The organism is Rhodoferax sp. OV413, from assembly GCF_900104385.1.
Lineage (GTDB): Bacteria > Pseudomonadota > Gammaproteobacteria > Burkholderiales > Burkholderiaceae_C > Rhodoferax_B.
In genome coordinates this window covers 55,464-167,644 of record NZ_FNJA01000005.1, presented here as the reverse complement: position 1 = coordinate 167,644, position 112,181 = coordinate 55,464, and the positions used below count along the sequence as shown (strand labels likewise).

The following is a 112,181-nucleotide window of genomic DNA, read 5'->3' as shown; positions in this document are numbered from 1 at the left end:
GCCGGCGTTGCGGTTGCAGTGCGGGCGACGGCGGTATGGACGATCTGGCCAGTGACGGCATCGGCCAGCGCGTGGCGCAGCGTCAGCGGTGCGGCCGCGCTCACGGCCAGTACCGCCGGGGCCTGTACCCGCAGGCGCCGCCGTGCACCCTTGGGCAGGGCCTGGGTGACGATCCAGGCAGCGCCGTCCGGCTGTACCGCCAGCACATCGGTGACTACTGGGCGCCCCAGCGCGGCGGCCAAGGCATAGGGCAGCACGCCCGTGCCCTGGTCGGCTTCGCTGCGGGTGCCGGTCAGCACCCAGGGCACATCGCGCAGCGCGGGCAGCAAGGCGTCCAGCAGCGATGCATCGCTGGCGCATTGCAGAATCTCCAGCTTGGGCGCACCCAGGGCCAGGTAGTCGCGGGCCACGCTATCGCCCATGCTGCCGGCACTGAGCATGCGCAGCGGCAAGCCCAGTTCCAGGCCCAGGGCGACGGCCGTGGCATCGGCTTTGCAGCGCGTGGCGCGTTGGCTGGTGGGGTGGATGCGCGGGGCAACCAGGACGGTGATCGTGCTCATGCGCCTTCCTTTTGTTTGCGTACCAGGCCGAGCAGGGCTTGCATCAGGGCGGCGCTGTCTTCCACCACGGTCAGGTCGGCGCGGCGCGCGATCGGGGCCGAGGCATCCAGGTTCACCGCAATCACATGGCGGCAGTCCTTGATACCTTGCAAATGCTGTACCGCACCGGAGATGCCTAGCGCCAGGTAGCCGGATGCCGACACGGTCTTGCCGGTGGCACCGATCTGCTGGGCCCGGGCAAAGCGGCCATCGTCCACCGCCACGCGGGACGCGCCTACGGCCGCGCCGACTTCCAGCGCCAGCGAATGGAACAGCGGCAGGTCGGTCACGCCATTGCCGGCGGCAAGGATGAAGTCGGCTTCTTCCAGCGCCAGGGTTTGCGGGTCGCCGGCTTTCAGGCCCAGGTCTTCAATGCCGGCCTCGATGGCGGCAGGCAAGGCGGGTGCGGCTTCGCGCAGGCCCAGGCCGACGAAGGGCAGCTTGGTACTGGCCACGGCCTTGGCCAGCAGCATCACGGGAGCGTGCGGGCGCAGCCAGTCCTGGCGGCTGTTGGCCGGCACGCGCAGTGCGTCGGCTCCCAGCTCGACCACGCCGCAGGCCAGGTCCAGTCCGGCTTGAACGGCAAAGCGGCGGCCCAGCTGGCCGTCGGCGCCGCTGTCGGCAAACAGCCATTGCGTGGGGCTGTAGCGGGTCTGCAGGCCTTGCAGCCAGCGCACACAGGCAGTGGGCTGGTAGCGGCCGGTGTCCAGGTCGTCCAGCACCAGCAGGCGATCCACGCCCAGGGCGGCGGCATCGTCCTGGCAGGCGCCCAGTACCGCCACCAGCACCTCGGTGTCGGCAGCGGCCAGGATGGCGGCGGCGGCAATCGCCTGGCGCGCGCCATCGGTCAGGGCGCCGCGCTCGGCGTGGGTCACCACCAGCGTGGTGCGGCTGAATGGGCCGGCACTACGTACCGGTTTGACCACCGGGCCATGCGACAGGCTGGCCGCCAGCCGCTCGCCCTCGCTGCTGCCCAGCACGATGCGGCGCAGGCCGGCCGGCGTGATGATGGCGGGGCGGCGTGGATCAACACGGCGCACGGGTGTGTGTACGGTCATGCAAGCTCCAGGGCGTGGGCGGTCAGTTCGGCAATGTCCAGCACTTCGGGCCGGGGGCCGACCACGCCTTCCAGCATGGCCGTGCAGTTGGGGCAGGCCACGGCCACGATGCCGGCGCCGGTGCTCTTGGCGTCGGCAATTCGGATGTCCGGGATGCGGGTGCTGCCGGGGATGTCGGTAAACGGCGCACCGCCACCGCCGCCACAGCAGCGGCCACGTTCGCGGCTGCGTTCCATCTCCACCACCTTGATACCTATGCCTTTGAGCACGGCACGTGGCGCATCGACTTCGCGGCCGTAGCGGCCCAGGTAGCAGGGGTCGTGGTAGGTCACGGCTTCCAGGCTGCCGGCACGCGTGGGCTGTAGCTGGCCTTTGGCCAGTAGCTCGGCCAGCAGCTGGGTGTGGTGCCATACGTCGAAGATGCCGCCCATGGCCGGGTATTCGTTCTTCAGCGAATGGAAGATGTGCGGATCGGGGGTCACGATGTGCAGGAAACCGCGGGTCTTCAGGGTGGCGATCAGGCGCTGCGACAGGCGCTGGAAGCCGGCTTCGTCGCCCAGTCGCCGGGCCAGGTCGCCGCAATCGGTTTCGGCTGCGCCCAGCAGGGCGATCTTCAGTCCGGCTTTTTGCAGCGTCTTGATGAAGGCGCGCAGGGTGCGCTGGTAGCGCATGTCGAAGCCGCCTTCGCCCACCAGCACCAGCCAGTCGGTCTGGCCGCCAACATCGAGTAGCGGCACGTTCAGGTCGGCCGCCCAGTGGTGCCGGGCTGTCAGCGGGAAGCCGCCGACGGTATCGGTGTCGCGCAGCTGTTCCAGCGCTTCCATGCCCTTGTTCGGCACCACGCCACCGACCAGTGTCATGTGGCGGCGCATGTCGACGATGGCATCCACGTGCTCGATCAGCATCGGGCATTCCTGCACGCAGGCGCGGCAGGTGGTGCAGGACCACAGCGTGTCGCTGTTGATAAGGCCGTTGACGATGGGCAAATGCGGTGCGCCCGCATGCTCGCCGACCTTCTGGCCGGGATACGGGCTACCGGCGTAGTTGGCATCGCTCTTGGCGCTCATGCCAACCACCAGGTCCTGGATCAGCTTCTTCGGGTTCAGTGGCTGGCCGGCGGCAAAGGCCGGGCAGGCGGCTTCGCACTTGCCGCACTGCACGCAGGCGTCGAAGGACAGCAGCTTGTTCCAGGCGAAATCGGCCGGTTTGCCCACGCCCATGTCGTCGGCGGTCAGAGCCAGGGTTTTGAGCGCGGTGGCGAAGCGTTTGTCGGCGCTGAAGCGCTCGGGGCGTGGATGCAAGCCCAGGTGCAGCAGGCCGGCCACCGCATGTTTCATCGGTCCACCCAGGCCTATGCCGAGTGCCAGCTCGGCGGCGCCAGCAGCAAATGCCAGGCTGATCAGGCCGGCCAGCCAGGGCGCCAGCGCGGTGCCGGTCAAGGCCACTACACCCACCAGGGCCACGGCCAGCGCGAACAGCATCAGCGAATAGGGCAGGCGGCTCCACGGGCCTTGGGACAAGCGCGCTGGGGCTTGGCGGCGCCGTGAGGCCATGGCGATGGAGCCGGCCAGCATCATCAGGCCGGCCAGCAGTAGCACTGCGTCCAGACTGCGCCAGTACAGACCCAGGCCGTAGTTCAGCGCCACCAGCGCTAGCGCCAGGATGGCACCGCCGGCGACGCCGACGTGGGCCCGTGCGACAAACGGCTCGCGCGCCACCACATCGTGCAGGTCAACAAAGTAACGCTTCGGTATTTGTAGCAGCCCGCGCAGGTCAACTGTGCTCGAACGGCCTGTTTTCCATATAAGAGCGCGGCGCGCCAGGCCCCAGGCCAGGCCCAGGACTGCCAGCCAGAAGACCGCGCTTACAAGGTGCTGCAACATCTTAGAAGTCCTTGCACAGACGCAGCGAGTCGTAGATCGCGGCGTGGATGTTGTGCATGGAGACGCAGTCGCCCACGCGGTACAGCAGGAAGTTGCCATTGCCGGTGGTTTGGCTCAAACCAGGCTGCGGCTTGGCGTCGTACAGGGCTTCGATATCGGTCTGGCCTTTGTTCAGCGACAGCGGCTTGAGCTGCCAGTACAGGCCGTCGTTCGGCAGAATGCCGTTCTCGACCACCACCTGGTCCACGGCGCGCTCTTCCAGCGCTTCGGTGTATTCGTTCTTCAGCACGGCGATCAGCTTGTCACCTTCGCGGTAGACCTTTTCCAGCCAGAAGTTGGGCGTCTGGATCACGGCATTGGCATACAGCTGGCGGTAGAAGATTGGGAAGGTGGTGCCACCCACGTCATCGGCCACCTTGACGTCGGGGGTGACGATCTCCACCAGCTTGCCGCGGGCGGCGATGAAGTCGGCCACGCCGGTGCCCGCATGGGTGCTGATGCTGTCGTAGACCAGCACGTTTTCACCCGGTGCCACCGCGCCCGACAGGATGTCCCAACCGCTGACGCACAGGCCCTCGGCTGCGCCCCAGGCCGGCGTCTGGCCGGTGTGCGGCAGTCCGCCGGTGGCCAGCACCACGATGTCGGGCTGCTCGGCCAGGATCATTTCCTGGGTGGCGGCCACGCCCAAACGGCGGTCCACGCCCAGGCGCAGGGTTTCCATATCGAACCAGCGGATGATGCCGGCCATCTGTTCGCGCTTCGGCGGCTTGGCCGCCAGGTTCACCTGGCCACCGACCAAGGCGTTCTTCTCGAACAGCACCACGTCATGGCCGCGCTCGCGCGCCACGCGGGCGGCTTCCAGCCCGGCCGGGCCGCCACCGACCACCACCACCTTGCGGCGCTTGCCGGTGGTCTTCTCGATCACATGCGGCATGGTTTCTTCGCGGCTGGTAGCTGCGTTCTGGATGCAGAGGACATCCAGGCCGTTGTACTGGCGGTCGATGCAGTAGTTGGCGCCGACGCATTGCTTGATCTGGTCCTCCTTGCCGTCGCGGATCTTGATGACCATGTGCGGGTCGGCAATCTGCGCGCGGGTCATGCCCACCATGTCGACCATGCCGGTGGCCAGGATGCGCTCGGCCTGCGATGCATCGCGGATGCTCTGGGCGTGCATCACCGGCACTTTGGAGACAGACTTGATGCCGGCCGCCAGGTGCACAAAAGGTTCGGGCGGCAGCGCCATCGGCGGCATGCAGTTGACCAGGGTGTTGTGGGTGTCGGCACCGGAGCCGACCACACTGAGGAAGTCGATCAGGCCGCTCTCGCTCATGGCCTGGGCGATTTCCTTCGCCATTTCGTGGCTGATGCCGTCTTCATGGAATTCGTCGCCGCACATGCGCATGCCGACGCAGAAGTCGGCGCCGACCTGCTCGCGCACAGCCTGCAGCACTTCCATGCCGAAGCGCAGGCGGTTCTCCAGGCTGCCGCCGTATTCGTCGGTTCGGCGGTTGACGCGCGGGCTCCAGAACTGGTCGATCAGCTGCTGGTGGGCTGCGGAGATTTCGATGCCGTCCAGGCCCGCATCCTTCACCCGCTTGGCGGCACGGCCGTAGTCGGCCACGATGCGGCGGATTTCTTCGATTTCAATCGTCTTGGCGTTGCCACGGTGCACCGGCTCGCGGATGCCGGAGGGGCTGACCAGGTGTGGCCAGTCAAAGCCATGCCAGGCATTGCGCCGGCCCATGTGGGTGGCCTGGATCATCAGCTTGGCGCCATGCTTGTGCATGGTTTCCGCCAGCGTCGCCAGCGGCTCAATCACTTTGTTGGTGGCCAAGTTCACTGAACTCCACCACGACCAGGGGCTGTCGCGCGATACCGGGCTAGAGCCGCCGCAAATCGCCAGGCCCACGCCGCCCTTGGCCTTTTCTTCGTAATAGCGGATGTAGCGCTCGGTCGGGTTGCCGCCTTCGGCATACACCTCGGCATGCGCAGTGCTGACGATGCGGTTGCGCAGCAGAACCTGGTTCAGGCGGATGGGCTCAAACAAATGCGGGTAGCGCATGGCGGATCTCTAGAGGGGGCTGACGGTGAAAACGCAGTGGCTATGGCCTTCTGCTGCACATTGGGTCTCGACGCTGGTGGTGCGCACGGCCGAGCCGCTGGTTTCCAGCACCCAGTCCATCGCACCCGAGAACCAGCCGGCGAACAGGTAGCAGACCTTGCTGTGGTCCACCGGCACGCCGGCAATGCCTTGCGCCAGCACGAACACCGAGTGCTCCAGCTTGACCTGGGCGTGGCCGGTGGTGGCGTCGGCCTCGACGAAGGAGAACAGGCCCCAGCCGCGTTGCGACAGGCGTTTCAGGTAGTGCTCGTACACCGCCATGCCGCTCAGGCCATGGGTGGCGGCTTCTTGCTGGCACCAGAAGTAGGCCGAGCGGTGGCCAGCCTTGTACAGCGCCGGCGCATACACCTCCCGACCCACCACGGCCTCGGTTTCAACATGGTTGTTGACGAAGAAGTGGCGCGGCACGTAGATCATCGGCAGGCCGTCGGTGGTCCAGACGCCGGTGTCGGCGTTCACTTCAATGGGGAGTTGGGGATTCATGGGGGATCTCTTTGTAGGGATAGGGAAATGCGCAACCGTGGGCTTACTGGATCTGTTCCGACTTGACCACCACCCAGTTGCGGTCCGCCGTCACGGGCAGGCCTTGGGCCTTCTGGGCTTCGGCATTCTTCTTTTGCATGGCCTGGATCTGCACCAGGTATTTGTCTTTGCGGTTCACCCAGACGCGCAGGCCGCCACGCTCTACATCGGTACCGCGGAACAGCATGGGGCCGTCGCTCACCGGCGTGTCGCCCGCCACCAGAATCGGCTTCTTCCATTCGTCGATGTAGGTGTGGATCGCGGCTTGTTTGCCCTCGAACCAGGTCATCGGTGCCCACAGCGCGGGTGTCAATTCATGGTCCAGCAAGACTGCGGGGTCGTACTTCTTGGCGGCTATCAATTTGCGCGCATTGGTGAGTTCGCCGGTCTTGCGGTCTTTCAGCTGCAGGCCGACGCCAATCACGTTCTGCGGCTTGATGTTGTAGCCATTCTTCGGGTCGGCCAGCACCATGCGGACCAGCTCTTCGCTGGCGGCGCTCACCACATAGACCTCGATACCGTTCTCCATCAGCTTGTTGTAGAGCTCTTGCATGCCGGTATAGAACTTCGGCGGCTTGACGGCGATGGTCTTCAGCGCCGTGCCTTCGTAATAGGTCGCGGGGATGGGTTGGCCCGCAGCCAGCATTTCGTCGACCCAGCCCTTGAGCTCGCGCAGGGTGTAGCCCGAAAACACCTGGGCTACCCAGGGGTAGCAGACCTGGTCGTCAATCTCGCACAGGCGGTAGTAATAGCTGTTCAGGCTTTCCTTGTGGCCGTCAATGTCCTTGAAAGGAATCAGCTTCAAAGCTGGGTCGAGCTTGTCGCGGCTCAGAATGCCCTTCATTTCCAGAAATGGCAGCAAGGACTCTTCAAGATCGTTGTTGTAGGTGGTGTTGTCGGCGTCAAACACCGCAAACGCGCCCTTGTTGGCATTAGCCTGGATCAGGTTCTCCAGCTGTGTCGCAGCCTCGGGCGGCCAATGTTTCAACGCTGTCTGGGCCTGGGCGGAAAACGCCAGGCCCAGACTGAGCGCCCAAGGCGCCAGCCATTGGAAAGAAATTGTCTGCTTCAACATTGCGACACAGCCTTTGCTATTTACTATCTAAACGTGGATTCAGTCGGGGGCTCAGGCGAGCCAGCCAGCAACACGGGCAGGGTTGTCTGCAATCCATTTTTCGGCCGCGGCATCGGGCTTGGCCCCACCTTCGACGGCCAGCATCACGGCACCGATTTCTTCAGGCTTCCACGACAGCTTTTTCAGGAAGGCGACAACCGTAGGCGCCTTGGTGTTCAGGCCGGGGTTGATCACGCTATCCACATGCTCTTCGGCGCCGTAGATGTTCTTCGGGTCGGCCAGGAAGCGCAGCTTGTACTTGGCAAACATCCAGTGCGGGATCCAGCCGGTGACGGCGATGGATTTGTTGGCGCGGTAGGCGCGGTCGAGCTCGGCGGCCATGGCTGGGCCGGAGCTGGGCTGCAGGCGCATTTCCAGGCCGTAGGCTTTGATGGCTTCTTCGGTCTTCTTCATCACGCCGGCGCCGGCGTCGATACCGACGATGCGGTTGTCAAAGTCGGCGCGGTGGCTGTTCAGGTCGGCCAGGCTGGTGGCCTTGACGTACTCGGGCACGATCAGGCCGATCTTGGCGCCAGGGTAGTTGGCACCCAGGATCTGTACCTTGTCCTTGAAGTTGGCCAGGTAGGCTTCATGCGTGACGGGCAGCCAGGCCGACAGGGTGGCGTCGATGTCGCCACGCGCCACGCCCTGCCACATGATGCCGGCAGCCAGCGGCACCAGCTCCACATTCATGCCCAGCTTACTGCGGATGATGGCGGCCGCCAGGTTGGTGGTGGCGACGCTGTCCGACCAGCCATCGACAAAGCCGATCTTGATGGTGGGCTTGGCTTGGGCGAAGGCAGCGCCGCCGGACATGGCCAATGCGGACAGGCTCAAAGTCTGTGTGAGGAACTCACGACGTTTGCGGGGGGTGAACGAAACGGTCATAGCAGCTAACTCCTGGTTGTGGAAGGGGACGAGAGGGACGGGGAAATCGGTAGTTGGCGGGTCTTAGGTACCCCAGACCTGGTCGAAGAATTTCATCCAGTTGGCACCCAGCACCTTGGTGATCCGGCCATCGGACCAGCCAGATTGCTGCATCGTGGTCGTCAGGTTGGGGAAGTCGCCAATGGTGCGAATGCCTTCGGGATTGATCACCTCACCGAAGTTGGTCAGGCGGCGCCAGCGGCCTTTGTCATGCGTCAGCATGTCGAAGAACTCATGGCCGTGGCCTTGGGTGAAGTCAGAGCCCAAGCCCACGCAGTCTTCGCCCACAATGTTGATGACGTAGTCGATGGCCTCGACGTAGTCGTGCACGGTCGATTCATTGCCGCGCTTGAGGAAGGGCGAGAACATGGTCACGCCGATGAAGCCGCCGTGGTCGGCGATGAACTTCAGCTCTGCATCACTCTTGTTGCGCGGGTGGTCCTTCAGGCCCAGGGGCAGGCAATGGGTGTAAGCCACGGGCTTGGTGGATGCCAGGATCGCTTCTTCAGAGGTCTTGCTGCCCACGTGCGACAGGTCGACCATGATGCCCACGCGGTTCATTTCTGCGATGACCTCGCGGCCGTAGCCGGACAGTCCGCCATCGCGCTCATAGCAGCCGGTGCCCACGAGGTTCTGCGTGTTGTAGCAAAGCTGAACCACGCGCACACCCATGTCGTGGAAGGCCTCGATGTAGCCGAGGTTGTCCTCAAAGGCATGGGCGTTCTGGAAGCCCAGGACGATGCCGGTTTTGCCATCGGCCTTCGCCTGGACGATGTCCGCCGTGTTGCGTGCCAGGGTCACGAGGTCGCTGTTGTCGCGGATCAGCTGTTTCAGCTGGGCGATGTTGTCGACCGTCTTGGGGAAGTCCTCCCACACGGAGACGGTGCAGTTGGCGGCGGCCAAACCGCCTTTCTTCATGTCTTCAAATACGCTGCGGTCCAGCTTGGCGATGATGAGGCCGTCGATGACGATGGAGTCTTGGTGCAGGGTGCTCATGGTGCGTGTCCTTTATGCGTACAGAGGGAAACGGGCAGTCAGGGCTTTGACGCGTGCGTAAACCGATGCCTCCACGGCCGGGTCGCCGGCGGGGTTGGTTTTCAGGCTGTTGAAGACTTCCAGCATCAGGCGGCCGACTTCTTCAAACTCGGCCACGCCGAAACCGCGTGTGGTGCCTGCTGCTGTGCCCACGCGGATGCCCGAAGTGATGGTGGGCTTCTCGTCATCGAACGGGATGCCGTTCTTGTTGCAGGTGATGCCGGCCCGTTCCAGCGCCACTTCGGTGGTGTTGCCCTTCAGGCCCAGTGGGCGCAGATCCACCAGCAGCAGGTGGTTGTCGGTACCGCCGGTCACCAGGTCCAGGCCACCGACCTTGAGCACCGCGCCCAGGGCCTTGGCGTTGGCCACCACCTGCTGGGTGTAGGCCTTGAAGCTGGGTTGCAGCGCCTCGCCAAAAGCCACGGCCTTGGCAGCGATGACGTGCATCAGTGGACCGCCTTGCGAACCGGGGAACACTGCGGAGTTGACCTTCTTGGCGATCTCGGCGTCATTCGTCAGGATCACGCCACCGCGCGGGCCGCGCAGCGTCTTGTGGGTGGTGGAGGTGGTCACATGCGCATGCGGTACCGGGCTGGGGTAGACGCCGGTGGCGACCAGGCCAGCGACGTGGGCCATGTCCACCATCAGCAGTGCGCCGACCTTGTCGGCAATCGCACGGAAGCGCGCCCAGTCGATGGTGCGCGGGTAGGCTGAGAAGCCGGCGATGATCAGCTTGGGCTTGTGCTCTACCGCCAGCGCTTCGACTTCGTCATAGTCAATCAGCGAGTCTTCGCGGCGCACACCGTACTGCACGGCCTTGAACCATTTGCCCGACAGCGCAGGCTTGGCTCCGTGCGTCAGGTGGCCGCCGGCCGACAGCGACATGCCCAGCACCGTGTCGCCGGGCTGTACCAGGGCCAGCATCACGGCCGTGTTGGCCTGCGCGCCGGAGTGCGGTTGCACATTGGCGAACTCGCAGCCGAACAGCTTGCACAGGCGCTCGATTGCCAGGGCTTCGACCACGTCCACATGTTCGCAGCCACCGTAGTAACGCTTGCCGGGGTAGCCCTCGGCGTACTTGTTGGTCAGTACTGAGCCCTGGGCTTCAAGTACCGCCTTGGAGACGATGTTTTCCGAGGCGATCAGTTCGATCTGCTCGCGCTGGCGCTGCAGTTCATGGTCCATCGCAGTATTGACGGCGGGGTCGGCCTGGGCTACGCCCACAGAGAAGAATGCTTCAGTTTGCATGGCGACGCTCTTTCAAACAATTTCAAACAAGGGGGTGAATACCGGGTCGGCGCATTGCGCCGGGCTGGTGATGCACAGGTGGTAGGGCAGGGCAGTGCGTTCCAGCAGGCGCCAGGTGTAGTCGGCAAAGCTGCGGCGGAACACCAGCACCACGCCGGCTTCGTCGGTGCGCGCCACGGTGAAACCGGTCTTGGAGGCCACGGTGCTGGCGCAGCGGCCGACAGCCAGGCTCTCGTAGTCGTAGGGGCCGAGCTGGCGCAGCAGCAGCATGTGGTCGGGGCCGCTGATGCGCAGCGCGGTCAGGCCGCCGCTGTTGTCCACCACCTGGGCGAACACATCCTGCAGCGCGCCGGTCAGGCTGGCCAGCAGGCTGTCGCGCATGGAGCGCTTGCACACCAGCAGCCATTCATCGGGCGATACCCACAGCACCACGCCAGAGGCGGTGCTTAGCACCGTCATCGGCTGGGTCGGCAGAGGCTGGCCGATTACGCCGGCCACGGCCTGCATGAATACGCTGTCGTCGGCTTTGCCGCGCAGCACGATGTAGCCCATATGGGGCAGCTCGCTCATCACCACCCGATTGCGGGCCGTGGGGGCGGCCACGCGGGCCGGCAGGCCAAAAGCGTGCAGAGGGGATTCCAGCATCGCGTTCAGTGCGTTAGACATTTTGACGGTCACCTTTCACATCCACAAACACACTGCCGCCTACCTTGACCGGTGTCACCTTGCCGTGGGCATGCACGTACAGGGTTTGCTCCTTGCGCTGCAGGCCGCCAGCGACCACCGCCATGGCGATGGAGCGGCCCAGGAAGGCGCTGTGGTAGCTGGAGGTCACATGGCCGAGCATCTGGTTGCTGGTGCCGACGGTGGCGCTTTCCATGATTTGCGCGCCTTCGATCAGCACGCTATTCGGGTCTTCTGGCAACAGGCCAACCAGTTGCTTGCGGCCTTCGCGGGCCGTGTCGCTACGGGCCAGCGAGCGCTTACCCAGGAAGCTGAACGGTTTCTTCATGCCGACAGCCCAGGCCATGTCCAGATCCAGCGGGCTCATCGAGCCATCGGTGTCCTGGCCGACGATGATGAAGCCCTTCTCGGCCCGTAACACGTGCATGGTTTCAGTGCCATAGGGCGTGATATCGAAATCGGCACCGGCGGCCATTACGGCCTCCCACAATGCGTGGCCGTAGCCGGATTCGACGTTCAGCTCGTATGACAGTTCACCCGAGAAGCTGATGCGGAACACCCGGGCCGGCAGGCCGTTGACGGTGCCAGCGCGCCAGTCCATAAACTTGAAGTTCTCGGGCGACAGATCGATGTCCGGGCACAGCTTGGCCAGCACCGCGCGGGATTTGGGTCCCACCAGGGCGATGGTCGACCAGTGGTCGGTGACCGAAGTCATCCACACCTTCAGCTCTGGCCATTCGGTCTGGTGCCAGCGCTCCAGCCAGTTCAGCACGCGGGCTGCACCGCCGGTGGTAGTGGTCATGTAGAACTGGTTTTGCTGGATGCAGGCGGTCACGCCATCGTCCATCACCATGCCGTTTTCGTCCAGCATCAGGCCGTAGCGGCATTTGCCGACCGCCAATTGCGTCCACGCGTTGGCGTAGATGCGGTTCAGGAATTCGCGTGCATCCGGGCCGTCGATCTGGATCTTGCCCAGCGTCGATGCATCCATTACCGCCACGCCATTGCGGGCAGCCAGGCATTCGCGGTTGACGGCGGCATGCAGGTCTTCACCGGGCTTGGCGAAGTACCAGGGCCGCTGCCATTGGCCGACCGGTTCCAGCGCCGCGCCGCGCGCCACATGGGAGGCGTGGATCGCGCTGTAGCGGCTCGGATCGAACAGCTCTTCGCTCATGGTGCCGGCCAGTGCGCCCAGGCTCACCGGGGTATAGGCCGGGCGGTAGGTGGTGGTGCCGACCTCGTTCACCGGGCGCTTCAGCGCACGCGCGGTGATGACGAAGCCGTTCACATTGGACAGCTTGCCCTGGTCGGTGCCGAAGCCCAACGCGGTGTAGCGTTTGACGTGCTCGATCGAGTGGTAGTTCTCGCGCACGGCCAGCTCAATGTCGGCCGCGCTGACGTCGTTCTGGTAATCCACAAAAGCCTTGGCGCCCGCGCCTTCTTGTTTGCCGTCGGGCAGGCGGAACATCGGTCGTGCCGGCAGGCGCTTGGGCTGGATGCAGGCCGGTGTGTGCAGCGATTCGCGCTTGCCGCAAGCGGCCAGCACCTGTTGCATGGCGTGGGTGGTCTGTGCCAGCGCATCTGCCAGTTCGAACGCGCCAGTGACTGCACCAACGCAGGCCACGCCCTTGCGGCCGGTGCGGGGCACCACAAACGCGGCGACGGCCTCATCCCACTGCGGGCGGCTGCCGTCGTGGCAGAACAAATGCACGGTGGGCGAGAGGCCGCCCGAGCTCAGCACCACATCGCAGGCGATGGAGGTTCCGTTGCCGGCAACTTCGTCCCGCGTGGCATGCAAAGGTACCAGGCGTACGCCCTTGACTTCGCTGCCGCCGGTGGCTTCGGCAATGCCGTGGCCGGCCAGCACGGTGTAGCTGCTGTTGCGGGCCACAGCGCCATGGCGCACATCGGCGACCGTGACGGTGGCGCCGGCCTTGGCCAGGCCTTCGGCGCAGTCGTGGACCAGGTCGCTGGTGCCGCAGATGACCACACGCTGGCCAACCCGCACGCCGTAGCGGTGCAGAAAGGTTTGGCCGGCCGAGACCGTCATCACGCCCGGCAGGTCGTTGTTGCCGAACACCAGCGGGCGTTCGATGGCGCCGGTAGCTAAAACTACGTGGTGGGCGCGTATCTTGTGCATGCGGTGGCGTGGCAAATGTGCTTGGCGCTGTTCGGGTGCGATATGGTCCTGCACCAGTTCCACGGCCTGCACCAGGTTTTGCTCGTACATGCCGAAAGCGGTGGTGCGGGTCAACACCGTCACATGCGGCATCTCGGCCAGGGTGGTGTGCACCGAGCGGATGTAGGCATCGCTGTTGCGGCCATCGATCTGTGCATGCGGGTCGGACAGCAGCCAGCCGCCCAGCTCGTTTTGCTCGTCCAGCAGCAGGGTCTTGAGTCCGGCGCGGCCGGCTTGCAGCGCAGCCAGCAGGCCACAGGCGCCGCCGCCGACCACCAGCACGTCCACATGGTGGTGCAGGTGGTCGTAGTTCTCGGGATCGGGCTCGGTGGGCGCATCGCCAAAGCCGGCGAACTTGCGGATCACGGTTTCATACAGCGGCCAGAGTTTTTGCGGCCATTTGAAGGTTTTGCTGTAGAAGCCAGCCGGCATGAAGCGCGAGCCCTGGCCCAGCACCGATTTCAAGTCGAAGTCGAGCGATGGCCAGCCCGAGGTGGAGCGGGCGCTGAGGCCGTCGTACAGCTCGGCCTGCGTGGCCTTGACGTTGGGCGTGGTCAGCGCGCCGACACCCAGCTGCACCAGTGCATTCGGTTCTTCCGCACCGGCGCCGATGATGCCGCGGGGCCGGCCGTACTTGAAGCTGCGCGCCATGCGGCGCACACCGTGGGCCAGCAGGGCCGAGGCCAGCGTGTCGCCGGGGTGGCCGGTGTAGTCGCGGCCGTCGAATGTGAACTTGACGGTGCGCGTGCTGTCGATGCGCGTGCCGGTCTGGGGTACCCGTGTGCCGCTCATGCTGCTTGCTCCTTGGCCATGTCGGCCAGAAACAAGGCCTTGCCTTCGGCCAGGGTCCAGGTGCCGGCGATTTCGTAGGTGGCGGTGTTGCGCTTCACGGCAAACACCTTGCGGCAGGCCGCGGTGTGCTGCCATTGCTCCCAGAACCAACCCTTGGTGTTGCGGCGCATGAACACGTAGTCGCCCCAGGTGGCGTCGTCTACAGCTTCGGGCTGGGCCGGGCGGGGGATATAGGCTTCACCGGCGTTGCTGAACTCTTCTTCGTCCCGCGTTTCGCCGCAGTGGGGGCAGTGCAATAAAAACATAGTCGTCTACGCTCAGTGGGCGACGCCAGCGGCGCCGTGTTCGTCGATGAGGTGGCCCGTGTGGAAACGGTCTACGGAGAAGGATTTGGCGAGCGGGCCAGGTTCGCCCTTGGCCAGCATGTCGGCAAACACATGGCCCGAGCCCGGTGTGGCCTTGAAGCCGCCCGTGCCCCAGCCGCAGTTGAAGAACAGGCCTTGCACGGCGGTCTTGGAGATGATCGGGCAGGCGTCGGGCGTCACGTCCACAATGCCGCCCCACTGGCGGTTCATGCGCACACGGGAGAACTGGGGGAACAGCTCGATGATGGCGGCGGCCGTGTGTTCGATCACGTGCGGGCTGCCGCGCTGGCCGTAGCCCAGGTAGCTGTCGATGCCGGCGCCGATCACCAGCTCGCCCTTGTCCGACTGGCTGAGGTAGCCGTGGACCGCGTTGGACATGATCACGGTGTCGATCACGCGCTGCATCGATTCCGACACAAAAGCCTGCAGCGGATGGCTTTCCAGCGGCATGCGCAGGCCGGCCATCTTGGCCAGCACAGAGGAATGGCCGGCAGCCACGCAACCCACGCGGTCGGTCTTGACCGCGCCCAGGTTGGTTTGCAGGCCGCGGATCTTGCCGCCCTGGATGTCCATGCCGGTGACTTCGCAGCCCTCGATCAGATCCACGCCCAGGCGACTGGCGGCACGGGCAAAGCCACGGGCCACGGCGTCGTGGTGTGCAATGCCGGCGCGCGGCTGCCAGCTGGCGCCAAGCACCGGGAAGCGGCGGCTGCGGCTGCAGTCGAGCTGGGGGATCTTTTCCTTCACTTCCTGCGCGTTCAGCACATGGGCGTCTATGCCTTGCAGCGCATTGGCATTGACCCGGCGTTCGATGTCGCGCATGTCCTGCAGGTTGTGGCCCAGGTTGAACACGCCGCGCTGGCTGAACATCACGTTGAAGTTCAGGTCTTCGGTCAGGCCTTCCCACAGCTTCAGCGAATGCTCGTAGATGGCTGCGGATTCGTCCCACAGGTAGTTGGAGCGCACGATGGTGGTGTTGCGCGCCGTGTTGCCGCCGCCCAGGTAGCCTTTTTCCAGCACGGCGATCTTGCCGACCTCCGGGTGGTTTTTGGCCAGGTAGTAGGCGGTGGCCAGGCCGTGCCCGCCGCCGCCGACGATCACCACGTCGTAGGAGGGTTTCAGGGCCACCCGTTCCCAGGCTGGTTCCCAGGTTTGGTGGTTTTTAAAGCCGTGCTTGAGCAGGCTCCAGAGTGAGTAGTTTTGGCCGCGCATGGGTTTCTCGTGGGGGTCCAATGAATCTGGATGCATTGTTGGATGTCCCCCGTGTGTCACCTTGCGCCGTGCAGACGCACACTTGTTCAAATTCGACATTGCGTCGGATCTGTCTATTCGGGCGGGCCGCGTAATCCGCTGCTGGACTGTTTAAAATTGAAGGATGAACACCGATACCTCCCCCATGAACCTGACGCATCACTTTTTGATTGCGATGCCCGGGCTGGAGGATGAAGCGTTCGCCAAGAGCGTGGTTTACCTGTGCGAGCACAGCCCGCGCGGGGCCATGGGCCTGGTGATCAACAAACCTAGCGAAATCAGCCTGAAAAGCCTGTTCGACAAGGTCGAGCTGCCGCTGCGGCGTGCCGATTTGAGCGATAGCCCGGTATTCCAGGGCGGCCCGGTGCAAACCGAGCGCGGCTTTGTGCTGCACGAAGCCTTCAGCGGCACGGATATAGACCCCAGCGAGTCGGTCTACGCCTCCACCATGGCGATTCCTGGCGGGCTGGAGATGACCACCTCGAAGGACGTGCTGGAAGCCCTGTCCACCGGTGCCGGCCCGCGCCGGGTCTTGATCTCGCTCGGCTATTCGGCCTGGGGCGAGGGCCAGCTGGAGGCCGAACTCGGCGAAAATAGCTGGCTGACGGTAGAGGCCGACCTGGCGGTGATTTTCGACACCCCGGTCGAGCAGCGTTACGACAAAGCCTTGATGCTGCTGGGCCTGCAGGCCTGGATGCTGTCCCCCGAAGCAGGGCATGCATGACCGAGCCGGTAGCCGTTCCCGCCAATTTGCAATCATTTCTGGCCTTTGACTACGGCCAAAAGCGCACCGGCGTCGCAGTCGGCAACCGTTTCACCCGCACCGCCACACCGCAGGGCACGATTGCCGCCGAAGGCGATGCGCGCTTCATCCCTATCGCCGCCCGCGTCAAGGAATGGCAGCCCGACGCCATCGTGGTCGGCGTGCCCTTCCATCCCGATGGCGCCGCGCACGACAACACCCGGCGCGCCCAGAAGTTCGCCCGGCAGTTGCGTGGTCGCTTCAATCTGCCGGTTTTCGAGGTAGATGAGCGCTATAGCACCACAGAAGCGCTGGAGATGGGCGCCAAAGACGCAGATGCCGCTGCGGCCTGCATCATCCTGGAACAATTTTTGAGGAGTATTCCGTGAGCACACTCATGCTGGATGCCGAGGCGCTGTACCTCGAGCTGTTGCGGGGCGTTAAGGCCTTGCTCAAATCCGACACCCGCTTGGTCGGCATCACCTCCGGCGGCGCCTGGCTGGCCGAGCGTCTGCAGGCTGACCTGCAATTGCCGGGCAAGCCCGGCGTGATTTCCAGCGCCATGCACCGCGACGACTTTTCCCAGCGCGGCATGGTCTCGGGCAGCGGCGGCCAGACCGCGCTGTCTTTCGATGTGAACGGCGCCGACATCATCCTGCTGGACGACGTGCTCTACACCGGCCGCACCATCCGCGCTGTCATCAACGAGCTGTTTGACTTCGGCCGCCCCGCCGCCGTGCGCCTGGCGGTGCTGGTGGATCGTGGCGGGCGCGAGCTGCCGATCCAACCCGATTTCGCCGCTTCGCGCGTGGCCTTGCCGGCCAGCCAGCAGCTAGCGCTGGCGCGCAGTGCGGCCGGTGCCTTCAGCTTCAACGTCGAAGGCTGACCCCCCATGCTTTACAAACGCAACCCCCAACTCAACAAGCACGGCGAGCTGATCCACCTGCTGTCCACCGAAGGCCTGCCCAAGGACATCCTGACGCAGATCCTGGACACCGCCGCCAACTTCGTCAGCGTCAATGACCGCGAGGTCAAGAAGGTGCCGCTGCTGCGCGGTAAAAGCGTGTTCAACCTGTTCTTCGAGAACAGCACCCGTACCCGTACCACCTTCGAGATCGCCGCCACCCGCCTGAGTGCCGACGTGATCAACCTGGACATCGCCCGCTCCAGCGCCGCCAAGGGCGAATCGCTGCTGGACACGATTGCCAACCTCAGCGCCATGGCTGCCGACGTGTTCGTGGTGCGGCACAGCGAATCTGGCGCGCCGTATCTGATCGCCCAGCACGTCGCGCCGCACGTCCACGTGGTGAATGCCGGCGACGGCCGCCACGCGCACCCCACGCAGGGCCTGCTGGACATGTACACCATCCGGCACTACAAGAAAGACTTCAGCAACCTTACCGTGGCCATCGTCGGCGATGTGCTGCACTCGCGCGTGGCGCGCTCCGACATCCACGCGTTGACAACGCTAGGCTGCGCCGAAGTCCGCGTGGTCGGCCCCAAGACCCTGGTGCCCAGCGACATGGCGCAAATGGGCGTGCGCGTCTGCCACACGCTGGAAGAGGGCATCAAGGACTGCGACGTGGTCATCATGCTGCGCCTGCAGAACGAGCGCATGAGCGGCGCGCTGCTGCCGTCCAGCCAGGAGTTCTTCCGCAGCTTCGGCCTGACGCCCGAGAAGCTGGCCCTGGCCAAGCCCGATGCCATCGTCATGCACCCCGGCCCGATCAACCGCGGCGTGGAGATCGACTCCGCCGTGGTCGACGGCAAGCAAAGCGTGATCCTGCCGCAAGTCACTTTCGGCATCGCGGTGCGCATGGCGGTGATGGGCATCGTCGCCGGGAATGAAGCGTGACCGTGTTTGCTATTCAATCCATAGCTGCTAGCGCAGGTAGTACCTGCACCAGAGCCCTATTTGGTTTAAAAATATGAAGACCCTGATCCAACACGGCCGCACCATTGACCCGGCCAGCGGGCTGGACACCACCGGCCCCATCGCCATCGCCGCCGGCCGCATCATCGCCATCGGCCGCGATGTACCCGACTTCCAGCCCGACCGCGTGGTCGACGCCAGCGGCTGCATCGTGCTGCCCGGCCTGGTCGATCTGTGTGCGCGCCTGCGCGAGCCCGGCTACGAGCACGAAGGCATGATGGAAAGCGAAATGGCCGCGGCGGCCGCCGGTGGTGTGACCAGCCTGGTCTGCCCGCCCGATACCGACCCGGTGCTGGATGAATCCGGCCTGGTGCAGATGCTGAAGTTCCGCGCCAAGAAGAACCACCAGTCGCGCCTGTTCCCGCTGGGCGCGCTGACCCGCGGCCTAAAGGGCGAGGTGCTGACCGAGATGGTCGAGCTGACCGAGGCCGGCTGCATAGGCTTCAGCCAGGCCGAGGTGGCGCTGGGCAACACCCAGGTACTGCAGCGCGCGCTGCAGTACGCGGCCACCTTCGACTACGCGGTCTGGCTGCGCCCGCAAGAGCTGCACCTGGGCAAAGGCGTGGCCGCCAGCGGTGCATTGGCCACGCGCATGGGCCTGAGCGGGGTGCCTGTCATAGCCGAAACCATTGCACTGCACACCATTTTCGAGCTGATGAAGACCACCGGCGCCCGCGTGCACCTGTGCCGCATCAGCAGCGCCGCCGGCATCGCCCTGGTGCGCCAGGCCAAGGCCGATGGCCTGCGCGTGAGCTGCGACGTCAGCATCAACTCACTGCACCTGACCGAGGCCGACATCGGCTACTTCGACAGCCGGGCCCGCCTGAGCCCGCCGCTGCGCCAGCAGCGCGACCGCGATGCCCTGCGTGCCGCGCTGGCCGACGGCACGATCGACGCCCTGGTGTCCGACCACACACCGGTCGAAGCCGATGCCAAGGCCTTGCCGTTTGCCGAAGCCGAACCCGGTGCCACCGGCCTGGAGCTGCTGCTGAGCCTGGCGCTGAAATGGAGCCAGGACGACGGCGTGCCACTGCAGCGCGCGCTGGCCGCCGTTACCTGCGCGCCCGCCGCTGTGCTGGGCAGCAGCCTGGGCACGCTGCAGGCCAGCCTGGGCCAGCTGGTCGAAGGCGGTGTGGCCGACCTCTGCATCTTCGATCCCGCCGCCAGCTGGACCGTGGCCGCCGACACCTTGCGCAGCCAGGGCAAGCACACGCCGTTCTCCGGCTACGAGCTGCCCGGCCGCGTGCGCTGTGCCGTGGTGGCCGGCCATGTGGCCTTCGAATCCCACCGCGATGCACTATAAAAATAGTAGCTGCTAGCGCAGATAGTACCTGCGCTAGCAGCATTATTTTTATAAATTCCTGATGCGCTTGTTTCGCGTTCTTGCCAAGTTGCTGCACTTGCTGCTGCACATCGCTACCGGCTGGTGGACCATCCGCCGGCATTTCCCCCAGATGGACAACGCCGAGCGCGGCCGGCAGGTGCAAGCCTGGTCACAGCAGCTGCTGCGCGTGCTGGGCATACGCCTACGGGTCAGCGGCACACCGCCCAGCCAAGGCCCGTTGCTGCTGGTGGCCAACCACATTTCGTGGCTGGACATTGCGGTCATACACGCGGCCGGCTACTGCCGCTTTGTGTCCAAAGCCGACGTCAAGCAGTGGCCCGTCGTTGGCACCTTGGCCACGGCTTCGGGCACGCTGTACATCGAGCGCGAGTCGCGCCGCGACGCCATGCGCGTGGTGCACCACATGGTGGAGAGCCTGCGCGCCGGCGATGTGATTGCCGTCTTCCCCGAAGGCACGACCGGCGACGGCCGCAGCCTGCTGCCGTTCCACGCCAACCTGCTGCAAGCGGCGATCTCGGCCAATGTGCCGGTGCAGCCGTTGGCGCTGCGCTTTGTCGATGTGCATACCGGGGCGCTGCACTTCGCCCCCAGCTTTGTGGGCGACGAGACCCTGCTGGGCTCGCTCTGGCGCACCCTCAGCGCCACCACCCTGGGGGCCGATGTGCTGTATGGCCCGGCCGAGCACGCCCAGGGCCGCGATCGCCGGACCTGGGCGCAGGATCTTCACGCGCAGGTCCAGGCTTTGCGGACCAGTTTGTAGTTTCCCGCCAGCGGCCAATGCGCAGGTAACGCAATGGGTGATTTTCTTTAGAACACCGGCTCGCACAGCACCTCGGTAGTCACCGAGTTGGCGATGTAGCACTCGGCATGGGCAGCGTGGTGCAGTTGTTCCAGTTCTTCGCGGCTGGGCTGCCGGTCGCCGGCGAACTGCACGGCGGGGTGCAGCGTCACCTGGGTCATGGCCATGCGGCCCTGGCTGTTGCGGGCCATCAGGCCGGTGGCGGCGTCGCGGTAGCTGTCGACCACCCAGCCGGCCCGGGCGGCCAGGTCCAGAAACCACAGCATGTGGCAGCTGGAGAGGGCGGCGATGAACGCTTCTTCCGGGTCTACCGCCGCCGGGTCGGAGAACGGCAGCCGCACCACATGGGGCGATGAAGACGCGGTTACCTGGGCACCGCCATCGAAGTGCCAGCTGTGGCGGCGGCTGTAGCGGTGGTCGGTAAAGGCTTGCGCATCGCGCTGCCAGACAATGGTGGCGGTGTGGTGGGGCATGGTGTTTGCTACTCTTTCAATAGCTGTTGCTGTACATCCGATATGCGCTGGGGCTTCTTTTTGTGCAAAGGTTGCAGCAGCATACCGGATGGACTGCACCAGCGGGCTCTGGTGGAGGTACATCAACAGAATGGATGATTCTGGCTAGGGAGTTTGTAACAACCGGTGGCAGAATGAAAAAAATTCTGAAGGCCAGCATGGGGATCACCGCGGTACCACAACGCTCCAGTTTTGAGGCCAAGATCCTCATCGCCTTTACGGCTGCCGTGCTGGTGGTGGTCGCGCTGTTTGCCATCACCTGGCAGTTGGAAAAAGAAGCCTCTGAAGCCGCGCGCTGGGTGGCGCACACCCAGGAGGTGATCACCAACATCGCCCGCGCCCGCGCGGATACGCTGCAGGTGGAGTTCAGCACCCAGAACTACCGGCTCACCGGCGACGTGGCCCAGCTGCTGGAACGCGATGCCACCATTGCCACCCGGGAAGCGGTGCTGCAAAAAATACAGCAGCTGACGCGGGACAACCCCGAACAGCAGCAGCGCTGGAACGGCTTGCGTGCCGTGGTCAACCAGCGGATCGAGATATCCAAGCATGTGGAGTGGTTGCGCAAGACCCAGGGGCAGGAGGCGGCGACCGCGTTTGTGGCGACCGCGCCGCTGCGCGAAACCCGCGAACGCACCTACCGGCTGCTGCGCGAGATGGAGGCGGAGGAGACCCGTCTGCTGGCCCTGCGCAGCGCCGAGCAGCAGCACGGCCGCCAAACCCTGCTGGTCTCGGGCGCGCTGGCCACGCTGTTGCTGCTGGTTTTGCTGGTGTCCACCTATGCCCTGATCCGGCGCCAGTTGCGCATCGCCGATGCCAGCCAGCGTGCGCTGGCCGATAACGAAGACAGCCTGTCCGCCCTGCTGCACTCCATCGGCGATGCGGTGCTGGCGACGGACATCGACGGCCGCATCACCCGCATGAATCCGCTGGCCGAGCGGCTGACCGGCTGGCCGTTGGCCCAGGCCCGCGGGCGCCCAGTCAACGAGGTGTTTTGCATCATCAACGAGCAGACCCGCCAGCCCGCCGAGGTGCCGGTCGACCGGGTGCTTGCGACCGGCACCCTGCAAGAGCTGGCCAACCACACGTTGCTGGTCCACCGCAATGGCAGCGAATGCCCGATTGCCGACAGTGCGGCGCCCATCCGCGACGCCCAGGGGCTGGTGCGCGGCGTGGTGCTGGTGTTCCGCGACGAAACCACGCCCCGCCAAGTCCAGCGCAGCATACGCGACCACAACCTATTGCTTGAGCAGCGCGTGCAAGAGCGCACGGTGCAGCTGCAGGAAAGCCAGGAGCATCTGCGCAGCGTGATCAGCAATGTGCCGGCCCTGATTGCCTATGTCGATGCGCAGCAGCGCTATGTGTATGTGAACAAGCCCTACCTGCAGCGCTTCGCGCCCGGGCAGACCGACATTGCTGGCCGCACCGTGCGCGAAATCCTCGGCCCCGAACGCTACGCGGTGGTCAGCCCGATGGTTGCCGAGGTACTGAAAGGCCAGCCCCAGGGCTACGACTGGCAGCCCTTTCCCGGCGTCTGGCAGGTCATCCGCTACATGCCCAAGCGGGATAGCTACGGCCAGGTCGAGGGCTACTACGTGCTGGGTTCGGACATCACCGAGCGCAAGCAGGCCGAGGAAAAAATCCAGGCCCTCAACGCCGAGCTGTCGCAGCGGGTGCGCGACCTGGAGCAAGTGGGCCGGGAGCTGAAGACCTAAGGAATTCGCGTCCTGCTGTGGCAGTCGGTAAATGACGAATTGCTACTTTATGTATAGCGACTGGCGCAGTATGTATATGTGCTACAGCCCTATTTCGCTAGTATTTTTGCGGCTAGGCCTGCAGATTCAGATGCTGGCCAATGGTGTGCCCCAGCGCATTCGAGGTGGGCTGCGGCGGCATCTTCACATTGAAATTTGCGCTCGGAGCGGCTTCACCCGCCGTGCTGTCTTTGCTGGCGGTCTTCTTGGTATCGACGGGGGCGGTCGCGCTGGCCTTTTGCGGTGCGGGCACGGCGCTGGCGGAAGTGACGGAGCTGACGGCCATGTTTGCCTTTCGAGTGGTTGAAGCGCCGCGCATGCATTTGCATGCACAGCGGAGCCACTCTAGCGCCGAGCCGGGCGCCAGGGGCCGGCTTTACCTGCTGCTACAAAAGCCTGGTCCCTTCGACAGGAATCGAACCTGTATCTAGCACTTAGGAGGCACTCGTTCTATCCATTGAACTACGAAGGGGAGCGCGGATTGTAGGGCTTGGCAAGGCCGGTTTTGTCGCTCCCGGTTTTTCGGGTAGATGGCTTTTTGCTATTAGAAACGTAGCTTCCTGCGCAGGTTCTACATGCGTTGAAGGCCTGTTTTCTTTAAATTTATCCGGCGGCACCATTCGGTAGCGCCTTGTCCAGCGGCAGCTGCAGGCCGGACTTCAGCCAGCCCAGGGTGACGGAGGTACGGAAGCGGCGGATGTTGTCGTCGCCCTCGAACAGCCGCCGCGTCAGCGCCTCGTAGTCGGCCATCGAGGCCACGGTGACGATCAGCAGGTAGTCGGCCTCGCCGGTCACGCTGTAGCACTGCTGCACCGCGGGTTCGGCGGCGATGCGGGTGCGCATGGCGGCGGTACGGTCGGGGCGTTCGTTCTCCAGGTGCAGCTCGATGATGATGGTCAGCGGCAGGCCGACCTTGGCCGCGTCGATCACCGCCACATTGGCGCGGATCACGCCGCTGTCTTGCAGCCGCCGGATGCGCCGCTGCACCGCCGGTGCCGACAGGTGCACCGCTTCGGCAATCGCGCGCTGGGGCACGCTGTTGTCCTTTTGCAGGATGTCCAGGATGGCGATGTCGAACGCGTCAAGGGGCGGGGCGGCGGGCATGTGGGTGGAGAGTTGTGAGCGAATATTGCGTTTGTGGCCTGTTTTTATAGCGAAAACTACCTGTCTGGCGATTTATATTTTCGCCCATGACTTCTACACGGTACCAACGGGCGATTCCTTTTTTGGCGGTTCTGGGCGCGGTGACGGCGCTGGGCATTGGCACGTCCTGGGCCAAGCAGCTGTTCCCGTTAGTGGGGGCGCAGGGCACGACGGCCGTGCGGGTGGGTTTTTCGGCCCTGCTGTTGCTGCTGTTGTGGCGGCCCTGGCGTTGGCATCTGTCGCGGGCGGACGCCATCTCGATTGCCTGCTACGGCGCTGCGCTGGGCGTGATGAACCTGATGTTCTACATGTCGCTGCGCACCTTGCCGTTTGGGCTGGCCGTGGCCATTGAGTTCGCCGGGCCGCTGGCCTTGGCGATTGCAGCATCGCGCCGGATGGTGGACTTTGTGTGGCTGGCGTTGGCCGGCCTGGGACTGGGCATGCTGCTACCCCTGGGCCTGAGCAGCAACGATCTGGACCCCACGGGCGTGCTGTACGCACTGGGAACGGCCGTGCTGTGGGCGCTGTACATCGTGTTCGGCAAGCGGGTTGGCCATCTGCATGCGGGGCATTCGGTGTCGCTGGGCCTGCTGGTGGCGGCCATCGTGGTGGTGCCAGTGGGTATTGCGCATGCCGGTGCAGCGCTGCTGTCGCCCACGGTGCTGCTGGTCGGCGTGTGCGTGGCGGCCATTTCCAGCGCGCTGCCGATTTCATTGGAAATGGTGGCGATGAAGCGCCTGCCCAAAGAAGCCTTCGGCATCATGATCAGCATGGAGCCGGCAGTGGCTGCGGTGCTGGCCGTGGGTCTGCTGGACGAGCATCTGAACCCCCAGCAATGGCTGGCCATAGGCTGCATCATGGCCGCGTCCATGGGCAGTGCGGCCACTGCGCGGCGGCCACAGACGCATGCGTCGCAGGTGGTCACCGCGTAGCAATCGTCAGTCGTAGGTCAGCGTGAAGATCAGGTCGATCGCGCTTTGTTCGCCGGTCTGGGCGCGCAGGGTGAAGCGCTTGCTCAGGTCGTAGAAGATGTACAGCGTGCCCAGGGTGCCGGCCAGGCTGTGCTCGTAGGCCACATAAAAGTCGCGTGACAGGCGCTTGCCAAAGGTGACGGCGGCCGCGCTGGTCGTGCCATCGGTTTTGGTGCCGCTGCCGCTGAACGACAGCTCGTCCAGGCCCAGGGCCGATGCCAGCCCGCCGGAGATACCCTTGCCGTTGCCGCCCAGCAAGGCCAGCGCGGCCTGCTGCAGTACCGCGCCTTCGGCGCCGCCATTGGCGGCACTGCGGCCTAGCACCAACCAGGCGAGCTTCTCGGCATCGGACAGGTCGGAATCGGAATACAGCCGCACCCGCGGTGCCAGCGCGGTGCCGGTGATTTGCACGCCCACGCGCACGCTCAGGTTCGGGCGGATTGCCAGCACGTCGAGCGAGGGGTTGTCGTAGGGGCCGGTGAAGCGCAGGATGCCTTCGTCGATGTCCAGCTGCTGGCTGTAGGCGCGGTAGCTGCCGCGCACGGTGCGCAGCTCGCCGGTGACGCGAGGGCCGGCCAGGGTGGGGCCGGCGCGCAGATTCAGCTTGCCGGCCAGGCGGGTGTCCAGGCCGCGGCCCACCAGGTGGAAGTCGCTGCCCAGGTCGAGTTCCAGGTTGATCTCGGGCGTGTTTTTTGAAGCGCTGGGCGCTGGCGTAGCCGGGCTGGGTGTCACTACCGCAGTGCTGCGCGAACGCACCACCACGTCGCCACCCAGGCTGGGCGCGGTTTCATCGGGCAGGATGAACAAGGCCTGGTCGGCCTTGAGTGCGCCTTGCAATGCCAGCTTGCCCTGGGCGAGCTTGGCTTGCAGCGTGCCGGATACCGTAAGGCGGCGGTCGGCCCGGGTCGAGATGCGCAGGGCCGTGGCCTGGGCCTGCAGGTCCATCTGGATACCGGCCGGGGCGCTGCCGCTCCAGCTGGCCGATCCGGTGGCCGTGAGGCTGCCGCCGTCATTGGCCGGCGGCGCGGTACGGGAGGCGTTGCCGGTGGCGGCGGCGGTAGGTGCGCCGCGCAGGCTGAATTCGCTGATGTTCAGGCGCTGGCCTTCGAGGCTGGCGCGCAGCCGGCCGTCGCGCAACTCTATGCCTTCGACCACCGAGCGCAGCGCCAGGTCGTCGGCCTGCAGCGTGCCGGTCCACTGCGGCGCCAGCCGGGTGCCGCCCAGCTTGGCATCGGCGGCCAGGGTGCCGCGCATGCGCCAACCCGGCGGTGCCAGCACCGACCAGATGCCGACGCGGGGCAGGGCGGCGTGCACATTGCCGCTCAGTGGGGCGTCGGCGGGCCAGGTCCAGCTGCCGTCGGCCTGGCGGATCTGGGTGGCCAGGTCGGCCTCTATCTGGCCGGCGCGTTCGCTGTCCCAGCGCAGGCTGGCGCTGAGCGTGTCGCCATTGGTGCGCAGGCCGATGCTGGCGGTGCGGATGCCGGCGCTGATGGTGCTGGGTGCGCTTTTGATTGCATCGTCGCCGGTTTGCAGCAGCAGGTCGCCACTGCGGCGGCGCAGATTGGCGCTGAGCTGCAGGGTCTGCGCGGCCTGGATGTCCCAATCGCCGTCCAGCACCAGATTGCCTTGCAGGCCGATTTGCGCCAGTTGGCCATTGCCGGCGGCCAGGATCTCCAGCCAGCCCATGGGGATGTCTTGCAGCGTGCCGGCACTGCGCAGGCGGCCGCCGTTCTGCGCCCAGGCCACGGGCTGCCAGCTGATCTTGGCGCTGCCGGGCGCAGGCCCGGTGAGGCTGGCGCTGCCGGCAGCAGCGTCAAAGCTGCTGCCGCTGGCCGGGGTGGCGAACTTCAGGGCGAGAGCCTGGTCCAGCTGCAGCTTCCAGGGGCCGGGGCGGCTGCTGTCCTGCAGCTGTAGTGCCAGGCTGGCGATGCGGGCCTGCCATTGGTTGGGGGCCAGCAGTCCGGCGCTGGCGCGGCTGTTCAGGCTCAGGCGCTGGGTGCCGGTGGCGGCCTCGCCCTGCAAGGCCAGGTCCAGCGTGTTCAGGCTGCCGGATGCATCAAGCGTCAGCTGGCGCAGGTTGATGGGCGTGCCGGTGTCGGCTGGCGCGCGGATCTCCAGCGTGGGTACCGCCAGCTGGGCCTGCAGGTGGAACGGCGTACCGCTGGGCTTGGCCGCCAGGGCGTTGGCCCAGCCACCGGTCCAGCGGCCGGTGAATGCGGCCTGGCCTTTGAAGGCCGTGGTTTGCAGGCTGGCGGCCGCGCCGGGCAGGCGGGCCAACCAGCGCGTGGCCAGGTTGGCATCCTTGACCTGCACCGCGAAATCGCCCGCACCCTGCGCGGCGCTGAGCTGGCCTTGCACATCGGCCTGGGCGCCGGGCAACGTCAGGTGCAGCTGACCCTTGGCCGCGCGGGTGGCGATTGCCACATCCAGCTGGCCTTGCAGCAGCGCATCGTCGGTTTGCAGCTTCAGGGCCGACAGGCTGAGCGTACCGGCGGCCCAGCGGCCAGTGGTCTGGACGCTGCGTACGCGCAGGCCCCGCAGCGCAGGGTTGATTGCGGTGCTACTTGCGGGTTGCAGTGCAGCGTCGAAGCGGATCGCTTGGCCTGTGCTGCTGGCGGTGAGCTTGCCGTCCAGCAAGGCCGGGTCCATGCGGGTGTGGATGGCCGCGGGGTTGATGCGGCGCAGCTGGGCCTGGGCGGTCCAGTCGGTGGAGCCCGCGCCATTCCACTGGCCACTGAGCTGCACTTCGCCCTTGCCCAGCTGGGCATTGAGCGACTCGACGATCCATGCGCCTTGCTGGAACTGCAGTGTGGTTTCTGCGTGGTCCAGCGGTAGCCGGTTTTTGTCCCAGGGGCCGCTCAGGCGGTTGTCCACGCGGGCCTGGGCGCGCCAGGTCGCGGCGGCGCTGCCGGGCCGGACCTGGGCATTGCCCTGGAGCAGGGTTTGCGGGGCTTCGGGCCAAAGGTCGGCCAGGTTCAGCTGCTGGAAGCTGGCATCGGCCTGGTGTACCGGCTGCGCGGCCCAGGGCTGGATTTGCGCGTTGAGAGTGGCTTGCAATGCGCTGGCGTTGCCGGGTACCAGCTGGGCCTGGATCTGCAGCAAGGCCTCTTGCCCTGCCAGCGGGCCACTGGCCGAGGCTTGGGCGGTAACGCGCAATGGCTTGCCGCCGCCCGGGACTTGGGTGTCCACCGTGCCTTGTACGCTGGCCTGCAATGCCATGGGGCTGCGTGCCTGCAAGCTGGCTTGGGCGGTGTATTGGCCCGAGGCGATGCGCACGTTAGTGATGTCGAGTTGGTGCTGGCTGCCCTCAAAGCGGTAGCGGCCGTTCAGTTGTTGGGCTTCCAGGGCTGGTGGGCCTTTCCAGTGCAGCTCGGCTACCTCGAAGGGAAGGTCCACGGTCAGGGGCAGCACGATGTCGGCGAGCGGGCTGCTGGGTTCGTTGGACGGGGTGGCTTCGATGTCGAGCCGGGCGATGCGCAGCTTGCCCAGCTGTAGCTCGCGCCGCACCAGGCGGTCGAGCTGCCAGTCCACCGCCACGTCCTGGGCTTCGGCCCTCAGGCTGGGGCTTTGGTACAACAGGCTGCCAATGTGGCCGCCTCGGCGTACCGAGCCGGTTACATCGCGCGCCTCCAGGCTGTGGCCCGCTGGCAGGTAGCCGGCGGCACGGTTCAGCGCGGTGGCCAGCGAGGTGTCGGTGCCCAGCCAGATCACCAGCCCTACGACCAGGGCCGCCAGCAGCAGGATGGGCGCTCCCAGCAGCCACAGCAGCCATTTCCGAAAAGACCTGCGTACCGTACTCAAAAGCTGAACCCCACACTCAGATGCAGGCGTACTTTGTGCGTGGCCAGGCCATAGGCCAGGTCCATCTGCACCGGGCCGACGGGGCTGCGCCAGCGCACGCCGGCGCCCACACCGACCTTGGCGTGCATGGCGCCTACGGTGTCGGCTACCGCGCCGGCGTCGGCAAACACCGCGCTCTCCCATTCGCTGGCGCGGCCGTTGACGATGATGGGCCGCTGCCATTCGATGCTGCCCGAGCCCAGATAGCGGCCGGCAGTGATGCTGCCGCTGGTGCTGGGCACGCCGATGTCCTGGTAGCCGTAGCCACGCACGGTGGTGTCGCCGCCGGTCAGAAACTGCTGGGTGCTGGGGATATTGGCGTCGGCCTTGGCGATGACGGCACCGGCTTCGGCCCGCAGCGCCAGGCGGCCAGCGCGTACTGTGGAAGTGTTGCCAGGGAGCAGTTGCCCCAGTGGTACATAGCCCAACCAGCGGGTCAGCACCCGTGTATACGGCTGGCGGTCGCTGCCCAGCGTGAAGCCGCCGCCCAGTTCCACCGCCACGCCATAGCCCTGGGTGGGGGTGCGGATGTCGTCAAAGTCGCGCCGCGTCCAGGCGTAGTTGGCGCTGATGGCGCTGGACGACACCGCTGGCCCGGTGCCCGCGGTTTCGATCGCGTGGTCGTATTGCAGGTAGATGTTGCGGTCGATGCGCTCGTTCTCCTGGCTGCGGCCGGCCCGCAGGCGTTGGCTGTTGGTGACGGTGCCGCTCAAGTCCTGGTGCTGCAGCTGGGCCGAGGTCGCCCAGCGCCAGTTGTGGGTATCGGGCGGGGCGGTGAGCTCGCTGCCCAGGGTCTGGGTGTTGCGGTCGAGGGTGAGCTTGGAAACCGCCCGCCAGCCTATCCAGGGCAGCTGGCGGTGGGTGTGCTCGGCAGACACGCGCGGTCCGCTGTCGGTACTGAAGCCCACGCCAAGCACCAGTTTTTGCAGCTTGGCCTCGCGCAGCTGGGCCACCACGGTGGCGGTGCGCGGGTCGCCATTGGTGTCCAGAGTCAGGAAAACCGAGTCGAAATACCCGCTATCGGCCAGGCGCTGCTGGGTCTGCAGCAGCTGGGCCTGGCTGTAGTCGGACCCGGTGGGCAACTGGGCCAGGCGACGCACCAGCTCCGGGCTGTAGCGTTGCGTGCCGCGCGGGTCCAGCGTACCAAACCGGAAGGCCGGGCCTGAGGCCAGCGTCAAATCCAGGCGCACGGTGTGGGTGTCGGGGTCGATATCGGCCAGGCTGTTGGCGATTTCGCTGGTGGGGAAGCGCTGGATGGTCAGGCTGCGCAGGGCCTGGGTTTTGGCGTCGTCCCAGGCCTCTTGGGTGAACCGCTCACCGGCGCGCAGCAGCCAGCCGCTGCGTATGCTGTCGCGCAGCTCTTGCGCATCAGGGTCTTCGGCAATGGGGCCGGTAAAAGCGATTTCTACCTGACCAATGCGGGCGGGTTCGCCCAGCTGTACCGTCAGCAGCACTTCGCGGGGTGCGCTGGCGCTTTGCGGGGTGTCCAACGTGGTGATGGTGACGGTGGACGAGAAATAGCCTTGCGTCGCCAGCAGGTCGTGGGCGTTGCGTTCGGCGGCTTGCAGCAGGCGTGCCAGTTCTATGCTGTCCAGATCGGTCAGGCTGCGGTAACGCTGCAGTTCCAGGTGTTTTGTCAGCAGTTCGCGTATTTTGTCGGGGGCTTCCACCCGCAGGTCGAAGGCGAATGGAAGCGTTGGCGTACTGGCGGCGGCCGGCTCCGGCAAGGGCTGCCCCTGCAGTGCCCCTGAGCATCCCAGTAGCAGCACACCCGCACACAGCAACACCCGCAACCAGAATCGCTGCATCGGCTACTTGGACAACAGCCGCATGGTGTCTTCCAGGCCCTTGAGGGTCAGGGGGAACATGCGCTGGGACATGAGCTGCTGGATCACGCCAATGCTTTGGCGGTACTGCCACAGGCCTTGGGGCTCGGGGTTGATCCAGGCGAACTTGGGGAAGGCCTGGGTCAGGCGCTGCAGCCAGGCGGCGCCGGGCTCTTCGTTGTTGTATTCCACGCTGCCACCGGCTTGCAGGATCTCGTAGGGGCTCATGGTGGCATCGCCGATGAAGATCAGCTTGTAGTCCTTGTTGTACTTGCGCAGGATGTCCCAGGTGGCGAATTTCTCGCTGTAGCGGCGGCGGCTGTGCTTCCACATGAAGTCGTACACGCAGTTGTGGAAGTAATAGAACTCCAGGTGCTTGAACTCGCTTTTGCTGGCGCTGAACAGCTCTTCGACCCGCTGCACGTGTTCGTCCATGCTGCCGCCGACATCCATCAGCAATAGCACTTTGACGTTGTTATGACGTTCCGGCACCATTTTGATGTCCAGATAGCCGGCGTTGGCAGCGGTAGAGCGTATGGTGTCGGGCAGGTCCAGCTCGTCGGCATGGCCTTCGCGAGCAAATTTGCGCAGCCGGCGCAGCGCTACCTTGATATTGCGCGTGCCCAGCTCCTGCTGGTCGTCATAGTCCTTGAAGGCGCGCTGGTCCCAGACCTTGACCGCGCTTTTGTTGCGGCTTTTTTCCTGGCCTATACGTATGCCCTGCGGGTTGTAGCCGTTGGCGCCAAACGGGCTGGTGCCGCCGGTGCCTATCCATTTGCTGCCGCCTTCGTGGCGTTCTTTTTGCTCTTCGAAGCGCTTTTTGAGCGTTTCCATCAGCTCGTCCCAGCCCATCTTCTCGATCTTGGCTTTTTCTTCGGGGCTGAGCTCGAGCTCCAAATTTTTGCGCAGCCATTCGAGCGGCACATCCTGGGTGAAGTCGGCCACCGTCTCCACCCCCTTGAAGTAGGTGGCAAAGGCCTGGTCGAACTTGTCGTAGTGCTTTTCGTCCTTCACCAAAGTGCAGCGGCTCAGATAGTAAAAGTCGTCTATCTTGTAGCTGTCTTCGCTGTTCGGGCCTACTACGCCGGCCTGCAGGGCTTGCAGCAGGCTCAGGTATTCCTTCACCGAAACCGGCAGCTTGGCGGAGCGCAGCGTGTAGAAGAAGTCGATCAGCATGGTGGCGGGCTCAATCGCGCGGCTTATTCAGCAGCCAGCGCAGATGCGCCTTCACCGTCGGCCATTCGCTGGTAACGATGCTGAACACCACGGTGTCGCGCAAGGTACCGTTGGGGGCGAGCTGGTGGTTGCGCAGCACGCCGTCCTGCTTGGCGCCGATCCGGGCAATGGCAGCGCGGCTTTCGAAGTTGAACCAGTGGGTACGGAACTCGACCGCTATGCAGTTCAGGGTTTCGAACGCATGCTTGAGCAGCAATAGCTTGGTTTCGGTGTTGATGCCGGTGCGCTGGGCGCTTTTGCTGTACCAGGTGTGGCCAATCTCCAGGCGGCGGTTGGTGGCATCGACATGGAAGTAGCGGGTCGTGCCCACGATTTTGCCGTCGGACTTACGCCGCACCACAAACGGCATGGCGCCCTGGTTGTCGCGCATCTCAAGCGCTTTGTCGATATAGCTGAGCGCGGCATCGGCGCTGGCTACGCTGGTGTACCAGAGCTTCCAGAGTTCGCCATCGGCTGCTGCGGCCAGCAGCTCGTCTGTGTGTTCTTGCCGCAAGGGTTCCAGCAGCACATGGTTGCGTCCGGTCAGGGTCACAGCATCTATGAAGCGGGCCATGCGAGTCTCCGGCTTGGGTTGAGCTAGGGTCAACGGTGGTGGCGTTGCATGAACACCAGTTTCTCGAACAGGCTCACATCCTGCTCGTTTTTGAGCAAAGCGCCCACCAGCGGCGGAACCACCACAGAGTCGTCCTGGCTATGCAGGGTGGCGGCGGAAATGTCTTCGGCCACCAGCAGCTTGAGCCAGTCGAGCAGCTCGGAGGTGGACGGCTTTTTCTTCAGACCCGGCAGGTTGCGCACGTCGTAGAAGGTCTTCATGGCTGCCGTCAGCAGCTCTTTCTTGAGATCGGGAAAGTGCACGTCGACGATCTGCTGCATGGTGCCGGCGTCCGGGAACTTGATGTAGTGGAAGAAGCAGCGGCGCAAAAACGCATCCGGCAGCTCCTTCTCGTTGTTCGAGGTGATGAACACCAGCGGGCGGTTCTTGGCCCGGATCAGCTCGCGCGTCTCGTAGCAGTAGAACTCCATGCGGTCGATCTCGCGCAGCAAGTCGTTGGGAAACTCGATGTCGGCCTTGTCGATCTCGTCGATCAGCAGTACCACCGGTTCGTCGGCGGTAAACGCCTGCCACAGCACGCCTTTGACGATGTAGTTATGGATGTCCTTAACCCGTGCATCCCCCAATTGCGAGTCACGTAGGCGGCTCACGGCATCGTATTCATACAGGCCCTGCTGCGCCTTGGTGGTGGATTTGATGTGCCACTGCAGCAACGGCATGCCCAGCGCCAGGGCGACTTCCTCGGCCAGCATGGTCTTGCCGGTACCGGGTTCTCCCTTGACCAGCAGCGGGCGCTGCAGCGTGGCGGCCGCATTGACTGCCAGCATCAGGTCTTGGGTGGCGACGTAGTTGTTGGAGCCTTGAAACTTCATGGGATGGAGCTAGCCGGAAGAAGTGAAGAAATATGAAGCGCGCCGGATATAATCGAAGGTTGATTACAGGCTCGATTTTTCACCAGATTGTGCGCGCAAAAATGAATAAGTATTTCACCACGGTATTTGCATTGGCAGTCGCTTCCATGGGCGCTGCATCCTTTGCCCAGGAGATCGTCGGAGACCCCAAAGCAGGCCATGCCAAGGTGGATATGTGCATTGGTTGCCACGGTATCGTGGGCTACCAGGCCAGTTTTCCGGAGGTGCACAAGGTGCCCAAGATTTCCGGCCAGGGCGCGAAGTACATCGTTGCCGCACTCAATGCCTACAAGAAGGGCGAGCGCAAGCACCCCACCATGCGCGGTATTGCCGATTCGCTGAGCGACCAGGACATGGCCGATGTGGCTGCTTTCTACAGCGCCAACGGCGTGGTCGAAGGTGCTGCACCGCCGGCCAAATCCACGGTGGAACCGAGTGCCCAGGTGGCGGCTTTGCTGACCAAGGGCGCATGCGTGTCCTGCCATGGCGACAACTTCTCCAAGCCCATCGACCCCAGCTACCCCAAGATCGCCGGCCAGCATGCCGACTACCTGTTCGTGGCTTTGAAGTCCTACAAGGTAGAGAACAACGCGCTGGTAGGCCGCTCCAACGCCATCATGGGCGGCGTGGCCAAGCAGTTCTCTGCGGCCGAGCTCAAGGCGTTGGCGGGCTACGTGAACTCGCTGGACGGCGAGCTCAAGGTGGTGCCGCAGTCGCGCTTCCGCTAAGCCGGATTCAGCCTTTCAATAAAAAACCCGCTTCGGCGGGTTTTTTATTGGGTGGGTCAGTCTTGCGTGGCCCGGCGCTGCACGCAATCTATATAGGCAGCACCGTCAGGCGGGCGCCCAGCGCGCTGGCTTTCCCAAAGCATCTGGCCCAGGCAGTCCATGGTCTCATGGTGGGCATCGTGCAGGGAATCGCGGCGGCGCGTCAGCAATTCGACCGACTGGCGGATGCCGCGTGGCTGGTCGATAGAGCATTGCTCGCTGATCGACAGGTGCATGGACAGGTGCAGGAAGGGGTTGGTCTTGCCGGCTTCGGCGTCGAAATTGCGGGCCAGTGCCGCATCCACATCGCGGAAGTCTGCATGGTATTCCGGGTGCTCGTCGATCCATTGGCTTGCTATGGTTTCAATAGCTTCTAGCGCTTGTCCTGTCTGCGCCTTGGCGTAAACAGAGCAAAAGAATCGACGGACATCGGCTTGGGACGGATTGAACATCCTGCAAGCCTACCATGGGCAAAGCGCAGCCCTGGGGTGGCTCCTAGAATCCCCGACCATGCTTGCAAGCTTTCCCCTGATCACCGACTGGCATTTCTATGCTATCTCCATTCCTGCCGTGCTGTTGCTGGGCATCAGCAAGAGCGGCTTCGGCGCCGGCTTTGGTTCGCTGGCCGTGCCGATGATGGCCTTGGTGGTGACCGTGCCACAGGCGGCCGCCATCCTGATGCCGGTGCTTCTGTTGATGGATGTGCTGGGGCTGGCGGCTTTCCGGCGCAACTTCGACGCGCCTTTGCTGCGCTTTTTGATACCGTTCGGGCTGCTCGGTACGGTGCTCGGGGCGCTGCTGTTCAAGCTGCTGGATGCCAAGCTGGTGGCGGGCCTGGTCGGCGGCTTTACCTTGCTGTTTCTGGCCCAGCGCCTGTTGTTTCCGCCCCGGCCCGACAGCCCACCGCCGCCGCGTTGGGTTGGCGCCTTGTTGACCATCACCTCGGGCTTCACCAGCTTCATAGCCCATGCGGGCGGTCCGCCGATCAATGCCTACGCGATTCCGCTGCGCCTGTCGCCGCTGAAGTTCTCGGCCACCATGGCGGTGTTCTTCTTCTGCATCAATCTGTCGAAATGGATTCCGTACGCCTGGCTGGGCTTGCTGGACTGGCGCAACCTGGCCACGTCGATCGCGCTGTTGCCCATAGCGCCGGTGGGTGTGTGGATAGGCGTGCGCATCGCCAAGCGCATCAGCCCAGTGTTGTTTTACCGCTTGCTTTACCTTGGCATGCTGCTGACCGGATGCAAATTGCTGTGGGATGTTGTGAAATAGACGATACAGCGGGGCTGGTGGCTCATGCGCGCGAAGGCAGTGTGTAAAAGGGCCTTGCTCTATGGCCAATGTTGGAATCAAATGGTTACACCTATTACATAAAACCGAACCTCGATTTGGGGAAACCATGGACCAGACCGGGCGTCTTTACAAAATTGACCAGCTGCTGCGGCAGCACAAGGTCATTAGTTTCGCAGCTTTGCAGGCCGAGCTGAATGTCTCCCGAGCGACCTTGAAGCGTGATCTGGACGATCTGCGCACCCGCCTCAAACTCCCCATTGAATGGAGCCGCGCCGCGGGTGGCTACCGGCTTGCCCCCATGGCCGGCGAGGTGACCACCGGCGCCCACGAACTGCCGGGCCTGTGGTTCTCGTCCACCGAAATCCATGCCTTGTTGACCATGCAGCATCTGCTGGCGAGCCTGGACACCGGCGGGCTCATCATCAACCCGGTGCCGGTGGGCGACCGGCTCAAAGCCTTGCTGGACAGCAAGGACGCTGAGCTGCAGGAGCTGCGCCGGCGCGTGCGCATCATCGGCCTGGAGCAGGACACCGCCACGCCGCGTTATTTCGAGCGGGTCGGCCTGGCCCTGGTGCGGCGCAAGCGCCTGGGCCTGGTGCATGCGCAAGGCGGCGAAAGCGTGATGGAGCCCGATATCTCGCCGCTGCGCCTGGTGCATTGCCGCGGTGGCTGGCATCTGGAAGCCTGGAGCCATTCCCTGGAGGTGCTGTGCAGCTTTGCGGTAGACGCAATCACCGACGCCCGGGTCCATGCGAGCACTGCCATCGACGTGCCCGAGCCCAAACTGGACGCCCATTTCGGCCCCGGCTACGGTGTGTTCACCAGCGGCCGGGTGCGCTGGGCGCGGCTGCAGTTCAGCGCCGAACGGGCCAGCGCGGTGGCCAATGTGCAGTGGCATCCGCTACAGCAAGGCAAGCTGCAGAACGACGGCAGCTACCTGCTGCGCGTGCCCTATATGGACCACCGCGGGCTGATTGCCGACATCCTGCAGCACGGCGCCCACTGCGAGGTGCTAGGCCCGGCCAGCCTGCGCCAGGCCATGGCCGACGAGGTGGGCAAGATGGTGCTCGCCTACCAGGCGCCCGCGCCGGCAGACGAAGAAGAAGCCCAGGCGCTGGACGAGGCGCTGTAACTAGTAGCCTCAGCTCTCGGTTTTGCCCCAGCCCTGGGGCCGCCGCTGCGCCTGCTGCGCGCGCTCCTGGGCCATCTGCTCTTCCAGCTGCTGCCGGCCCTCGGTGGCCACGGCGATGAACTTCGCCCGGTCTTTGCGGTGCGGGTACAGCTGCTCGAACAGATCGATGTTGTGCCGGCGAAAGCGCATCGCCTGCTGGCGCGCCTCGTGCGCGGGGTAGCCCAGAATCTCCAGCACCGAGCGTGCGCTGCGCAGGCTGGACTCGAACACCTCGCGCTCCACCCGCTGCACGCCGCGGTCGCGCAGCTCGTTCCAATGCGGCACGTCGCGGGCCCGGGCGACGATCTCCAGGTTCGGGAAATGTTCGCGCGCCAGGTCGATGATCTTCAGGCTCTGCTCTTTGTCGTCCACCGCCACCACCAGAATCTTGGCGGTGGCCGCACCGGACAGGCGCAGCAAGTCCAGCCGGGTGGCGTCGCCGTAGAACACCCGGAAGCCAAATTGGCGGATGGCATCCACCATGTCGGCATCGTGGTCCAGCACGGTGGCGCTCAGGCCCTGGGTCAGCAGCATGCGGCCGACGATCTGGCCATAGCGGCCAAAGCCGGCAATGATGATCGGGGCTTCCTGCTGCTCCGAGATTTCGTCCAGCCGCTTGCCGCCGCGCTCGGCAAAGCGGGGTAGCAACAGCTTGTCGATGGCCAGCAGCAGCAAGGGGCTGACGATCATCGACACCGCCACCGAACCGACCAGCAGCGACGAGGTCTGGGCCGAGAACACCTGTGCGGCGCTGGCCGTCTGGAACACCACGAACGCAAACTCGCCGCCCTGGGCCAGCAGTACGGTGAACACCGGTCGCTCCTGAAACGGCACGCCCATGAACTTGGCGATGGCGTAGATCACCAGCAGCTTGGCGGCCAGAAAGCCGACCACGATGGCCGCCATCAGCCCCGGCGACTGGCGCAGCACGCCAAAGTCCACCCCCATGCCCACGGCGATGAAGAACAGCCCCAGCAGCAGGCCCTTGAAGGGCTCGATGTCGGTCTCCAGCTCGCGCCGGTATTCGCTTTCGGCCAGCAGCACGCCGGCCAGAAACGCACCCAAGGCCATCGACAGGCCGACCGACAGCATCAGCGAGGCAATGCCCACCACCAGCAGCAAGGACGCGGCGGTAAAAATCTCCGGCGCCTTGGAGCGCGCAATCCAGCGGAACAGCGGCCGCAACAGCAAACGCCCGCCCAGCACGATGCCCGCAATCACTGCTACAGTTTTAAGAGCTTGCAGCGCAGGCGATGTATGCGTTAGAGCCTCATTTTGTTCAGAAGCCGCGCCCAGCAGCGGCAGCAGCGCCAGGATGGGAATCGCCGCCACGTCCTGGAACAGCAGGATGGAAAACCCGGCCTGGCCGCTGCGCGTGGGCAGCAGATTGCGTTCGCCGAACACCTGCAGCGCAATCGCCGTGCTGGACAAGGCCAGGCCCAGCGCTGCCACCAGCGCGATACGCCAGGGCGCGCCGGCCGCCATGCCGACCAGCAAAATTACTGCCGCGCAGCCCAGCACCTGGGCCGAGCCCCAGCCGAAGATGGGCCGGCGCAGGCTCCAGAGCCGCTTGGGCTCCAGCTCCAGTCCGATCAAAAACAGCATCAGCACCACGCCGAACTCGGCGAAATGCAGGATGTCCTGCACCTCGGTGACCAGGCCCAGGCCCCAGGGGCCGATGACGATGCCGGCCGCCAGGTAGCCGATGATGGAGCCCAGGCCCAAGGCTTTGCTCAGCGGCACGGCGATCACCGCGGCGCTGAGGTAGATGAAGCTGTTGGTCAGCCAGGTGGGTGCGTGTTCCATGTGCTTGGGTGCTCAGGTGCTCAGTTCGGGCCAATGGGGGTAGCTCTGCAGCCGCTGGCGAAAGCTGTCGATGTGGGTGCTGACCTCTTGCTTGCCCGCGCTGTGGGCGGCGTGCAGCACCAGCGGTGGCAAGAAGCGCATGCCGCATAGCGCAGCGGTCTGCTCGTAGGGCGGCAGGAAGTTGTCGAACGGGTGCCGGTGGTCGTTGCCGGGCTGGTACGAACCCTCCTGCCCGCCGGTGGTCAGCACCAGCCATAGGGCCTTGCCACGCAGCGCGGTGCCGGGCGTGCCGGCCGGAGCCACATCCGGGCCCTCGGACGATACCGCGCCATAGGCCCAGCCGTAGGTCAGCACCTCGTCGAACCAGAGCTTTTGCAGCGCCGGCATCGCGTACCACTGGATGGGGTGCAGCAGCACCAGCAGGTCGGCGGCCTCCACCCGGGCCTGCTCGGCGGCCACGTCGATGTCGTAGTCGGGGTAGTTGGCGTACAGGTCCTGCACCTCGATCTGCGGGCCTTCGGCGCTGGCGGGCAGGGCTCGGGCGGCGGCCAGCAGGCGCTGGTTGACATTGGAGGCGCGCCAGTTGGGGTGGGCGGCCAGGAGGTAAATACGGGGTGGGGAAGTGGTGGGAGGTGTGGGAGGACGCGGATCTTGCATGCCGCTAACATAGCAAAATTTTTTGCAGTTTCCCTTTTTAGGAGCCATCCATGCCCATCGTCGTTGTTGCCAGCCCCAAAGGCGGTGTCGGCAAGTCCACACTGTCGACCCAGATCGCCGGCTATTACGCCTCGCGGGGCCACCACGTGGTGCTGGGCGATGCGGACCCGCAGCAATCGGCACGCCTGTGGCTGAGCCTGCGCCCGGCCTCGGCCGCGCCGATCCAGCCCTGGGACGTGGAGGCCGACGAGATCGACAAGCCGCCCAAAGCCGGCAAGGAAACCACCTACGCGGTGCTGGACACCCCGGCCGGCCTGGAGGGCAAGCGCTTCAAAGACGTGATGAAGCTGGCCGACAAGATCATCGTGCCGCTGCAGCCCAGCGTGTTCGACATTTTTGCCACGCGCAAGTTTCTGGACCGGCTGGCCGAGCACCGCCGCATCGACAAGATGCAGGTCGGCCTGGTCGGCATGCGGGTCGACGAGCGCACCCTGGCCGCCGAGCGCCTGCACGACTACCTGGAAGGCCTGGAGCTACCGGTGCTGACCTATCTGCGCAACACCCAGAACTATGTGCACCTGGCTGCCGGCGGGCTCAGCGTGTTCGACGTGGCGCCGGGCCGGGTCGAGAAAGACCTGGAGCAGTGGCAGCCGCTGAGCGCCTGGCTGGACGCCTGAGGCCATGCGCAGCTTCGACCGCTTTGCCGACCTGGCCGCGGCCGTGGGCAGCGAGATTGCCGTCAGCGACTGGACGCTGATCACCCAGCAGCAGGTCAACCAGTTCGCCGACGCCACCGGCGACCACCAGTGGATCCATGTGGACGTGGAGCGGGCCAAGGCTGGGCCGTTCGGCGGGCCGATTGCGCACGGCTTTCTGACGCTGTCGCTGCTGCCGCGGCTGTTCGATGCCTCGTTCGGCATCGCCGAGTCGCGCATGGCGGTGAACTACGGGCTGAACAAGGTGCGCTTCATCAGCCCGGTGCCGGTGGGTGGCCGGGTGCGCGCGCGGCTCAAGCTGCTTGCCTGCACGCCGCTGCCGGCTGAAACACCGGGCGTGCAGCTCACGCTGGAGGCGACGATGGAGCTGGAAGGCCAGGCCAAGCCCGTTTGTGTCGCCGAGTCGCTGGTCCGGCATTACGCCTGAATTTATAAGAAATCAGGCGCTAGCGCATATTTCACAAGCGCTAGTAGCTATCAATTCAGTAGCTATTCAAAGCCGCACTGGCGCCAGGCTTCGAACACCGTCACTGCCACCGCGTTGGATAGGTTCAGGCTGCGCTGGCCGGGCCGCATCGGCAGCTTGAGGCAGCGCTCGGGCGTGAAGTCGGCGCGCACACTCTCGGCCAGGCCTTTGGTTTCTGAGCCAAACACCAGCCAGTCGCCAGCGGCAAAGTCGGTGTGGAACACATTGCCGGTGCCACGCGTGGTCAGGGCGAACATGCGCTGCGGGTCGGGCAGGGCGCTGGCCATGAAGCTTGGCCAGTCGGCATGCCGGGTCAGGGTGGCGTATTCGTGGTAGTCCAGGCCGGCGCGGCGCATGTGCTTGTCGTCCATGGAGAAGCCCAGCGGCTCCACCAAGTGCAGATGGCAGCCGGTGTTGGCCGCCAGGCGGATGACGTTGCCGGTGTTCGGCGGGATTTCGGGTTCGACCAGGACGATGTGAAACATGGGCCGGATTATCCGGGATGCGCTGTAGGCCGCTGCCGACGCGGCGGCGCGGCCTGGTCCGGGTGACATTGCCGGCCAGCGGGGCCAAGATGGAAGCCCGCACCAGGAGCCAATATGCCATTCCAATCGCACAAACCCCACCGCCCGCACGACGATGTACCGGGCGGCCCGGAACCCGGCAGCTTGCCGGTAGAGCCCGACGCCGGCGCGCCGCAACCGGCTACGCCGCAAGACCCGGGCGATGGCGGCTTGCCAGACCCCGCGCCCTGACGCACTGCGCAAAGCCGGCTCTAATAGCGGCTGTCTTCACTTCCCGTTTTTCCATGAAAACCATCGACCTGCGCAGCGACACCGTGACCCGCCCCAGCCCCGCCATGCAAGCCGCCATGGCCGCCGCCCCGCTGGGCGACGACGTGTATGGCGACGACCCCACGGTGAACCGGCTGCAGGCCACGCTGGCCGAGCACCTGGGTTTTGCCGCCGGCCTGTTCTGCCCCAGCGGCACCCAGAGCAACCTGCTGGCGCTGATGGCGCATTGCCAGCGCGGCGACGAGTACATCGTCGGCCAGGAGGCGCATTGCTACAAATGGGAGGCCGGTGGCGCCGCCGTGCTGGCCAGCATCCAGCCCCAGCCGCTGGACCACGCGGCCGATGGCTCGCTGCCGCTGGAGCGCATCGCCGCGGCCATCAAGGCGGATGACTTCCACCATGCGCGCACGCGTTTGCTGGCGCTGGAGAACACGATTGGCGGCAAGGTGCTGCCGCAAGACTATGTGGAAGCCGCCACCGCACTGGCCCATGGCCGGGGGCTGCAATGCCATCTGGACGGCGCGCGCTTCTTCAATGCGGCCGTGGCCTCGCAGCGACCCGGCGAGTCGCTGGCGCAGGCCGAGCGCCGGCTGGTCGCTGGCTTCGACTCGGTCAGCATCTGCCTGAGCAAGGGCCTGGGCGCGCCCGTTGGTTCGGTGCTGCTGGGCAGCCAGAGCCTGATCGACCAGGCGCGGCGCTGGCGCAAGATGCTGGGCGGCGGCATGCGCCAGGCCGGTGTGCTGGCCGCGGCCGGCCTGTATGCGCTGGAGCACAACGTGGCGCGTCTGGCCGACGACCATGCGAACGCCCGCTTGCTGGCCGAGCTGCTGGCCGGCGTGCCGGGGCTGCGGGTCGACCTGGGGCCGACGAATATGCTGTTCCTGCAGATCGCGCCCGAGCAGGCCGATGGCTTCATGGCCCATCTGCAGGCGCAGCAGGTGCTGGCATCCGGCCGCTACACGCTGCGCCTGGTCACGCATCTGGACGTAAGCGAGGCCGATGTGCGGCGCGTGGCCCAGACCATCCGCTCCTTCTTCTAGCCGTCGATCTTGATGCCCTTTTGGGCGATCAGGTTGCGGTAGACGGCGGTGTCGGCCTGGATGCGCTGGGTCAGCGCGGCGGGCGACGGGTCCTGGTCCTTCCAGCCCTGCAGCAGCAGCTTTTGCCGGATCTCGCGGTTGCCGAGGATCTTGGCCAGTTCGCTGGCCAGCCGCGCCTGGTGGGCGGCGGGCATGCGGGCCGGGGCCATCACCGCGTTCCAGACTTCGATGTTCACGCCTTTCGCGCCCAGCTCGTCCATGCTGGGCAGCTCCGGCGCCAGCGGGCTGCGCTGCGCCGAGGTGACGGCCACGGCGGCCAGCTTGCCGGCCTGCACCAGCGGCATCACGGTGGCCGCGGGCAGCAGGGTCAGCTGCACCTGGCCGCCCATCATCGCGTTCAGGATCGGCGGGCCGCCGTTGAACGGCACGTGCAGCGCCTTGAAGCCCAGCGCCTGCTTCACCAGCTCCATGCCCAGGTGCCCGCCCGAGCCCGGGCCTATCGAGCCGTAGGCCAGGCGGTCGCCATCGGCGTGCACGGCCTTCAGGTAGGCGGCGGTGTTGCCCGGGTATTCGGCCTTGGGCACCACCCAGACCAGGGGTGCGCTGCCGATCAGGGCGATGGGGGCAAAGTCTTTTTGCGGTTGGTACGGCAGCTTGGCGTAGAGAAACGGCGAGCTGGTCAGCGGCCCGTTGCCGATCACGCCTATGGTGTGGCCGTCGTCGGCCTTGGCCAGCGCATCGGCGCCGATGTTGCCGCTGGCGCCGGGCTTGTTTTCCACCACCACCGCCTGGCCCAGGGCCTTGGACAGCGGCTCGGCCAGCATGCGGGCCTGGATGTCGGGCGAGGAGCCGCTGGGGTAGCCGACGATGATGCGCAGCGGCTTGCTGGGCCAGGCCTCTGCCGCCTGGGCCTGCAGAGCCAGGCCGCTGGCCAGCGCGAGGGCGGTGTGGAGGAATCTGCGTTTGTTCATGTTGTGTCTCCTGTGGGGTGGAATTGTGCGAATAAGTCCATGCGCGGTGCCAGCCGGGTGGCCGTGTCCAGCGCGTCGTGGCGGGTGTGGCTGAGCAGGCCGAAGGCCTCGGGGGCGATGACCGTGCTGCTGTAGGGCGCGAGCTCGGCGCGAAGCTGCTCGGCTTGCTCCAGCAGCCGGGCCGGGTCCACGCCTTGCAGCATCAGCACATGGCGGTGCGCGCCCTGGGCCAGGGCGTTGGAGGCCTGGTTGCCCAGGCCGGCCACCGGGTAGGCGCCCATGTCGGCCAGCTGGCCCCAGTGGGCACAGACTACGTGGTGGTTCAGGGCTCTGGCGCTTATTCTGCTTGCGCAGGCAGCTATGTTTTCAGGAGCAATGTCGAGTACCGTGACAACCAACTGGCTCGCGCTGGATACGCCGACCGCACCGCGCAGCGTGCACGGCAGGCGCAGAAAGTCGCGCAGCGCCGGGCGCATGCGGGCCGACCAGGGACTGGGCTGGGCCATCACGTCGCGGTAGCCGGGCGTGTCCAGCGCGGCCAGGCTGTCCAGCGCATAGCAGGTGAAGTAGCGCAGCGGGTCGTGCAGCGCACGGTAGCGCCAGGTTTCGACAAAGCCGGGCAGGGCGGTGCGCTCGGGCACGTGCTCCAGGCTGTGCCAGGCCTCGTACTCGTCCTGCACCTCGGGGGCCACGCTGTTCCACAGCGCCAGAAAGGCTTGCATCACACTACCTCGGCCTGCGGCTGGATCAGCACCTTGGTGGCGGCCTTGTTGTGCGCCAGCGCAAAGCCGTCCAGCGCCTGCGCCAGCGGGAAGCGGTGGGTGATCATGTGCTGCAGCAGGGCGTGGTGTTCGCGCATGAAGTCCATCACCAGCGGCCAATGCGCCTCGGGCGCGCGGTAGCTGCCGCGCAGCTGCTGGTGGTTGCGTACCAGGGCCGTCAGGTCGATGGGCACCGGCTGGGCGTGGATGCCGGTGATCACCAGCACGCCATGGGTCTTGAGTGCAGCCAGTGCGGGGTTGATCACGGCGGCAGCGCCGGTGGCCTCGATCACCACGTCGAATTTGCCCTGGGTCAGGTAGGGCGCCAGCGCCTGGGCCATGGGCTGCTCGGCAAAGTCCAGCAGGTCGGTAAAGCCCATGGTCCGCAACACGTCGAAGCGCGCGGCATCGTCATAGCCGGCCACCACCACCTGGGCGGCTCCGGCCGCGCGGGCGAACAAGGCGATGCCCTGGCCGATATTGCCCGGCCCCAGCACCAGCACCCGGTCGCCGGCCTGCACGCCGCCCATGCGCACGGCTTCGTGGCTGACGGTCAGCGGCTCGGCCAGCGCCGCCACATCGGCGGGCACCTCGGCGGGCACAGCCACGCAGTTGCGCGCCGGCACCACGACCCAGGGCGCAAAGCCGCCATCGCGCAGCACGCCTATGCCGCGCCGCCGGGTGCAGGCGTCGAAGTCGCTCTTTTGGCAGGCCGGGCATTGGCCGCAGACGGTGGACGGTCGCACCGCCACCCGGGTGCCGGGCGGCAAACCGGTGACCGCGCTGCCACAGGCCGCGACCTCGCCACTGAACTCATGGCCTACGGTGACCGGCAGGGCCGCGGCCAGGAAGTGGTAGCTGGCGGTCCAGGCATCGATGTGCAGGTCGGTGCCGCAGACGCCAGCGGCCTGCACCCGGAGCAGCACTTCGTGCGGGCCGGGGGCGGGGGGCGCGTCGACGGTCTGGAGTTCCAGGCCGGGGCCGGTATGGGTTTTTTGCAGTGCTTGCATGGTCATGCCTTGGTGGGGATGGCTGGCAGTGTGCCGGCGGCTGTGCCATACGTCCAAGACCGATGGAGTATGTGCGGCATACTTGAAAGTTATAGATGGGAGCGGCGATGGAACTACGGCATCTCAGGTATTTCGTGGCGGTGGCCGAGCAGGGCAATGTGAGCCGGGCGGCGCAAAAGCTGTTCATTGCGCAGCCCGCACTGTCCACCCAGATCCGCCAGCTGGAGGAAGAGGTGGGCGCGCCGCTGCTGGTGCGCGTGCCGCGCGGCGTGCAGCTGACGGCGGCGGGCACGGCGTTTCTGGAGGACGCGCGGGCGATCCTGGCGCGGGTGCAGCAGGCCACTGTGCATGCGCGCGCCCATGGCGTGCAGGAGCGCAGCGTGCGCATCGGCCTGGTGCCGTCGGCCACGCATTCGCTGCTGCCGGGCCTGTTGCAGCGCCTGCAGCAGGCCGGCATGGGCACCCAGCTGCAGGTGCGCGAGATGATCAGTTCGCAGCAACTCAAGGCTATGCAGAACGATGAAATCGACATCGGCCTGGCCCGGCCGGCCGAGCCGCTGCAGGACGACGCCTATGTGCACATGGCCGCGCAGATCACCGACCCGTACTGCCTGGCCCTGCCCGCGCAGCATCCGCTGGCGGCGGAGCCGGGCGTGGTGGCGCTGAAGCAGGTGGCGCATGCGGAGTTTGTGGCGTTCTCGCGCTACCAGGACCCGGCCTACTTCGACCGCACGGTGGCGCTGTGCATGGAAGCCGGTTTCAGCCCGCATATGCGACATGAGGCCGGGCAGTTCATCAGCGTGCTGGCCCTGGTGGGTAGCGGCCTGGGGGTGGCGATCGTGCCGGCCTCGCTGGCGGTGCTGGCCCATTCACAGGTGGTGTTCCGGCAGCTGGCGGCTTCCGGCTACACCAGTCGCCTGGCCGTGGTGTGCCGCAAGGCCTGGCTGCAGACCGAGGGCGCGGCGGCGGTGCTGGCGTTGGCCGTGCAAGAGCTGCAGCTGTTGGGCCAGCGCTTACCGGCTTAGTCCGCCGGGGTACGCGCCACCACCAGGCCGGTGATGTGGGCGGCACCGGCCTGGCGCAGCACGGCGGCAGCGGCAAACAGGGATGCGCCACTGGTCATCACGTCGTCGACCAGCACCAGGCGCTGGCCGCGCAGACTGGCGGCCTGCAGTGGCTCGACGGCAAACGCGCCCTGCACATTGCACAGGCGTTCGGCCCGCTTCAAGCTGGGCTGGGGCGCTGTATGCCGGGTGCGCAGCAGTAGCTGGGCCTGGGTTTTGTGCGGCGCCAGCTGGCGGGCCAGCTCCAGCGCCTGGTTGTAGCCGCGTTCGCGCAGCCGTTCGGGTGACAAAGGCATGGGCAGCACGGCGTCGCATTGCTCCAGCGCCGGCTCGACCCAGGGGCTGTGCCGCAGCAGCTCGGCCAGGGTGGCGGCCCAGCCGACCTGCTGGCGGAACTTGTACTGGGCGATGCATTGCGACCAGGGGTAGGCATAGGCCACGGCGGCAAAGCAGGCGTCAAGTGCCGGTGGGTTCAACAAACAGGTACCGCATTGCGCTACGCCATCGGGCAAGGGCAGGGCACAGGTGCGGCAGCGCGGCACCGGCTGGGCGAAGCGGCTCACGCAGGCGCCGCACACCGGCTGGCTCGGCCAGGCACGGCAGACCGCGCACTGGCTGGGCAGCAGGGTTGTCGCCTTGTGCAAGAGCGCGCGGAACATGGGCTCAATATACTCGTGGGCTCAACCCATGACGACCGAACTCCCCCCCACTATCGACCCGCCAGCGGCTGCCCGCTGGGCCCAGTTACGCACCACCACCTCGCCCTGGCTGCACGAAGAAGTCGCCCGCCGCATGGAGGACCGCCTGCAGTGGATCAAGCTGCAGCCCCAGGCCTGGGCGCATTGGGAGCCGGTGCGCGGCGGCCTGGAAGCCCATGCCAAGCTCACGGCGCGCTATCCAAATTCCGAGTGTTATGTGGTTGAAGCGCATGCAGAACAAGCGCAGGTAGCTATTCAATCTGTAGCAAAGCCGTGGTGGAGCCCGGGCCGCTGGAGTGCTGCTGCCCAGCACGCTCAACTGCCGCCCGACGGCAGCGTGCAGATGCTGTGGGCGAACATGCTGCTGCATTCGGCGGCCGATCCGCAGGCGCTGATCGCCCAGTGGCACCGGGCGCTGGCGGTGGACGGGTTCCTGATGTTCTCTTGTCTGGGGCCGGACACGGTGCAGGAGCTGCGCGGCGTCTACCAGGCCCAGGGCTGGCCGCTGCCCGGCCACCAGTTCACCGATATGCACGACTGGGGCGACATGCTGGTGCATGCGGGGTTTGCCGAGCCGGTGATGGACATGGAGCGCATCCGCCTGACCTACGAGAGCCCCGCGCGGCTGCTGCAAGACCTGCGCGAAGTCGGCCGCAATCTGCATCCGCAGCGTTTTGCGGGTCTGCGCGGTCGGCAGTGGCGGGCGCAGCTGGAGCAGGCACTGGCCACGCAATTGGCCGATGCCGCGGAAAACGGGCGCCTGCCGCTGACCTTTGAACTGATTTACGGCCATGCGCTCAAGCCCCAGCCCAAGCTGCGCGTCAGCGCCCACAGCGCGGTATCGTTGCGCGACATGCGGGACATGCTGCAGCGGGGTAAACAGGGCGGTGTTTGACAGTCTTTAGGGGTAAACGCGCGGTAAAGCCCGGCTACAATTCGCGGTTAGAAAAACATATGGGTATCTCCCCACGCAGTAAGGCAGATCGGTAGGCGACAAGCGCGTTGGCTGGTGTGCTGAATTTTGTGAGTGCCATTCGTGTCGAACCTGGTATTTCGCTTCGCCACAGTTTCGGGCCAGAACATCCACTGGTTTCTGAAGCGCAACTGCTCGGTCACGCCGGCCCAGTTGGGTTGGATGTATGCATCGATCTGTGTGGTGTCTCTCGCTATTGCGACGTTTTTCTGGGCCCAGGGTGCGACTTTGGTGTTGGCGTTTGCCTGGCTGGAGTTGGCGGCGGTAGGCACTGCCTTCCTGGTCTACGCCCGCCACGCGAGTGACGGCGAAAGAATTTCGCTGCAAGGTATGCAGCTGGTGGTCGAGCTGGAAAACGGCGGGCACCTGGAGCGGGCCGAGTTTCGCCGTGAGTGGGTTCGTATCGAGCCCAAGACCGGCGACCGGTCGTTGATCGAGGTGTCGGGCCAGGGGCGGTCAGTCGAGGTAGGACGGTATGTGAGTCCAGAGCTACGGTCGGCTTTGGCACGTGAAATCCGAATGGCGTTGCGCAGTGCGTAGCGCGTGTCCATGGGCGCACTGGATGGCACGGCAAGATTGGTTCAATTGAGGTGTTGAATAAGTGAAAACGATGAAGATGATTCCTAACAAATTGGCTTCACTGCTGCCCGCGCTTGGCGTTTGGGCGGGCGCATGGCTCAGCACCGCGGCGCATGCCGTCAATGATCTTCCCGGAGGCCCTGCCGTACGGCAGCTGAATCTGCCACCGGCCGTCACCAAAATCGCCGCCGAGCAGCAGTCGCTGCACTGGTTCATGCTGATCGTCTGTACCGTCATCTTTCTGGCGGTGTTCAGTGTGATGTTCTATTCCATCTGGAAGCACCGCAAGTCCAAGGGCTACAAGGCGGCCAACTTCCATGAGTCCGTCACCGTCGAAGTGATCTGGACGATTGTTCCGTTCGTGATCGTGATTCTGATGGCCTTGCCCGCGACCAAGGTCGTGGTCGCCATGAAAGACACCACCAACGCCGACCTGACCATCAAGGCCACGGGCATGCAGTGGAAATGGGGTTACGACTACATCAAGGGCGAAGGCGAAGGCATTGGCTTTGTGTCCACCCTCGACAGCAGCCAGCGCGCCATGTCCAATAGCGGCGGCCCCAAGGCCGGCGAAGTGGTCGATGACTACCTGCTGAAGGTCGACAACGCCCTGGTGGTGCCGGTCAACAAGAAGATCCGCATCATCACTACCGCCGACGACGTGATCCACGCTTTCATGGTGCCGGCCTTCGGTATCAAGCAAGATGCGATTCCTGGTTTTGTGCGCGACACCTGGTTCCGCGCTGAAAAAGTGGGTAGCTACTACGGCCAATGCGCCGAGCTATGCGGTAAAGAGCATGCCTACATGCCCATCCACGTGAAAGTGGTGTCGGCAGAAGACTATTCCAAGTGGGTCGAAGGCGAAAAGAAGAAGATGGCCGCCAAGTTGGACGATCCAACCAAGGTCTGGACCCTGGACGACATCCTGAAGCGCGGTGAAAAGGTCTATGCCGCCAACTGCGCGGCCTGCCACCAGGCCAACGGCAAGGGCGCTGGCCCGATCAAGCCGCTGGATGGCTCGGCTACCGTGCTGGATGCCGACAAGAACAAGCAGATCCATGTATTGCTGAATGGTCAGAACAACGGTGCCATGCCCGCATGGAAGCAGCTGAGCGATACCGATATTGCGTCGGTGATCAGCTACACCAAGAACAACTGGTCGAACAAGACCGGTCAGCTGGTGCAGCCGGCCGATGTCTTGGCCCAGCGCGGCAAGTAAGCTGACCTCGTAACGTACAGATCCCCTAGGAATAAAGATGAGTGCAGTTCTCCATCCCCACGATCACGACCACGCGCACGATGGGCATGACCACCACGCCCCCACCGGCTGGCGCCGCTGGGTGTTTGCCACCAACCACAAGGACATCGGTACCTTGTACCTGCTGTTCAGCTTCACCATGCTGATGGTCGGAGGCATCTTGGCGCTGTTGATCCGCGCCGAGCTGTTCCAGCCAGGCCTGCAGCTGATCAACCCTGAGCTGTTCAACTCTCTGACCACCATGCACGGCCTGATCATGGTGTTCGGTGCCATCATGCCGGCCTTCGTGGGCTTTGCGAACTGGATGATTCCGCTGCAGATTGGCGCGTCCGACATGGCTTTTGCCCGCATGAACAACTTCAGCTTCTGGCTGATGATTCCTGCGGCGCTGATGCTGGTGTCCTCGTTCTTCATGCCTGGTGGCGCACCCGCTGCCGGCTGGACGCTGTACGCACCGCTGACGCTGCAAATGGGCCCGTCCATGGATGCCGGCATTTTCGCGATGCACATCCTGGGCGCCTCGTCGATCATGGGTTCGATCAACATCATCGTGACCATCCTGAACATGCGCGCGCCTGGCATGACCTTGATGAAAATGCCGATGTTCTGCTGGACCTGGCTGATCACCGCCTACCTGCTGATCGCCGTGATGCCCGTGCTGGCTGGTGCCATCACCATGACGCTGACCGACCGCCACTTTGGTACCAGCTTCTTCAACCCCGCCGGTGGCGGCGACCCGGTGATGTACCAGCATATTTTCTGGTTCTTCGGTCACCCCGAGGTGTACATCATGATCTTGCCGGCCTTCGGCATCATCAGCCACATCGTGCCGGCGTTTGCGCGCAAGAAGCTGTTCGGCTATGCGTCGATGGTGTACGCCACCTCGTCCATCGCCATCCTGTCCTTCATCGTCTGGGCGCACCACATGTTCACCACCGGCATGCCGGTGACGGGCCAGCTGTTCTTCATGTACGCGACCATGCTGATCGCCGTGCCTACCGCCGTGAAGATCTTCAATTGGATCGCCACCATGTGGCAGGGTTCGATGACCTTTGAAACCCCGATGCTGTTCGCCGTGGGCTTCATCTTCGTGTTCACCATGGGTGGATTCACCGGTCTGATCCTGGCCGTGGCGCCTATCGACATCCAGCTGCAGGACACCTACTACGTGGTGGCGCATTTCCACTACGTGCTGGTCGCCGGCTCCTTGTACGCGATGTTTGCCGGCTTCTACTACTGGTGCCCCAAGTGGACCGGTGTGATGTACAGCGAAACCCGCGGCAAGATCCATTTCTGGTGGTCGCTGATTGCTTTCAACGTGACCTTCTTCCCGATGCACTTCCTGGGCTTGGCCGGTATGCCACGCCGCTATGCCGACTACCCCATGCAGTTCGCCGACTTCAATGCGATCGCATCGGTGGGCGCATTCGCCTTCGGTATTGCCCAGGTGTATTTCTTCCTGTTCATCGTGGTACCCGCAATGCGCGGCAAGGGCGAAAAAGCCTCTGCCAAGCCCTGGGAAGCTGCCGAAGGCCTGGAGTGGGAAGTCCCATCTCCTGCGCCTTTCCACACCTTCGAGACACCTCCCAAGCTGGATAGCACGGCCACCCGTGTCATCGGCTAAGGCGCGGCTATGCTGACGCCCGCCCAAAAGAAAAACAATCTGCGTACCGGCCTGATTCTGGCGTCGGTCGCAGTGGCTTTTTTTATCGGATTCCTGGTCAAGATGGTTGTGCTGAGCCGGCACTGAGCCGGTTCTAGTCTTCATGCAAGTGCGCAGCGAAAATATCAAAATGGTGGGCAAGCTGGCCGTCGTGGCCTTTGGCATGTTCGCCTTTGGCTACGCACTGGTGCCGCTGTACAAGGCCATCTGCGAAATGACCGGTATCAACATTCTGGCGCTGGCCGAGCGCCAGGTTCCGGGTGTAGGTTCGGCTGGCGTGGATGCCAAGCTGCCCGCGAATACGCAGGTTGACATGAGCCGCACCATCACGGTGGAGTTCGACGCCAATGCGCGTGGGCCGTGGGAGTTCAAGCCCGCCAAAAGCTCTGTGCAAGTGCATCCCGGCGAGCTGACCACGGTGATGTACGAATTCCAAAATACGCAGAACCGGCGCATGGCCGCGCAGGCGATTCCCAGCTATGCACCGCGCCAGGCGCAGGCGCATTTCAACAAGCTGGAATGCTTTTGCTTTAACCAGTACACGCTGGACCCAGGCGAGAAGAAACAATGGCCGGTGGCCTTCGTGATCGATCCCAAGCTGTCGAAAGACGTGACGACGATTACCTTGTCGTACACCTTCTTTGAAGTGGGCGGCAAGACGCCGCCGGCGCCGACCTCTACGGTCGATGCGGGGCGTCTGGTCAGCACCGGCCAGGGGTCATGAGTACGCCGGCTAAAAGTTCGTTTCTACGCACGGTGAAAGCCGTTGCCTGGTCGTTTGTGGGTATCCGCAAGCGTAGTGGTTTTGAGGACGACCTGGCCAAGATCAGCCCGCTGCATGTGATTGCAGTCGGCCTGGTGGCGGTACTGCTGATCGTGCTGGGTTTGGTTGTTTTTGTTAATTGGGTGGTGGCAAAGTGAGCTGTTTTTGCCATGTTGGGTTCAAGAAAATGAGAAGAGAGTAAGGAGCTGAAATGAGTTCAACTGCACACGCTGCGACACCGTACTATTTTGTACCTGGCCCATCGCGCCATCCGGCCATGGCCGCATTGGGTTTGTTCTTCGTCATCCTGGGTGCCGGCCAGTGGGTCAATGGTGCCGACTGGGGCAAGTACTCGTTGGCTTTCGGCATGCTGTTCTGGTGGGGCGTGCTGTTCCAGTGGTTCCGCGATGCCATCAACGAAAGCGAAGGCGGTCTGTACAGCTACAAGATCGACCTGTCATACCGCTGGAGCATGAGCTGGTTCATCTTCTCCGAGGTGATGTTCTTCGGCGCGTTCTTCACCGCTCTGTGGTGGGCGCGTGCGCACTCCGTGCCAGCCCTGGGCAGCTTGGAAAACGCCTTGCTCTGGCCGGATTTCAAAGCGGTCTGGCCTAGTCTGGCGGCCGGTGTGACGGCTTCGCCTGCAAACATCATCGAGCCGTTCACCACCATGACGCCGTTCTGGTTGCCCACCATCAATACCGGATTGCTGCTGAGCTCGGGCGTGACGCTGACCATTGCCCACCACGCGCTGGTCAAGGGTGAACGCGGCAAGACCATCGCCTTCATGTGGGTGACGGTTTTGCTGGGTACGGTGTTCTTGTTCGTCCAAGGCTATGAATACGCCCACGCTTACAGCGAAATGAACCTGAAGCTGAGCTCGGGTGTTTACGGTTCCACCTTCTACATGCTGACCGGCTTCCACGGCTTCCATGTGCTGGTCGGCATGCTGATGCTGCTCTTCATCACCCTGCGTTTGATGAAGGGTCACTTCACCCCCAGCAAGCATTTTGGTTTTGAAGGCGCTGCCTGGTATTGGCACTTTGTCGACGTGGTCTGGCTGGGCCTCTACGTCATCGTGTACTGGATGTGATGGCGTAGTGCAAAATTCGCCCATAAAAAAGCGCCTGTTGGCGCTTTTTTATTGTGAGTCGCTGTTTACTTGCCTGCAGGGATGCCTGTGGGATGCAAATAGCCGAGTTTCCAGCCCACCAGAATGCAGATGAACAGCAATACCGAAAACCCGATCCGAAATGCCAGCGCCTTGGCCATGCGCCCGGCCTGGGGTGCGCTGTCGGTGTCGGACTTGCCGCCCTTCAGCATGAAGTACAGGGCGGCGCCAAGGCTGGCGAGTATGGCCGCAAAAGCGGCGAGGGCGAGGTAGGTCATGGACGGCATTATCCTGTGAGCCCGAAAACCCGTTTTGGCCTGTTGACAGTAGCTGCGCTGCTGGGCGTAGCCCTGACTTTCTCCCTAGGCCGCTGGCAGCTATCACGCGCCGCGCAGAAGGAAGCCTTGCATGCGGCCATCGAATCCCAGCATCTGCGCCCGCCCATCGGCCCGGCAGACCTGCTGGGGACGACTCCGCCGGACGATCTGGTACACCGCCAGGTGCGTTTGCAGGGCCGCTGGCTGCCGCAGCGCACCGTTTTTCTGGACAACCGCCAGATGCACGGGCAGACCGGCTTCTTTGTGGTCACGCCTTTGCAGCTGGCGGACAGCCAGTCGGTAATTCTGGTGCAGCGGGGCTGGGTGGCGCGCAATTTTCTGGACCGAACCCAGCTGCCGAAGGTCGAAAGCCCTGCCGGTCTGGTCGAAGTGCAAGGGCGTATGGCCCCGCCACCGTCCAAACTTTATGCGTTCCAGGCCGCCGAGCAAGGCCCCATCCGGCAAAATCTCGACCTGGCGGCTTTTGCTGCGGAGACGGGCCTGGCCTTGCTACCCCTGTCGGTGCTGCAAACCGGGCCTGCTGTGAGCGCCTCCGGCAACCCTCTCCAGCGCGATTGGCCTCCCGCCAATACCGGTGTGGAAAAACACTATGGCTACGCATTCCAATGGTTTGGGCTCAGCGCCCTGATCGCAATTCTTTATGTCTGGTTCCAAATTGTCCGACGCTTCTTCCTTCCGCCAAAACGGCAGTCTTGACGACCACCCCCTGGGTTTGACCGTGCATTCCCTGCCCACGCCCCAGGAGGCTGTGGATGGGTCGGCCCGCCGTACCGTGCTGGGGCGCTGGAAGATGCTGGCCGTGCTGCTGACCTGCGCCGCGCCGGTGATCGCCTCGTATTTCACCTACTACGTGGTGCGCCCCGAAGGTCGCCGCAATTTTGGCGAGCTGGTGGACCCGCAGCGCCCCTTGCCCGACCAGGCCGTGGTGGGCGTGGACGGTACGCCGGGCAATCTGCGCAGCCTCAAAGGCCAGTGGCTGCTGGTCAGCGCGGCCGGTGGCGCCTGTGACGATGCCTGCCAGAAGCACCTGTACTTGCAGCGCCAGCTGCGGGAAACCCTGGGCAAGGAAAAAGACCGCGTCGACTGGGTCTGGCTGGTCACCGACGACGCGCCCATCCCCGAAGCCCTGCGCCCGGCCCTGAAAGGCGCGACCGTGCTGCGCGTCGGCGAGCTGCAGCTTTCGGAATGGCTGTCGCCGGCCGTCGGCCAACTGCTGCAAGACCATTTGTACGTGGTGGATCCGATCGGCAACTGGATGCTGCGCTTCCCAGCCCAGCTGGACCTGGCCAATGCCGCCAGTGCCAAGCGCGACATGGACCGGCTGCTGCGCGCCTCATCGTCGTGGGATGAAGCAGGCCGCTGATGGAACCACAAGCCTTGTACGACCTGTCGCCCGCGCTGCAGATGATGCTGGTGGGCGCGGTGATTGCCTTGGGCCCGCTGGCCTGGGTCTGGCTGCGCAACGCCAAGGCGTCTACCCCGCGCCGCTTGCAGGCGCTGACGGTGTTGACCCTGTTTTTGACCTTTGACCTGGTGCTGTTCGGCGCCTTCACCCGGCTGACCGACTCCGGCCTGGGCTGCCCTGATTGGCCGGGCTGCTACGGCAACGCCAGCCCGCTGGGGGCGGTCGCCGAAATCACCCATGCACAGACCACCATGCCGAGCGGCCCGGTCACCCACAGCAAGGCCTGGGTGGAGATGGTGCACCGCTATCTGGCAACTGCCGTTGGCGTGTTGATTTTGACCCTGACCGTGGGCAGCTGGTGGGCGCGCAAACGCGGCCTGGCCGATATCCCGGTGAATCCCTGGTGGCCCACCGCCACCCTGGTGTGGGTCTGCCTGCAGGGCGCTTTTGGCGCGCTGACGGTCACCATGAAGCTGTTCCCTGCCATCGTGACTTTGCACCTGATCGGCGGCCTGGTGCTGCTGGCCTTGCTCTGCGCCCAGGCCGTGGGCTATTCGCGCTGGGGGCGTGAACACGCGGCGCTGCAAATGTCACCAACGGTCCGCCGCTGGGTGCTGGTGGTGTTCGCACTGCTGACGCTACAGATTGTGCTGGGCGGTTGGGTGAGTACCAATTACGCGGTGCTGGCCTGCGACACCTTTCCGCTGTGCCAGAACAGCTGGTGGCCGGTGATGGACTTCCGTCAGGCGTTCCAGATCTGGCGCCCGCTGGGCCAGTTGCAGGACGGCAGCTATTTGGGTTTTGCCGCGCTGACCACCATCCACTACAGCCATCGCCTGGTCGCCTACGTGGTGCTGCTGGCGCTGTTGGCTTTGGCCTGGCGTTTGCACCGCCACCCGGCCACCCGGCGCCAGGCCCGCTGGCTGGCCGCCTTGACGCTATTACAGTTCGCTACCGGCCTGAGCAATGTGGTGCTGGGCTGGCCGCTGCTGGCTGCCGTATCCCATACCGGTGGCGCGGCTGCGCTGGTAGTGGTGATGACCTGGACGGTCTGCGCCCAGCGCCGCGCCCGTCCCTCTTCTAGACCGAGATTGTCCGCATGAGTGTTGTTGAATCCCTCTCCCCCCCGACTACGTCCATGCCGTCGCGCCTGCGCCAGTTCAATGCGCTGACCAAGCCGCGCGTGATCCAGCTCATCGTGTTCTGCGCACTGATCGGCATGGTGCTGGCCGTGCCCGGCGTACCCAGCTGGGCCGAGGTGCGCCTGGGGCTGATCGCCTGCTTGGGCATCTGGCTGGTGGCCGGCGCGGCCGCCGCCTTCAACTGCCTGGTCGAGAAGGGCATTGACGCCAAGATGAAGCGCACCTCCTGGCGGCCCACGGCGCGGCAGGAGCTGCAGGACTGGCAGACCCTGCTGTTCTCCGGCTTGCTGTGCACGGCCGGCTCGGTGCTGCTGTATGTGTGGGTGAACCCGCTGACCATGTGGCTGACCTTTGCCACCTTTGTCGGCTACGCCGTGGTCTATACCGTGATCCTCAAGCCGCTGACGCCGCAGAACATCGTGATCGGCGGCGCTTCTGGCGCCATGCCGCCGGTGCTCGGTTGGGCCGCGATGACTGGCGATGTGGCGCCCGAGGCCTTGATCCTGTTCCTGATCATCTTCCTGTGGACCCCGCCGCACTTCTGGGCGCTGGCGCTGTACCGGGTCGAGGACTACCGCAAGTCCGGCCTGCCCATGCTGCCCGTGACCCACGGCAACGAATTCACCCGGCTGCAGGTGCTGCTGTACACCCTGGTGCTGTTTGCCGCCTGCCTGATGCCCTTCATTTACGGCATGAGCTCCTGGCTGTATCTGGTCGTGGCGATTGCCTTGAGCATCGGCTTCTGCGGCTACGGCTTTGCGCTGTGGCGCAACTATTCGGACGCGCTGGCGCGCAAGACCTTCCGCTTTTCACTCATCCACCTGAGCGTGCTGTTTGCCGCGCTGCTGGTCGACCACTACCTGATCTGATCCCATGCATAAACGTGATGCTATTAAAAAAATAGCTGCTAGCGCATTAGTTATAAGCGCCAGCGGCCTGTTTGTTGCCTGTTCCGAGCCGACGCCCAAGTTTGCCGCGGTGGACGTCACCGGCGCCGACTACGCCAAGGATTTCCAGCTTAGCGACCACAACGGCCAGCCGCGCAGCCTGAAGGACTTTGCTGGCAAGCTGGTGGTGGTGTTCTTTGGCTACACCCAGTGCCCGGATGTCTGCCCCACCTCGATGGCCGAGCTGGCCGAGGTCAAGAAGACCCTGGGAGCCGATGGCGACAAGCTGCAAGGCATCTTCATCACCGTCGACCCGCAGCGCGACACGCCGGAGATCCTGAAGGCCTACATGGGCAACTTCGACCCCAGCTTTCTGGCCCTGGTGCCCACGCCCGAGCAGCTGGCGGCCCTGGCCAAGGACTACAAGGTCTACTACAAGAAGGTCGACGGCAGTACGCCCACCAGCTACACCATGGACCACTCGGCCGGCAGCTATGTTTACGACACCCAGGGCCGGCTGCGCCTGTACGCGCGCTACGGCAGCGGCGCACCGGCGTTGGCCGGCGATCTGAAGCTGCTGCTCAAACAGAAGACGTAAAAAAGGGACCGCGAGGTCCCTTTTTCATAGCTGCGTACCGTCCACTCATGCGTAGTCGGTCAGCGCCTTCTTCATTTTCTTCATGGCGGCAGTTTCGATCTGGCGGATCCGCTCGGCACTGACGCCGTAGTCGGCTGCCAGCTCGTGCAGCGTCATGCCACCAGAGCCGTCGTCCTGCACCTTCAGCCAGCGCTCTTCCACGATGCGGCGGCTGCGGTCGTCCAGGCCGTCCAGAGCGGTGCGGATGCCGTCGCTGGCCATGGTGTCGCGGGCACGGGCTTCCAGCAGGGCGGTAGGCTCCTGGTGGGTGTCGGCCAGGTAGGCGATGGGGCCAAAGCTGTCTTCGCCGTCGTCGGATGGGCCTGGGTCCAGCATCACGTCGCCGCCCGACAAGCGGGTTTCCATCTCGATCACGTCTTCGCGCTTGACCTTCAGTTGGGTCGCCATGGAGTCGATTTCTGCCGCGCTCAGCGTATCGCGGTGGGTGTCACCGTCAATGGCCGCCGAATCGGACTTGAAACCTTGCTTCATGGACCGCAGGTTAAAGAACAGCTTGCGCTGGGCCTTGGTGGTAGCCACCTTGACCATGCGGCAGTTCTTCAGGATGTACTCATGCATTTCGGCCTTGATCCAGTGCAGCGCATAGCTGACCAGGCGTACGCCTTGGTCGGGGTCGAAGCGCTTCACGGCCTTCATCAGGCCGACATTGCCTTCCTGGATCAGGTCGCCGTGCGGCAGGCCATAGCCCAGGTATTGGCGGGCCACGGAGACCACCAGGCGCAGATGCGACATCACCAGCTTACCGGCGGCGTCCACATCGTTGTCGTTCTTGAGTTGGCGGGCAAACTGCTGCTCTTGCTCCAGCGTGAGCATGGGCATGCGGTTGACCGCGGAAATATATGCGTCGAGGTTGCCAAGCGGCGGCACCAGCGACCAAGGATTCGGAGCGGCAAGCGCTGTAGACATCGTTCCAGTTTGAATATTCATACCAGATTCCTTTTCTCTAAGCTTGAATATTAGCACTCTATAAAGAAGAGTGCTAAGACCCGGCCAGTTCAAGCCTACTGTGCCAAGGGTGTTGGTAGGAGTCGGCTATGGGCCTACAAGTTCCTGCTAGTGCCTGGCCGGGCCATCCGCGTGGGCTACAGTGTGTTTTCTAGCATTTTTGAGGAATTCCATGCCCATCCAAGCCCGCCTGCACCGCGCCCACGGCGCCTTGACAAGCCTGAGTAACGGCCGCCATGCCTGGAGCGCCGACGTGGACAAAACCCTGGGCTCGGACGATTTGGCGCCCGATCCGCATGATTTGCTCGACTCGGCGCTGGCGGCCTGCACCACGCTGACCCTGGAGCTGTACATCCGTCGCCGCAAAATGGCCGTCACCGGCCTGCGCGTGGAGATCAGCCACACCGAAGGCAAGACCGAGGACGGCAAGGTCCGTTACGAGCTGCAGCGCAATTTACATATCGAGGGTGATATCACGCCAGAAGACCGGACCAAGCTGCTGGAGATTGCCAACAAGTGCCCTATTCATCGGGTGCTGACCGGCGAAATCAGCGTCGCCACAACGTTGGCCGATTGATACTATTGTTTTTGTAGCTGCTGGCGCAGTTGTTATAAGCGCTAGAGGCCTATTTTATGCATAAATCATGGCGGCGTCCAGCACTTCCACCCAGTGCTTGACCGGCGTGGCCGTTCCGCTCTGCAGATGCTGGATGCAGCCGATGTTGGCCGAGACGATGGTCTGCGCGCCCAGCGGTTCCAGGTTGTGCAGCTTGCGGTCGCGCAGCTGGTAGGCCAACTTCGGCTGCAGTACCGAATAGGTACCGGCCGAGCCGCAGCACAGATGGCTTTCACTGCCGGCCACCTGTACCTTGAAACCCAGCGCCCCCAGATGCGTCTCGACGCCGCCGCGCAGCTGCTGGCCGTGCTGCAGCGTGCAGGGTGGGTGAAAGGCCAAGTGGCTGGCGGCGCCGGGCCGGACCTTGTCGCGCAGCTTCTCCACCAGCTCGGGCAGCAACTCGCTGAGGTCGCGGGTCAGGGCGCTGATGCGGGCCGCCTTGGCCGCATAAGCCGGGTCGGCGGCCAGCGCGTGGCCGTAGTCCTTGACCATGACTCCACAGCCGGAGGCATTCATCACGATGGCTTCGACCGCGTTCGCCTCGACCAGCGGCCACCAGGCGTCGATATTGCGGCGCATGTCGGCCAGGCCGCCCTCGTGGTCGCCCAGGTGGCTGCGCAGCGCGCCGCAGCAACCGGCGCTGGCGGCCACCAGGGTCTGGATGCCGGCGGCGTCCAGCACCCGGGCGGTGGCACTGTTGATGTTCGGCATCATGGCTGGCTGCACGCAGCCGGTCAGCATCAGCACCTTGCGCGCGTGTTCCCGGCTCGGCCAGGGCTTGGCGGGCGTGGCGGCCGGTACCTTGTTCTTCAGTGTCTTGGGCAGCAGCGGGCGCAGCGCCTGGCCGACCTGCATCGCCGGGGCGAACAGGGGCGAGGTCAGGCCTTCCTTCAGCAGCCAGCGGGCGGCCTTTTCGCTGGCCGGGCGCTCCACCCGCGCGTCCACGATGCGCCGGCCTATGTCGACCAGCGCGCCGTATTCCACGCCGCTGGGGCAGGTGGATTCGCAGTTGCGGCAGGTCAGGCAGCGGTCCAGGTGCTGCTGGGTGCTGCGCGTGACTTCGGCACCCTCCAGAACCTGCTTCATCAGGTAGATGCGGCCGCGTGGACCGTCCAGCTCGTCGCCCAGCAGCTGGTAGGTGGGGCAGGTGGCGGTGCAGAAGCCGCAGTGCACGCATTTGCGCAGAATCGCCTCGGCGGCTTGGCCGTCGGCGGTGTGCTGGAATTCGGGGGCGAGGTGGGTTTGCATGGTTCAGAAATCGCGGTACAGGCGGCCGGGGTTGAACAGGCCCTTGGGGTCGAATGCGTGCTTCAAGGCCTTCTGGATGCGCAGCAGCGGGGCCGACAGCGGTGTGAATACCTCGCTGCGCGGCGCTGCGGCGCGGAACAGCGTGGCGTGGCCGCCGGCCTGGGCGGCAGCGGCGCGCACCTGCTTGGCCGGCACATGGCCGCGCAGCCAGCGCTGGGCGCCGCCCCATTCGATCAACAGGTTGCCCGGCAGGTCCAGCGCGGCTGCGGTGGCCGGTACCGAGAGGCGCCACAGGGTTTCGCCGCGGGCCAGCTGGCTGCTGTCGAAGTGGAAGAACGCATGCTGGTGGTCGCGCACGCTGTCCCACCAGCTCGCGGCGATTTCGGGCTCGACCAGGCTGCCGCCGAGCTTGCTGCAGGCGGCCCGCACCGCCGCCTGGGCGCCGGCCAACCGCAGATGCAGCTGGCCGTGGTACCAGGCGCTGGCGTTGATGGGCAGCGGCTGGCCAGTCCAGGCGTTCAGTTGTTGCAGTGCCTGGGCCTGGTCCATGGCAAACACCAGGGTGGCGCTGGCCTGCGCGCTGGGCAGCACCTTCAGCGATATCTCGCAGATCACGCCCAACACACCCAGCGAGCCGGCCATGACCCGCGACACGTCGTAGCCGGCCACGTTCTTGATCACCTGGCCGCCAAAACTCAGTACCTCACCCTGGCCGTTCAGCAAGGTGGTGCCCAGCACGTAGTCGCGCACCGTGCCCACGCTGGCGCGCGACGGGCCGCTGAGGCCGGCCGCCACCATGCCGCCGACCGTACCACCGGCGGCGAAGCGCGGCGGCTCGAACGGCAGGCACTGGCCTTTATCTGCCAGCACGGCTTCCAGCTCGGCCAGCGGCGTGCCGGCGCGCACCGTGACCACCAGCTCGCTGGGTTCGTAGCTGCTGATGCCGCCCAGCGGCCGCAGGTCCAGCACATCGCCGTGCGGCATCTCGCCGTAGAAGCGCTTGGTGTTGCCGGCCTGGATGTCGAGCGGCTTGTGGGCGCCGCGCACCTGGTCGATCAGGCGCTTTAAAACGGGGTCTGGGGTGTTCATCAGAATCGGGGCAAGTGGGGGAAGGGCAGCATGCCGCGCAGCACGGTCAGCTTGCCGTATTCGGCGCAGCGCTGCAGGCTGGGGATGACTTTGCCGGGGTTCAGCAGCTCGGCTGGGTCGAAGGCGCGCTTGACGGCAAACATCTGCTCGCGCTCGGGCGCGCTGAACTGCACGCACATGGAATTCAGCTTCTCTACGCCCACGCCATGCTCGCCGGTGACGGTGCCGCCCAGGCGCACGCTGGTTTCCAGGATGTCGGCGCCAAACAGTTCGCAGCGGTGCATCTGGTCGGGGTCGTTGGCATCGAACAGGATCAGCGGGTGCAGATTGCCGTCGCCCGCGTGGAACACATTGGCGCAGGCCAGGCCGTACTGCGCCTCCATGGCCTCGATGGCGCGCAGGATCTCGGCCAGCTTCTTGCGCGGGATGGTCGAGTCCATGCACATGTAGTCGGGGCTGATGCGGCCGGACGCGGGGAAGGCGTTCTTGCGGCCGCTCCAGAACTTCAGGCGCTGGGCTTCGTCCCGGCTGATGGTGCAGCGGGTGGCGCCGTTGGCCTGCAGCACGGCCTCCATGCGGGCGATTTCTTCTTCCACCTCTTCGGGCGTGCCGTCGCTTTCGCAGAGCAGGATGGCGGCGGCGTCCAGGTCATAGCCGGCGTGGACGAAGTCTTCTACGGCGGCGGTCATGCGCTTGTCCATCAGCTCCAGCCCGGCGGGGATGATGCCGGCGGCAATCACCGCCGCCACCGCATTGCCGGCCGACTCGACATCGGCAAAGCTGGCCATCACGCAGCGCGCCAGCTGCGGCTTGGGGACCAGCTTGACGGTGACTTCAACCGTCACGGCCAGCATGCCTTCACTGCCGATGATCAGAGGCAGCAGGTCCAGGCCGGGCGTGTCCAGGGCTTCGGAGCCGAACTCCACTTCTTCGCCTTCCACTGTGTAGCCGCGTACCCGCAGCACGTTGTGCAGGGTCAGACCGTATTTCAGGCAGTGCACGCCACCCGAGTTCTCGGCCACGTTGCCGCCTATGGTGCAGGCGATCTGGCTGCTGGGGTCGGGCGCGTAGTACAGGCCGTGGGGCGCGGCGGCTTCGCTGATGGCCAGGTTGCGCACGCCGCACTGCACGCGGGCGGTACAAGCCAACGGGTCGATCTGCAGGATGCGGTTGAACTTGGCCAGCGACAAGGTCACGCCCAGGCGGTGCGGCATGGCGCCGCCGGACAGGCCGGTGCCGGCGCCGCGGGCCACGATGGGCACCTGCAGCGCGTGGCAGATTTTGAGCACCGCGGCGACTTGGGCTTCGGTCTCTGGCAGCACCACGACCAGCGGCTGGGCGCGGTAGGCGGTCAGGCCATCGCACTCGTAGGGCGTGGTGTCCTCCGGGCGTGACAGGATGGCGTGGCGGGGCAGGGCGGCGGCCAAGGCGGCGGCGACCTCGGCGCGGCGGGCCAGCAGCTGCGGGCGGTCTTCGGTATGGGCAGTGTTCATCGTGGGGCAGAGCGGCGAATCTCCCACTATAAGCAGCTGGCGGCGCGACCGAGCTTGAAATTTCCGGTGCCGTTGCGTGCAGAAATCTACGCCACTGTCTTGGCTGAGCCCCACCAAGCCGGAGCATGCATATCCAGCTTTTTACTCCTGAATTGCTAGCTGCTCCCGCAGAATATATATGCGCTAGCCGCTGTTTTTATACGTAGTTTTTACTGCAAAAAGCAGAGCAAGCCCGAATCAGCTGCCGTTGGATGCGCTGGCCTGCGCACTGGGCGCTGCGGGCGCGGCCGTGCTGGCGCCGGGGTGGCCCCACCAGTCGCGGGCGTCGGTAAACGTGACGCGGCAGCCGGTGCAGCGGTAGACCCCGGTGGGCATCAATGCGCCGGTGGCATCACGACCGATCACGGGTTGGTAACTGGTCGCCCCACATCTACCGCATTTGTAAATTGTTTTGTACTGAGTCATCTTCCGGGTAATGTAAATGCATACAAGCTGACTCGTCTCAATGTAGATGTAAGTCCTTGTTTACCCAGGCAGTACGGGCACGAAGGGGGCAAACTTGGCGCGTTTCAGGCTGAAGAAGGCCTTGACGTTGCGCACATTGGCGTCGCTGGTGAAGAGCCGTTGCGCCAGCGCCAGGTAGCCGGGCATGTCGCGCGCAAACACCACCAGGCAAAAGTCCGGCCCCGGTGACACGCGGTAACACTGCTGGACCGCGTCGTCGCCGGCCACCCGCAGCTCGAACGCGGCCAGCCGTTCTTCGTCCTGCCGGTCCAGGGTGATTTCTACGATGGCGGTCAGGCCGTGGCCTTGTTTTTCGGCCAGTTTGTCGGCGTTGAGTACGGCAATCTGCCGCTCGATCAGGCCCGCATCGACCAGCCGTTTGACCCGCCGCAAGCAGGTGGGCGCCGACACATGGACCAGCTCGGCCAGCGCCTGGTTGCTGAGGGAGGCGTCGTGCTGCAGCTGGGTGAGCAGGCGCAGGTCGGTAGCATCGAGATCTATTTGTTCCATATATTTACTTTAAGTGAAATATTATTTCTTGGTATTTTTTCAAAGAAATAATATTTCAAATAGTGTGAAATATTGAAGCACTTTGCGAGAATCACAGGCTTAACATCCGGGCACAAACAACCCCTCCGGAGTTTTCTATGTGTGGCATCGTCGGCGCAGTCTCTACCCGCAATATCGTTCCCATCCTGGTCCAGGGCCTGCAGCGGCTGGAGTACCGGGGTTACGACTCCTGCGGGGTGGCCATCCAGGCTAACGGGCCGGACGCACAGCACACCGGCGCCCTGCGCCGCGCCCGTAGCACCTCGCGCGTGGCCGAGCTGATGACACAGGTGAGTGAAGACAAGCTGGAGAGCGGCACTGGCATCGCCCACACCCGCTGGGCCACCCATGGCGCGCCGGCCGTGCACAACGCGCACCCGCATTTCAGCCACGGCCCGGGCGCGGACGCGGCAGAGCGCGCCGGCCGTATCGCCCTGGTGCACAACGGCATCATCGAAAACCACGACGAGCTGCGTGCCCAGCTGCAGGCCAAGGGCTATGTGTTCAGCAGCCAGACCGATACCGAAGTTATCGCCCACCTGGTTGACAGCTTGTACAACGGTGACCTGTTTGAAGCCGTCAAGGCCACCGTGCTGCAGCTGCGTGGCGGCTATGCGATTGCGGTGTTCTGCAAGGACGAACCGCACCGCGTGATCGGTGCGCGCGCCGGTTCACCGCTGATCCTGGGCGTGGGTCAGGGCGAAACCTTTCTGGCCAGCGATGCCATGGCCCTGGCCGGCGTGACCGACCAGATCGTCTACCTGGAAGAGGGCGACGTGGTCGATGTGCAGATGGGCAAGTACTGGATCGTCGACAAGGCCCATAAGCCGGTGACCCGTGTGGTCAAGACCGTGCACGCCCACAGCGGCGCGGCCGAGTTAGGCCCGTACCGCCATTACATGCAGAAGGAAATTTTTGAGCAGCCGCGCGCCATCGGCGACACGCTGGAAGGCGTGACCGCCATCGTGCCCGGCCTGTTCGACGGCCCGAACAACCCCGAAGGCGGCGCTGCCGACAAAGTGTTTGCCGAGATCGACTCGGTGCTGATACTGGCCTGCGGCACCAGCTACTACAGCGGCTGCACCGCCAAATACTGGCTGGAGAGCATCGCCAAGATACCGACCCAAGTCGAGATCGCCAGCGAATACCGCTACCGCGACTCGGTGCCCAACCCCAAGACACTGGTGGTCACTATCACCCAGTCCGGTGAAACCGCCGATACCCTGGCTGCCTTGCGCCACGCCCAAAGCCTGGGCATGCCAAACACGCTGACTGTCTGCAATGTGTCGACCTCGGCCATGGTGCGCGAGTGCAGCCTGGCCTACATCACACGCGCCGGTGTGGAGATTGGAGTGGCCTCCACCAAAGCCTTCACCACCCAGCTGGGAGGTCTGTTCCTGCTGACGCTGGCGTTGGCCAAAACCAAGGGCCGCCTGACCGCCGAAGAAGAAGCCGGTCACCTCAAAGCCATGCGCCACCTGCCCGCCGCCCTGCAAGCCGTGCTGGCGCTGGAGCCGCAAATCATCGCCTGGGCCGAAGACTTTGCGCCCAAGGAAAACGCACTGTTCCTGGGCCGCGGCCTGCACTACCCGATCGCGCTGGAAGGCGCGCTCAAGCTCAAGGAAATCACCTACATCCACGCCGAAGCCTACGCCGCTGGCGAGTTGAAGCACGGTCCGCTGGCCCTGGTTACCAGCGAGATGCCGGTGGTGGCCGTGGCACCCAACGACACCCTGATCGAGAAGCTGAAAAGCAATCTGCAAGAAGTCCGCGCGCGCGGCGGTGTGCTGTATGTGCTGGCCGATGCCGATTCCCATATCACCAGCGGCGAAGGCCTGCACGTGATCCGCATGCCCGAACACTACGGCGCGCTGTCACCCCTGCTGCACGTGGTGCCGCTGCAATTGCTGGCGTACCACACCGCATGTGCGCGGGGGACGGATGTGGATAAGCCTCGGAACTTGGCGAAGAGCGTCACTGTGGAGTAAATGTTGTCGCCGACCATACTAGATGTTCTTTGCCAATAAAGTCGTAGACAGCGCAATGAAGTCGTAGGCAACGCAATAAAGTCGTAGACACCGAAGGGGTGGCGTCTACGACCTCAAGAAAAGAATGACTCTTTTCTCAGCTTGAAATCCACGGGGCGTGGTCATTGCAATTCGAGCTTGATCCCCGTCAGAGTTTTTCGGGCGGTGCCCAAAGCGCTTCAAGATTCACGTCGTCACTGCTGGGCCTATGCTCCTTGAGGAGTGGGTCAATTCTCAGGATCATGGGTAGATCGAATGCCGTCCCTGTAACCACGCAACAGCCTTTGGCCAGGGTTGGGATGAGAGCCTTGGAACTGGAGTCCAAGGTACTGATGGTGTTGTCCAGCAGCATGAGGTCGCGCTCGTTCACCAGCCGGTGGATGAAGAAGTTGTGGATCTGGGAAACGATGGTCGGTGAGATGTCGGCTGGCCGCTGGCTGGAGAGGGTGAGGTAGACCCCATACTTGCGTCCCTCCTTGATGATTTCTTCAAAAAGTTCAAGTCGGTAGTCCTTCCATATTTCATGCTCACGGGTGGATTGCTCCGACAAGATGTTGTGGGCTTCATCAATGATGAGGTGAAGAGTCCTGCTCGGCGGGCTCTTCAGGTTCTCAGAGTCTTTGTGATTCGTGTAGAAATTTTTGGCGATGAGCAACGGCAAGATTTTCTTGATCTCGTTCTTGCATTTCTTCAATGAGATCACATGCAAGAGATGTGGTGGCGGTGGCACATCTACGACGTCAAGAACATTGCGAAGAGCTGTGATGGATGACTTGGCTCTTGCAAGCACCGGCTGGATGTGTTCGTATTGGGCATAGCCGAAAACGACATCTGAACAGAGCTGGAGGTAGCACCTCAAGATGGCTTGCTTGACCAACTGCTCTCTCGCAACCACGCCGCGCCAGCCATCGAGTCGCTTGGCTTTGATTGCCGTATCCAGCAGTAGCGCGGTGTTCAGTGTTTTGGTTGTAACACCGTAGGGGGCATCCGGTTCCTGAACTGCGTTTGTGACAACGCGGTCTTTCAAGTTGTTGTACAGGGCCAGCTGGCCGGAGGTTTTCAACTGCTGGGGGGTGTCATCTGACTTGCCGGCTACGACTCGCTTCGCTACATCGGCGATGCGCGCCAAGTAGCCCTCATACTCGATTGCCCTGTCCTTGCGCAGACGGATGATTTCGTCCAAAAGCGCTGACATCTTGGCGAAGTAGGCTGGGTCGGTCAGTTGCTCTCTCAGGATCTTGCTGCGGACGTTGTTCTCGATCGTCTCGGCGATGGATTCTTTATTGCCCTTCATGTCGCCCAGGCGCTCTGCTATCGCATCTGCAATGCCGGTTTTGACGATCAGGTCCAGCAGACCGATACCATCGAAGGGCGATATCTTGCGAGGCGCCTGGGCCTCGATGTAGGTGTCGATGAGGTGACGCATGTCCGCCTCGTAGGGCTTCAGGTCTAGGGTCTCGCCGGCCGCCTTGCGGATGATTTCGCGCAGGTTCAGGTAGTGCTTCTGTAGACCCTTGATACGCTCGATCTGTTCCGGCGTGTACCTGCGGGCCACGAGCGCCTTCAGGCCAAGCGAGGGGAAGCCGTAGTGATGATCAAGGTAGCCGAGAAGCTCGAAGCAGGCCATCGCAACGAATACAGCTCGTGGTCCAAAGAGCCGCGGCTGGTTCGCACGCTCCGTCCGACCAGCCGCTTAACGCTCGGTATTGAGCAGATGGGGCTAGGGGAGACGCTGATTTCTGATCGAACAGATGACCGAATCGAAAGTCGGTGGGATCAAGTGATGTCGGCGATTGAATATCGCCACGCACAATCGCTGGCAAGGGTCGCAGAGTGGGCGTGCTCCAAACGGGAATACGAAGACCGCGAGCGAGAACGTCAAGAGGCGTTGCAGCGGCAGGAAGAGGTACGCCGAGCTGCTGAGGCAGAGCTTGCTAGGCGTCAAGATTTGCTCAAAGAGGCGGGCAATTGGCACGAGGCGCAGATGCTGCGAGCGTACCTTGGTCATCTTGAGGATCGCCGTATCGCTGGTGGGGCTCCGTCCGACGACTACGCATCCTGGGTGGCTTGGGCAAGTGCCGTTACATTGACGTTAGATAAAAGTGAAACGCGTGTTAAATCGGTTGCTCCGAATGCATAAGGGCCGCTTCGCGCCGCGGGGATTTTGCGATGTGACCGCGAGTTTCAGATGCGCGCAAACCGTGTTCGGGAACGGGCAACTTCAGTAGTTTTTGTCTGCGCTGACGAATTTGATGTGTCGCAACACTGCTTTCACAGGACTTCTTCTCCACTGGGTGTTGGTGCCGACGACGGTTTAACCAGGTGTGCCAGCTTGGTATTCACCAGCCGAGGGGGCAGCAGCGAAGCCTTAGCCAGGAAGCACGTTAGCCACGCAACGTGCTGGTCAATCCTCCGCCTCCAGGTGGTCAATTTTTTATCAGCCGTAACACTTACTTCCATCTTGGCACCGTGATCAACCAAACGAGCTGCCTCAAAATCAGGAGCGCTTCACGGTCAGCTGTGGGCTGGTTCGATTCCTGCCCTCACGCGACCAGAGATTCGGCGCGTTGACCCGCCCTCACCGTGAAATGGTCACGTGAAGACTGATGTCGGAGTCCGACTGCTCCGAAACTTGGTGGAGCCGTCGACGAAGTGATCGCAGCCGCTGAGTCAACGCAGGATGTGGGTGGTAGTTACGCCCAGTAGCCGCACAGGCAACCATCACGTTGGCCTGCACCTCCTTGATCACGTCGTCATGGATATGACGATTACTGCCGTGGTGCGGCAGCACAAAAACGGCGACAGTGGCGAATAACGCCTCATATCGGTGCAGCCATGGCGTCCTGGTTTGGAGTGAATTGAGATCGGCGTCACCGGTGCTTAGCCACCCGGCTCTCGCGCCTGGAGGTTGGAAACGACGCCAGTGGGGTTCATCGCCCTGCCAAACCTGCACTTCATCCGACGCCCGAAGCGGCTCTGCCGATCCCGAGTACAAGCTCATCGAAGGACGGTTGTTGTCGGATGACAAGATCGAATAGCAAGCCTTCAGTGTCCTTCTAGATTCCTCGTTGCGAAGCAACGCCAGCAGTCTTCTGGTAAAGGTCTTGGGCGCTAGGTGGGTGTCACCAGGAATTCTCCTCATGACACCGGCCACGGCGCGGAGGAAGGCGTTGAGTGAGGCGGTTGAAAAGGGATGGACATAAGGAATTAGCAGCCAATCCGGAAAGGGAACTACAGATGGGTCAACCCCGCCGTTCACCCGCAATTCAATCCCACCGTCTAGGCTGCTGTGCTCAACTGCGGTTGCGCCCGGAATCCGCACCACCACTGGCTCACTGATCTCATTAGCCGTGATGCGGTAGGGCAGCCGTCCCTGGTCATTTTGTCCGCGCTCTGGCTCAACCGTTGGTAGCCGATCTGGTGGGACCGGTGCTATGGGTTGACCATCAGCACCAAGGTCCCGCCTCACAAAGTAGACCTTCTTGATGCGGCGCACACCAAACCACCGGACCGGGTCGATCAAAAAGTCGGCGAGCGATCCACGAACGCCTGCGTCGTCGATCCCTTCGCACGCCAGAGCAATCGTCTGCAGTGCGTCCAGGCAAGGCAAGACAATCGCGTCGATCTGCACCTTTGCAGCTAACGCATCGATCCCGCTGACGTGGTCCAGGTCCAAGTGTGAGATGAAAAGCACGTCAAGCCGAGACAGAGAGCAGGCTTCAAGACCTTGCTCGAAATGCTCGCGATTCACTGATCCACAGTCATACCCATAGGTGAATTCGCGCGATCCGGTGGCGTCTCGGCGCAGAACGCGCCCAATCAAAAAACCACCTTGCCCCACGGGGTACTGGATCACATCTGCTTCAAGTTTTGTGCTGGCCATTTGCGCCTTCCTCTTATTGTTGAATAGGCCTTTAAACTCGGGCTGGATCGCCCCGAGCTTCATGGGATGCCATTGGGTTAATACAGGCTGCCGCCGTGGCGGTCTGCATGGCGAGTTTTCGATGGTAGTGTGCCTCAGACTCTGCAGGTGGGATGTTGCCAATGGGCCCCAGCAGCCTGTGGTTGTTGAACCAAGAGACCTATTCCAGCGTCACCAGCTCGCCCAATTCCTTTGCCTTCACTGCACCCTGCGATAAATCTGCTCGGCCTTTTAGAGCCCGTTGATGGTCTTTGGCATGGCGTTGGCGTAGCTATTCCCCTTGCTGCCAACGGATTGCACCACGCCCACTTCGGCCGGGCGCTCGGAGTCTGAATGGAGAAGTCTTGCGAATCGCTGCCGGAGTGATGTACCAAGCTGAACGTCCGGCAGCAGATGTAGCATCAGCACGGAAGCGATGAAACTTCAGAACGGCGTCCTTTGAGGAGTCGACCAACAAATCGAACGGGAGGAAGGGTGAGAATAGAAGCGATCAACCTGAGCAGGGAAGTTTACGAATCCATGGGCGTTGGTCTGCCGACGCTTCCTATGGACGAACCCCTGCAGATGCGCGACTTCGGACGATGCGTTGTCATCGCCGGCAAGAATGGCTCCGGGAAGACTCGGTTGTTGAAACTCCTTGACGACATTGCTAAGAGGTACGTGACGCCTGATGCGCGGCGGCAAGCCGAGCTGGAAATCGCCCAACAGCGTCAAGCGCATCAGAGTCATCAAGCAGAGATCCAGCGCTTCCAGACGCAGCCAAGGAGCAGTGACTTGCCCGGTCAAGTGGAGGTTATGCGGAGCCAGATGGCCATGTTCGAGACTGAAATATCGCGGCGCGAGCAGCGCATCGCGGTATCTGAGGCGCTGATCATGAGTGGGGAGGGGCAGCCAAAGATTGTGTTCTTCGTACCCAGGTCGACGTCTCTCGAAGATCCCGCCGATGGCAAGGAGAACGAGGCAATTCATCGGGCGAGCGCATTCGCCAGCGGTCTGGGAGCAGAAGGAGCTCACGTAGCGGCGCCTGCTTATGCCAGGCAAGTGATGAGGGCGGCAACCAGCGAAAGAGGCTCCCGTAAACCGAGGGGCACGGCGGGGAGCCATCAAGCCGAGACCGACCTTATCGACATGTTCGGCGAACTCCTAGGAGATGGCGTCCAGTTCGAGTTGAACGAGAGCCAGAACCTACAGCTGGAGGGGTTGACCGAACAGTACAACACGTTGCTCTCGGACGGTCAGAAGGTGCTGTTTCAGCTTGCTTGCATGCTCCACGCGCGCACGGCTTCGTTGAAGGACTGCATCGTCTTCCTGGATGAGCCCGAGAACCACCTGCATCCTTCGGCGCTCAATGACCTCGTTGACCGGTTGTTGGACGTTCTGGTCGATGGTCAGCTGTGGATCTCCACGCATTCTGTGCCGCTCATTGCTCACCTGTCCGCTACGGACCCAGACTGCCTGTGGTTTGCTGAAGCTGGAAAGTTCAGCCGCGCCGGAAGGGCGCCCAGTCGGGTCGTGAACAGTCTCCTCGGCGGAACCGAAGGTGCCAGGCGCTTGAACGAGCTGACGTTACTGCCCTCTCGCTACGCGTCGTTCCTTCTGCTGCGCCAATGCCTTCTGCCTCCAGGCGTCATCCCATATGAAGGCAAGGACCCGCAGCTGGATCAAATTCGCGCTGTTCTGGACTCAGTACGGCCGCCCGGTCGGCCGCTCTCTATTCTTGACTTCGGTGCTGGCAAAGGACGATTGCTTGACGCCATTGCGGACGCAGCCGGCGACAAGCCCATCGGCGGGCTGATTGACTACGTGGCGTACGAGCGTTGTGAGGAAGACGCGGAGCACTGCCAAATGCACTCTGCTGCGCTGTATGCGGACGGCGGGAGCACTCGGCGCGCGTTCTCCAGCCTAGCCGACGTTCAGCAGGTGCGCGGTGAGAAGTCCGTTGACATCGTCATCGTCTGCAACGTCCTCCATGAGGTCCGGCCGGCCGAGTGGCTGGACGAGTTTGGCGCCGGATCGGCACTTGCGAAGCTGTTGCGTGATGACGGGTTCATCTTGTTCGTCGAGGACTACGCGATTCCCGTCGGAGAGCGTGCGCACGAGTATGGCTTCTTGCTGCTGGACGAAAAGGAGCTCGGCAAGCTCTTCGGGATCACCGAGAACGATGTCGCTCAGGGCTGGTTCAACCGCAACGACCATGCGCAGCCCGGATACCGCGGGCGATTGATAGCCCACATGGTCTCTGCAAAGTGCTTGGAGAGACTCACCGAGCGTTCGCGCTGGGAGGCCATCCGCGCGCTGAACGAGCGTTCCCTGGAGCGTCTCCAGACCCTTTTGGCCCAGGAACACAACACGGATACCAAACCGGTCCTCGGGCGAGAGAACGCCCTAGTGACGCAGCTCGTCGCGAACTCAGCGCTATGGCTGCGAGACAATCCGAAGGCTTTCGCTGCGTCTTACGAACATGGGTGACAGTCGACTGTGCTGCTCCCAAGCAGCCGAGGAAGCTTGACGTCGCGCATCGGCTTGGCGGGCTGCCCAAAGTTGCAGGATCTGCTCGGGTGCGAGCCTGCCGTGTCTACGACTTCCCTGCGGGTCTGGCCACGGATCCTCCCCCACGTCGCAGGCTGTCTACGACTCCACCGCGGATGGCGCACCCGGCATTTTGTGTCTTTTACGTGGGGACGGTGTCTACGACTTTATTGGCAAAGAACACTAGAGCAAATAAAGTTAGTCGGGACCGAATAAAGTCGGTCGCCAGCTGTTGTTGTTCTGGGTGTTGACGCCAACTGCAGAATGACCAACACCGCCAGCAGTTTTATGACCACCCCGAGTCCTTGCGGAACGAAGCTGGATGCGCCTTTTCCGATAGATACGACCTATCAGTTCGGCATTGGCACAAGCGCGTTCAACTGGTCAATTCAAGGTCAGCAGTAACAATCCCCTCGATGAACGGGTCGGGCGTCATTGGTGGTGATGCTCAGTAGCTTCGGCAACTTCAGTCCTGTCGCGCTTCCATCTTCTTGAGCACGGCGCGTGTGTACTCGGTCATGAACTCCAGAAACACGCTGGTGCGGGCAGGAATGAATTTGCGGCTGGGCAGCGCTGCATACAGCGTGTTCCTTCCCGTGATCCACTGAGGCAAAACCCGATGCAGCTCGCCGCTCTGGAGGTACTTCGCCACGATGTCGATGGGCTGGATGCTGACACCGGCGCCGTCAAGGCAAGCCCGAATCAGCGTGGTGGTGTTGTTGACCAGCAGAGCGGGCTCGATCTGAACTTCCACTTCCCGGTTGTGTTCCTCCGGGTTGATGAGGCGCATGCAGCGGTGCCGGTTCGCCTGGAGCTTGATGCGCAGGCAGCGGTGCCTGGCGAGATCTTCCGGTTGCCGCGGGATGCCATGCTCGCGCAAGTAGTCGGGTGAGGCGCACAGGATACCGTCCGAAGATGCGATGGGCCGCGCAATGATGTTGGCATCGAACGTATCGGCAGCGCCTAGCAGGGTCAGGTCGTAGTCTTCAATGGGGGGCACCAGCGGTGAGTCCGCATGGATGTCCAGCACGACCTTTGGGTAGCGCCGCCCGAACTCGGCCACCAGCGGCGCCAGCACATGCGTGGCGAACACCGGCGGCGTCAGGATGCGGATGACGCCGGACATTTCCTGCGCGTGGGCCTGGGCGGCGGCGTGGGCTTCATCAATGTCGTTGAGGATATGGCGCACACGGGCCAGATAGGTTTCGCCCGCATCGGTGAGCGCCAGGCGCCGGGTGGTGCGCTGCAGCAGTCGCACCCCGAGGTGGTCTTCCAGGTCACCGACCAGCCGGGTCACCACGGCGGACGACATGTCGAATTTGCGCGCCGCGGCGGCAAAACTCCCGTCGTCCACCACTTGCTGAAACACGCGCATTGATTGAAGCCGGTCCATGGTTTACCCCTAAATCAAGCCTCAATTGTTGCTGATTTAACAGTAATGCATTGTTTGAATTGCTATTTTTTGATTAATTTGGATGGAATAAAGTTCATACATCGATGAGCCGAAGCGACTTACAAGGCGACTCACCGAGGCTGGACAGACGGGGAGATGAGCCCGCCATGCCCGGAACGTCATTAACTTTGAAAGGATATTCATCATGAAATCGAACCTTATTGCCGCCGCTGTCATTGCTGTCGCCGCCCTGTCTTCCGTGGCTGCTTCTGCCGAACCCCTGAATGCCTTTCTGCTGGAGCAAATGCAGGCGCCTTCAACCAAAACCCGCGCAGAAGTCATAAGCGAAATGCTGCAGGCCAAAAACGCCAATGCAGCTTCCAGCTTCAATGGCGTCACCGCCCAGCAAAACCTGGCCGCTCCGCGTGCTGAAAAGGCCGGCGCAACTCCCCAGGCCGCTGCTGAGCTTGTGAAGACCAGCCAGCAATAAGCCTTGCACAGGCCGGCTCTGGCCGGCTATCAGCGCAATAGCCCCGACAGCCAGTAACGATTGCCGGGGTGATTGCATTGGGGCCTGCGGGATTCATGCAGGTCCGCATGCGACCATATCCCCAACGCGCTATAGCATCCCAGTCATCTTGAAGACCTTCTCGTTGCGTGCGCCGGACATCCTGGACAGCGTAGTAACTCCTGTTAGGGGGACGGAATTCTTGGACTGGGTTATGCCGTAAGTCCAAGATTTCCGCCGCACCCTCCGCTGGTCAATCTGTAATTGGCGCCAACAGTACCGCCTTATGTTGGGCCGAATTCCACTCGGCGAAGGGATAGGTAGGGGCGGGGGATACAACGGAGGATGTCCATTCCAGCTACTACGCCATGTCCAGCGCGGAGAACGCCCAACTGTGGGCTGAGCGTACGCCCTGAGCAAATCTAGTTGCGACAATGAAGCTGCAAAAATACCTAAAGGCCATCACACCGCGGTGCCGCTAGTTTTAAATATTTTCGTCAACGTACTGCGTAATTCCTTACGCCGGGGCGGCTTACTCAAAACGCAATCAACATGCGCGGGACTTTCTCCGTCAGAAACCAATCGTTGGCCCCAGCCCGTCAGCAAAACAACGGGCGTTGACGGTGATAGATATTTAATAGCCGTTGCAACTTTGTGCCCGTCTACATAGGGCATTCCCAGGTCAGTAAACACGATATCGAATGGCTTACCCTCTTCTTGCGCACTGTGGAACATATTGAGGCCGGCTTGACCGCCATCTGCCGCAACCACCGAATGGCCGTCAAATGCCAAAATATCGCGGAGCGATCTTAGTACCAGGGGATCGTCATCTACAACCAGGATATGTAAATGCAACGGCACGGTGTCCGTGTCAATGAGCGGTGTGGCTTCGGCGACATCTGAAGGAATAAGAAAGTCCATGCGCACTGTGGTACCGACGTCCGGCTGGGATTCCAACTCGATATTGGCACTGTGGCGCTCTATCATTCCGTACACCATCGCCAAACCCAATCCCGTCCCCCGCTCCCCTTTTGTCGTAAAAAATGGCTCAAGACAACGTCGACGTGTATCTTCATCCATTCCCACGCCGGAGTCGCTCACTTCGACAAATACATGGCGTGAGGTGGTGTGGCCATCCCTATTGGGGACACCCGCCACCCGGGTACGCAATGTCAACGTGCCGCCACTAGGCATGGCATCGACTGCATTAAAAACGAGGTTCGTCAGCGCCTCCCGGATCTCACCCTCGACCCCCATAAAGAACGGAAGATCCGGGTCAAGCTCAGTCTGCAATTGAATCACCACGCCCCGTTGTTGCGGCATATCACTCCAGCGCGCCCGGGTAAGGTCCACAACCTGCTGAATCAGGAGATTTGCATTCACAGGACTCAAGGTAAGCTGAGTTTCACGTTGTCGGTAAAACTCCCTCATCCGAGCGACCGTCGCGGCTACATCGTCAATAGCCCGCTGGATAATTTCAAGATAATTGCGACCACCCGAACTGAGGTTTGGCTCTGTTTCCAGCAGCAATTCCGTGTAGAGGGCGATGGGAGAAATGGCGTTGTTAATGTCGTGGGCGATTCCACTGGCCATCTGGCCGAGTGAACGCAAGCGTTCCTGCTGCATCACTGATTGCTGGGTCTGGCGCATATCGTCATAGGCTTGCTGCAAGGCAGCGTACAGCTGTGCTTGGTTCGCCGAAAGAGCAACGTGCTCACACAATTGCTGCAGGAACTCGCACTCACCGCTACTAAAGCTGTGGGCCTGCTGTCGGGCAACTACCAACACCCCAAATACGGTGCTCTCAACCAGTAAGGGCGCCATTACCAAAGCGCGCAGCCCACTTCGCGCCAGGCGCTGCGGGAAAGGAAAATCTACTTTGCTGATGTCCGCCTCGTAGACCAATTGTCCGCGAACGCATCGAGACAGGCCATTCTCGTCAATCGCAACGCGGGCGTTCTCGGTCATCGATAGCTCTTGCACCAACGCCTCGCCGCGCAGGCCAACGCATGTCACCACCAAAGCATTCTGCGGTTGGTCGTATAAATAGAGACAGACAAAATCCATCGGCAACTGGTCTTCTAAGCTGCGAATGACGACTTGAAAAATACTTCGCAAATCCTGCCTTGCCCCTGTGGAGCGCGTAATCTGATGCAGCAAATTCAGGCGTTCAAGTTGCGCTCGCGCTTTCTGCTCTGCCTGCTGGCGTACCGCGATCTCAGTCGCAAGCGCCTCGTTCGTCTTGAACAGCTCGTCACGTGAAACCGTTGTCAGCTTTAATTTTTCCGTCATACCGTCGAAAGCGCGGGCTAGCTCTCCGATTTCATCTTGCGAGTGCACGCCCAGGACGAAATCAAGATTGCCCGCACCAACCACCGTCGTGCCTTCACGCAATTGTTCAAGTGGCCGTGTGACGCTTCTCAGCGTAATAAATATGGTGGCAGCGACAGCTAGCATGACCAGCAGGCCAAATGCGATCACTGCCACATTCGCCCTTTGCTGAGCATCAAGTACCGCTTTACGGCTCAGTTCTGACAGGAGCAACGCGTCAGAAATCATGGCTTGCGTCTTATTCGAGATCTGCCCCGACAACCTAGACTCCAACTCCTTCAGCACCTCGGCTCGCCCCAGCTCATTTTCAAGCTCATGGCGGTTCGTCACCAACAAACTGAACAGTTTTTGAAGATCTTCTTGGTTACGCCGAAGGTCATTAATGATCTCTGCATCGCCAGTATCAACGAGCCCCATTTTGCTCGTGAGAAACTTTGCGAAGGAGGTAGACCTGAGTTGCCATTGATCTCGCGCGCGTTCTTCGTGATGGAGTTCGTATTCCATCGAGAGATACCTGAGCGCCGTGACTGCTCGTAAAACCTCACCTGCCTGCTCATTTTTTAGGAGCTCTCGTTTCATTTGCGACGTCGTGAACAGCAAAACGCCCACGATAATGGCAACTACAACTCCACAAAACAGTTCAGCCAATTTGAGTCTTGTTGAGATTTTCATGATGAAACTCTCAATGAATGATGGTTACGGCGGATGAACTTATAGATTCCAATCCATCGATATAGACATAACCAAGATAATTGGGAACCTTCACTTTATCCGTCAGCTTGTTTTTAATTGCCCAGCGTGCCTCATCCTCCAGAGCCAAGATTAAACCTTGATCTAAAACAATATCGAAACGATACGATGACCAGGAGGCTTTCAATGTTTCTTTTTCTATTTTCGTTATTTTTGATACTACTTCCTGGGCGATAGCCGGATTTTCGACGCAAACTTTCGCGCCACTTATTAATCCACGAATAATTTTCTTTATCGTTTCAGGATGTTCAGAAATATAATTTTGCATTCCTACCATGTTGTAGATGCTTTCATAAACATCCTGCCCATAGAAAAGAACGCCGTTATCACCAAGTTTTGACATGGCTGCGCTTAAAAATGGCTCCCATATGGCAACGGCATCAACACTACCAGCTGCAAGTGCATTGGCAAGCTCTTCTGGTTTGTAGGTTCGCTTGGTAACCTCATCTGGTAGCAGTTTTTGCCTATTAAGGAAAGCATCTAACGTGAAATGTGCGGAAGTACCAAGGGGGACGCCTATGCTTTTACCTTTCAAACTAGCAGCTGTGTCAATTCCCTTGTCCCTGCGGCCCACAATCCCATGATCTCTCTCCCCCGCAAAAATAGTTGCAATAACCGATATGGGAGCATTACTCAACCCAGCAAACATAACTGGAATATCTGCAACGGTTCCAATATCTGCCTTTTTTTCCAGAATCGCCGCCATAGCAGCTTTTCCGCTGGTGACGGGCTTGATAGAGACAACAAGCCCTTCATTTACAAAGAAACCTTTCTCTTGCGCCACCATAACAGCGCAACTTCCGGCGTATTCATTATTCGTAGCGATGACCACTTTTTGCTTTTGATGGCTAACGGAGCCAATGGCATTAAAATTGGTCCACATATAGACTCCAAGCGACAAGGCGACAAGCAGGCCAATTAAACTAAATAGAAAAAAATTCGATGCCTTACCTGCGCAACGCTTCCCATATCCTCTCAGCATAGTATGTCCTCTAGACTTTTTAGAACGCGGAGACAAGCTTTCGCCGCCTTATTCTCCAAATCCTTTTCCTCATGCCAAGCGGACACGGAAATTGCGACTATCTTTTCACGAGAAATATTTTTGAAGAGAGCTTCAATTTCAGAATATTTTGGCCCTTTTTTTACATGGTATTTAAGGGCAGGAGTTTCTGCTTCAGCATCTACGACGTCTGTATCCCAATGGATATATATACTTTCACCTGAATCAAGATTTTTTAAAATATCTGAAACTCCGCAAACCGTTATTTCAGAACTTTCCAATGCCTCCTTTTCACCTGCATCCAGATCGCGCGCATCAGACAGTATGATTCGCTTTTCGGGATAGGGAGTCACACCAATTTCCCAAAGCATTGATTCCACGGCATCGCGATGTTTCTCATGTTGATCAATTCGTCCAACTAACATGGCCAATGGCATCCCACCGATGTATTTGGTAAGAGAAGTTTTCCATGTATGGAAATCTCCATGTGCATCTAACCAAAGAATTCGATCAGGTTGTTTTCCAGCCTTTTGCAATCCAGCCAAAACTCCCAATGTAGAAACACAATCTCCAGAAATACTTATAGGAACTAATCCAATGCCTACCAATTTTTTTATTTTCTCCGACAATCCATAATAAATACTTCCCATTATTCTTAATTTTTCATAGGAATCTTCAATTTCTGTTTTATGCAACTCAGAGAGAGCGAGAACATCCCAGGTATGCTCGTCCAGTTCTTTCAAGCGGCAGAGGCCATCGCGGCGCTGCCCCATCAAGAAGGGAACAATAAGATGGTTGTTCATACCCAGCTCTCGGGGTTCATCTCGTAGCCCAGCAATTCCATCATTACTTCAACCTCTTCGCTTTTACCTAGCGAAAGTATTAAATCCCTTCTTTTATGCCATCGTTTCGATTTTGGAACATCCGTTGCCATCAGCAGAGGGAGTGAATTTTCTAATTTCATTGCAGGCAAACCTAGATATTGCTGAATTTTCTGTATTGTGGTATCTGGTTCATCCAAGAAATCTTCAAAAGAAATTCGAAGAGCGCCTACTCCGCTTGCTAACACCGATTGATGCGCCGAAATCCACTGGTTTAGACAGACGTTTTCCAGCTTTTCTTCTAAAAACTCCCTCCAATTAGGTGGCAAATCAAACTTCCACCACCATCTCCCAAATGGAACACAATCGGAGTAACCCTTTACATTTAAATTCACGCCCACGTGTCTTAGGTCGTGAGAGAAAAAACCCACTGGAGACAACCATCCATCCATCAAACCATTAACCGACTGTGCATAACCTCGAGTCAGGTGAATATATTTTATTTCGGCGTTGGGAAACAACTTTTCGTACATGCCTATTCGATAAACATCAGGCGGAGTTTTGAAAAGTAAAATTTTACTAGTTACGTCATTTTCGACAAATTGTCTTCTCTTGTTATTAGGCAAAATAAATGGTGGCTCCTCTACCTTTAAAGGTTCATCAAACCATTTGATCGGACCTGAAGTTGACTGACCATCGTAGTAATTAATTCGCCATGACTCATTCTTAAAAATTTTTGTAAGAATAAATTTTTCTAAACCATCGCCTTCTAGAAAGTCACTATCCACCCACTGCCTCAAAGCGTCATGAAAGATGTGAACAAGATTTTCACGACAAGATTCCTTTTGAAAAATTGAAGGGAACTGCAATAAAAGTCTTTTCTCCCATTTTTTTATAAGAAGATTTAGATCCAATTGCGTTTCGGATGCCACGGTTAGATCATCAAAAATATTGTCTATTAAATCGGCCTCATTTTTTATAGTGCTAATTGCATCACTATCCGAATTGTGATTAAATCCATTCTTTGTCAGAATCATGAACGGCTCAATTTCCCCTCCTAGTGACGCAATATCCGGATGTGATTCCAATGCATTTTTCAATAAACTTGATCCGGATCGCGGGCTGCAAAGAATAACTGCCACGGTCTTAACTAAGGAATTCAACTCGGTGCGTGGAACATTACGAATTGAATTCACAGAGTCTAGAATATCGCTCACTTTTAATTGTCTTCCGCAATTCTTCTCATAACAAAAGCGTGGAACACTTTTGTCTCAGACTTGTCTGCGGCCTCACGCCCGATCGCCTTGACAGAAAGTCCAGCAGCTTTGGCGAGTTTCTTTATCCTGTCGGTCTCTCCAAAATTAGAGTGTATAAAATAAATTCGACCACCCGGATTTAAATGGTTTACCACTTCTGCAAAAAACCGAGTATTGGTTTGAAAATCGGTATCCCACTGTGCCCTGGCGACGACGTCGTGTGCAAATTTATCTCTGAAAGGAATATTTGCTGTAATTACGTCGAATTTCTGATCGGCAATATTTTCAAATAAATCTGACTTGACAACTTTCATGACTTTTTCAAAGCCATGCATCTTCAAATTATGTTTAGCACTCTTGATAGCAGCAGGATTGATGTCAACACCAACCACTTTCCCCGCTCCCTGGTAACAGGAAAAGATGGCAATAACGCCAGAACCTGTTCCAACATCAAGCACACTCTCTCCGCTCTGCACTCGGAAATTTTTGACCAGTGGCTTACTATCCGTAAATGGCCAAAAGGTATTTGGATACACCTTAAATTCTTTGCCGAGATACTTAATCATTTTTCCGTCAGAAGGAACAGATTTAAATAATTTTTGACGACCCTTTTGCCAGCGGTCTATGCGAACAATTTCTGGTTTTGACTTATTTTCCATACTATCCTCCTAATAAAAAACAGAAGATTGAAAATATTTCTCATTACAATTGCTTGCCTCAAAAATTCTTTTTAATATTTTCTAGAAAAACCACCTTAATATGAAATAATATCTCCGATTGAATTTATGTTTTTTGAAGAAGTTGATTTATGAACCGGCAGTTCAATCCAGAATGTACTGCCAATATCCAATTTGCTAGCTACGCCGATTTCTGCCTGCATCGCCTCTACGATTTTCTTCGTCAAAGACAAACCAATTCCGGTGCCTTCTTCTTTGATTTTTTCTCTTCCCAGTCGATTAAATGGTTGAAATATAAATTTCAACTGTTCGGCACTAAGCCCAATTCCCGTATCAATTACAAATAGTCGAATACGCCCGACTTCCGTAAGCTCGTAATCTAGTGTAACTGATCCATTTTTATTGTTATATTTAATTGCATTCGATAGCAGATTTATTAAAACCTGCTTCAATCTGGTCTTATCTGAAAAAACTAAGACATCCATATATTCTGGATAAATCATCCTGATACCGAATTTCTCCGCGATGGGTGAAATCATGGCCCGACATTCCTCAAAAATCTTCGCCAACTGAATGGGTTCAAGGGAAATCGATATGAATCCAGATTCAATTTGTGCCAAGTCAAGAATTTCATTAATCAGAGTGAGCAAGTGCTTTCCCGCATTTTCAATATTTCTTAAGAATTTTTTTCTTTCTTCGGGGGTGGCCGAAATCGACTCGGATTGCAGAATTTGGGCGAATCCAAGAATGGAGTTCAGCGGCGTGCGTAGCTCATGGCTCATATGCGAGAGGAAATTCGATTTCTCGTGATTTGCGCGTTCCGCTTCTTTTTTTGCCAACTCAAGTTCGCTGTTCAAAGTGTTGAGTTCTGCGGTATGTGCGCGTTGCCGCTGCTCCAAGATGACGTTTTCCATCCTCAACCGTCTCGTCTCCAGCGCTCGCGCAAGAACAGGAAGAATGGCTGAAACCTTGAATGGTTTGACGATGTAATCATGGGCACCGACCTTCATTGCCTGTACAGCCGACGCAATGGAGCCTTCGCCAGTCATGATGATGCAAGCAAGGTTGGAGTCGATTTTGCTAGCTGCCTGCACCAATGTGATGCCATCAATGCCGGGCATCATCAAATCTGACAACAACAGATCAAATGTTTCGGTCTGCATCTTTTCTAGTGCAGCCTCACCTGATATCAGGCCAGTGGTCTTGTAGTCATGGCGACCCAAGATATCGCACAGTGCACGCATGTGTACCGCTTCGTCATCAACGATCAAGATATTGGGAGGAGTTCCCATCATGGTCATGCGATCTTTCTGGCTGCAGTTGCAACTCGAAGCTGACCTCCAAGGGATTTCCCAGATGACAAATTCAGAAAAATTACGGGAAGCATCCCTAGCTGCACAAACTCAAATCACAACTTGTTTCCGATTGTTTAAGCATGGCCCACATACATCGGTAGTGCAATGGGTACTCTGCCAATGAAACGCCGATCGCCTTTGGACGGGGGTATCTGCTTCATCAATATTGGGGAGGAACGCGAGTAGCTTTTGGTTGTTACATAAACTGGCAATACCTAAGATGGAAAGCGTCCTGTGTCAACGTTGCCTATCAGAGAGTCTTGCGGGTAAATGCCATCACAACAAATCAGGAGAGCTGTCGCTCTCGGCCATTGCCGCGAAACCGAAGATCCAAATGCCACAACCAGCGTGTACCCTTTGGTTAACGGGGCTCAGTGCTTCGGGTAAAACCAGCTTGGCCGAAGCATTAGCTGAAACCTTGTCCGCCGACGGTGTGTTATGCCGAGTGCTAGACGGCGACGTCGTCCGCCAGCAACTCAGCCAAGACCTTGGTTTTTCACGGAAAGATCGCCGAGAAAACATCCGTCGCGTAGCCGAGCTGTGCAAGCAATTGAACGATGCGGGGACGCTGGCCATCGCTGCCTTGATATCGCCCTACAGGGATGACCGGAACTTAGCCCGCCACACTGTGGGACCGACGCGCTATATCGAGGTGTATTTGGCAACGCCATTGACCGTATGTGAGGCCCGAGATCCTAAAGGCCTTTACCGTCGGGCCAGAAGCGGAGCCATTGTCAGCTTCACTGGGATCAGCGATCCCTACGAAGCGCCGCTGTCCCCCGAATTGTCTTTCGATACGGGCGTTCGGACGCTGGACGATTGTGTCCGCGTCACGAGGAATTTGCTGATGGCCCGCGGGGTCAATTTAGATGGGCTAGAAAGGAACATTCTTTCGGACACGGATGACCGAACTAGCCAGGGGAGCTAGGGTAGCAACAGTTGCTAAGGCAAAGTAATTTACCCTTGGTGGGTGCAACGGACAGGCATTCCTCTCTAGTTGAACGCTGCACGTCTTTCCACAATATGAAGACGTTCTGTCTGCCCAATAACACATGTACAGACGAATAGCTTTAGCAGGCTTAAGCTCTAATATATGTGGTGTTGTAAACTTTGAAATAACGAACTATGCCTTCTTGAGGTGTGTTGACCTAGTCAAGCTGTTTTGGTTTTTCCTCGAAATCGTCCAAACATTTACCACTCAGTTGGCGCCAACTCCCAGATGTCCAGCAGTGCCAGTAATTTGATGAGCACCCCGAGTCAGTCCTAGCGAAAGTAAGCTAGATACACCGTATCCTGTCGAATAAGACCAGTCCGTTTGAAATTGGCACAAGCCGCTCAACGGGAGGACGGCGGCATTCTTGGAATGGGTTATGCCGTAAGTCCGAAGCTCGCTCGATATTCGACAGGACTGAGTGAGCCAAGGGGCGTTTTGTTTACGACTTCTCGGTAATCTGTTGCATATTTGAAACGCCCCAAACCCGCATGGATACTAGGGGCCTGTTTACGACTTTAATTACTCAGAATAATTCTGACTCTTGGAATCATCCATGCGTCAACGGAGTTCACCGAGCCGCGGCAGCGCTGTAACACGGCCTCCACCCGCGGCATAGCAGCGAAGTGTGCTGGGCGGTAAGTCCAGGGTGCTGCCCGTGAAAGCCCCGAACGCAGGCAGGATCATCAGACCATCGCCTTCGCAGAAGCAGGGCAGACGCTCTCGGGTATGCGCGCGGCCGCGAATTTGTACGGCGGGATGCAGATGCCCTGCTAGCGCATACGCCCCAATCACCGGCTGGGGATGGTGGCAAGCGGCGAATGGGCCGATCCGGAAAGGCTCGTCCACGATGTCGAATCGCAGCGAGGGGGGCGGGTCGCCGGCACGGCTGTCGTGGTTGCCGCGCACCAGCGTGCAATGCAATGTGGCGTGCCGTTCGCGCCACGCGCTTACGGGATCCATCACCTGCGCCTGCTGCGCCGTTGCCGCATGCAAAAAATCGCCCAGTACAACGAGTTGCCGCACGCTCAATTCGTCGATCAATAGGCTAAGACGATCCAGGTTGTCCCGCGTCGTTCCGGCAGGAACCGGCTGCCCCAGCGCCCGGAAGCTGGCCGCCTTGCCCAGGTGTACATCGGCCACGAACAGCGTACGCTCGCGCGGCCACCACAACGCGCGATCTGGCAGCAGCGCAACCGGTTCGCCCGCCAGCGTGATGGCCAGAGCGCCTACCGGGGCGTCGGATGTCGCAGGATCTGGAGCTTTCATGCTTCGATCATCGCTCCAAGCCAGGCGAAGGGCGTGCGCGCCCTTGGCCGCGCTTGCGTGGAATGCGCCCGCCCGCAGTCTCGCCACGGGACTCAAGCGCCAGGGAGGCGCCGATTGCCCACTCTGGTGACTCGCGGGAGGCGAAGACGCGATCCGCTGGCGTATGCGCCGTGCCTACCGAGTCCCCACCAGCCGTACGTTCCAGCTCGGACACCATGCGCGCGATGCGGTCACCGAGCGATTCGTTCGTTAGTTTCTCGCGAAAGCGCTCCACCATCAACGGGAAGGCCAGCGGTGTGGGCTTGCGCAGCGCATGTACCCGCAGCGTCTGTCCTTGGATGCGTTCCAGCGCTGCGCCAAGCTGGCGCACATCAAGTTCTTGCGCCAACAGTTCTTGCTCGGCTTGCGCCAGCAGTTGGTTCTGCGGGTCGTATTTCTGGAACACCTCGAAGAACAGCGAGGCCGAGGCCTGCAGTTGCCGGTTGCTGCGGCGCTCGCCCGGGTGGCTCTGGAATATCAGCCCGGCAATCCGCGCGATCTCGCGGAACCGACGCCGCGCCAGTTCGGTCGCGTTGAGGCTGCCCAGCACCTCGGCGAGCAGTTGATCTCTCGGTGGCAGCGCGAGCAGCGTGGGTAAGCGTGCTGCCCAATCGATCTCCTTCGCGCTCAGCAGTTCGATGCCGTAGTCGTTCAGTGCAATGGAGAAGGTGCCGGTCTCCGGCTGCGCGGCGCGCCATGCCATCAAACCGGCCAGACCCAGATGCACCTGCCGGCCCGCAAAGGGGTAGAGGAACAGATGCCAGCCTTCGCGGGACTTCAGCGTTTCCGCGACCAGGGTGCTCGGAGTGGGCAGCCCCGACCACAGTCGCTGGATGTCGATCAGCGGCTTGACGCATTGCATCTCAGGGCTGTCGAATCGGCCATTGTCTGCCGCCTGCAGTTCACGCAACACCGCATCGGCCAGCGTGTTGGACAAGGGCATGCGCCCGCCATTCCAGCGCGGCAGCGCCGCGCGCCCAGCCGTGGCGCGACGCACCAGGGCTGTCATCTGGTCTACGCGTACCAGTTCCAGCAGACGGCCGCTGAACATGAAGGCGTCGCCAGGTTTCAGTCGGGCAATGAAGCTCTCTTCCACCGTGCCCAGCTTGCCGCCACCCAGATACTGCACGCTGATGGAAGCGTCGCTGACGATGGTGCCGATGTTGACGCGATGCCGCCGCGCCAGGCGTGCGTCGGGCACGCGCCAAAGTCCTTCTTCGTATGGCACGACGCGGTGGTAGTCGGGATACGCCGCGAGCGATGGCCCGCCCTGGCGCACGAAGTCCAGGCACCACTGCCAATGTGCGTCTGTCATGTCGGCATAGGCTACCGTGGTGCGCACTTCTGCCAGCAACTCGTCCGGCCGGAAGCCGCCGCCCAGCGCGATCGTCACCAAATGCTGGACCATCACATCCAAAGGGGCGCGCGGGCTGTGGCGCGACTCGATCTGGCTAGTGCGCACCGCCTCGCGCGCGGCGGCGGCCTCCACCAGCTCCAAGCTGTGGGTCGGCACCAGCGTGATCCGCGATGGCCGACCCGGCGCGTGGCCTGAGCGGCCGGCCCGTTGCACCAGGCGCGCCACGCCCTTTGCCGACCCGATCTGCAGCACGCGATCCACCGGTAGAAAGTCCACACCCAGATCCAGGCTGGACGTGCAGACCGCGGCTTTCAACCGCCCCTCCTTCAGTCCTAGCTCAACCCATTCCCGTACCTCGCGGTCCAGCGAGCCATGGTGCAGCGCGAGCACACCTGCCCAGTCCGGCCGCGCCTCCAGCAGCGCACGGTACCATCGCTCTGCCTGGGAACGCATATTGGTGAAGACCAGGCAACTGGCACTTTCTTCTATGGCCTGCACGACCTGCGGCAGCATGCGCAGACCCATGTGGCCGGCCCAGGCAAAGCGTTCGGCGGTGGCAGGCAGCAGCGTGTCGATAACCAGGGTCTTGTCGGTTTCGCCCTGTACCATCGCAGGGGCACGGTTCTTCGGCCACGGCGCGGTGCCAAGCAGCGTGCGCAGCGCTTCGTCCAGATTACCCAGCGTGGCGGAGAGTCCCCAGGTCATCAGCGACGGCTGAAATCCACGCAGCCGGGCCAGCGCCAGCTGCGTCTGCACGCCGCGCTTGTTGCCCATCAACTCATGCCATTCGTCGACCACCGTCACACGGACGTGCCGCAGCAGATCGCGCGCATCGGCGCGCGACATCAAGAGGGTCAGGCTCTCCGGCGTGGTGACCAGCACCGTCGGTAGCCGCCGGTCCTGCGCGGCGCGCTGAGCGGACGTTGTGTCGCCGCTCCTTAAACCCGCCGTCCAGGTAGGGCACACAGCGCGCATGGGGTCTTCCAGAGCGCGCAGCGTGTCTGCGGCCAGCGCACGCATCGGCGTGATCCACAGTACCGTCAGTGGTGGCGCCTTGGTCTTCGCACCCGCGGTCGCGGCGGTTTCCCGCAAGGCCCCGAGTGCGCCCAACCAGACTGCCAGCGTCTTGCCGCTGCCGGTGCTGGAATGCAGCAAGCCGCTGCGGCCCTGTGCCATCTCCTCCCACACCCTGCACTGGAATGGAAAGGGTGTCCAGCCACGGGTAGCGACCCACGCTGCTATGGACGGGTCGACCGCAGCGGATGCGTGGGCGGGCTTGCGGCTGGCCATTACTCGGCTTCCTGCAACAGCGCCCGTAGGCTGGCTAGCGTGTCAGCTTCTTCGACGGGCTTGTCTTCACGGCGGCGCAGCATGCGTGGGAAGCGTACGGCTATGCCGCTTTTGTGCCGGCTACTCTTGGCTATGCCTTCAAAGCCCAGCTCGAAAACCATCGTCGGCGTCACACTGCGCACCGGGCCGAAGGTCTCCAATGTGGTCTTACGGATCACTGCATCCACCGCGCGTATTTCTTCGTCCGTCAGGCCCGAATAGGCTTTCGCGAACGGGACCAGCTGGCGCACCGGGTCATCCTGCGCGCCATTCCACACGGCGAAGGTGTAGTCGCTATAGAGGCTGGCGCGTCGCCCGTGGCCGCGCTGGGCGTAGATCAGCACGGCATCTACCGACAGCGGGTCGATCTTCCACTTCCACCAAACGCCTACGTCCTTGGTGCGGCCTACACCGTATTGCGCGTCTAGGCGCTTGAGCATCATGCCTTCGACGCCCAGCGCCCGGGACTGCTCGCGCTGGCGTGCCAGGTCGGCCCAGTCGCCACCTTTCACCAGCGGGCTCAGTTGCAGCTGAGGATGGGGAAACGACGCGACCAGTTGCTCCAACCGCGTGCGCCGCGCATGCTGGGGCAGCCCGCGCAGGTCTTCGCCTTCCTGCTCCAGCAGGTCGTAAACACACAGCACCACCGGTAGTTCGCGCAGTAGCTTGGGGCTTAAGGTCTTGCGCCCAATACGCTGCTGCAGTTCTGCAAACGGTTGTGCACGGCCGTCACGCCAGATGAGGATCTCGCCGTCGAGCACCGTGCCTTCTGCCAGGCCTGCGCCCATAGTCTGCAACTCCGGGAAGCGTTCGCTGACTAACTCCTCCCCGCGTGACCAGATCCAGACCTGCCCGTCGCGTTTCACGAGTTGAGCGCGGATACCGTCCCATTTCCATTCGAACAACCAGCCATTGGCGGGGCCAATCGTTGCGTCGAACTGCGCCAGCGGCAGGTTGAGCGGATGCGCCAGAAAGAAGGGATACGGCTGGCCGCCGTGCGACCCGGTGCCGGTGCTTGCCGCATCGTCGGGTGCGACAAGCGCGTCGTAATCTTCGGCAGAGGGGCGCGCGCCAATATGGGTGTAGCCCATCAGCCTTTGTGCAACCACCTTGGCGTCGACCCCGCTCACCCCCGCCAGGGCCTGCGTGACCTGCAGCCTGGAGACTCCGACGCGGAAGGCGCCGGTGATGAGCTTGAAGTAAACCAACCGCTGCGCCGCGGCCAGCGTACGCCACTGGTTTTGCAGGAGACGCGCCAGTTCTTCGGGCGCCTGCCCGCGCAACGGCAGCAGGTGCTGCTCCATCCATTCTGATAACGGCAGTTCCAGCGTCTCGTCTGGGTCTGGCAGCAGTAGCGAGATTGTTTCGGCCAGATCGCCTACCGCTTCGTAGCTCTCGTCGAACAGCCATTCGGGCAGCTCAGCCGCCAGCCGCGCCTGCTCCCGCAGCAGACTTGTCGGCACCAGTTGACGTGGCTTGCCGCCAGCAAGGAAGTACACCGCCCAGGCGGCATCCCGCGACGGCGCCGCGTGCAGATAGCGCTGCAGCGCGGCCTGCTTGGCGGAGCTGGCGGTCGATGCATCCAGCGCGCGGTAGAGGTCCGCAAAGGCCTTCATTCGGGATCGGGAGTTATGGTAGTGCTGCCCGCGGTCGATTTGTCCGCATCGTCCGCGTCATCCTGATCACCGTATTCGGTGCTGAAGCCTTGCGCCTGCAACCCCTGCTCGCTGAGCCAGCGCACCATCACCGCCACGCTGCCGTGTGTAACGAAGACCCGCTCGGCACCGGTTGCGAGGATGGCGGACTGCAGGCCAGGCCAATCCGCGTGGTCGGAGACTACAAAGCCACGGTCGACCCCGCGGCGGCGGCGTGTGCCGCGCAGCTGCATCCAGCCGCTGGCAAAGGCATCGGATGGATTCGCGCCGAAGCGGCGTAGCCAGGTGGTGCGGCCGGCCGATGGCGGCGCGATCACCAGCGAGCGCGCCAGCGCCGCTTTGTCCAGTGCCGGATCAGACGCCAGGAAGGTAGGCGGCAGCACCACGCCCGCGGCGCCGTAGATGGCGTTGATCGGTTCAACGGCGCCATGCGCCACGATGGGACCAATCGACGCGTCCACGCCGTGCAGCAACCGCTGCGCCTTGCCCAGCGCATAGGCATACAGCACAGAAGTGCGCCCTGCCTCTGCGTTCTGCCGCCACCATGCGTTGATCTCGGCAAACAATTCGGGTTGTGTGGGCCAGCGGTAGATCGGCAGGCCGAACGTGGACTCGGTGATGAAGGTATCGCAGCGGACGGCCTCGAACGGCGCACAGGTGCCGTCGTTCTCCAGCTTGTAATCGCCAGACGCAACCCAGACCCGCCCGCCATGCTCCAGCCTGACCTGTGACGAGCCCAGCACATGCCCCGCCGGATGCAGCGAGAGCCGTACACCGTGGTGCTCGATCACCTCGCCATAGGCCAGCGTCTGCAAGGTGATGTCCTCGCCTAAGCGGCGGCGCAGGATGGGCGCGCTGTCGTGGTGGGCAAGGTAATGCGCGCTGCCCCAGCGCGCGTGGTCGCTGTGGGCGTGGGTGATCACAGCCCGATCCACCGGTCGCCATGGGTCGATGTAGAAATTTCCAGCCGGGCAATACAACCCTTCCGGACGGGCCACGATCAGATCAGCTTCAGCATGCATACCCCGAATGCTATGCGGGCATCAGCCAGGGTTCTGTAGGACGGGGGCGCGATCAGATAGCAACCGGGACGGCGCTGGCATTCACACACTACGGTTGATCCAGGGACAGGGTTTGGGCGTATCGTCAACGCAGGCGATGAAGATATCCTGCAGGCCCCGGTTGCGCATTACGTCGTGGCCGCATTGCTTTGTAAACGTTGTACGACCAAGGCGCATAGGGTGACGGACCAAAGCTTGCGGAGGCCTTTGGCTCACCCGCCCGCCGTCTCCAGACTCACTCCGGCTGAATACCGGCCTCTTTGACGACCTTGCCCCATTTGGCGAGGTCGGACTTGATCAGGGCGGCGTAGTCCTGCGGTGTTCCGCCCTGGATTTCAATGCCAGCAGCCTCCAGCTTGGCCCGTACATCCGGTAGCTTCAACGCGGTGTTGATTTCCGCATTCAGTTTGTTGGTGATGGCCTTGGGCGTGCCGGCCGGCGCTAGGAACCCGCCATTCGTATTGGCGTCAAAGCCCTTGAGTCCTTGTTCGTCCGCGGTCGGCACGTCAGGCAGCGATGTTGTGCGCTTCTTGGTTGATACCGCTACGGCCCGGACGTTGCCGGCTTTCACCTGCGACTGGATGGCGCTGATGGTGTCGATGTAGAGTGCGGTGCGCCCGGCCAGCAAATCCGGGTGGGCGGCGGAAGAGCCTTTGTAAGGCACCAGCAACATCTGCACTCCGCTCGCCATACGGAACATCTCAGCCGCCATTTCCTGGGCACTGCCACGGCCCGAGGTAGCCACCTTGGCCTCGTTCGGATTGGCCTTCATCCAGGCCACGAACTCGGGCAGAGTCTTGGCAGGAATCTGCGGAGAGATAGCGAATACCAGCGGAACTTCATGGGTGTAGACGATGGGTTCGAAGCTTTTCTCTGGGTCCCATCCCAGGTTCTTGAAGAGGAACTTGTTGATGTTGTGGCTGCCACCCACGATGCCGATCGTGTAGCCATCGGGCGCGGACTTGGCAAGCACGTCTGTGCCGAGGTTGTTGGATGCACCGGGTTTGTTTTCGACGATCACGGCCTGGCCCATCGAAGCCCCGAGTTTGTCGCCGACGACGCGGGCAATGATGTCGATCGCGCCACCCGGGGGCGCTGGCACGATGATTTTGATGGCGCGGGTCGGGTAGGCCTGGGCCGATGCCATGGTTGGAAGCATGGCCAGAGATGCCGAGATGGCAAGAATTTTGAACAGGGATGTGGGTTGCATAGTTGTCTCCTTTTGGGGTTTCTTCAATCGTTATCAAATGCGAGAGGGATCAGGGGCTGTGGCGCTCTGTCTGCTAACCGCGTCCTACGAAGGGCATGGCGCTGGCCATGACAGTCATGTTCAGCACATTGGCGCTGAGTGGCATCGCGGCGATGTGGCGTACCGCATCGGCCACGTGCTTCGCGTCCATCATGGGTTCGGGGGCTGTTGTGCCGTTGGCCTGCAGTACGCCGCGTGTCATGCGTTCGGACAGCTCGGTCAGCGCATTGCCAATATCGATCTGGCTGGCCACGATGTTGAATGCTCGGCCATCCAGCGCCAAGGCCTTGGTCAGGCCGCTCACCGCATGTTTGCTGATGGTGTAGGGCGCGGTGAAGGGGCGCGGCGTGTGCGCCGAGATCGAGCCATTGTTGATGATGCGTCCGCCTTGTGGAGATTGGTGGCGCATCAGGCCGAAGGCGGCACGCGCGCACAGGAACACGCCTGTCACGTTGGTATTGACCACGCTGAACCATTTATCCAAAGGCAGCTCGTCCATCGGCACGGCCGGGGCGTTCACGCCGGCGTTGTTGAACAGCAGATCCAGTCGGCCAAAGCGGTTCTCAATGGCGGCGAAGAGTGCTTGCACGCTGTCCGGGTCCGTCACATCGGTAGGTACAGCCATTGCGGTCTGGCCGCGTGTTGCGGCCTCGGTCGCCAACGCCTGCAAGGGTTCGGCACGGCGGCCCGCCAGTACGACGCTCCATCCGTCGTTCAGCAAGCCGATGGCCGTCGCTCGGCCGATCCCGCTACCTGCGCCGGTAACCAACGCGATTTTTTGGGGAAGGGTGGTGTTCAAGGGCTGTCTCCTGTGGAAGTTATTGAAGGTCCGTGGTTTGTGTTGCCCACGGTCATGGAAAATTGGCCGATGTCCGCTACTCCGCCTTGGACCACATCGCCGGGTTGCAATGAGCCCACGCCTGCGGGGGTGCCGGTGTAGATCAAATCACCGGGCGCGAGCGTGACCGAGCGTGACAGCATGGCCACCAGTTCGGGCACCGGCCACAGCAGGTCCGCCAGGTCGGCGCGCTGTCGTTCCATGCCGTTGACAGTTAGCCAGATAGCGCCCTGTTTGGGGTGGCCGCAAACTGTTACTGGCACCAGGGGCGTGCAAGGGGCTGAATGGTCGAAGGCTTTGGCGGCCTCCCATGGACCGCCCGCGCGCTTGGCTTGCTGCTGCAGGTCGCGCCGCGTGAGATCCAGCCCCGCCGCATAGCCCCAGATGTGGTGTGCCTCCACCTGTGCTGCAGCGATGTTTCGACCGCCACGACCTATCGCCACGACCAATTCGATCTCATGGCAAAAGTCGTCGGTGCTGGGCGGGTAGGGCAGAGCACCCTGCGCCTGTACAACAGCGTTGGCGGGCTTCATGAACCAGGCTGGCATTTCCGGGGACGTCGCTTCGTCCTGGCTCCAGCGGTAGTTGCGCCCGATGCAGTAAACGCGCCCCACAGGGAAAACCGCCGTGCTATTGGTCACGGGCAAAGTGGTTGGCGCAGGCGCAGGAAATATGAAACTGGACATGCGGGGCTCAGGTGGTCAAGCTCATCGTCGGACGTTCGCCCGCCAGGGCCTGGGCGATACCGGCCAGCACCATCTCGCCCATGGCGGTCCGGGTCTCCCAGGTGGCACTGGCGCGGTGGGCTTGTAGGGTCACGTTGTCGGACTGGCGCAGCTTTGGGGGAACACGGGGTTCGTCGACGAATACGTCCAGGCCCGCACCGGCAATACCGCCGGCGGCCAGTGCATCCGTCAGGTCGGCCTCGTTGACCAGTCGGCCACGGGCCACATTGACCAAGAAGCCGCGTGGGCCGAGTGCATCCAGTACGGCTGCGTTGACGATGCCTTCGGCCGTGTCCGCCGCCGCGCACAGCACCAAGGCGTCTGCGCCACGCGCCAAATCCACGAGCTGGGGCACGAATGCATGCGCAATGTCGTCCATGGGGCGTAGGTCGGTGTAACTGATAGCGCAACCAAAAGCCGCCGCCCGGGTCGCAACGGCGCGGCCCACCCGACCCATGCCGACGATGCCCACACGCATGCCGCTGAACCGGCGGGCCAGGGGAATGGCGCTGGGCTGGGGGTGAAGCTCCCACTGGCCGTTGCGCACAAAGCGGTCGCCGGCACACAGGTTGCGGCAGGCTGCGATCAATAAGCCAATCGCCAGATCGGCCACGTCTTCGGTCAGTGCACCCAGGGTCGCAGTGACGGGCAGGCCCCGCTCTCGGCAGTACGCCAGATCTACCGCGTCGGTGCCAACGCCGTTGACCGCCACCACCTTGAGCTTGGGCAATTGCTCCAGCATGGCACGCGAAATGCCGGTGTGCCCGCCGGTGATCACGGCATCGATGCCGGCGCCATGCTCTCGCAGCCAGGTCTCCGGGTCGGGTGTCTCGAAGTGTTTGTGGACGGTGTAGAGCGATGCAAGCTTGTCGTTGATCGCGGGAATAAGGATCGGGTTGAGTTGCAGGATTCTGGGTTTCATGGCGATGTGGTCTGCAGGGGCAGGCGGTGTGTTCAAGGTGGATGCTTCAAAGATGGATGCATAGTAGTAAATGATTGATTTATTCGTCAATATTGATGTATAAAATCAACATAAATAAACTTTCTTGCACTCCACAATGGCTTCCTGGATTTCAATGAACGAGGTCTGCAACCTTCTTGGGGTGCAACCCCAGACGGTGTACGCGTACGTGAGTCGCGGCAAGCTGGAAGTCACGCCGGATCCAGCCGATTCGCGCCGCAGCCTGTACCGCGCCGAGGATGTGGCCGGCTTGGCCAAGCGCAAACAGGCCGGCCGCAAGCACGAGACCCTGGCTGCCAGTACGCTTTTCGGCTCGGAGCCCAGCATTCCAACGGCCCTGTGTGCGTTCTTTCGAGGACGCCCGTACTACCGAGGACAGGATGCCGTGGGTCTTGCAGGCGCGGCTTCGTTGGAAGAAGTGGCTCAACTGTTGTGGGGCGCTGAGCAGCCCGTCGACTTTTCGTCATCTACATCAACGCGTTCTGGCAAGCTGGAGCCCGCACGGGTGGCCGCATTTACCGTCTTGGCCAGTCTGGCAGCCGACGGTCATTCCACGCGCGGACGCCTGACCCGGGTGTTGCATAACGAATGCCAGAGCCTGGTCGGGAAGTTGGCCAATGCCTTCGGCGCACAGGAGGGACATGGGCCGCTGCATCTGCGCTTTGCACAAGCTTGGAAACAATCGCCCCAAGTGGCCGATTTGCTGCGAACGGCCATGGTGTTACTGGTTGACCACGAGTTGACCAGTTCTGCGTTTGTCTCACGCATTGCGGCTTCCACAGGCGCGTCGCTGCCAGCATGTCTCTTGGCCGGATTGACCACGCTCTCCGGCCCCTTGCATGGCGATGCCTCAGGCCGCGTTCAGGCGCTGTTCAGCGAAGTGGAGCGATTGGGCGAAGACAAGGTGGTAGCCCACTATCTATCGACTGGTTTGCCCTTGGCCGGATTTGGCCACCACCTTTATCCCGATGGCGATCCGCGCGCGGCCGCGTTGCTGGCCTTGTTCGAGCCACCGGAAGTGATCGCGCGCTTCATACACAAGGTAACCATGCTGACCGGCTTGCAGCCCAATATCGACGTGGCTCTGGCCGCCCTGGTCGCGCACCATAGGCTTCCTTCTGATGCGGCCTTCGGATTGTTCGCTACGGCGCGCAGCGTTGGTTTGTTGGCGCACAGCCTGGAGCAATTGGGTGTGGCGCAAGTTATTCGCCCACGCGGACGTTACGTGGGGCCGATGCCTGATGTACCGCCGGTTGCACGCACTTAGGCCTTGTCTGTCGCCAGAATTTTGACTTCTATCAGCTGCCCTGCGGGGGCGCTTATGGAGACGATTTGGGCAAGCAGCGATCCAGCGGTCAACGCTTCAATACTGAGATCGCGTTGTTGGGTAAGCCCGTTGCGCGAATCAGAGGAACGGTGTCCCGACAACGGATGAGATATTTGACGCACACATGTCTTTTGACATCTCCATTTTTTGCCCCGCAAGTACTCTCGGTGCATGGACATTACGAAGTTTATGACAGTGATCGAAGACCTTGTGGTCAATGGCGGCGCTATCTCTCCGGAGGAGGCGTTGATTGAGCTTGGGGACTACATTGAACATTTGGACCCTACCCACGAAGACTACGACAAGAGCGTGGTGCTGCTGATGCGCATCGCTGCCAGCATGTGGAAGCAGCAACGCTTGTCGCCCTAGCCATCGAGGCTGCTCCCTGCGGCCCAGACGTGAAAAAGCCCGCTCGAAGCGGGCTTTTGTATTTGGTCGTGGGCTCTTACGCGACCCACGTTTACGGACACTCTCGTGCAGGAGCTCTTTGTTATTTTTCTCGTCGCAAAAAGCTCTACTCGACGTGCCGCCGTGAGATTCGGCTTTGCCTGGCCAGGCTCCCAGCAGAGCGCTGACGGCTTGCTGGAGGCAGGATTATAGCGGATGTGGTGGGTAGCAGCACGCAGCGGACCGCGACCATGGCCATGCGCTGAGTCTTGCGGGAGCGCTACTATCCGCCTATGACACTCATCCTGCTTCCCGGTTTGCTATGCGATGCCAGCGTGTGGCAAGACATGCTCCCTGCGCTGCAACACCGACGGCCTTGCTTCGTAGCCCATTACGGCGCGTTGGACAGCATTGAGGCCATGGCACAGCATGTACTGCGGACTGCACCGCCCGGGCCCCTGGCGCTGGCGGGTCACTCCATGGGCGGACGCGTGGCCTTGGAGATAGTGCGCCAACAGCCCGAGCGCATACAGTACCTGGCTTTGATGGACACCGGCTTTGAAGCCCTGGCTCCCGGTGCTGCAGGGGAGAAGGAACGCGCCGGCCGCATGGCTTTGCTGCAGACAGCGCGCGAGGATGGCATGCGTGCCATGGGCCTGGATTGGGCGCGCGGCATGGTGCATCCGTCCCGGTTGGACAGCCCGTTGTTTGACCGGATTCTGGACATGATCGAGCGCTCCACGCCCGAGATATTCGAAGCACAGATCCATGCTCTGTTGGATCGCCCGGACGCCACCACGCTCCTGGGCCAGATACGCTGCCCCACCTTGCTGTTGTGTGGTCGTGAGGATGCCTGGAGTCCATTGGCCCGGCATGCGCAGATGCGTAGCCTTATAGGGGCTGCGCCCGTCGAGCTCGTGGTGATTGAACACGCGGGCCATATGAGCCCCATGGAGCAACCCGACGCCGTGTGCCAAGCGATGCAGCATTGGCTTGATGGGCGCCCGGCATAAGCAGCGGGCACGACTAGCCGCATCGCGCGGGTATGCGGCTGAGAATCAGGCTGCGGCCTGCAACACTGTCACATTCTCACCAAAGTAGAACGACTGGATATCGGAGCGCTGCCGCAGCTCTGCGGTGGTGCCGGCCAATACCGCCACGCCGGTATCTAGCACGGTGGCGCGGTCGGCATATTGCAACGCCACCGTCGAGTTCTGCTCGGCCACCAGAATCGACAAACCTTCTTCCTGGTTCAGCCGTTTGAGCTGCCGAAAGATGTCTTGCACGATCAGCGGCGCCAGGCCCATGGAGGGCTCGTCCAGCACCAGCAAACGCGGCCGCGACATCAGCGCACGGCCTATGGCCGTCATCTGCTGTTCTCCGCCCGATGTCAGTCCCGCCAGTGCGCGGCGTTTGTCCCGCAGATGCGGAAAGATCGCATAGACGCGCTCCAGATCCTGGGCCAGTTCGGCCCGGCTGGAGCCGCGGCCCAGGCCGCCGGTCAGCAGGTTTTCCTCCACCGTCAGGCTGCGAAAGCAATGCCGTCCTTCCAGCACCGTGACCAGCCCCAGCCGCACCAGCGCGGCCGGGCTGGTGCGGGCCACGTCATGCCCGTCAAACACAATGCTGCCCGCAGTCACCTTGCCGCGCTCTGCGGGCAGCAGGTTGGATACGGCTTTCAGCGTGGTGGATTTGCCTGCGCCGTTGGCGCCGAGCAAGGCGTGGATTTCGCCTGCCCGCACATCCAGGCTTACGCCGTGTAAGGCTACGATGGCATTTTGGTAAACCGCTTCGACAGCATCAATCTGCAGCATGGGTGTGGTATCAGTCGTTGATGCTGGTGCGCACCTTGATGTTCTTCTCCTTGGCGTAGGCCAGAGAAGACTTCTCGATGATCGGGCGCAGCAGCTTCCAGTCAGGAGCGATCCAGTCGGATACGCTGTTCCACTTGCTGCCATCCCACTGTTGGAAAGCTACGCGGCCGTCGCCTTCGTGGTTGTCCCAGGTCACGTTGATCGAATGGAACAGGCCCTTGGCGCCCAGCGCCGCGGCGCGGGCTTCGTCGATCTTCAGGTTCTCCAGACCCCAGCGGATTTCATCGCCGGTGAGCGTGCGCTTGCCGAACTTGGCCTGGGCAATGCGGATGGCTTCCACGTTCAAGATGCCGTTCAGAATACCCAGGTTGTGGTAGCGCGTGCCGATGCGCTTTTTGTCTTCCAGATTGCCCTTGCCGGCGTCGTACACCGTCTTCACGATGTCCTGCACCACCGGGTACTGCACGCCCGCGGCCACGCTGGTAATGGCCACATAACCCTTGGCAGCGTCGCCCGCAGGAATCACGTCTTCTTCGGAGTTGGACCACACGTTGCCGATGATGTGGTCGGCCGGGAAGCCGGTCTTCTGCGCGGTCTTCAGCGCCACCGGGTTCATCACGCCCCAGCCGCGCAGCACCACGTAGTCGGGCTTGGCGCGGCGGATAGTCAGCCACTGTGATTGCTGTTCATTGCCAGGGTGCGGCACCTCGATCTGCTGCACGGTAAAGCCGTATTTCTTGGCCAGCAGTTCGTAGATCGGGATGGTCTCTTTGCCGTAGGGCGAGCCGTGGTACAGCACTACGATCTTCTTGCCCTTGAGCTTGGCTTCGCCGCCCTCTTTGCCGGCGATGTAGTTGACGATGCCCGAGGTCTCGCTGTAGGGATTGAGCAGCAACGGGAAGATGTATTTGAAGACCCGGCCGTCGGTGGTGTCGGTACGGCCATGGTTGATGGTCAGCAGCGGTACCTTGTCGGCCGTCACACGGTCAATCAGCGCATAGGCAATGCCGACCGACAGCGGGTTCCAGGCGGCGATGCCGGGTTTGGTTTTCAGGCGCTCGTACACCTCTACGCCGCGCTCCACTTCGTACTGGGTTTCGCCTTCTTCCCAGGTCAGCTTGACGCCACCGACGCCGCCGTCGCGGGTGTTGACCAGGTTCAGGTAGTCAATAAAGCCGCCAAAGAAGCCGGTGCCGCCCGCTGCATAGGGGCCGACGCGGTAGCTTTGCAGCGGAAAGAATTGTTCGTCGGCCTGGGCCGCTTGCAGGCTGCTGATGGCCAGCGTAGCGGCAATGGCCGCGGTGCGTAATTTCTGGATCAAAGACATGGATGGAAACTCCCGTTGATTTTTGAGTTGAATGGCTGTTTTCAGACAGCTGGAGACAGCTTTTTCCGCACGCGGACCCAGAGGGCGGCCAGCCCCTGTGGCTCCTTGATGAGGAAGAAGATGATGAGTGCGCCCAGCACGATGCGCTGGGTCATGTCGAGCACGCCGGAGTCGAACCAGCCGCCGAACAGCAGGGCGCCCAGGCGCGACAGCAGCAGCGGGAAAACAACGATCAGCGCGGCCCCCAGAAAGGCCCCGCGGATGGTGGCCAGGCCGCCGATGATGACGATGAACAGAATCTGGAACGAGCGGTCCAGGTTGAAGCCCGCAGGCTCCACCGTGCGCAGGTACACAAAGGCCCACAGCACGCCGGCCACGCCGACGATGAAGGACGAAATGGCAAACGCCAGCAGCTTGGTGCGCAGCACTGGCACGCCAATTACCCGTGCCGCCAGCGGGTTGTCGCGCACCGCGATGAAGTTGTGCCCGGTCTGGGTATGCACCAGCCGCCATACCAGGGCGGTGAGCACCGCCACCAGGGTCAGGGCAAACAGATAGCGCCCGACCGGTGTGTCGAAGGTGATGCCAAACGCCTGCAAGGGCGGTGCGTCGATCACGCCCGATGCACTGTCGTTGGTGAACCAGCTGAACTTGGTCAAAGCCCATTGCACAAAGAACTGGGCCGCCAGTGTCGATACCGCCAGATAAAAGCCACTCAAGCGCAGGCTGGGCAGACCGAAGAACAGACCGATAGCCGTGGCCGACAAGCCCGCCAGCGCGATGCTGGCCAGCAGCGGCAAGCCCGGCAGGCGCAGGTTGAAGTTGTAGGCTGCAAATGCGCCCACCGCCATGAAGGCCGCCGAGCCCAGCGACAGCTGGCCTGCGTAGCCGGTCAGCAGATTCAGCCCCACGGCTGCCAGTGACAGCGCCAGGAAAGGAATCAAGATTGCGTCGAACAGATAAGCCGAGCCCAGCAGCGGCACAGCGCCGTAGGCCACCAGCAGCAGGGCCAGTGGAGCAGCCCAGACAGGCCAGGTTTTTGCGTGCGTTGTGCTCATGCCCGCTCCACCAGCTTTTGCCCAAACAGGCCAGACGGACGCACCAGCAGAAAAGCCAGTGCTGCTACATAGGCAAACCAGCTCTCGATGCCGCCGCCGACAAACGGACCGATATACACCTCGGCCAGCTTCTCCAGTGCGCCGATGAGCAAGCCGCCAACGATGGCACCCAGGATCGAGTCAAAACCGCCGAGCATCAGCACCGGCAACGCTTTCAGCACCACCAGCGACAGCGAAAACTGCACACCCAGTCGGGCGCCCCAGAGCAGGCCAGCCACCAGCGCAATCGTACCGGCCGTGGCCCACACCGTGGCCGCAATGCGCGGCAGGCGCAGGCCGACGGCGATGGCTGCAAAGCTGTCGTCGGCCACGGCGCGGAAGGCCAGGCCAATACGGGTGTAGCGGAAGAAGGCCGACAGCAGCGCGACCATCAGGCCAGCCGTGGCTGCCGCAAACAAATCGAAGGTGGACACCATGATGCCGAAGAACTCCAGCGGCGTGTCGGCCACCCCCAGCTCCAGCGCATGCACCTGCGTACCCCACAGCAGCTGTGCCACGCCCTCGATCACATACGACAGCCCTAGAGTCGCCATGAACAAGGTGATCGGCGGCTGGTTCACCAGCGGGCGTAGCACGGTGCGTTCGATCAGCAAGCCCAGCGCCACCATCAGCGCGAAGGTCAACAGCAGCGCCAGCGCAAACGGCATACCGCGCTCGACCAGGCTCACGAAGCTCAGGGCCGCAAACAGCAGCTGCGCGCCCTGGGCAAAATTGAGTACGCCCGAGGTCTTAAAGATCAGCACAAAGCCAATGGCTACCAGCGAATACATCACGCCGGACAGCAGGCCGCCGACCAGCACCTCGGCAAAAAAAGTGAAGTCAAAGCCGTCCATCACGCAGCCACCTCTTCTGCATGGGCTACGCCCAGGTAAGCGTCGATGACGGCCGGGTTCTCTCGCACCTCGGCGGGTGTGCCGTCGGCAATCTTGCGGCCGTAGTCGAGCACCGCCACCCGGTCCGACAGGCCCATGACCACGCCGATGTCGTGCTCGATCAGCAAAATGGTTGTGCCGAAGGTGTTGCGCGCGGCGCGCACGAAATGCGCCATCTCGTTTTTCTCGGTCACCGTCATGCCGGCCATCGGTTCGTCGAGCAACAGCAGTGTGGGCTGTGCGACCAGCGCCCGCGCCAGCTCCACACGTTTTTGCAAACCATAGGGTAGGGTGCCGGCCAGGCGTTCGCTGACGCTGGCCAGGCCCAGAAAGCCGATGATGCTGTCGGCCCGCGCCCGGGCATCGTCACGTTCGCGCCGTGCCCGCCCCAGGCCGACCCATTGCTCCACAAAAGTTGAGCGCACCGCATCCACCCGGCCCATGACGATGTTGTCGCGCACGGTCAGCCCCTTGAACAAGGCCAGATTCTGGAAGGTGCGCGCCACACCTAAACGCGCCAGCCGCGCAGTGGGCACCTGGGCAAAGCGCTTGCCGTTGATCGCCACCCGACCGCTGTCGGGCCGGTACAAACCGCTGATCACATTCACCAGCGAGCTCTTGCCCGCCCCATTCGGGCCGATTACCGCGCGGATTTCGCCCGCGGCAATCGACAGGTCTACGCCCGACAGCGCGTTCACGCCGCCAAACGACAGGTGGATGCCCTCGAGCTGCAGCACGGGCGTGGCGGCAGTTGCAGTCGCCAGGGGGCGCGCCACCGGCGCAGCGTGGCTACTGCGTGGCAGCCCGGCAGGAGCGAACTTGTCAAAGGTGGCGCTGGTCATGGTCGAGTCCTCAGGCCACGGCTTCCAGCGCGGGCTCCGACTGCTTTTGGGCCTGGGCGGCTTCCAGTGCGCGCACCAGCGGCAACACCTTCTGGCCGAAATACTCCACCTCTTCGATGAAGTGCAAGAAGCCGGTCAGCACCAGGTCGACACCGATGGCCTTCAGCGCCACGATGCGCTCAGCGATCTGTTGCGGCGTGCCGATCAGGTTGGTGCGGAAGCCATCGTTGTACTGCACCAGGTCTTCGAACGTGGACTTGGCCCAGTTGCCTTCGCCTTCGGGCGATGCCTTGCCCGCCTGCTTGACCGCATCGCCAAAGGCATGCACGGCCTCCACATGGGCGTGCTTGATGATGTCGGCCAATACGGCCTTGGCTTCTTCTTCGGTGTCGCGGGCGATGACGAAGGCGTTTACACCGATGCGCACCTTGTGGCCGTTCTTGGCGGCCTTGGCCTGGATGTCGTCGATCTGCTCCTTCAGTTTGTCGGGCGTGTTGCCGTTGGTGAAGTACCAGTCGGACACGCTGGCCGCGTTGTCGCGCGCCGCACGCGAGCTGCCGCCTTGGAATACTTCCGGGTGCGGTTTTTGTACCGGCTTGGGGCTCAGCGTGTAGTTGTTGAAGCGGTAGAAGTCGCCCTTGAAAGTGAAGTTGTCCTGGGTCCAGATGCCTTTCAGCGCCTGGATGAATTCATGGGTGCGGCGGTAGCGTTCGTCGTGCTCTAGCCAGGGCTCACCAATCGCCTGGAACTCGCCTTTGAACCAGCCGCTCACCAGGTTGATGGCGATGCGCCCGCTGGAGATGTGGTCGATGGTGGCGATCTGTTTGGCGACCACCGTCGGGTTCCAGGGGCCGGGCAGGATGGCGGCAATGACTTTCAACTGGGTGGTGGCGTGCAGCAGCGCCTGGCTGAAGGACACGGATTCATGCTGGTACTCGGCGCCGTAGCCGGCGGTGAAGCGGATCTGGGTCAGTGCATATTCAAAGCCGGCTTTCTCCGCCGTTTGGGCCAGCTTCTGGTTGTAGTCCAGGCTCCAGTCGGTGCGCTGCGGGATGGTGCTGACCACCAGTCCGCCGCTGACGTTGGGCACCCAGTAGGCGAATTTGACGGCGGCAGGTGTGGAAGTGGGTTGGCTCATGGTCGGGCTCCTTTGAATGGGGGGGTCAGGCGGCAACGGTTTCGCGCGCGGTCCCAGCGGTCTGCGCCAGTTGCGGCACAGCGCGTTCAATCGCCAGTGCGATGCGGTCTTTCAGCGCCGGGCTGCTGACCTCGTAGCCGTCGAAATCCTTCTCCGTCGCGTACACGCCGATGGGCAGGGTGCGGGCCTGGAAGAAGCTGAACAGCGGGCGCAGCTGGTGGTCGATCACCAGCGCATGGCGGTCGCTGCCACCGGTGGCGGCCAGCAGCACCGGCTTGTCGGTCAAAGCCTCGTGGTGTACGAAGTCGAACAGGTGCTTGAACAAGCCGGTGTACGACGCGCGATACACCGGGCTGGCCACGATCAGCAGGTCGGCCGATTCGATGGCCGCGATTTCGGCCTCCACGTGGGCCGGCAACTGGCTGCGGTACAGCGCGCCAGCGAACTGCGGGCCGATGTTGCCCAGTTCGATCAGATGCACGTCGATGGGCAGCGCATCGCCCAACGCGGCCAGGAGTTCCTGTACCAGCACCAGGGTGCGGGAGGGGCGCTGCAAACCACCGGATACAGCCACGACTTTGAGTTTCTTCACCATCTTGATATGACCTCTGTTTGGAAGCCGCAACCTATTTGCAGCACATTGGCTATATGCGAATGCCGTGCCAGAGGAAATGTTGATGTAAATCAATGGCTTATGACGTTTTTGAGGGCGCCGCTTGTGCTGGGTTTCCAACATGCTGCGGATGCGTTGCTGCTGGAGCAGCAGCGTGTGCGGCATAGTCGGTTTGCGCGCATGCATATGCTGTTTTTGGATGCTGGTTGGGCAGCAGATGGGATGGGTGCTGCTGCCTGGTCAGCAAAAGGCGATGCGCGCCGGGAAGCAGTGGGGGCAGTCTGGCGTGAGTACTATTGGACGACACGGTGCCGCATCAGCTTGGGCTCCATCCGTCGGCTTGCGAGCAGTTATTTTTCACCTGTTGGTGGTGCTCCCACTCGGTAGTTGATGGCTAAGATGGACTGCCCAAGTCCAGCGGGGTTGGTTGGAGTTTTTTTGTCTGGGTAAATGTTCAGCTGCCGTTCTGAGACTGACGTCAGTTTGTTAGCCAATTTCAGGAGATTTGGATGGTCGATAGTTGCCACAGTGAATTTTTATCGCGCAGGTTTTATGGTCCAAATTGCGGCGGTTTTCATGAGTGCCTTTGACGAGAAGCGAGCTGCCAACGACAAGCGCGTTGCCATCGATGTTCGCGAGTACGGATGTCACGTGATCAGCGTTTTCGATCCAAAAGAGGTACAGCCTTTTTTTTCGTACTCAGTCGGTATTCAAGAGACAAGCAGCGTTCCCGATGCGATCGTCGTAGGTTTAAAGTCAAATATTGGCGGCTTCATGATCAACGAGTACAACCGTCAAGTGAAAGCCGGTGCTCGGTTTCAACGCGGCGTTCGGTATAGCGGATTCCTTGAGGGATTCGAGGTTTATATAGAGCCGGCTCGCCGGAGGCTGCTTGCCGACTACACATATGGCTGCGATCGGTACTATGGAGAAAGGGAGTATTCGGTTGTTCAGATCATCTGGCCTTCAACGGCAGGCGTATGGCCGTGGCAGAAAAGCGCATCCGCATGGTTTAGGGAAAATCAGCCAATGCTTGGCAGAGTTCGCCCCAATCGCGCATGAGACCTGACTTTCCTGTGGGCTATCGTCGTCTGGCGGGTTTCGATGGTCTGCGGCCGCTGGTCCTATCAAACATAAATCAGCATAAGTGAAACCGTTATGAACTCCCTCCTTCCAACCATTCAAGCACTAGAGGTCGAGCTACACCACCCAGGAGTTCCCTGTGGAGCCGTTCGCTTGGAGCAGTTACTGCACAGAGACTTCTCCGAAGTGGGGCGCTCAGGACGTGAATACGATCGTGCAACGGTTCTTCGCTTCCTGGGAGAGCAGCATACTTCTCCGCCTGTGGTTTCAAGTGACTTCTCGGTGTATGAGCTGGCGGCCGGTGTGGCATTGCTCACTTATCGCTCTGCGCACCGCCAACAAAACGGTGGTCTGGAGAATCACACGCTGCGTTCATCCCTTTGGATGCAGGTAGATGGCCATTGGCAGCTGCGCTACCACCAGGGAACGCCAGCTGCAGAGGCTTGGTAAGGCTTGATCCCGCACAACGTGGTCTAGCAATTTCTACATAAAAAAATAGCTGCCAGCGCAGAAGATTCCTGCGCTGGCAGCTATAAAAACGAAGCAAACACCAGGTTGCCAGCTTAAGACAGTGCAGTCTCCCGCTCTGCCTCAGTGGCCCCCGGCGCGCTTCTTTGCCCCACTTCTCTCTTCACCTTCTCAATATCGCGGTACTGGTGCGCCGGGTGGCTGGCGGGCAGCAGGGGGCCGTCGCCAAACAGCTTCTCGCGCAGCGTGCCGGGCTTGTAGGCCGTGGGGTAGACGCCGCGGCGCTGCAGTTCGGGCACCAGGTGGGTGACGACGTCTTCAAAGGTCTCATGCGCAATGGCGTAGGCGAGATTGAAGCCGTCGATGTCGGTGGCCTCGACCCACTGCTGCAGGATGTCGGCCACGGTGGCGGCCGAGCCCACGAACACCGGGCCGAGGCCGCCCACGCCGCCCCACTTCGCCAGTTCTTCGATGGTCCAGGAGCGGTCGCCGCCGGCCAGCACTTCCACGGCCGACAGGATGGCGTTGGTGTCCACCTTGCGTACCAGCTCGGTGGGCGCGTATTGGCCGAAATCGATGCCGGTCCAGCCGGACATGAAGACCAACGCGCCGTCGTAGGACGCGTAGCGCTGGTATTCCTCGAACTTGGCCTGGGCCTTGGCGTCGGTCTCGTCCACGATTACCGTCACCAGGTTGTAGACCAGCAGCTTGCGCGGGTCGCGCCCGGCGATGGCTGCCTGCTCGCGCACATCACGCACATAGTTTTTCAGCACGTTCTGCGTGGGCGCGGTGACGAACACGCATTCGGCGTGCTGGGCCGCAAAGCTCTTGCCGGGGCCGGAGGCGCCGGCCTGGTACAGCACCGGTGTGCGCTGGGGCGAGGGCTCGCTCAGGTGGTAGCCGGGCACATCGAAGTACTTGCCCTTGTGGGCGATTTCGTGGATCTTTTCGGGGTGAGCGAAGATGCCCTTGGCGCGGTCGCGCACCACGGCGTCGGCCTCCCAGCTGCCTTCCAGTAGTTTGTACAGCACCTCCACGTATTCGTTGGCCACCTCGTAGCGGTTGTCGTGGCGGCGCAGGCCGCCTTGGCTGATGTTCTTGGCGCCGCTCTCCAGGTAGGAGGTAACGATGTTCCAGCCCAGCCGGCCTTGGGTGTGGTGGTCGGCGGTGGAGAGGCGGCGCGCAAAGGTGTAGGGGTGCTCAAACGATGTGGACGCGGTAATGCCTATGCCCAGGTGCTCGGTCACCATGGCGATGGGCGCGGCCAGTTGCAGCGGGTCGTTCACCGGGATCTGCGCGCCCTGTTGCAGCGCGTGGTAGTTGCTGCCCTTGTAGACGTCGTAGTAGCCGATCACGTCGGCGATGAAGATGCCGTCGAAGAAGCCCTTCTCCAGCGTCTTGGCCAGGTCGGTCCAGTAGCGCAGGTCCTTGTATTCCCAGGACCGGTCGCGTGGGTGCGCCCACAGCCCGGGGGACTGGTGGGCCACGCAGTTCATTTCGAACGCGTTGAAGCGTATCTGTCTACCCATGGCTTAGCTCCAGGCGTGGCGCGGAGCGTGCACACCGTTCAGGTGGTAGTTGCCCAGGTGGTAGTACTTCCAGCGCACCGGGTCGTGCAGGGTGTGCACGCGGGCGTTTCGCCAGTGGCGGTCCAGGTTGTGCTCGGCCAGGGTGGAGCGGGTGCCGGCCAGTTCGAACAGTTTGTTGGTGGCGGCAATGGCGGCTTCGGTGGTCAGCACTTTGGCTTCGGCGGTGGCCAGGGTGGCGGCGTTCACCGTGGCCTCGTTGGGCTCGGCCAAGGCCAGGTCGATGGCACGGCCGGCGCGCTCCAGCAGGGCCTCGGCGGCATGCAGGCGCAGAGTCAGGTCGCCGATGGCACTGATGGTGAACGGGTCTTCGGCGGCGGTTTCCTTGCCGCTGTCTATCCATGGGCGGCTGCGGTTTTTGACGAAGGCGATGGTCTCGGCAATCGCACCGGCGGCGATGCCGCCGTCAATCGCGGCCTGGATGATTTGCGAAATCGCGCCGGCTGCCGTGGGCCGGTCGAATGCCGCCACGGGCACTAGCCGGCTCAGCGGCACGCGCACGTCCACGATCTGGATCGAGCCCGAGGCCGTGGTGCGCTGGCCAAAGCTGGACCAGTCGTTCAGCACCGTCAGGCCGTCGGCGTTGCGGTCGGCAAAGGCCAGGTAGCCCTTGCCCTCCAGCGGGTCCACCGTAACGATGGGCACGATGTGCGCGAGCAGCGCACCGGTGGTGTAGAACTTCTGGCCGTTCACTACAGCGGTGTCGCCCTCGATCTTGAAGGTGGTTTCGAACGCGGCCACATTCTTGCTGTTTTTTTCCGAGAACGCGTTGCCGAAGCGTATGCCCTGCAGCACCAGGCCGAACAGCTCGGCCTGCTGTGCCGGCGTAGCGTCCAGTCCGATGTGGGCGACCAGAGCCAGGTGGTTCTGCGTGATCTGGGCCAGGCTGGAATCGCCCTCGGCCAGGATGCGTATCACCTGCGCCAGCGTGGCGTAGGACACGCCCGCGCCGCCATAGGCCTTGGGCACGTTAATGCCCCACAGCCCGCTTTGCGAGTACGCGTCCAGCTCTGAAAGTGGTAGCAAGCCTTCGCGGTCGCGCAGTGCGGATTCGGTGCGGAACTCGGCAGCCAGGCGGTGCGCCACGGTGATGGCTTCGGCGTCGTCGCGGATCACGTGGGCCGGTTGGCTGGGCCGGGGGCGGGCGGCAAACGGCGCTGTAGAGTTGACGCGGGGGCGGTCGAGGGTGGCAGTGCTCATGGTGATTCCTTGAAGATGAAAAAGCTTCAAACCTTGCGGCCTGGGCCGTTGCCGATCTGCCAGACATACGGCGGCTCGGTGCCGTTGATGCGCCAGTCGCCCACGATGCGCGACTTGTAGACGATGGGGTTGTGCGATGCCACCACGCGGGCGTTGCGCCAGTGGCGGTCCAATGCCTTGCTGGTGCTGGCGGCGGATGCGCCGAGCGCGTTGAACAGGTCGGTGCCGGCGCGCAGCACCAGCTCGGACACCACGATCTGGCCCTGGGCGGACGCGACCTCGGCGTCGACATTGGCCTGGCGCTCGGTGGCTTCGTCCTGGCCTTGCACCCGGGCCTCAAAGGCGCGCTGGGCGGGCAGGGTGGCACGCAGGGCCGTGGCTTCGGCCGCATAGACCAGGGCCGAGATTTGGCCCACCACCTGCTGGATCTGCGCGTCCTGGCTGACGTGCGATGCATTGCCATTGCTGTAAACGCGCTGGCGATCCCGCACCTGCTGGGCCACGTCGCGCTCGATGGCGCGCCCTATGCCGGCCAGCGTGGCCAGGTGGAACAGCTGGTAGAAGGCCGTCTGGTACTTGAAGCGGGTCTCGAACGGGAAGATGTTTTCTGCGTCAATCTGTGCGTCCTGGTACACCGAGGTGCCGCTGCCGGTGGTGCGTTGGCCAAAGCCGTCCCAGTCGTCCTGCTGCTGCACGCCGGGCTGGTGGGTGCGCACGGCGGCGATCACATCGGCGTTGTTGTCGGCGCGGCGGGCGTACAGGTCGATCCAGTCGGCAAAGATGCTGCCGGTGCTGTAGAACTTGCGGCCGTTGGCCACCCAGGCGCCGTCCTTCTGCGAGATCTTGGTGATCACGTCACCTATCGCCACGGCACCCACTTCCGACCAGGCATTGCCAACCAGCTCGCCCGCTACAAACCGCTGGAACCACACGTCCCGCTCGGGGCCGGCCGGCGCGTTCAGCCGGTCTTCCACAAACGCGAAATGCCCGCGCAGCGCCTGGGTGACGTTGGAGTCGGCCTCGGACAGGCTGATCAGCAGCTGGAACAGCTGGGGAATGCTGGCCCCGCCGCCGCCGTGCTCCAGCGGCACCCGCACCGCGCCAAAGCCGGCCTGCTTGAGCCAGGTGATGGGCTCGGTCGGCAGGATGCGCTGGCGCTCGCGCTCCAGTGCGGTATCTGCTATGCGCTGGAAGATGGGGGCGAACCTGGCGGCCAGCAGCGGGTGATCGCTGGCGCTGGGCAGTGCGTCGTGAACGCTGGGGTGGGCAAAAACCTGTGGTGTGCGATCCATGCTGATATGCCTTTTGATTACAAGCCGCAAACGATTAACGGCATGTTGGCTATATGCGAATCCTGTGCCAATATTTTTGTCTTTTAAATCAAGGGCTTAGGCGTTCTATGTGGCGGCTGGTCTGCTGTGTTTGCAGCAGGCTGCGGCTGGGGTGCTGCAAGGGCAGCAGCTACGGCACGCATACCTATCACTTTCAAGAAAAACAGGCCGCCAGCGCAGAGGGAGGTTGCGCCAGAAGCTATGAAAACAGGAGTGTTCAGCGCTCCAGCGCCAGGCGACCTAGCCGCTAGGTGGTTGCTGGCCAAATTCCTAATTTGATAGCGGCCTGCGCAGGCACTGCCTGCGCTAGAGGCCTAAAAAGCTTGTAATTTTGAAGAGCGTGCTGCTGCGGCCCAGCGCAGCCCGGTGCCGGCATCAAACAGGTGGGCGCGCTGCGCGTCCCAGGTCAGCGTGACCTCGTCCCCCGCCTGCGCGAAGTAGCGGCCATGCAGCCGGGCCAGCCACGGGCCCTGGTCTTCTGCGCCCACCACCGTGCCATACAGCTCGGTCGCCGCACCCAGATGGTCCAGGCTGTGCACCCGCAGGCGCAGGCGGGGTGCGTCGGCGGGCAAGGGGGTGTCACCGGTCCACAGCAGCAGGTGTTCGGGCCGCACGCCCAGGTGTACGAGGGCGCCGTCCGGCCCCACGCTGCCCGGGGGTGCGGGCAGGTGCACGCCGGGGCCTAGCGTCAGGGCCGGGGGGCTCCAGCGCGCGTGGATCAGGTTCATTGGCGGCGAGCCGATGAAGCGGGCGACGAAGGCGTTGGCGGGGTGGTCGTACAGCTCCAGCGGCGCGCCAATTTGCTCGATGCGGCCCGCGCGCAGCACCACGATGCGGTCGGCCATGGTCATGGCTTCTTCCTGGTCGTGGGTTACGTAGACGGTGGTGGTGCCCAGCTGGCGCTGCAGGCCGCGGATCTCGGCGCGCATTTGCACGCGCAGCTGGGCATCCAGGTTGGACAGCGGTTCGTCGAACAGAAAAGCCACCGGCTCGCGCACCATGGCCCGGCCCATGGCCACGCGCTGGCGCTGGCCGCCGGAGAGCTGGCGCGGGTAGCGCTCCAGGTAGTCGTCCAGGTGCAGCACGGCGGCGGCTTTGGCGATGCGTGCCCGGATTTGCGCTTCCGGAGCGCGTTGCTCGCGCAGGCCGAAGGCCATGTTGTTGCGCACCGTCATGTGCGGGTACAGCGCATAGCTTTGGAACACCATGGCCAGCTTGCGCTGCTGGGGCGGCAGGTGGTCGACCCGCTGGCCGTCGAAGGCGATGCTGCCGCCGTCGGTAGGCTCCAGCCCGGCCAGCGCGCGCAGCAGGGTGGACTTGCCGCAGCCAGACGGGCCGACCAGCACGACGAACTCGCCCTCGTGGATTTGCAGGTCGATGCCGTGCAGCACGGCAGTGTCGCCATAGGCCTTGTGCAGGCCGGTGATGTGGATGTTTGCCATAGGTTTCTAACGACCAGCGCTGGCGCTGAGTCCGCCGATCAGGTTTTTCTGGAAAGCCAGGGCCAGCAGGTAGACCGGCGCAATGCCGACCAGGGATGCGGCGGCCATCTGGCCGAAGTTGACGATGCGCTCGCCCTGGAACAGCGAGATGGCCACAGTAATGCTGCGCAGGTCGGGCCGGCTGTTCAGCACCGATGCCAGCAGGAATTCGTTGTAAGACAGGATCAGGCAGACCAGCGCGGTGGACACCAGGCCGGGCCACAGCAGGGGCAGGTTGATGCGCCACAGGGTCTTCCAGTAGCCCACGCCGTCCAGCCAGGCGGCCTCGTCCAGCGCCAGCGGTATCTGCTTGAAAAAGCTGCGCAGCAGCCAGAAGGCCACCGGCACGTTCACCAGCCCGTGCACCAGGCCCAGGCCGACCAGGCTGTTGTTCAGGCCCAGCCAGCGCAGCAGAAAGAACAGCGGCAGCAGGGCCACCACCGGCGGCGCCACGTAGCTGGACAGCAGCGCCCCGGCCAGCCAGCGGCCGCGCTGCAGCTTGACCACGGCGTAGACCGCGGGCACGGCGATGGCCAGGGTGATGGCCACGCTGAGCACAGCCACGGCCAGCGAATTCAACAGGTGGAGATGCAGAGGGGCGATCTCGAACACCTTGCTCCAGTTGGCCAGCGTGGGGTGCAGCGGCAGGAACTGGCCCGACAGCACTTCGTCCCGCGTCTTGAACGAGGTGGCGGCCAGGAAGGCGATGGGCAACATGAAGAACACCAGCACCGCCGCCATCGCCGCCCATAGCCAGGCGCGCAGCGGCGGCATGGGGAAGCGCAGCTTGTGCAGGCGCAGCGGCAAATGCCATAGCGGCAGCGGCGAAGTAGGTGGGTTGGGCAGGTAGGACATGGGGGCTCCGATAACGGGTGTCTGGGCCGGCTTCAGCCGGTGCGGCGTTCCACCCATTGCAGGGCTTTGAGGATCGGCCAGGTGACGGCGGCTACCGCCAGCGAGAACACCAGGGTCTGGGCCGCGGCCGCGCCGATGTTGAAGTTCTGCAGGCCGGTCTTCCACACCTCGTAGCTGGCCAGCGTGGTGGCGCTGCCGGGGCCACCGGCGGTGAGTATGTAGACCAGGTCGAAGGTTTTGAGCGACATCACCACTCGCAGCAAAAAGATGCCCAGCAGCGCAGGGGCCAGCAGCGGCAGGGTGATCTTCAGGAAGGTGCCGCGCGGGGTGGCGCCGTCCAGCGCGGCGGCTTCAAAAACGTCGGCCGGCAGGGTTTGCAGCGCGGCAAAGCACAGAATCACCACGAAGGGCAGCCACTGCCAGGTATCGGCCAGCATCACGGCCGGCAAGGCCCAGGTGTCCGAGCCGAGCAGCGACACGGGCTCACTCAGCACGCCCAGGCGCAGCAGCGTGCCGTTGAGTAAGCCGCCCGCCGGCGCCAGCAGCAGCTTCCAGGCCACGCCCACCAGCACCGGCGGCGTCATCAGCGGCAGCAGTACCAGGCTGCGCACGAACTGGCCCTGCCGCAGCGCCTGCAGCAGCAGGGCAATCAGCAGGCCCAGGCTGAGCTGGCTGAAGCTGGCCGGCAGGGCGTAGAGCACAGTGCGCAGCAGGGTGGGGGCAAACGTGCTGTCGCGCCACAGTGCCTGGAAGTTAGCTGCGCCGTTCCACGCCGCCAGCGGCTGGCCCAATGTGGAATGCGTGAAGGCCAGCGCCAGCGTGTACAGCGCGGGCACGATGGACACCACCAGCAGCCCAAAGCTGCCGGGGGTCAACATCCACAGCGGCGCGCTGCGCGCCAGCCGTTGGGGAAGGCG

Annotated in this window: 107 protein-coding genes, 1 tRNA gene and 1 pseudogene (2 of these 109 cut by a window edge); 41 read left to right on the top strand and 68 right to left on the bottom strand. The window is 62.4% G+C overall.

Features of this window, described 5'->3' with window-relative positions:
• The 13 genes from BLT66_RS17575 to BLT66_RS17515 form a co-directional block, all read right to left on the bottom strand.
• Positions 1–560: the 5' portion of an adenine nucleotide alpha hydrolase family protein gene (locus BLT66_RS17575; RefSeq protein WP_092759493.1), read on the bottom strand. It extends 193 nt beyond the left edge of the window; the window shows 560 of its 753 coding nt (coding positions 1–560); its start codon is at positions 558–560; its stop codon lies off the left edge, out of view.
• Positions 557–1,657 (bottom strand): FAD-binding protein, encoded by a 1,101-nt coding sequence (locus BLT66_RS17570; RefSeq protein WP_092759491.1) that lies wholly within the window; start codon positions 1,655–1,657, stop codon positions 557–559. Before BLT66_RS17570 ends, BLT66_RS17575 begins: the two co-directional genes overlap by 4 nt.
• A complete protein-coding gene (locus BLT66_RS17565) occupies positions 1,654–3,540 on the bottom strand; it encodes a (Fe-S)-binding protein (RefSeq protein WP_092759489.1) in 1,887 nt (628 codons plus the stop codon). Before BLT66_RS17565 ends, BLT66_RS17570 begins: the two co-directional genes overlap by 4 nt.
• Position 3,541: 1 nt before the next feature.
• The gene (locus BLT66_RS17560) at positions 3,542–5,602 is read right to left on the bottom strand and encodes an NADH:flavin oxidoreductase (protein ID WP_092759487.1); all 2,061 of its coding nucleotides are present in this window, start codon (positions 5,600–5,602) and stop codon (positions 3,542–3,544) included.
• A gap of 9 nt (positions 5,603–5,611) precedes the next feature.
• Positions 5,612–6,145 (bottom strand): DUF5943 domain-containing protein, encoded by a 534-nt coding sequence (locus BLT66_RS17555; RefSeq protein ID WP_092759485.1) that lies wholly within the window; start codon positions 6,143–6,145, stop codon positions 5,612–5,614.
• Between the two features lie 43 nt (positions 6,146–6,188).
• Entirely contained in the window at positions 6,189–7,259 is a 1,071-nt protein-coding gene (locus BLT66_RS17550) for an HAD family hydrolase (RefSeq protein ID WP_092759483.1), read from the bottom strand.
• A gap of 51 nt (positions 7,260–7,310) precedes the next feature.
• Positions 7,311–8,186 carry a glycine betaine ABC transporter substrate-binding protein gene (locus tag BLT66_RS17545; RefSeq protein ID WP_092759481.1) on the bottom strand — a complete coding sequence of 292 codons (876 nt, stop codon included), beginning with the start codon at positions 8,184–8,186 and terminating at the stop codon, positions 7,311–7,313.
• A 63-nt stretch (positions 8,187–8,249) separates the two neighbouring features.
• Positions 8,250–9,221: a dipeptidase gene (locus BLT66_RS17540; RefSeq protein WP_092759479.1), complete on the bottom strand. Its 972-nt coding sequence runs from the start codon at positions 9,219–9,221 to the stop codon at positions 8,250–8,252.
• Between the two features lie 12 nt (positions 9,222–9,233).
• On the bottom strand, positions 9,234–10,508 hold the full coding sequence (gene glyA / locus BLT66_RS17535; protein WP_092759477.1) for a serine hydroxymethyltransferase: 1,275 nt from the start codon (positions 10,506–10,508) through the stop codon (positions 9,234–9,236).
• 12 nt (positions 10,509–10,520) lie between these two features.
• Positions 10,521–11,174, bottom strand: coding sequence for a sarcosine oxidase subunit gamma (locus BLT66_RS17530; RefSeq protein ID WP_092759475.1), 654 nt, complete (start codon positions 11,172–11,174; stop codon positions 10,521–10,523).
• The gene (locus BLT66_RS17525) at positions 11,167–14,163 is read right to left on the bottom strand and encodes a sarcosine oxidase subunit alpha family protein (RefSeq protein ID WP_092759473.1); all 2,997 of its coding nucleotides are present in this window, start codon (positions 14,161–14,163) and stop codon (positions 11,167–11,169) included. The genes BLT66_RS17530 and BLT66_RS17525 overlap by 8 nt, the downstream gene beginning before the upstream one ends.
• Positions 14,160–14,468, bottom strand: coding sequence for a sarcosine oxidase subunit delta (locus BLT66_RS17520; RefSeq protein ID WP_092759471.1), 309 nt, complete (start codon positions 14,466–14,468; stop codon positions 14,160–14,162). The genes BLT66_RS17525 and BLT66_RS17520 overlap by 4 nt, the downstream gene beginning before the upstream one ends.
• 12 nt (positions 14,469–14,480) lie before the next feature.
• Positions 14,481–15,740 carry a sarcosine oxidase subunit beta family protein gene (locus tag BLT66_RS17515; protein ID WP_092759469.1) on the bottom strand — a complete coding sequence of 420 codons (1,260 nt, stop codon included), beginning with the start codon at positions 15,738–15,740 and terminating at the stop codon, positions 14,481–14,483.
• Positions 15,741–15,903: 163 nt separating this feature from the next.
• On the opposite strand from BLT66_RS17515, the gene BLT66_RS17510 reads away from it, so the two are divergent.
• The 6 genes from BLT66_RS17510 (at position 15,904) to BLT66_RS17485 (ending at position 20,559) form a co-directional block, all read left to right on the top strand.
• Positions 15,904–16,503, top strand: coding sequence for a YqgE/AlgH family protein (locus BLT66_RS17510; RefSeq protein WP_092759467.1), 600 nt, complete (start codon positions 15,904–15,906; stop codon positions 16,501–16,503).
• On the top strand, positions 16,500–16,910 hold the full coding sequence (gene ruvX, locus BLT66_RS17505; RefSeq protein ID WP_092759465.1) for a Holliday junction resolvase RuvX: 411 nt from the start codon (positions 16,500–16,502) through the stop codon (positions 16,908–16,910). The genes BLT66_RS17510 and ruvX overlap by 4 nt, the downstream gene beginning before the upstream one ends.
• Positions 16,911–16,918: 8 nt before the next feature.
• Complete coding sequence (gene pyrR, locus BLT66_RS17500) at positions 16,919–17,407, top strand: bifunctional pyr operon transcriptional regulator/uracil phosphoribosyltransferase PyrR (RefSeq protein ID WP_092759463.1); 489 nt, start codon at positions 16,919–16,921, stop codon at positions 17,405–17,407.
• A 6-nt stretch (positions 17,408–17,413) separates the two neighbouring features.
• Complete coding sequence (locus tag BLT66_RS17495) at positions 17,414–18,376, top strand: aspartate carbamoyltransferase catalytic subunit (RefSeq protein WP_092759461.1); 963 nt, start codon at positions 17,414–17,416, stop codon at positions 18,374–18,376.
• Positions 18,377–18,449: 73 nt separating this feature from the next.
• Positions 18,450–19,757: a dihydroorotase gene (locus BLT66_RS17490; RefSeq protein ID WP_092759459.1), complete on the top strand. Its 1,308-nt coding sequence runs from the start codon at positions 18,450–18,452 to the stop codon at positions 19,755–19,757.
• Positions 19,758–19,818: 61 nt separating this feature from the next.
• On the top strand, positions 19,819–20,559 hold the full coding sequence (locus BLT66_RS17485; protein ID WP_092759457.1) for a lysophospholipid acyltransferase family protein: 741 nt from the start codon (positions 19,819–19,821) through the stop codon (positions 20,557–20,559).
• Positions 20,560–20,606: 47 nt separating this feature from the next.
• Here the strand turns inward: BLT66_RS17485 and BLT66_RS17480 are convergent, their stop codons facing one another.
• Positions 20,607–21,071 (bottom strand): OsmC family protein, encoded by a 465-nt coding sequence (locus BLT66_RS17480; protein ID WP_092759455.1) that lies wholly within the window; start codon positions 21,069–21,071, stop codon positions 20,607–20,609.
• 173 nt (positions 21,072–21,244) lie between these two features.
• Between BLT66_RS17480 and BLT66_RS17475 the strand changes: the two genes are divergently transcribed.
• Positions 21,245–22,825, top strand: coding sequence for a PAS domain-containing protein (locus BLT66_RS17475; RefSeq protein WP_255406973.1), 1,581 nt, complete (start codon positions 21,245–21,247; stop codon positions 22,823–22,825).
• A gap of 112 nt (positions 22,826–22,937) precedes the next feature.
• Here BLT66_RS17475 and BLT66_RS17470 read toward each other — a convergent pair whose 3' ends face one another.
• The 3 genes from BLT66_RS17470 to BLT66_RS17460 all read right to left on the bottom strand — a co-directional run bounded on the left by BLT66_RS17470 (position 22,938) and on the right by BLT66_RS17460 (position 23,968).
• Positions 22,938–23,150 carry a hypothetical protein gene (locus tag BLT66_RS17470; RefSeq protein WP_092759453.1) on the bottom strand — a complete coding sequence of 71 codons (213 nt, stop codon included), beginning with the start codon at positions 23,148–23,150 and terminating at the stop codon, positions 22,938–22,940.
• Between the two features lie 111 nt (positions 23,151–23,261).
• Positions 23,262–23,336: transfer RNA gene (locus BLT66_RS17465), tRNA-Arg, on the bottom strand.
• A gap of 131 nt (positions 23,337–23,467) precedes the next feature.
• Positions 23,468–23,968, bottom strand: a complete 501-nt coding sequence (locus BLT66_RS17460; RefSeq protein WP_092759451.1) for an Lrp/AsnC family transcriptional regulator — start codon at positions 23,966–23,968, stop codon at positions 23,468–23,470.
• 86 nt (positions 23,969–24,054) lie between these two features.
• Between BLT66_RS17460 and BLT66_RS17455 the strand changes: the two genes are divergently transcribed.
• Complete coding sequence (locus tag BLT66_RS17455; protein ID WP_092759449.1) at positions 24,055–24,939, top strand: EamA family transporter; 885 nt, start codon at positions 24,055–24,057, stop codon at positions 24,937–24,939.
• A 6-nt stretch (positions 24,940–24,945) separates the two neighbouring features.
• Here BLT66_RS17455 and BLT66_RS17450 read toward each other — a convergent pair whose 3' ends face one another.
• Genes BLT66_RS17450 through BLT66_RS17430 form a run of 5 tightly spaced genes read right to left on the bottom strand, consistent with a single transcriptional unit; the run spans position 24,946 to position 33,305 of the window.
• Positions 24,946–28,779: a translocation/assembly module TamB domain-containing protein gene (locus BLT66_RS17450; protein WP_092759447.1), complete on the bottom strand. Its 3,834-nt coding sequence runs from the start codon at positions 28,777–28,779 to the stop codon at positions 24,946–24,948.
• A complete protein-coding gene (locus BLT66_RS17445) occupies positions 28,776–30,626 on the bottom strand; it encodes an autotransporter assembly complex protein TamA (RefSeq protein ID WP_092759445.1) in 1,851 nt (616 codons plus the stop codon). Before BLT66_RS17445 ends, BLT66_RS17450 begins: the two co-directional genes overlap by 4 nt.
• Positions 30,627–30,629: 3 nt before the next feature.
• Positions 30,630–31,820, bottom strand: coding sequence for a vWA domain-containing protein (locus BLT66_RS17440; protein WP_092759443.1), 1,191 nt, complete (start codon positions 31,818–31,820; stop codon positions 30,630–30,632).
• A 10-nt stretch (positions 31,821–31,830) separates the two neighbouring features.
• Positions 31,831–32,433 (bottom strand): GNAT family N-acetyltransferase, encoded by a 603-nt coding sequence (locus BLT66_RS17435; protein ID WP_092759441.1) that lies wholly within the window; start codon positions 32,431–32,433, stop codon positions 31,831–31,833.
• A gap of 29 nt (positions 32,434–32,462) precedes the next feature.
• Complete coding sequence (locus tag BLT66_RS17430; protein WP_092759439.1) at positions 32,463–33,305, bottom strand: AAA family ATPase; 843 nt, start codon at positions 33,303–33,305, stop codon at positions 32,463–32,465.
• A gap of 101 nt (positions 33,306–33,406) precedes the next feature.
• Between BLT66_RS17430 and BLT66_RS17425 the strand changes: the two genes are divergently transcribed.
• Entirely contained in the window at positions 33,407–34,072 is a 666-nt protein-coding gene (locus BLT66_RS17425; protein WP_092759437.1) for a c-type cytochrome, read from the top strand.
• 56 nt (positions 34,073–34,128) lie between these two features.
• On the opposite strand, the gene BLT66_RS17420 is transcribed toward BLT66_RS17425, so the two are convergent.
• Positions 34,129–34,563, bottom strand: a complete 435-nt coding sequence (locus tag BLT66_RS17420) for a DUF1841 family protein (protein ID WP_092759435.1) — start codon at positions 34,561–34,563, stop codon at positions 34,129–34,131.
• A gap of 58 nt (positions 34,564–34,621) precedes the next feature.
• On the opposite strand from BLT66_RS17420, the gene BLT66_RS17415 reads away from it, so the two are divergent.
• A complete protein-coding gene (locus BLT66_RS17415) occupies positions 34,622–35,383 on the top strand; it encodes a sulfite exporter TauE/SafE family protein (protein ID WP_092759433.1) in 762 nt (253 codons plus the stop codon).
• Between the two features lie 127 nt (positions 35,384–35,510).
• Complete coding sequence (locus BLT66_RS17410; RefSeq protein WP_092759431.1) at positions 35,511–36,536, top strand: helix-turn-helix transcriptional regulator; 1,026 nt, start codon at positions 35,511–35,513, stop codon at positions 36,534–36,536.
• A 9-nt stretch (positions 36,537–36,545) separates the two neighbouring features.
• On the opposite strand, the gene kefC is transcribed toward BLT66_RS17410, so the two are convergent.
• Together kefC and BLT66_RS17400 are read right to left on the bottom strand one after the other, a co-directional pair.
• Positions 36,546–38,381: a glutathione-regulated potassium-efflux system protein KefC gene (gene kefC / locus BLT66_RS17405; protein WP_092759429.1), complete on the bottom strand. Its 1,836-nt coding sequence runs from the start codon at positions 38,379–38,381 to the stop codon at positions 36,546–36,548.
• A 12-nt stretch (positions 38,382–38,393) separates the two neighbouring features.
• Positions 38,394–39,038, bottom strand: coding sequence for a glutathione-regulated potassium-efflux system oxidoreductase KefF (locus tag BLT66_RS17400; protein WP_092759427.1), 645 nt, complete (start codon positions 39,036–39,038; stop codon positions 38,394–38,396).
• A gap of 50 nt (positions 39,039–39,088) precedes the next feature.
• Between BLT66_RS17400 and BLT66_RS17395 the strand changes: the two genes are divergently transcribed.
• The gene (locus BLT66_RS17395) at positions 39,089–39,715 is read left to right on the top strand and encodes a ParA family protein (RefSeq protein WP_092759425.1); all 627 of its coding nucleotides are present in this window, start codon (positions 39,089–39,091) and stop codon (positions 39,713–39,715) included.
• A gap of 4 nt (positions 39,716–39,719) precedes the next feature.
• Positions 39,720–40,181, top strand: a complete 462-nt coding sequence (locus BLT66_RS17390) for a MaoC family dehydratase (RefSeq protein WP_092759423.1) — start codon at positions 39,720–39,722, stop codon at positions 40,179–40,181.
• Between the two features lie 62 nt (positions 40,182–40,243).
• Here BLT66_RS17390 and BLT66_RS17385 read toward each other — a convergent pair whose 3' ends face one another.
• Positions 40,244–40,705 carry a tRNA (cytidine(34)-2'-O)-methyltransferase gene (locus tag BLT66_RS17385; protein WP_092759421.1) on the bottom strand — a complete coding sequence of 154 codons (462 nt, stop codon included), beginning with the start codon at positions 40,703–40,705 and terminating at the stop codon, positions 40,244–40,246.
• Between the two features lie 114 nt (positions 40,706–40,819).
• Between BLT66_RS17385 and BLT66_RS26840 the strand changes: the two genes are divergently transcribed.
• Positions 40,820–40,975 (top strand): hypothetical protein, encoded by a 156-nt coding sequence (locus tag BLT66_RS26840; RefSeq protein WP_176955085.1) that lies wholly within the window; start codon positions 40,820–40,822, stop codon positions 40,973–40,975.
• Between the two features lie 53 nt (positions 40,976–41,028).
• Positions 41,029–42,054, top strand: a complete 1,026-nt coding sequence (gene ltaE / locus BLT66_RS17380) for a low-specificity L-threonine aldolase (protein WP_092759419.1) — start codon at positions 41,029–41,031, stop codon at positions 42,052–42,054.
• Here the strand turns inward: ltaE and BLT66_RS17375 are convergent.
• From BLT66_RS17375 to BLT66_RS17365, 3 genes are read right to left on the bottom strand one after another with little or no spacing between them, the layout of a single operon-like run.
• Positions 42,051–43,025, bottom strand: coding sequence for a Bug family tripartite tricarboxylate transporter substrate binding protein (locus BLT66_RS17375; RefSeq protein ID WP_092759417.1), 975 nt, complete (start codon positions 43,023–43,025; stop codon positions 42,051–42,053). The two genes, ltaE and BLT66_RS17375, sit on opposite strands and share 4 nt — an antisense overlap.
• Positions 43,022–43,747, bottom strand: coding sequence for a DUF4286 family protein (locus BLT66_RS17370; RefSeq protein WP_092759415.1), 726 nt, complete (start codon positions 43,745–43,747; stop codon positions 43,022–43,024). The genes BLT66_RS17375 and BLT66_RS17370 overlap by 4 nt, the downstream gene beginning before the upstream one ends.
• Positions 43,747–44,796, bottom strand: coding sequence for a zinc-dependent alcohol dehydrogenase (locus tag BLT66_RS17365; protein WP_092759907.1), 1,050 nt, complete (start codon positions 44,794–44,796; stop codon positions 43,747–43,749). Before BLT66_RS17365 ends, BLT66_RS17370 begins: the two co-directional genes overlap by 1 nt.
• A 107-nt stretch (positions 44,797–44,903) precedes the next feature.
• On the opposite strand from BLT66_RS17365, the gene BLT66_RS17360 reads away from it, so the two are divergent.
• Positions 44,904–45,821, top strand: a complete 918-nt coding sequence (locus tag BLT66_RS17360) for a LysR substrate-binding domain-containing protein (RefSeq protein WP_092759413.1) — start codon at positions 44,904–44,906, stop codon at positions 45,819–45,821.
• On the opposite strand, the gene BLT66_RS17355 is transcribed toward BLT66_RS17360, so the two are convergent.
• A complete protein-coding gene (locus BLT66_RS17355; RefSeq protein WP_092759411.1) occupies positions 45,818–46,519 on the bottom strand; it encodes a ComF family protein in 702 nt (233 codons plus the stop codon). The genes BLT66_RS17360 and BLT66_RS17355 overlap by 4 nt on opposite strands.
• 28 nt (positions 46,520–46,547) lie before the next feature.
• Between BLT66_RS17355 and BLT66_RS17350 the strand changes: the two genes are divergently transcribed.
• The 8 genes from BLT66_RS17350 to BLT66_RS17320 all read left to right on the top strand — a co-directional run bounded on the left by BLT66_RS17350 (position 46,548) and on the right by BLT66_RS17320 (position 52,887).
• Positions 46,548–47,453, top strand: a complete 906-nt coding sequence (locus tag BLT66_RS17350) for a class I SAM-dependent methyltransferase (RefSeq protein WP_092759409.1) — start codon at positions 46,548–46,550, stop codon at positions 47,451–47,453.
• Positions 47,454–47,594: 141 nt separating this feature from the next.
• A complete protein-coding gene (locus tag BLT66_RS17345; protein ID WP_092759905.1) occupies positions 47,595–48,071 on the top strand; it encodes a DUF2244 domain-containing protein in 477 nt (158 codons plus the stop codon).
• 70 nt (positions 48,072–48,141) lie between these two features.
• Positions 48,142–49,329, top strand: coding sequence for a cytochrome c oxidase subunit II (coxB, locus tag BLT66_RS17340; RefSeq protein WP_092759407.1), 1,188 nt, complete (start codon positions 48,142–48,144; stop codon positions 49,327–49,329).
• A gap of 37 nt (positions 49,330–49,366) precedes the next feature.
• Complete coding sequence (ctaD, locus tag BLT66_RS17335; protein WP_092759405.1) at positions 49,367–50,992, top strand: cytochrome c oxidase subunit I; 1,626 nt, start codon at positions 49,367–49,369, stop codon at positions 50,990–50,992.
• A 9-nt stretch (positions 50,993–51,001) separates the two neighbouring features.
• A complete protein-coding gene (locus tag BLT66_RS26970; RefSeq protein ID WP_218922625.1) occupies positions 51,002–51,118 on the top strand; it encodes a cytochrome oxidase small assembly protein in 117 nt (38 codons plus the stop codon).
• 16 nt (positions 51,119–51,134) lie between these two features.
• Complete coding sequence (locus BLT66_RS17330) at positions 51,135–51,755, top strand: cytochrome c oxidase assembly protein (protein WP_092759403.1); 621 nt, start codon at positions 51,135–51,137, stop codon at positions 51,753–51,755.
• Between the two features lie 32 nt (positions 51,756–51,787).
• Complete coding sequence (locus tag BLT66_RS17325) at positions 51,788–51,952, top strand: DUF2970 domain-containing protein (protein ID WP_369821612.1); 165 nt, start codon at positions 51,788–51,790, stop codon at positions 51,950–51,952.
• Positions 51,953–52,005: 53 nt separating this feature from the next.
• The gene (locus BLT66_RS17320; protein ID WP_092759399.1) at positions 52,006–52,887 is read left to right on the top strand and encodes a cytochrome c oxidase subunit 3; all 882 of its coding nucleotides are present in this window, start codon (positions 52,006–52,008) and stop codon (positions 52,885–52,887) included.
• A gap of 65 nt (positions 52,888–52,952) precedes the next feature.
• On the opposite strand, the gene BLT66_RS17315 is transcribed toward BLT66_RS17320, so the two are convergent.
• Positions 52,953–53,183 carry a twin transmembrane helix small protein gene (locus tag BLT66_RS17315; RefSeq protein ID WP_176955084.1) on the bottom strand — a complete coding sequence of 77 codons (231 nt, stop codon included), beginning with the start codon at positions 53,181–53,183 and terminating at the stop codon, positions 52,953–52,955.
• 15 nt (positions 53,184–53,198) lie between these two features.
• On the opposite strand from BLT66_RS17315, the gene BLT66_RS17310 reads away from it, so the two are divergent.
• Genes BLT66_RS17310 through BLT66_RS17290 form a run of 5 tightly spaced genes read left to right on the top strand, consistent with a single transcriptional unit; the run spans position 53,199 to position 57,275 of the window.
• Complete coding sequence (locus BLT66_RS17310) at positions 53,199–53,939, top strand: SURF1 family protein (protein WP_092759395.1); 741 nt, start codon at positions 53,199–53,201, stop codon at positions 53,937–53,939.
• Positions 53,884–54,606, top strand: a complete 723-nt coding sequence (locus BLT66_RS17305; protein ID WP_092759393.1) for a hypothetical protein — start codon at positions 53,884–53,886, stop codon at positions 54,604–54,606. The genes BLT66_RS17310 and BLT66_RS17305 overlap by 56 nt, the downstream gene beginning before the upstream one ends.
• Positions 54,606–55,751, top strand: a complete 1,146-nt coding sequence (locus BLT66_RS17300; RefSeq protein WP_369821611.1) for a COX15/CtaA family protein — start codon at positions 54,606–54,608, stop codon at positions 55,749–55,751. Before BLT66_RS17305 ends, BLT66_RS17300 begins: the two co-directional genes overlap by 1 nt.
• Entirely contained in the window at positions 55,748–56,659 is a 912-nt protein-coding gene (gene cyoE, locus BLT66_RS17295; protein ID WP_092759389.1) for a heme o synthase, read from the top strand. The genes BLT66_RS17300 and cyoE overlap by 4 nt, the downstream gene beginning before the upstream one ends.
• A gap of 4 nt (positions 56,660–56,663) precedes the next feature.
• Positions 56,664–57,275: an SCO family protein gene (locus tag BLT66_RS17290; protein ID WP_176955083.1), complete on the top strand. Its 612-nt coding sequence runs from the start codon at positions 56,664–56,666 to the stop codon at positions 57,273–57,275.
• A gap of 45 nt (positions 57,276–57,320) precedes the next feature.
• Here the strand turns inward: BLT66_RS17290 and rpoH are convergent, their stop codons facing one another.
• Positions 57,321–58,262 carry an RNA polymerase sigma factor RpoH gene (rpoH, locus tag BLT66_RS17285; RefSeq protein WP_092759387.1) on the bottom strand — a complete coding sequence of 314 codons (942 nt, stop codon included), beginning with the start codon at positions 58,260–58,262 and terminating at the stop codon, positions 57,321–57,323.
• Positions 58,263–58,452: 190 nt separating this feature from the next.
• Between rpoH and BLT66_RS17280 the strand changes: the two genes are divergently transcribed.
• The gene (locus BLT66_RS17280) at positions 58,453–58,857 is read left to right on the top strand and encodes an OsmC family protein (protein ID WP_092759385.1); all 405 of its coding nucleotides are present in this window, start codon (positions 58,453–58,455) and stop codon (positions 58,855–58,857) included.
• Between the two features lie 54 nt (positions 58,858–58,911).
• On the opposite strand, the gene glcF is transcribed toward BLT66_RS17280, so the two are convergent.
• From glcF to BLT66_RS17260, 5 genes are all read right to left on the bottom strand, one after another.
• Positions 58,912–60,144: a glycolate oxidase subunit GlcF gene (gene glcF / locus BLT66_RS17275; protein WP_092759383.1), complete on the bottom strand. Its 1,233-nt coding sequence runs from the start codon at positions 60,142–60,144 to the stop codon at positions 58,912–58,914.
• A gap of 3 nt (positions 60,145–60,147) precedes the next feature.
• Positions 60,148–61,233 carry a glycolate oxidase subunit GlcE gene (glcE, locus tag BLT66_RS17270; protein WP_092759381.1) on the bottom strand — a complete coding sequence of 362 codons (1,086 nt, stop codon included), beginning with the start codon at positions 61,231–61,233 and terminating at the stop codon, positions 60,148–60,150.
• Positions 61,233–62,726 (bottom strand): FAD-linked oxidase C-terminal domain-containing protein, encoded by a 1,494-nt coding sequence (locus BLT66_RS17265; RefSeq protein ID WP_092759379.1) that lies wholly within the window; start codon positions 62,724–62,726, stop codon positions 61,233–61,235. The genes glcE and BLT66_RS17265 overlap by 1 nt, the downstream gene beginning before the upstream one ends.
• 237 nt (positions 62,727–62,963) lie before the next feature.
• On the bottom strand, positions 62,964–63,131 hold the full coding sequence (locus BLT66_RS26835) for a hypothetical protein (protein ID WP_176955082.1): 168 nt from the start codon (positions 63,129–63,131) through the stop codon (positions 62,964–62,966).
• Between the two features lie 120 nt (positions 63,132–63,251).
• Positions 63,252–63,740, bottom strand: a complete 489-nt coding sequence (locus BLT66_RS17260; RefSeq protein ID WP_092759377.1) for an Lrp/AsnC family transcriptional regulator — start codon at positions 63,738–63,740, stop codon at positions 63,252–63,254.
• A gap of 137 nt (positions 63,741–63,877) precedes the next feature.
• On the opposite strand from BLT66_RS17260, the gene glmS reads away from it, so the two are divergent.
• Positions 63,878–65,767 (top strand): glutamine--fructose-6-phosphate transaminase (isomerizing), encoded by a 1,890-nt coding sequence (glmS, locus tag BLT66_RS17255; RefSeq protein ID WP_092759375.1) that lies wholly within the window; start codon positions 63,878–63,880, stop codon positions 65,765–65,767.
• Between the two features lie 187 nt (positions 65,768–65,954).
• On the opposite strand, the gene BLT66_RS26965 is transcribed toward glmS, so the two are convergent.
• Complete coding sequence (locus tag BLT66_RS26965; protein ID WP_218922624.1) at positions 65,955–67,433, bottom strand: ATP-binding protein; 1,479 nt, start codon at positions 67,431–67,433, stop codon at positions 65,955–65,957.
• On the opposite strand from BLT66_RS26965, the gene BLT66_RS17245 reads away from it, so the two are divergent.
• Entirely contained in the window at positions 67,398–67,946 is a 549-nt protein-coding gene (locus BLT66_RS17245; protein ID WP_143029241.1) for a hypothetical protein, read from the top strand. The genes BLT66_RS26965 and BLT66_RS17245 overlap by 36 nt on opposite strands.
• Positions 67,947–68,384: 438 nt before the next feature.
• On the opposite strand, the gene BLT66_RS17240 is transcribed toward BLT66_RS17245, so the two are convergent.
• Positions 68,385–69,752 carry a ComEC/Rec2 family competence protein gene (locus BLT66_RS17240; protein ID WP_092759371.1) on the bottom strand — a complete coding sequence of 456 codons (1,368 nt, stop codon included), beginning with the start codon at positions 69,750–69,752 and terminating at the stop codon, positions 68,385–68,387.
• Positions 69,721–70,105, bottom strand: a pseudogene (locus tag BLT66_RS27220) (hypothetical protein); the annotation flags it as partial. The pseudogene BLT66_RS27220 and the gene BLT66_RS17240, both read right to left, overlap by 32 nt.
• A 169-nt stretch (positions 70,106–70,274) precedes the next feature.
• Here BLT66_RS27220 and BLT66_RS17235 point away from each other — a divergent pair.
• Together BLT66_RS17235 and BLT66_RS26825 are read left to right on the top strand one after the other, a co-directional pair.
• Positions 70,275–72,197 carry an AAA family ATPase gene (locus tag BLT66_RS17235; RefSeq protein ID WP_176955081.1) on the top strand — a complete coding sequence of 641 codons (1,923 nt, stop codon included), beginning with the start codon at positions 70,275–70,277 and terminating at the stop codon, positions 72,195–72,197.
• Positions 72,198–72,521: 324 nt separating this feature from the next.
• Positions 72,522–72,662, top strand: a complete 141-nt coding sequence (locus BLT66_RS26825) for a hypothetical protein (RefSeq protein WP_176955080.1) — start codon at positions 72,522–72,524, stop codon at positions 72,660–72,662.
• 61 nt (positions 72,663–72,723) lie between these two features.
• Here BLT66_RS26825 and BLT66_RS17230 read toward each other — a convergent pair whose 3' ends face one another.
• Positions 72,724–73,650: a LysR family transcriptional regulator gene (locus tag BLT66_RS17230; protein ID WP_092759367.1), complete on the bottom strand. Its 927-nt coding sequence runs from the start codon at positions 73,648–73,650 to the stop codon at positions 72,724–72,726.
• Between the two features lie 205 nt (positions 73,651–73,855).
• Here BLT66_RS17230 and BLT66_RS17225 point away from each other — a divergent pair, with 205 nt between their 5' ends.
• Positions 73,856–74,140 (top strand): DUF4148 domain-containing protein, encoded by a 285-nt coding sequence (locus BLT66_RS17225; RefSeq protein WP_092759365.1) that lies wholly within the window; start codon positions 73,856–73,858, stop codon positions 74,138–74,140.
• 480 nt (positions 74,141–74,620) lie between these two features.
• Here the strand turns inward: BLT66_RS17225 and BLT66_RS17220 are convergent, their stop codons facing one another.
• From BLT66_RS17220 to BLT66_RS17195, 6 genes are all read right to left on the bottom strand, one after another.
• On the bottom strand, positions 74,621–77,161 hold the full coding sequence (locus tag BLT66_RS17220; RefSeq protein WP_092759363.1) for an ATP-binding protein: 2,541 nt from the start codon (positions 77,159–77,161) through the stop codon (positions 74,621–74,623).
• 10 nt (positions 77,162–77,171) lie between these two features.
• Positions 77,172–78,122, bottom strand: a complete 951-nt coding sequence (locus tag BLT66_RS17215) for an ABC transporter substrate-binding protein (RefSeq protein ID WP_255406972.1) — start codon at positions 78,120–78,122, stop codon at positions 77,172–77,174.
• A gap of 92 nt (positions 78,123–78,214) precedes the next feature.
• Entirely contained in the window at positions 78,215–79,042 is an 828-nt protein-coding gene (locus tag BLT66_RS17210; protein WP_092759359.1) for an arginase family protein, read from the bottom strand.
• Entirely contained in the window at positions 79,039–80,202 is a 1,164-nt protein-coding gene (locus tag BLT66_RS17205) for a sulfotransferase (protein ID WP_255406971.1), read from the bottom strand. Before BLT66_RS17205 ends, BLT66_RS17210 begins: the two co-directional genes overlap by 4 nt.
• A gap of 77 nt (positions 80,203–80,279) precedes the next feature.
• Positions 80,280–80,975, bottom strand: a complete 696-nt coding sequence (locus tag BLT66_RS17200; RefSeq protein ID WP_092759355.1) for a methyltransferase — start codon at positions 80,973–80,975, stop codon at positions 80,280–80,282.
• Positions 80,976–81,070: 95 nt separating this feature from the next.
• Positions 81,071–82,294, bottom strand: a complete 1,224-nt coding sequence (locus BLT66_RS17195; RefSeq protein ID WP_092759353.1) for a hybrid sensor histidine kinase/response regulator — start codon at positions 82,292–82,294, stop codon at positions 81,071–81,073.
• A 388-nt stretch (positions 82,295–82,682) separates the two neighbouring features.
• Here BLT66_RS17195 and cysC point away from each other — a divergent pair, with 388 nt between their 5' ends.
• Positions 82,683–83,276 carry an adenylyl-sulfate kinase gene (gene cysC, locus BLT66_RS17190; RefSeq protein WP_092759901.1) on the top strand — a complete coding sequence of 198 codons (594 nt, stop codon included), beginning with the start codon at positions 82,683–82,685 and terminating at the stop codon, positions 83,274–83,276.
• A 624-nt stretch (positions 83,277–83,900) separates the two neighbouring features.
• Here cysC and pdeM read toward each other — a convergent pair.
• From pdeM to BLT66_RS17150, 8 genes are all read right to left on the bottom strand, one after another.
• Positions 83,901–84,608, bottom strand: coding sequence for a ligase-associated DNA damage response endonuclease PdeM (pdeM, locus tag BLT66_RS17185; RefSeq protein ID WP_092759351.1), 708 nt, complete (start codon positions 84,606–84,608; stop codon positions 83,901–83,903).
• A 7-nt stretch (positions 84,609–84,615) separates the two neighbouring features.
• The gene (locus tag BLT66_RS17180; RefSeq protein WP_092759349.1) at positions 84,616–87,294 is read right to left on the bottom strand and encodes a ligase-associated DNA damage response DEXH box helicase; all 2,679 of its coding nucleotides are present in this window, start codon (positions 87,292–87,294) and stop codon (positions 84,616–84,618) included.
• Complete coding sequence (locus tag BLT66_RS17175) at positions 87,294–88,949, bottom strand: ATP-dependent DNA ligase (protein ID WP_092759347.1); 1,656 nt, start codon at positions 88,947–88,949, stop codon at positions 87,294–87,296. Before BLT66_RS17175 ends, BLT66_RS17180 begins: the two co-directional genes overlap by 1 nt.
• The gene (locus tag BLT66_RS17170; RefSeq protein ID WP_092759345.1) at positions 88,946–90,010 is read right to left on the bottom strand and encodes a ligase-associated DNA damage response exonuclease; all 1,065 of its coding nucleotides are present in this window, start codon (positions 90,008–90,010) and stop codon (positions 88,946–88,948) included. Before BLT66_RS17170 ends, BLT66_RS17175 begins: the two co-directional genes overlap by 4 nt.
• 274 nt (positions 90,011–90,284) lie before the next feature.
• On the bottom strand, positions 90,285–91,259 hold the full coding sequence (locus BLT66_RS17165; protein WP_092759343.1) for a Bug family tripartite tricarboxylate transporter substrate binding protein: 975 nt from the start codon (positions 91,257–91,259) through the stop codon (positions 90,285–90,287).
• Between the two features lie 73 nt (positions 91,260–91,332).
• Complete coding sequence (locus tag BLT66_RS17160; RefSeq protein ID WP_092759341.1) at positions 91,333–92,097, bottom strand: SDR family oxidoreductase; 765 nt, start codon at positions 92,095–92,097, stop codon at positions 91,333–91,335.
• Positions 92,094–92,822 (bottom strand): fumarylacetoacetate hydrolase family protein, encoded by a 729-nt coding sequence (locus BLT66_RS17155; protein WP_092759339.1) that lies wholly within the window; start codon positions 92,820–92,822, stop codon positions 92,094–92,096. The genes BLT66_RS17160 and BLT66_RS17155 overlap by 4 nt, the downstream gene beginning before the upstream one ends.
• 7 nt (positions 92,823–92,829) lie before the next feature.
• Positions 92,830–93,783: a 2-hydroxyacid dehydrogenase gene (locus tag BLT66_RS17150; RefSeq protein WP_092759337.1), complete on the bottom strand. Its 954-nt coding sequence runs from the start codon at positions 93,781–93,783 to the stop codon at positions 92,830–92,832.
• Between the two features lie 136 nt (positions 93,784–93,919).
• On the opposite strand from BLT66_RS17150, the gene BLT66_RS17145 reads away from it, so the two are divergent.
• The 3 genes from BLT66_RS17145 (at position 93,920) to BLT66_RS17135 (ending at position 96,549) form a co-directional block, all read left to right on the top strand.
• On the top strand, positions 93,920–95,089 hold the full coding sequence (locus BLT66_RS17145) for a citrate synthase family protein (RefSeq protein WP_092759335.1): 1,170 nt from the start codon (positions 93,920–93,922) through the stop codon (positions 95,087–95,089).
• Positions 95,090–95,320: 231 nt separating this feature from the next.
• Positions 95,321–95,518: a hypothetical protein gene (locus BLT66_RS17140; protein WP_092759333.1), complete on the top strand. Its 198-nt coding sequence runs from the start codon at positions 95,321–95,323 to the stop codon at positions 95,516–95,518.
• A gap of 311 nt (positions 95,519–95,829) precedes the next feature.
• On the top strand, positions 95,830–96,549 hold the full coding sequence (locus tag BLT66_RS17135; protein ID WP_092759332.1) for an alpha/beta fold hydrolase: 720 nt from the start codon (positions 95,830–95,832) through the stop codon (positions 96,547–96,549).
• A 45-nt stretch (positions 96,550–96,594) separates the two neighbouring features.
• Here BLT66_RS17135 and BLT66_RS17130 read toward each other — a convergent pair whose 3' ends face one another.
• From BLT66_RS17130 to msuE, 7 genes are read right to left on the bottom strand one after another with little or no spacing between them, the layout of a single operon-like run.
• Complete coding sequence (locus BLT66_RS17130) at positions 96,595–97,350, bottom strand: ABC transporter ATP-binding protein (protein WP_092759330.1); 756 nt, start codon at positions 97,348–97,350, stop codon at positions 96,595–96,597.
• A gap of 10 nt (positions 97,351–97,360) precedes the next feature.
• Positions 97,361–98,677 (bottom strand): ABC transporter substrate-binding protein, encoded by a 1,317-nt coding sequence (locus BLT66_RS17125; RefSeq protein WP_092759328.1) that lies wholly within the window; start codon positions 98,675–98,677, stop codon positions 97,361–97,363.
• A gap of 41 nt (positions 98,678–98,718) precedes the next feature.
• On the bottom strand, positions 98,719–99,735 hold the full coding sequence (locus BLT66_RS17120; protein ID WP_092759326.1) for a branched-chain amino acid ABC transporter permease: 1,017 nt from the start codon (positions 99,733–99,735) through the stop codon (positions 98,719–98,721).
• The gene (locus BLT66_RS17115; protein WP_176955079.1) at positions 99,732–100,628 is read right to left on the bottom strand and encodes a branched-chain amino acid ABC transporter permease; all 897 of its coding nucleotides are present in this window, start codon (positions 100,626–100,628) and stop codon (positions 99,732–99,734) included. Before BLT66_RS17115 ends, BLT66_RS17120 begins: the two co-directional genes overlap by 4 nt.
• Positions 100,628–101,509, bottom strand: coding sequence for an ABC transporter ATP-binding protein (locus tag BLT66_RS17110; protein WP_092759322.1), 882 nt, complete (start codon positions 101,507–101,509; stop codon positions 100,628–100,630). Before BLT66_RS17110 ends, BLT66_RS17115 begins: the two co-directional genes overlap by 1 nt.
• A gap of 10 nt (positions 101,510–101,519) precedes the next feature.
• A complete protein-coding gene (gene sfnG / locus BLT66_RS17105; RefSeq protein ID WP_092759320.1) occupies positions 101,520–102,647 on the bottom strand; it encodes a dimethylsulfone monooxygenase SfnG in 1,128 nt (375 codons plus the stop codon).
• 25 nt (positions 102,648–102,672) lie between these two features.
• On the bottom strand, positions 102,673–103,242 hold the full coding sequence (gene msuE / locus BLT66_RS17100; RefSeq protein WP_092759318.1) for an FMN reductase: 570 nt from the start codon (positions 103,240–103,242) through the stop codon (positions 102,673–102,675).
• Between the two features lie 594 nt (positions 103,243–103,836).
• Between msuE and BLT66_RS17095 the strand changes: the two genes are divergently transcribed.
• A complete protein-coding gene (locus BLT66_RS17095) occupies positions 103,837–104,322 on the top strand; it encodes a DUF4262 domain-containing protein (protein WP_176955078.1) in 486 nt (161 codons plus the stop codon).
• A gap of 96 nt (positions 104,323–104,418) precedes the next feature.
• Entirely contained in the window at positions 104,419–104,793 is a 375-nt protein-coding gene (locus BLT66_RS17090; RefSeq protein WP_092759314.1) for a nuclear transport factor 2 family protein, read from the top strand.
• Positions 104,794–104,906: 113 nt separating this feature from the next.
• On the opposite strand, the gene BLT66_RS17085 is transcribed toward BLT66_RS17090, so the two are convergent.
• The 6 genes from BLT66_RS17085 to BLT66_RS17060 form a co-directional block, all read right to left on the bottom strand.
• Entirely contained in the window at positions 104,907–106,340 is a 1,434-nt protein-coding gene (locus BLT66_RS17085) for an LLM class flavin-dependent oxidoreductase (RefSeq protein ID WP_092759312.1), read from the bottom strand.
• Between the two features lie 3 nt (positions 106,341–106,343).
• Positions 106,344–107,597, bottom strand: coding sequence for an SfnB family sulfur acquisition oxidoreductase (locus tag BLT66_RS17080; RefSeq protein WP_092759310.1), 1,254 nt, complete (start codon positions 107,595–107,597; stop codon positions 106,344–106,346).
• Positions 107,598–107,623: 26 nt separating this feature from the next.
• Positions 107,624–108,889 (bottom strand): acyl-CoA dehydrogenase family protein, encoded by a 1,266-nt coding sequence (locus BLT66_RS17075; RefSeq protein ID WP_092759308.1) that lies wholly within the window; start codon positions 108,887–108,889, stop codon positions 107,624–107,626.
• A 353-nt stretch (positions 108,890–109,242) separates the two neighbouring features.
• The gene (locus BLT66_RS17070) at positions 109,243–110,370 is read right to left on the bottom strand and encodes an ABC transporter ATP-binding protein (protein ID WP_092759306.1); all 1,128 of its coding nucleotides are present in this window, start codon (positions 110,368–110,370) and stop codon (positions 109,243–109,245) included.
• A 6-nt stretch (positions 110,371–110,376) separates the two neighbouring features.
• Complete coding sequence (locus BLT66_RS17065) at positions 110,377–111,264, bottom strand: carbohydrate ABC transporter permease (protein ID WP_218922623.1); 888 nt, start codon at positions 111,262–111,264, stop codon at positions 110,377–110,379.
• A 32-nt stretch (positions 111,265–111,296) separates the two neighbouring features.
• Positions 111,297–112,181: the 3' portion of a carbohydrate ABC transporter permease gene (locus tag BLT66_RS17060; RefSeq protein WP_092759304.1), read on the bottom strand. It continues 12 nt past the right edge of the window; 885 of the gene's 897 nt are visible here — the last part of the coding sequence; its start codon lies beyond the right edge, outside the window — the gene reads right to left on this strand; the stop codon is at positions 111,297–111,299.

Bases quoted from the DNA above. Each gene is read 5' to 3' on its own strand.
- BLT66_RS17210 (WP_092759359.1), bottom strand. From the start codon at position 79,042: ATGAACAACCATCTTATTGTTCCCTTCTTGATGGGGCAGCGCCGCGAT.
- BLT66_RS17135 (WP_092759332.1), top strand. From the start codon at position 95,830: ATGACACTCATCCTGCTTCCCGGTTTGCTATGCGATGCCAGCGTGTGG.
- BLT66_RS17215 (WP_255406972.1), bottom strand. From the start codon at position 78,122: ATGTGGACCAATTTTAATGCCATTGGCTCCGTTAGCCATCAAAAGCAA.
- BLT66_RS17245 (WP_143029241.1), top strand. From the start codon at position 67,398: ATGATCAAGGTAGCCGAGAAGCTCGAAGCAGGCCATCGCAACGAATAC.
- BLT66_RS17445 (WP_092759445.1), bottom strand. From the start codon at position 30,626: ATGCAGCGATTCTGGTTGCGGGTGTTGCTGTGTGCGGGTGTGCTGCTA.
- BLT66_RS17315 (WP_176955084.1), bottom strand. From the start codon at position 53,183: ATGACCTACCTCGCCCTCGCCGCTTTTGCGGCCATACTCGCCAGCCTT.
- BLT66_RS17080 (WP_092759310.1), bottom strand. From the start codon at position 107,597: ATGAGCACTGCCACCCTCGACCGCCCCCGCGTCAACTCTACAGCGCCG.
- BLT66_RS17300 (WP_369821611.1), top strand. From the start codon at position 54,606: ATGGAACCACAAGCCTTGTACGACCTGTCGCCCGCGCTGCAGATGATG.
- BLT66_RS17425 (WP_092759437.1), top strand. From the start codon at position 33,407: ATGAATAAGTATTTCACCACGGTATTTGCATTGGCAGTCGCTTCCATG.
- BLT66_RS17095 (WP_176955078.1), top strand. From the start codon at position 103,837: ATGAGTGCCTTTGACGAGAAGCGAGCTGCCAACGACAAGCGCGTTGCC.
- BLT66_RS17090 (WP_092759314.1), top strand. From the start codon at position 104,419: ATGAACTCCCTCCTTCCAACCATTCAAGCACTAGAGGTCGAGCTACAC.
- kefC (WP_092759429.1), bottom strand. From the start codon at position 38,381: ATGGAACACGCACCCACCTGGCTGACCAACAGCTTCATCTACCTCAGC.
- ctaD (WP_092759405.1), top strand. From the start codon at position 49,367: ATGAGTGCAGTTCTCCATCCCCACGATCACGACCACGCGCACGATGGG.
- BLT66_RS17435 (WP_092759441.1), bottom strand. From the start codon at position 32,433: ATGGCCCGCTTCATAGATGCTGTGACCCTGACCGGACGCAACCATGTG.
- BLT66_RS17130 (WP_092759330.1), bottom strand. From the start codon at position 97,350: ATGCTGCAGATTGATGCTGTCGAAGCGGTTTACCAAAATGCCATCGTA.
- BLT66_RS17200 (WP_092759355.1), bottom strand. From the start codon at position 80,975: ATGGAAAATAAGTCAAAACCAGAAATTGTTCGCATAGACCGCTGGCAA.
- ruvX (WP_092759465.1), top strand. From the start codon at position 16,500: ATGACCGAGCCGGTAGCCGTTCCCGCCAATTTGCAATCATTTCTGGCC.
- BLT66_RS17430 (WP_092759439.1), bottom strand. From the start codon at position 33,305: ATGAAGTTTCAAGGCTCCAACAACTACGTCGCCACCCAAGACCTGATG.
- BLT66_RS17440 (WP_092759443.1), bottom strand. From the start codon at position 31,820: ATGCTGATCGACTTCTTCTACACGCTGCGCTCCGCCAAGCTGCCGGTT.
- BLT66_RS17150 (WP_092759337.1), bottom strand. From the start codon at position 93,783: ATGAAACCCAGAATCCTGCAACTCAACCCGATCCTTATTCCCGCGATC.
- glmS (WP_092759375.1), top strand. From the start codon at position 63,878: ATGTGTGGCATCGTCGGCGCAGTCTCTACCCGCAATATCGTTCCCATC.
- BLT66_RS17360 (WP_092759413.1), top strand. From the start codon at position 44,904: ATGGAACTACGGCATCTCAGGTATTTCGTGGCGGTGGCCGAGCAGGGC.
- BLT66_RS17355 (WP_092759411.1), bottom strand. From the start codon at position 46,519: ATGTTCCGCGCGCTCTTGCACAAGGCGACAACCCTGCTGCCCAGCCAG.
- BLT66_RS17175 (WP_092759347.1), bottom strand. From the start codon at position 88,949: ATGAAGGCCTTTGCGGACCTCTACCGCGCGCTGGATGCATCGACCGCC.
- glcF (WP_092759383.1), bottom strand. From the start codon at position 60,144: ATGCAAACCCACCTCGCCCCCGAATTCCAGCACACCGCCGACGGCCAA.
- BLT66_RS17350 (WP_092759409.1), top strand. From the start codon at position 46,548: ATGACGACCGAACTCCCCCCCACTATCGACCCGCCAGCGGCTGCCCGC.
- BLT66_RS17475 (WP_255406973.1), top strand. From the start codon at position 21,245: ATGAAAAAAATTCTGAAGGCCAGCATGGGGATCACCGCGGTACCACAA.
- BLT66_RS17560 (WP_092759487.1), bottom strand. From the start codon at position 5,602: ATGCGCTACCCGCATTTGTTTGAGCCCATCCGCCTGAACCAGGTTCTG.
- BLT66_RS17110 (WP_092759322.1), bottom strand. From the start codon at position 101,509: ATGACCAGCGCCACCTTTGACAAGTTCGCTCCTGCCGGGCTGCCACGC.
- BLT66_RS17490 (WP_092759459.1), top strand. From the start codon at position 18,450: ATGAAGACCCTGATCCAACACGGCCGCACCATTGACCCGGCCAGCGGG.
- BLT66_RS17155 (WP_092759339.1), bottom strand. From the start codon at position 92,822: ATGTCCAGTTTCATATTTCCTGCGCCTGCGCCAACCACTTTGCCCGTG.
- BLT66_RS17545 (WP_092759481.1), bottom strand. From the start codon at position 8,186: ATGACCGTTTCGTTCACCCCCCGCAAACGTCGTGAGTTCCTCACACAG.
- BLT66_RS17305 (WP_092759393.1), top strand. From the start codon at position 53,884: ATGTCTGGTTCCAAATTGTCCGACGCTTCTTCCTTCCGCCAAAACGGC.
- cyoE (WP_092759389.1), top strand. From the start codon at position 55,748: ATGAGTGTTGTTGAATCCCTCTCCCCCCCGACTACGTCCATGCCGTCG.
- BLT66_RS17415 (WP_092759433.1), top strand. From the start codon at position 34,622: ATGCTTGCAAGCTTTCCCCTGATCACCGACTGGCATTTCTATGCTATC.
- BLT66_RS17140 (WP_092759333.1), top strand. From the start codon at position 95,321: ATGGACATTACGAAGTTTATGACAGTGATCGAAGACCTTGTGGTCAAT.
- BLT66_RS17400 (WP_092759427.1), bottom strand. From the start codon at position 39,038: ATGCAAGATCCGCGTCCTCCCACACCTCCCACCACTTCCCCACCCCGT.
- BLT66_RS17220 (WP_092759363.1), bottom strand. From the start codon at position 77,161: ATGAAAATCTCAACAAGACTCAAATTGGCTGAACTGTTTTGTGGAGTT.
- pyrR (WP_092759463.1), top strand. From the start codon at position 16,919: ATGCTGGATGCCGAGGCGCTGTACCTCGAGCTGTTGCGGGGCGTTAAG.
- cysC (WP_092759901.1), top strand. From the start codon at position 82,683: ATGCCACAACCAGCGTGTACCCTTTGGTTAACGGGGCTCAGTGCTTCG.
- BLT66_RS17470 (WP_092759453.1), bottom strand. From the start codon at position 23,150: ATGGCCGTCAGCTCCGTCACTTCCGCCAGCGCCGTGCCCGCACCGCAA.
- BLT66_RS17280 (WP_092759385.1), top strand. From the start codon at position 58,453: ATGCCCATCCAAGCCCGCCTGCACCGCGCCCACGGCGCCTTGACAAGC.
- BLT66_RS17520 (WP_092759471.1), bottom strand. From the start codon at position 14,468: ATGTTTTTATTGCACTGCCCCCACTGCGGCGAAACGCGGGACGAAGAA.
- ltaE (WP_092759419.1), top strand. From the start codon at position 41,029: ATGAAAACCATCGACCTGCGCAGCGACACCGTGACCCGCCCCAGCCCC.
- BLT66_RS17145 (WP_092759335.1), top strand. From the start codon at position 93,920: ATGGCTTCCTGGATTTCAATGAACGAGGTCTGCAACCTTCTTGGGGTG.
- BLT66_RS17165 (WP_092759343.1), bottom strand. From the start codon at position 91,259: ATGCAACCCACATCCCTGTTCAAAATTCTTGCCATCTCGGCATCTCTG.
- BLT66_RS17385 (WP_092759421.1), bottom strand. From the start codon at position 40,705: ATGTTTCACATCGTCCTGGTCGAACCCGAAATCCCGCCGAACACCGGC.
- BLT66_RS17565 (WP_092759489.1), bottom strand. From the start codon at position 3,540: ATGTTGCAGCACCTTGTAAGCGCGGTCTTCTGGCTGGCAGTCCTGGGC.
- BLT66_RS17375 (WP_092759417.1), bottom strand. From the start codon at position 43,025: ATGAACAAACGCAGATTCCTCCACACCGCCCTCGCGCTGGCCAGCGGC.
- BLT66_RS17125 (WP_092759328.1), bottom strand. From the start codon at position 98,677: ATGTCTTTGATCCAGAAATTACGCACCGCGGCCATTGCCGCTACGCTG.
- pdeM (WP_092759351.1), bottom strand. From the start codon at position 84,608: ATGAAAGCTCCAGATCCTGCGACATCCGACGCCCCGGTAGGCGCTCTG.
- BLT66_RS17170 (WP_092759345.1), bottom strand. From the start codon at position 90,010: ATGCATGCTGAAGCTGATCTGATCGTGGCCCGTCCGGAAGGGTTGTAT.
- BLT66_RS17455 (WP_092759449.1), top strand. From the start codon at position 24,055: ATGACTTCTACACGGTACCAACGGGCGATTCCTTTTTTGGCGGTTCTG.
- BLT66_RS17420 (WP_092759435.1), bottom strand. From the start codon at position 34,563: ATGTTCAATCCGTCCCAAGCCGATGTCCGTCGATTCTTTTGCTCTGTT.
- BLT66_RS26825 (WP_176955080.1), top strand. From the start codon at position 72,522: ATGACCAACACCGCCAGCAGTTTTATGACCACCCCGAGTCCTTGCGGA.
- msuE (WP_092759318.1), bottom strand. From the start codon at position 103,242: ATGGTGAAGAAACTCAAAGTCGTGGCTGTATCCGGTGGTTTGCAGCGC.
- BLT66_RS17225 (WP_092759365.1), top strand. From the start codon at position 73,856: ATGAAATCGAACCTTATTGCCGCCGCTGTCATTGCTGTCGCCGCCCTG.
- BLT66_RS17115 (WP_176955079.1), bottom strand. From the start codon at position 100,628: ATGGACGGCTTTGACTTCACTTTTTTTGCCGAGGTGCTGGTCGGCGGC.
- BLT66_RS17265 (WP_092759379.1), bottom strand. From the start codon at position 62,726: ATGAACACTGCCCATACCGAAGACCGCCCGCAGCTGCTGGCCCGCCGC.
- glcE (WP_092759381.1), bottom strand. From the start codon at position 61,233: ATGAACACCCCAGACCCCGTTTTAAAGCGCCTGATCGACCAGGTGCGC.
- BLT66_RS17320 (WP_092759399.1), top strand. From the start codon at position 52,006: ATGAGTTCAACTGCACACGCTGCGACACCGTACTATTTTGTACCTGGC.
- BLT66_RS17550 (WP_092759483.1), bottom strand. From the start codon at position 7,259: ATGTTGAAGCAGACAATTTCTTTCCAATGGCTGGCGCCTTGGGCGCTC.
- BLT66_RS17410 (WP_092759431.1), top strand. From the start codon at position 35,511: ATGGACCAGACCGGGCGTCTTTACAAAATTGACCAGCTGCTGCGGCAG.
- coxB (WP_092759407.1), top strand. From the start codon at position 48,142: ATGAAGATGATTCCTAACAAATTGGCTTCACTGCTGCCCGCGCTTGGC.
- sfnG (WP_092759320.1), bottom strand. From the start codon at position 102,647: ATGAGCCAACCCACTTCCACACCTGCCGCCGTCAAATTCGCCTACTGG.
- BLT66_RS26970 (WP_218922625.1), top strand. From the start codon at position 51,002: ATGCTGACGCCCGCCCAAAAGAAAAACAATCTGCGTACCGGCCTGATT.
- BLT66_RS26965 (WP_218922624.1), bottom strand. From the start codon at position 67,433: ATGGCCTGCTTCGAGCTTCTCGGCTACCTTGATCATCACTACGGCTTC.
- BLT66_RS17570 (WP_092759491.1), bottom strand. From the start codon at position 1,657: ATGACCGTACACACACCCGTGCGCCGTGTTGATCCACGCCGCCCCGCC.
- BLT66_RS26840 (WP_176955085.1), top strand. From the start codon at position 40,820: ATGCCATTCCAATCGCACAAACCCCACCGCCCGCACGACGATGTACCG.
- BLT66_RS17065 (WP_218922623.1), bottom strand. From the start codon at position 111,264: ATGTCCTACCTGCCCAACCCACCTACTTCGCCGCTGCCGCTATGGCAT.
- BLT66_RS17485 (WP_092759457.1), top strand. From the start codon at position 19,819: ATGCGCTTGTTTCGCGTTCTTGCCAAGTTGCTGCACTTGCTGCTGCAC.
- BLT66_RS17480 (WP_092759455.1), bottom strand. From the start codon at position 21,071: ATGCCCCACCACACCGCCACCATTGTCTGGCAGCGCGATGCGCAAGCC.
- BLT66_RS17530 (WP_092759475.1), bottom strand. From the start codon at position 11,174: ATGTCTAACGCACTGAACGCGATGCTGGAATCCCCTCTGCACGCTTTT.
- BLT66_RS17195 (WP_092759353.1), bottom strand. From the start codon at position 82,294: ATGACCATGATGGGAACTCCTCCCAATATCTTGATCGTTGATGACGAA.
- BLT66_RS17290 (WP_176955083.1), top strand. From the start codon at position 56,664: ATGCATAAACGTGATGCTATTAAAAAAATAGCTGCTAGCGCATTAGTT.
- BLT66_RS17365 (WP_092759907.1), bottom strand. From the start codon at position 44,796: ATGCAAGCACTGCAAAAAACCCATACCGGCCCCGGCCTGGAACTCCAG.
- glyA (WP_092759477.1), bottom strand. From the start codon at position 10,508: ATGCAAACTGAAGCATTCTTCTCTGTGGGCGTAGCCCAGGCCGACCCC.
- BLT66_RS17180 (WP_092759349.1), bottom strand. From the start codon at position 87,294: ATGGCCAGCCGCAAGCCCGCCCACGCATCCGCTGCGGTCGACCCGTCC.
- BLT66_RS17070 (WP_092759306.1), bottom strand. From the start codon at position 110,370: ATGGCAAACATCCACATCACCGGCCTGCACAAGGCCTATGGCGACACT.
- BLT66_RS17390 (WP_092759423.1), top strand. From the start codon at position 39,720: ATGCGCAGCTTCGACCGCTTTGCCGACCTGGCCGCGGCCGTGGGCAGC.
- BLT66_RS17555 (WP_092759485.1), bottom strand. From the start codon at position 6,145: ATGAATCCCCAACTCCCCATTGAAGTGAACGCCGACACCGGCGTCTGG.
- BLT66_RS17260 (WP_092759377.1), bottom strand. From the start codon at position 63,740: ATGGAACAAATAGATCTCGATGCTACCGACCTGCGCCTGCTCACCCAG.
- BLT66_RS17230 (WP_092759367.1), bottom strand. From the start codon at position 73,650: ATGGACCGGCTTCAATCAATGCGCGTGTTTCAGCAAGTGGTGGACGAC.
- BLT66_RS17330 (WP_092759403.1), top strand. From the start codon at position 51,135: ATGCAAGTGCGCAGCGAAAATATCAAAATGGTGGGCAAGCTGGCCGTC.
- BLT66_RS17460 (WP_092759451.1), bottom strand. From the start codon at position 23,968: ATGCCCGCCGCCCCGCCCCTTGACGCGTTCGACATCGCCATCCTGGAC.
- BLT66_RS17515 (WP_092759469.1), bottom strand. From the start codon at position 15,740: ATGCGCGGCCAAAACTACTCACTCTGGAGCCTGCTCAAGCACGGCTTT.
- BLT66_RS17495 (WP_092759461.1), top strand. From the start codon at position 17,414: ATGCTTTACAAACGCAACCCCCAACTCAACAAGCACGGCGAGCTGATC.
- BLT66_RS17075 (WP_092759308.1), bottom strand. From the start codon at position 108,889: ATGGATCGCACACCACAGGTTTTTGCCCACCCCAGCGTTCACGACGCA.
- rpoH (WP_092759387.1), bottom strand. From the start codon at position 58,262: ATGAATATTCAAACTGGAACGATGTCTACAGCGCTTGCCGCTCCGAAT.
- BLT66_RS17395 (WP_092759425.1), top strand. From the start codon at position 39,089: ATGCCCATCGTCGTTGTTGCCAGCCCCAAAGGCGGTGTCGGCAAGTCC.
- BLT66_RS17085 (WP_092759312.1), bottom strand. From the start codon at position 106,340: ATGGGTAGACAGATACGCTTCAACGCGTTCGAAATGAACTGCGTGGCC.
- BLT66_RS17370 (WP_092759415.1), bottom strand. From the start codon at position 43,747: ATGCAAGCCTTTCTGGCGCTGTGGAACAGCGTGGCCCCCGAGGTGCAG.
- BLT66_RS17235 (WP_176955081.1), top strand. From the start codon at position 70,275: ATGGACGAACCCCTGCAGATGCGCGACTTCGGACGATGCGTTGTCATC.
- BLT66_RS17525 (WP_092759473.1), bottom strand. From the start codon at position 14,163: ATGAGCGGCACACGGGTACCCCAGACCGGCACGCGCATCGACAGCACG.
- BLT66_RS17240 (WP_092759371.1), bottom strand. From the start codon at position 69,752: ATGAAGCTCGGGGCGATCCAGCCCGAGTTTAAAGGCCTATTCAACAAT.
- BLT66_RS17120 (WP_092759326.1), bottom strand. From the start codon at position 99,735: ATGAGCACAACGCACGCAAAAACCTGGCCTGTCTGGGCTGCTCCACTG.
- BLT66_RS17540 (WP_092759479.1), bottom strand. From the start codon at position 9,221: ATGAGCACCCTGCACCAAGACTCCATCGTCATCGACGGCCTCATCATC.
- BLT66_RS17510 (WP_092759467.1), top strand. From the start codon at position 15,904: ATGAACACCGATACCTCCCCCATGAACCTGACGCATCACTTTTTGATT.